99 protein-coding genes, 5 tRNA genes, 3 pseudogenes and 1 CRISPR repeat array (1 of these 108 cut by a window edge) are annotated in these 115,343 nt (G+C 68.0%); of the genes and pseudogenes, 50 read left to right on the top strand and 57 right to left on the bottom strand.

The annotated features are described in order from the left end of the window. Positions 1–158: the 3' end of an alpha/beta fold hydrolase gene (locus RYH80_RS01950; RefSeq protein ID WP_370902169.1), read on the top strand. The gene continues 781 nt to the left of window position 1, outside the view; the window shows 158 of its 939 coding nt (coding positions 782–939); its start codon lies off the left edge, out of view; it ends in the stop codon at positions 156–158. 181 nt (positions 159–339) lie between these two features. After that, on the top strand, positions 340–2,736 hold the full coding sequence (locus RYH80_RS01945; RefSeq protein ID WP_370902168.1) for a methyl-accepting chemotaxis protein: 2,397 nt from the start codon (positions 340–342) through the stop codon (positions 2,734–2,736). Between the two features lie 115 nt (positions 2,737–2,851). Here the strand turns inward: RYH80_RS01945 and RYH80_RS01940 are convergent. Then, positions 2,852–2,926, bottom strand: a tRNA-Glu gene (locus RYH80_RS01940). A gap of 121 nt (positions 2,927–3,047) precedes the next feature. Further along, positions 3,048–5,033, bottom strand: a complete 1,986-nt coding sequence (locus RYH80_RS01935) for a 3-hydroxyacyl-CoA dehydrogenase/enoyl-CoA hydratase family protein (RefSeq protein WP_370902167.1) — start codon at positions 5,031–5,033, stop codon at positions 3,048–3,050. A 306-nt stretch (positions 5,034–5,339) separates the two neighbouring features. On the opposite strand from RYH80_RS01935, the gene RYH80_RS01930 reads away from it, so the two are divergent. From RYH80_RS01930 to RYH80_RS01915, 4 genes are all read left to right on the top strand, one after another. Then, the gene (locus RYH80_RS01930) at positions 5,340–6,899 is read left to right on the top strand and encodes an RAD55 family ATPase (RefSeq protein ID WP_370902166.1); all 1,560 of its coding nucleotides are present in this window, start codon (positions 5,340–5,342) and stop codon (positions 6,897–6,899) included. A 72-nt stretch (positions 6,900–6,971) separates the two neighbouring features. Further along, positions 6,972–7,532, top strand: coding sequence for a DNA-3-methyladenine glycosylase family protein (locus RYH80_RS01925; protein WP_370904628.1), 561 nt, complete (start codon positions 6,972–6,974; stop codon positions 7,530–7,532). 294 nt (positions 7,533–7,826) lie between these two features. Then, positions 7,827–8,678, top strand: coding sequence for a TetR/AcrR family transcriptional regulator (locus RYH80_RS01920; RefSeq protein WP_370902165.1), 852 nt, complete (start codon positions 7,827–7,829; stop codon positions 8,676–8,678). Then, entirely contained in the window at positions 8,675–10,249 is a 1,575-nt protein-coding gene (locus RYH80_RS01915) for an MATE family efflux transporter (RefSeq protein WP_370902164.1), read from the top strand. Before RYH80_RS01920 ends, RYH80_RS01915 begins: the two co-directional genes overlap by 4 nt. A 63-nt stretch (positions 10,250–10,312) precedes the next feature. Here RYH80_RS01915 and RYH80_RS01910 read toward each other — a convergent pair whose 3' ends face one another. Next, positions 10,313–10,831, bottom strand: a complete 519-nt coding sequence (locus RYH80_RS01910; RefSeq protein WP_370904627.1) for a nucleoside deaminase — start codon at positions 10,829–10,831, stop codon at positions 10,313–10,315. 72 nt (positions 10,832–10,903) lie between these two features. Next, positions 10,904–11,590, bottom strand: a pseudogene (locus RYH80_RS01905) (competence/damage-inducible protein A); the annotation flags it as partial. A 501-nt stretch (positions 11,591–12,091) separates the two neighbouring features. On the opposite strand from RYH80_RS01905, the gene RYH80_RS01900 reads away from it, so the two are divergent. From RYH80_RS01900 to RYH80_RS01880, 5 genes are all read left to right on the top strand, one after another. Then, positions 12,092–13,216 carry a glycosyltransferase gene (locus RYH80_RS01900; protein ID WP_370902163.1) on the top strand — a complete coding sequence of 375 codons (1,125 nt, stop codon included), beginning with the start codon at positions 12,092–12,094 and terminating at the stop codon, positions 13,214–13,216. A gap of 102 nt (positions 13,217–13,318) precedes the next feature. After that, the gene (locus tag RYH80_RS01895) at positions 13,319–14,140 is read left to right on the top strand and encodes a nucleoside phosphorylase (protein WP_370902162.1); all 822 of its coding nucleotides are present in this window, start codon (positions 13,319–13,321) and stop codon (positions 14,138–14,140) included. A gap of 100 nt (positions 14,141–14,240) precedes the next feature. Further along, positions 14,241–15,074, top strand: a complete 834-nt coding sequence (locus RYH80_RS01890; RefSeq protein ID WP_370902161.1) for a prephenate dehydrogenase/arogenate dehydrogenase family protein — start codon at positions 14,241–14,243, stop codon at positions 15,072–15,074. Next, positions 15,071–16,507, top strand: coding sequence for a small ribosomal subunit Rsm22 family protein (locus RYH80_RS01885; RefSeq protein WP_370902160.1), 1,437 nt, complete (start codon positions 15,071–15,073; stop codon positions 16,505–16,507). The genes RYH80_RS01890 and RYH80_RS01885 overlap by 4 nt, the downstream gene beginning before the upstream one ends. Positions 16,508–16,652: 145 nt before the next feature. Beyond that, positions 16,653–17,348: a DUF7097 family protein gene (locus RYH80_RS01880; protein ID WP_370902159.1), complete on the top strand. Its 696-nt coding sequence runs from the start codon at positions 16,653–16,655 to the stop codon at positions 17,346–17,348. A gap of 415 nt (positions 17,349–17,763) precedes the next feature. Here RYH80_RS01880 and purH read toward each other — a convergent pair whose 3' ends face one another. Beyond that, positions 17,764–19,425 carry a bifunctional phosphoribosylaminoimidazolecarboxamide formyltransferase/IMP cyclohydrolase gene (gene purH, locus RYH80_RS01875; protein ID WP_370902158.1) on the bottom strand — a complete coding sequence of 554 codons (1,662 nt, stop codon included), beginning with the start codon at positions 19,423–19,425 and terminating at the stop codon, positions 17,764–17,766. Positions 19,426–19,593: 168 nt separating this feature from the next. Between purH and purB the strand changes: the two genes are divergently transcribed. Together purB and RYH80_RS01865 are read left to right on the top strand one after the other, a co-directional pair. Continuing rightward, positions 19,594–21,099, top strand: a complete 1,506-nt coding sequence (gene purB / locus RYH80_RS01870) for an adenylosuccinate lyase (protein WP_370902157.1) — start codon at positions 19,594–19,596, stop codon at positions 21,097–21,099. A 74-nt stretch (positions 21,100–21,173) separates the two neighbouring features. Beyond that, on the top strand, positions 21,174–21,941 hold the full coding sequence (locus RYH80_RS01865) for an SOS response-associated peptidase (protein ID WP_370902156.1): 768 nt from the start codon (positions 21,174–21,176) through the stop codon (positions 21,939–21,941). 34 nt (positions 21,942–21,975) lie between these two features. Here RYH80_RS01865 and RYH80_RS01860 read toward each other — a convergent pair whose 3' ends face one another. Then, a complete protein-coding gene (locus RYH80_RS01860; protein ID WP_370902155.1) occupies positions 21,976–22,995 on the bottom strand; it encodes a sodium:calcium antiporter in 1,020 nt (339 codons plus the stop codon). A gap of 90 nt (positions 22,996–23,085) precedes the next feature. Then, positions 23,086–23,409, bottom strand: coding sequence for a transcription factor S (locus RYH80_RS01855; RefSeq protein ID WP_370902154.1), 324 nt, complete (start codon positions 23,407–23,409; stop codon positions 23,086–23,088). Positions 23,410–23,553: 144 nt separating this feature from the next. On the opposite strand from RYH80_RS01855, the gene RYH80_RS01850 reads away from it, so the two are divergent. From RYH80_RS01850 to RYH80_RS01840, 3 genes are all read left to right on the top strand, one after another. Beyond that, entirely contained in the window at positions 23,554–24,804 is a 1,251-nt protein-coding gene (locus tag RYH80_RS01850) for an MFS transporter (protein WP_370902153.1), read from the top strand. 82 nt (positions 24,805–24,886) lie between these two features. Beyond that, complete coding sequence (locus RYH80_RS01845) at positions 24,887–26,461, top strand: APC family permease (protein ID WP_370902152.1); 1,575 nt, start codon at positions 24,887–24,889, stop codon at positions 26,459–26,461. Then, the gene (locus RYH80_RS01840; protein ID WP_370902151.1) at positions 26,461–27,114 is read left to right on the top strand and encodes a potassium channel family protein; all 654 of its coding nucleotides are present in this window, start codon (positions 26,461–26,463) and stop codon (positions 27,112–27,114) included. Before RYH80_RS01845 ends, RYH80_RS01840 begins: the two co-directional genes overlap by 1 nt. 9 nt (positions 27,115–27,123) lie before the next feature. Here RYH80_RS01840 and RYH80_RS01835 read toward each other — a convergent pair whose 3' ends face one another. From RYH80_RS01835 to RYH80_RS01820, 4 genes are all read right to left on the bottom strand, one after another. Then, entirely contained in the window at positions 27,124–27,906 is a 783-nt protein-coding gene (locus RYH80_RS01835) for an enoyl-CoA hydratase/isomerase family protein (protein WP_370902150.1), read from the bottom strand. Between the two features lie 40 nt (positions 27,907–27,946). Next, positions 27,947–28,273: a hypothetical protein gene (locus tag RYH80_RS01830; protein WP_370902149.1), complete on the bottom strand. Its 327-nt coding sequence runs from the start codon at positions 28,271–28,273 to the stop codon at positions 27,947–27,949. A gap of 250 nt (positions 28,274–28,523) precedes the next feature. Further along, the gene (locus tag RYH80_RS01825; RefSeq protein WP_370902148.1) at positions 28,524–29,105 is read right to left on the bottom strand and encodes an AAA family ATPase; all 582 of its coding nucleotides are present in this window, start codon (positions 29,103–29,105) and stop codon (positions 28,524–28,526) included. Positions 29,106–29,151: 46 nt separating this feature from the next. Continuing rightward, positions 29,152–29,760 (bottom strand): AAA family ATPase, encoded by a 609-nt coding sequence (locus tag RYH80_RS01820; RefSeq protein ID WP_370902147.1) that lies wholly within the window; start codon positions 29,758–29,760, stop codon positions 29,152–29,154. 239 nt (positions 29,761–29,999) lie between these two features. Between RYH80_RS01820 and RYH80_RS01815 the strand changes: the two genes are divergently transcribed. After that, a complete protein-coding gene (locus RYH80_RS01815; RefSeq protein ID WP_370902146.1) occupies positions 30,000–30,509 on the top strand; it encodes a DUF5797 family protein in 510 nt (169 codons plus the stop codon). Between the two features lie 103 nt (positions 30,510–30,612). Here the strand turns inward: RYH80_RS01815 and RYH80_RS01810 are convergent, their stop codons facing one another. From RYH80_RS01810 to RYH80_RS01800, 3 genes are all read right to left on the bottom strand, one after another. After that, positions 30,613–31,665: a DUF5787 family protein gene (locus RYH80_RS01810; protein WP_370902145.1), complete on the bottom strand. Its 1,053-nt coding sequence runs from the start codon at positions 31,663–31,665 to the stop codon at positions 30,613–30,615. A gap of 184 nt (positions 31,666–31,849) precedes the next feature. After that, positions 31,850–33,511, bottom strand: coding sequence for an erythromycin esterase family protein (locus RYH80_RS01805; RefSeq protein WP_370902144.1), 1,662 nt, complete (start codon positions 33,509–33,511; stop codon positions 31,850–31,852). Between the two features lie 311 nt (positions 33,512–33,822). Beyond that, positions 33,823–34,173 carry an MFS transporter gene (locus RYH80_RS01800; RefSeq protein WP_370902143.1) on the bottom strand — a complete coding sequence of 117 codons (351 nt, stop codon included), beginning with the start codon at positions 34,171–34,173 and terminating at the stop codon, positions 33,823–33,825. A gap of 624 nt (positions 34,174–34,797) precedes the next feature. Here RYH80_RS01800 and RYH80_RS01795 point away from each other — a divergent pair. Beyond that, complete coding sequence (locus tag RYH80_RS01795) at positions 34,798–35,742, top strand: hypothetical protein (protein WP_370902142.1); 945 nt, start codon at positions 34,798–34,800, stop codon at positions 35,740–35,742. 262 nt (positions 35,743–36,004) lie between these two features. Here the strand turns inward: RYH80_RS01795 and RYH80_RS01790 are convergent. Beyond that, a tRNA-Leu gene (locus tag RYH80_RS01790) sits at positions 36,005–36,089 on the bottom strand. Positions 36,090–36,204: 115 nt separating this feature from the next. Between RYH80_RS01790 and RYH80_RS01785 the strand changes: the two genes are divergently transcribed. Continuing rightward, positions 36,205–36,513, top strand: coding sequence for a transcription initiation factor IIB family protein (locus RYH80_RS01785; protein ID WP_370902141.1), 309 nt, complete (start codon positions 36,205–36,207; stop codon positions 36,511–36,513). A 105-nt stretch (positions 36,514–36,618) separates the two neighbouring features. On the opposite strand, the gene RYH80_RS01780 is transcribed toward RYH80_RS01785, so the two are convergent. Next, complete coding sequence (locus RYH80_RS01780) at positions 36,619–37,113, bottom strand: phosphopantetheine adenylyltransferase (RefSeq protein WP_370902140.1); 495 nt, start codon at positions 37,111–37,113, stop codon at positions 36,619–36,621. Positions 37,114–37,243: 130 nt separating this feature from the next. Next, positions 37,244–37,924: an ArsR family transcriptional regulator gene (locus tag RYH80_RS01775; protein WP_370902139.1), complete on the bottom strand. Its 681-nt coding sequence runs from the start codon at positions 37,922–37,924 to the stop codon at positions 37,244–37,246. A 160-nt stretch (positions 37,925–38,084) separates the two neighbouring features. Here RYH80_RS01775 and RYH80_RS01770 point away from each other — a divergent pair, with 160 nt between their 5' ends. Then, positions 38,085–39,719, top strand: coding sequence for a flippase activity-associated protein Agl23 (locus tag RYH80_RS01770; RefSeq protein WP_370902138.1), 1,635 nt, complete (start codon positions 38,085–38,087; stop codon positions 39,717–39,719). A 131-nt stretch (positions 39,720–39,850) separates the two neighbouring features. Here the strand turns inward: RYH80_RS01770 and RYH80_RS01765 are convergent, their stop codons facing one another. Then, on the bottom strand, positions 39,851–40,810 hold the full coding sequence (locus RYH80_RS01765) for a transcription initiation factor IIB (protein WP_370902137.1): 960 nt from the start codon (positions 40,808–40,810) through the stop codon (positions 39,851–39,853). Between the two features lie 314 nt (positions 40,811–41,124). Here RYH80_RS01765 and RYH80_RS01760 point away from each other — a divergent pair, with 314 nt between their 5' ends. Beyond that, positions 41,125–41,520, top strand: coding sequence for a DUF7961 family protein (locus RYH80_RS01760; protein ID WP_370902136.1), 396 nt, complete (start codon positions 41,125–41,127; stop codon positions 41,518–41,520). Positions 41,521–41,621: 101 nt separating this feature from the next. Further along, complete coding sequence (locus RYH80_RS01755; protein WP_370902135.1) at positions 41,622–42,371, top strand: METTL5 family protein; 750 nt, start codon at positions 41,622–41,624, stop codon at positions 42,369–42,371. A 50-nt stretch (positions 42,372–42,421) separates the two neighbouring features. Here RYH80_RS01755 and RYH80_RS01750 read toward each other — a convergent pair whose 3' ends face one another. Then, complete coding sequence (locus RYH80_RS01750) at positions 42,422–43,159, bottom strand: isopentenyl phosphate kinase (protein ID WP_370904626.1); 738 nt, start codon at positions 43,157–43,159, stop codon at positions 42,422–42,424. 294 nt (positions 43,160–43,453) lie between these two features. Further along, positions 43,454–44,467, bottom strand: a complete 1,014-nt coding sequence (gene mvk, locus RYH80_RS01745) for a mevalonate kinase (RefSeq protein ID WP_370902134.1) — start codon at positions 44,465–44,467, stop codon at positions 43,454–43,456. 171 nt (positions 44,468–44,638) lie between these two features. Between mvk and RYH80_RS01740 the strand changes: the two genes are divergently transcribed. From RYH80_RS01740 to RYH80_RS01725, 4 genes are all read left to right on the top strand, one after another. Beyond that, entirely contained in the window at positions 44,639–45,631 is a 993-nt protein-coding gene (locus tag RYH80_RS01740; RefSeq protein ID WP_370902133.1) for an ornithine cyclodeaminase family protein, read from the top strand. Between the two features lie 242 nt (positions 45,632–45,873). Continuing rightward, the gene (locus tag RYH80_RS01735) at positions 45,874–47,316 is read left to right on the top strand and encodes an eCIS core domain-containing protein (protein WP_370902132.1); all 1,443 of its coding nucleotides are present in this window, start codon (positions 45,874–45,876) and stop codon (positions 47,314–47,316) included. Beyond that, positions 47,313–47,873, top strand: a complete 561-nt coding sequence (locus RYH80_RS01730; RefSeq protein ID WP_370902131.1) for a hypothetical protein — start codon at positions 47,313–47,315, stop codon at positions 47,871–47,873. Before RYH80_RS01735 ends, RYH80_RS01730 begins: the two co-directional genes overlap by 4 nt. 45 nt (positions 47,874–47,918) lie before the next feature. After that, positions 47,919–48,482 (top strand): hypothetical protein, encoded by a 564-nt coding sequence (locus RYH80_RS01725; protein WP_370902130.1) that lies wholly within the window; start codon positions 47,919–47,921, stop codon positions 48,480–48,482. Positions 48,483–48,535: 53 nt separating this feature from the next. Here the strand turns inward: RYH80_RS01725 and RYH80_RS01720 are convergent, their stop codons facing one another. The 3 genes from RYH80_RS01720 to RYH80_RS01710 form a co-directional block, all read right to left on the bottom strand. After that, complete coding sequence (locus RYH80_RS01720) at positions 48,536–48,760, bottom strand: DUF7535 family protein (RefSeq protein WP_370902129.1); 225 nt, start codon at positions 48,758–48,760, stop codon at positions 48,536–48,538. Between the two features lie 60 nt (positions 48,761–48,820). After that, positions 48,821–51,946 carry a leucine--tRNA ligase gene (locus RYH80_RS01715; protein WP_370902128.1) on the bottom strand — a complete coding sequence of 1,042 codons (3,126 nt, stop codon included), beginning with the start codon at positions 51,944–51,946 and terminating at the stop codon, positions 48,821–48,823. A gap of 73 nt (positions 51,947–52,019) precedes the next feature. Continuing rightward, entirely contained in the window at positions 52,020–52,517 is a 498-nt protein-coding gene (locus tag RYH80_RS01710; RefSeq protein WP_370902127.1) for a DUF309 domain-containing protein, read from the bottom strand. Positions 52,518–52,677: 160 nt separating this feature from the next. On the opposite strand from RYH80_RS01710, the gene RYH80_RS01705 reads away from it, so the two are divergent. Beyond that, a tRNA-Leu gene (locus RYH80_RS01705) sits at positions 52,678–52,761 on the top strand. A 235-nt stretch (positions 52,762–52,996) separates the two neighbouring features. Here RYH80_RS01705 and RYH80_RS01700 read toward each other — a convergent pair. Together RYH80_RS01700 and RYH80_RS01695 are read right to left on the bottom strand one after the other, a co-directional pair. Further along, complete coding sequence (locus RYH80_RS01700; protein WP_370902126.1) at positions 52,997–53,260, bottom strand: hypothetical protein; 264 nt, start codon at positions 53,258–53,260, stop codon at positions 52,997–52,999. Positions 53,261–53,376: 116 nt separating this feature from the next. Further along, positions 53,377–53,769 carry a DUF8101 family protein gene (locus tag RYH80_RS01695; RefSeq protein WP_370902125.1) on the bottom strand — a complete coding sequence of 131 codons (393 nt, stop codon included), beginning with the start codon at positions 53,767–53,769 and terminating at the stop codon, positions 53,377–53,379. 212 nt (positions 53,770–53,981) lie between these two features. On the opposite strand from RYH80_RS01695, the gene RYH80_RS01690 reads away from it, so the two are divergent. Beyond that, the gene (locus tag RYH80_RS01690; protein WP_370904625.1) at positions 53,982–54,866 is read left to right on the top strand and encodes a ZIP family metal transporter; all 885 of its coding nucleotides are present in this window, start codon (positions 53,982–53,984) and stop codon (positions 54,864–54,866) included. Between the two features lie 384 nt (positions 54,867–55,250). Beyond that, a complete protein-coding gene (locus RYH80_RS01685) occupies positions 55,251–56,039 on the top strand; it encodes an aldo/keto reductase (RefSeq protein WP_370904624.1) in 789 nt (262 codons plus the stop codon). A 133-nt stretch (positions 56,040–56,172) separates the two neighbouring features. On the opposite strand, the gene RYH80_RS01680 is transcribed toward RYH80_RS01685, so the two are convergent. The 7 genes from RYH80_RS01680 to RYH80_RS01650 form a co-directional block, all read right to left on the bottom strand. Next, the gene (locus RYH80_RS01680; protein ID WP_370902124.1) at positions 56,173–56,370 is read right to left on the bottom strand and encodes a hypothetical protein; all 198 of its coding nucleotides are present in this window, start codon (positions 56,368–56,370) and stop codon (positions 56,173–56,175) included. Positions 56,371–56,501: 131 nt separating this feature from the next. Further along, complete coding sequence (locus RYH80_RS01675) at positions 56,502–58,484, bottom strand: SpoVR family protein (RefSeq protein ID WP_370902123.1); 1,983 nt, start codon at positions 58,482–58,484, stop codon at positions 56,502–56,504. An 87-nt stretch (positions 58,485–58,571) separates the two neighbouring features. After that, positions 58,572–59,900 (bottom strand): DUF444 family protein, encoded by a 1,329-nt coding sequence (locus tag RYH80_RS01670; protein WP_370902122.1) that lies wholly within the window; start codon positions 59,898–59,900, stop codon positions 58,572–58,574. Continuing rightward, positions 59,891–62,221: a PrkA family serine protein kinase gene (locus tag RYH80_RS01665; protein ID WP_370902121.1), complete on the bottom strand. Its 2,331-nt coding sequence runs from the start codon at positions 62,219–62,221 to the stop codon at positions 59,891–59,893. Before RYH80_RS01665 ends, RYH80_RS01670 begins: the two co-directional genes overlap by 10 nt. 1 nt (position 62,222) lies before the next feature. After that, positions 62,223–64,295 (bottom strand): PrkA family serine protein kinase, encoded by a 2,073-nt coding sequence (locus RYH80_RS01660; protein ID WP_370902120.1) that lies wholly within the window; start codon positions 64,293–64,295, stop codon positions 62,223–62,225. A 490-nt stretch (positions 64,296–64,785) separates the two neighbouring features. Continuing rightward, positions 64,786–65,487, bottom strand: coding sequence for a nitroreductase family protein (locus RYH80_RS01655; RefSeq protein WP_370902119.1), 702 nt, complete (start codon positions 65,485–65,487; stop codon positions 64,786–64,788). Positions 65,488–65,669: 182 nt separating this feature from the next. Continuing rightward, positions 65,670–66,629, bottom strand: coding sequence for a succinylglutamate desuccinylase/aspartoacylase family protein (locus tag RYH80_RS01650; protein ID WP_370902118.1), 960 nt, complete (start codon positions 66,627–66,629; stop codon positions 65,670–65,672). Positions 66,630–66,845: 216 nt separating this feature from the next. Here RYH80_RS01650 and RYH80_RS01645 point away from each other — a divergent pair, with 216 nt between their 5' ends. Together RYH80_RS01645 and RYH80_RS01640 are read left to right on the top strand one after the other, a co-directional pair. Then, positions 66,846–68,237: a DUF92 domain-containing protein gene (locus RYH80_RS01645; protein WP_370902117.1), complete on the top strand. Its 1,392-nt coding sequence runs from the start codon at positions 66,846–66,848 to the stop codon at positions 68,235–68,237. Next, positions 68,234–68,671 (top strand): GNAT family N-acetyltransferase, encoded by a 438-nt coding sequence (locus RYH80_RS01640; RefSeq protein ID WP_370902116.1) that lies wholly within the window; start codon positions 68,234–68,236, stop codon positions 68,669–68,671. The genes RYH80_RS01645 and RYH80_RS01640 overlap by 4 nt, the downstream gene beginning before the upstream one ends. A 95-nt stretch (positions 68,672–68,766) precedes the next feature. Here RYH80_RS01640 and RYH80_RS01635 read toward each other — a convergent pair whose 3' ends face one another. The 3 genes from RYH80_RS01635 to RYH80_RS01625 form a co-directional block, all read right to left on the bottom strand. Beyond that, positions 68,767–69,447, bottom strand: coding sequence for a TVP38/TMEM64 family protein (locus RYH80_RS01635; protein ID WP_370902114.1), 681 nt, complete (start codon positions 69,445–69,447; stop codon positions 68,767–68,769). A 155-nt stretch (positions 69,448–69,602) separates the two neighbouring features. Next, a complete protein-coding gene (locus RYH80_RS01630; RefSeq protein WP_370902113.1) occupies positions 69,603–70,400 on the bottom strand; it encodes a hypothetical protein in 798 nt (265 codons plus the stop codon). A 130-nt stretch (positions 70,401–70,530) separates the two neighbouring features. Next, on the bottom strand, positions 70,531–70,716 hold the full coding sequence (locus RYH80_RS01625; protein WP_370902112.1) for a hypothetical protein: 186 nt from the start codon (positions 70,714–70,716) through the stop codon (positions 70,531–70,533). A 215-nt stretch (positions 70,717–70,931) separates the two neighbouring features. Here RYH80_RS01625 and RYH80_RS01620 point away from each other — a divergent pair. Next, a tRNA-Tyr gene (locus RYH80_RS01620) sits at positions 70,932–71,005 on the top strand. Positions 71,006–72,301: 1,296 nt separating this feature from the next. On the opposite strand, the gene RYH80_RS01615 is transcribed toward RYH80_RS01620, so the two are convergent. Then, a complete protein-coding gene (locus RYH80_RS01615; RefSeq protein WP_370902111.1) occupies positions 72,302–72,511 on the bottom strand; it encodes a phage NrS-1 polymerase family protein in 210 nt (69 codons plus the stop codon). 120 nt (positions 72,512–72,631) lie between these two features. Here RYH80_RS01615 and RYH80_RS01610 point away from each other — a divergent pair, with 120 nt between their 5' ends. From RYH80_RS01610 to RYH80_RS01595, 4 genes are all read left to right on the top strand, one after another. Beyond that, positions 72,632–72,913 carry a DUF433 domain-containing protein gene (locus RYH80_RS01610; protein ID WP_370902110.1) on the top strand — a complete coding sequence of 94 codons (282 nt, stop codon included), beginning with the start codon at positions 72,632–72,634 and terminating at the stop codon, positions 72,911–72,913. 6 nt (positions 72,914–72,919) lie between these two features. Next, complete coding sequence (locus RYH80_RS01605) at positions 72,920–73,261, top strand: DUF5615 family PIN-like protein (protein WP_370902109.1); 342 nt, start codon at positions 72,920–72,922, stop codon at positions 73,259–73,261. A gap of 32 nt (positions 73,262–73,293) precedes the next feature. After that, on the top strand, positions 73,294–73,530 hold the full coding sequence (locus tag RYH80_RS01600) for a hypothetical protein (RefSeq protein WP_370902108.1): 237 nt from the start codon (positions 73,294–73,296) through the stop codon (positions 73,528–73,530). Between the two features lie 135 nt (positions 73,531–73,665). Further along, the gene (locus RYH80_RS01595; protein WP_370902107.1) at positions 73,666–73,860 is read left to right on the top strand and encodes a hypothetical protein; all 195 of its coding nucleotides are present in this window, start codon (positions 73,666–73,668) and stop codon (positions 73,858–73,860) included. 18 nt (positions 73,861–73,878) lie between these two features. On the opposite strand, the gene RYH80_RS01590 is transcribed toward RYH80_RS01595, so the two are convergent. After that, a complete protein-coding gene (locus tag RYH80_RS01590) occupies positions 73,879–74,328 on the bottom strand; it encodes a UPF0179 family protein (protein WP_370902106.1) in 450 nt (149 codons plus the stop codon). Positions 74,329–74,548: 220 nt separating this feature from the next. On the opposite strand from RYH80_RS01590, the gene RYH80_RS01585 reads away from it, so the two are divergent. Both RYH80_RS01585 and RYH80_RS01580 read left to right on the top strand, forming a co-directional pair. Continuing rightward, positions 74,549–75,157 carry a XylR N-terminal domain-containing protein gene (locus tag RYH80_RS01585; protein ID WP_370902105.1) on the top strand — a complete coding sequence of 203 codons (609 nt, stop codon included), beginning with the start codon at positions 74,549–74,551 and terminating at the stop codon, positions 75,155–75,157. A gap of 3 nt (positions 75,158–75,160) precedes the next feature. Beyond that, positions 75,161–75,352, top strand: coding sequence for a hypothetical protein (locus RYH80_RS01580; RefSeq protein ID WP_370902104.1), 192 nt, complete (start codon positions 75,161–75,163; stop codon positions 75,350–75,352). A gap of 45 nt (positions 75,353–75,397) precedes the next feature. Here the strand turns inward: RYH80_RS01580 and RYH80_RS01575 are convergent, their stop codons facing one another. Beyond that, a complete protein-coding gene (locus RYH80_RS01575; RefSeq protein WP_370902103.1) occupies positions 75,398–75,808 on the bottom strand; it encodes a DUF5820 family protein in 411 nt (136 codons plus the stop codon). Between the two features lie 248 nt (positions 75,809–76,056). Between RYH80_RS01575 and RYH80_RS01570 the strand changes: the two genes are divergently transcribed. Genes RYH80_RS01570 through RYH80_RS01555 form a run of 4 tightly spaced genes read left to right on the top strand, consistent with a single transcriptional unit; the run spans position 76,057 to position 83,783 of the window. Beyond that, the gene (locus RYH80_RS01570; RefSeq protein WP_370902102.1) at positions 76,057–79,533 is read left to right on the top strand and encodes a transglutaminase domain-containing protein; all 3,477 of its coding nucleotides are present in this window, start codon (positions 76,057–76,059) and stop codon (positions 79,531–79,533) included. Beyond that, a complete protein-coding gene (locus tag RYH80_RS01565) occupies positions 79,530–80,555 on the top strand; it encodes a DUF7269 family protein (protein ID WP_370902101.1) in 1,026 nt (341 codons plus the stop codon). Before RYH80_RS01570 ends, RYH80_RS01565 begins: the two co-directional genes overlap by 4 nt. After that, positions 80,548–82,212, top strand: a complete 1,665-nt coding sequence (locus tag RYH80_RS01560) for a DUF58 domain-containing protein (protein WP_370902100.1) — start codon at positions 80,548–80,550, stop codon at positions 82,210–82,212. Before RYH80_RS01565 ends, RYH80_RS01560 begins: the two co-directional genes overlap by 8 nt. Continuing rightward, on the top strand, positions 82,209–83,783 hold the full coding sequence (locus RYH80_RS01555) for a hypothetical protein (protein ID WP_370902099.1): 1,575 nt from the start codon (positions 82,209–82,211) through the stop codon (positions 83,781–83,783). Before RYH80_RS01560 ends, RYH80_RS01555 begins: the two co-directional genes overlap by 4 nt. Positions 83,784–83,814: 31 nt before the next feature. On the opposite strand, the gene RYH80_RS01550 is transcribed toward RYH80_RS01555, so the two are convergent. Beyond that, positions 83,815–84,294 (bottom strand): MaoC/PaaZ C-terminal domain-containing protein, encoded by a 480-nt coding sequence (locus RYH80_RS01550; RefSeq protein ID WP_370902098.1) that lies wholly within the window; start codon positions 84,292–84,294, stop codon positions 83,815–83,817. Positions 84,295–84,428: 134 nt separating this feature from the next. On the opposite strand from RYH80_RS01550, the gene RYH80_RS01545 reads away from it, so the two are divergent. After that, complete coding sequence (locus RYH80_RS01545; protein WP_370902097.1) at positions 84,429–85,874, top strand: oxidoreductase; 1,446 nt, start codon at positions 84,429–84,431, stop codon at positions 85,872–85,874. A gap of 5 nt (positions 85,875–85,879) precedes the next feature. On the opposite strand, the gene RYH80_RS01540 is transcribed toward RYH80_RS01545, so the two are convergent. Continuing rightward, positions 85,880–87,046 carry a DUF7351 domain-containing protein gene (locus tag RYH80_RS01540; protein WP_370902096.1) on the bottom strand — a complete coding sequence of 389 codons (1,167 nt, stop codon included), beginning with the start codon at positions 87,044–87,046 and terminating at the stop codon, positions 85,880–85,882. Between the two features lie 170 nt (positions 87,047–87,216). Next, positions 87,217–88,803, bottom strand: a complete 1,587-nt coding sequence (locus RYH80_RS01535; protein WP_370902095.1) for a sodium:solute symporter family protein — start codon at positions 88,801–88,803, stop codon at positions 87,217–87,219. A 325-nt stretch (positions 88,804–89,128) separates the two neighbouring features. Between RYH80_RS01535 and RYH80_RS01530 the strand changes: the two genes are divergently transcribed. Beyond that, positions 89,129–90,799 (top strand): response regulator, encoded by a 1,671-nt coding sequence (locus RYH80_RS01530; RefSeq protein ID WP_370902094.1) that lies wholly within the window; start codon positions 89,129–89,131, stop codon positions 90,797–90,799. A 49-nt stretch (positions 90,800–90,848) separates the two neighbouring features. Here RYH80_RS01530 and RYH80_RS01525 read toward each other — a convergent pair whose 3' ends face one another. The 7 genes from RYH80_RS01525 to RYH80_RS01495 form a co-directional block, all read right to left on the bottom strand. Continuing rightward, a complete protein-coding gene (locus RYH80_RS01525) occupies positions 90,849–91,187 on the bottom strand; it encodes a DUF7964 domain-containing protein (RefSeq protein WP_370902093.1) in 339 nt (112 codons plus the stop codon). A gap of 189 nt (positions 91,188–91,376) precedes the next feature. Then, positions 91,377–91,805, bottom strand: a complete 429-nt coding sequence (locus RYH80_RS01520; RefSeq protein WP_370902092.1) for a winged helix-turn-helix transcriptional regulator — start codon at positions 91,803–91,805, stop codon at positions 91,377–91,379. 96 nt (positions 91,806–91,901) lie between these two features. After that, a complete protein-coding gene (locus RYH80_RS01515; protein WP_370902091.1) occupies positions 91,902–92,957 on the bottom strand; it encodes a succinylglutamate desuccinylase/aspartoacylase family protein in 1,056 nt (351 codons plus the stop codon). Between the two features lie 117 nt (positions 92,958–93,074). After that, the gene (locus tag RYH80_RS01510) at positions 93,075–93,338 is read right to left on the bottom strand and encodes a hypothetical protein (RefSeq protein WP_370902090.1); all 264 of its coding nucleotides are present in this window, start codon (positions 93,336–93,338) and stop codon (positions 93,075–93,077) included. A gap of 158 nt (positions 93,339–93,496) precedes the next feature. Further along, complete coding sequence (locus tag RYH80_RS01505) at positions 93,497–94,264, bottom strand: bacterio-opsin activator domain-containing protein (protein WP_370902089.1); 768 nt, start codon at positions 94,262–94,264, stop codon at positions 93,497–93,499. Positions 94,265–94,473: 209 nt separating this feature from the next. Next, on the bottom strand, positions 94,474–96,108 hold the full coding sequence (locus tag RYH80_RS01500; protein ID WP_370902088.1) for a potassium channel family protein: 1,635 nt from the start codon (positions 96,106–96,108) through the stop codon (positions 94,474–94,476). Between the two features lie 653 nt (positions 96,109–96,761). Beyond that, the gene (locus tag RYH80_RS01495) at positions 96,762–97,451 is read right to left on the bottom strand and encodes a MinD/ParA family ATP-binding protein (protein ID WP_370902087.1); all 690 of its coding nucleotides are present in this window, start codon (positions 97,449–97,451) and stop codon (positions 96,762–96,764) included. Between the two features lie 126 nt (positions 97,452–97,577). Between RYH80_RS01495 and RYH80_RS01490 the strand changes: the two genes are divergently transcribed. Continuing rightward, a tRNA-Val gene (locus RYH80_RS01490) sits at positions 97,578–97,652 on the top strand. A 172-nt stretch (positions 97,653–97,824) separates the two neighbouring features. Here RYH80_RS01490 and RYH80_RS01485 read toward each other — a convergent pair. The 6 genes and pseudogenes from RYH80_RS01485 to RYH80_RS01460 all read right to left on the bottom strand — a co-directional run bounded on the left by RYH80_RS01485 (position 97,825) and on the right by RYH80_RS01460 (position 105,024). Beyond that, positions 97,825–98,331: a hypothetical protein gene (locus tag RYH80_RS01485; RefSeq protein WP_370902086.1), complete on the bottom strand. Its 507-nt coding sequence runs from the start codon at positions 98,329–98,331 to the stop codon at positions 97,825–97,827. A gap of 57 nt (positions 98,332–98,388) precedes the next feature. Next, positions 98,389–98,916 (bottom strand): annotated as a pseudogene (locus RYH80_RS01480) (pentapeptide repeat-containing protein); the annotation flags it as partial. 535 nt (positions 98,917–99,451) lie between these two features. Further along, a pseudogene (locus RYH80_RS01475) lies at positions 99,452–100,267 on the bottom strand (IS5 family transposase). 190 nt (positions 100,268–100,457) lie between these two features. After that, the gene (locus RYH80_RS01470) at positions 100,458–102,965 is read right to left on the bottom strand and encodes an AAA family ATPase (protein ID WP_370902085.1); all 2,508 of its coding nucleotides are present in this window, start codon (positions 102,963–102,965) and stop codon (positions 100,458–100,460) included. Continuing rightward, positions 102,952–103,143, bottom strand: coding sequence for a hypothetical protein (locus RYH80_RS01465; protein WP_370902084.1), 192 nt, complete (start codon positions 103,141–103,143; stop codon positions 102,952–102,954). The genes RYH80_RS01470 and RYH80_RS01465 overlap by 14 nt, the downstream gene beginning before the upstream one ends. A gap of 549 nt (positions 103,144–103,692) precedes the next feature. Beyond that, a CRISPR array of direct repeats spans positions 103,693–104,325; the repeat unit is 31 nt; unit sequence GCTTCAACCCCACAACGGGTTCATCTGGAAC. A 573-nt stretch (positions 104,326–104,898) separates the two neighbouring features. Further along, the gene (locus tag RYH80_RS01460) at positions 104,899–105,024 is read right to left on the bottom strand and encodes a hypothetical protein (RefSeq protein WP_370902083.1); all 126 of its coding nucleotides are present in this window, start codon (positions 105,022–105,024) and stop codon (positions 104,899–104,901) included. A gap of 139 nt (positions 105,025–105,163) precedes the next feature. On the opposite strand from RYH80_RS01460, the gene RYH80_RS01455 reads away from it, so the two are divergent. From RYH80_RS01455 to RYH80_RS01445, 3 genes are all read left to right on the top strand, one after another. After that, complete coding sequence (locus RYH80_RS01455; RefSeq protein ID WP_370902082.1) at positions 105,164–105,331, top strand: hypothetical protein; 168 nt, start codon at positions 105,164–105,166, stop codon at positions 105,329–105,331. Between the two features lie 138 nt (positions 105,332–105,469). After that, positions 105,470–105,958 (top strand): hypothetical protein, encoded by a 489-nt coding sequence (locus RYH80_RS01450; protein WP_370902081.1) that lies wholly within the window; start codon positions 105,470–105,472, stop codon positions 105,956–105,958. Positions 105,959–106,142: 184 nt separating this feature from the next. Further along, positions 106,143–108,920, top strand: coding sequence for a glycoside hydrolase family 97 N-terminal domain-containing protein (locus RYH80_RS01445; RefSeq protein WP_370902080.1), 2,778 nt, complete (start codon positions 106,143–106,145; stop codon positions 108,918–108,920). 147 nt (positions 108,921–109,067) lie between these two features. Here RYH80_RS01445 and RYH80_RS01440 read toward each other — a convergent pair whose 3' ends face one another. Then, positions 109,068–110,540 carry an amidohydrolase family protein gene (locus tag RYH80_RS01440; protein WP_370902079.1) on the bottom strand — a complete coding sequence of 491 codons (1,473 nt, stop codon included), beginning with the start codon at positions 110,538–110,540 and terminating at the stop codon, positions 109,068–109,070. A 93-nt stretch (positions 110,541–110,633) separates the two neighbouring features. Here RYH80_RS01440 and RYH80_RS01435 point away from each other — a divergent pair, with 93 nt between their 5' ends. Beyond that, complete coding sequence (locus RYH80_RS01435) at positions 110,634–111,326, top strand: helix-turn-helix domain-containing protein (protein WP_370902078.1); 693 nt, start codon at positions 110,634–110,636, stop codon at positions 111,324–111,326. 7 nt (positions 111,327–111,333) lie between these two features. Here RYH80_RS01435 and RYH80_RS01430 read toward each other — a convergent pair whose 3' ends face one another. Then, a complete protein-coding gene (locus RYH80_RS01430; RefSeq protein WP_370902077.1) occupies positions 111,334–112,998 on the bottom strand; it encodes a molecular chaperone DnaJ in 1,665 nt (554 codons plus the stop codon). Between the two features lie 116 nt (positions 112,999–113,114). Next, positions 113,115–114,308 (bottom strand): chorismate synthase, encoded by a 1,194-nt coding sequence (gene aroC / locus RYH80_RS01425; protein WP_370902076.1) that lies wholly within the window; start codon positions 114,306–114,308, stop codon positions 113,115–113,117. A 166-nt stretch (positions 114,309–114,474) separates the two neighbouring features. On the opposite strand from aroC, the gene RYH80_RS01420 reads away from it, so the two are divergent. Further along, positions 114,475–115,329, top strand: coding sequence for a DUF63 family protein (locus RYH80_RS01420; RefSeq protein WP_370902075.1), 855 nt, complete (start codon positions 114,475–114,477; stop codon positions 115,327–115,329). Positions 115,330–115,343: the final 14 nt, after the last annotated feature.

Here is a 115,343-nt window from a genome sequence, read left to right as displayed (position 1 = left end):
GCGAGGACGACGACGCGCTGGTCCCCGAGATGGCCGCCGAGAGTCTCGACTTCTGTGTCGACGGGCGACTGGAACGGTACCCCAGCGCCTCACACTGGGTCCACCTCGAACGAGCGAGTGCGGTGACGGCCGAACTCCGCAGTCACCTCGACGGGTGACACCGCCGTGTGGAGCGAGTGACGGGACTGCGCGGAGGAGCGACACGAGCGGGTGACGACGCCACGACTCGCCGTCCGGTCGGGTGTACGGCTGTGTGGTGTGGTGTAATTATCGCGTGTAGTAGTGGTTCGGCCACATTCTTGTACCCCTCTCTACTGTGGCCCGGTGAGACGAACGTACATGAGACTGGATCCACGGAACAGCTACGGCGGGAAGGTGCTGGTCGGGTTCCTGATCGTCGTCGTGGTCGGTGGGAGTGTCGGCGCCGTGCTCGTCACCGGCATCCAAGACGAGATCAGGACCGACAAGCGGAACACGCTCGCCGCGGAGTCGGACCTGCAGGAAGACACCGTCTCGACGCTCCTGCGTGACCTCCGTGGACGGACACAGTCGCTCGCGGGGACGGTCGACTCCGTCCGCGGACAGGCCGGGATGTCCGAGAGCGCCACCCAGGCGCTGCGACAGTCGTTCGTGAGACAGGCCGCTCGCTCGAACGCGACGGGACGCATCCTGCTGGTCGACGGTGAGTCGGGGCAGATCGAGATCGCCACCGACGGCGACGTCCAGGGGATGAGTGCCTCGACGCTGGGATACCAACTCCCATCGGAGTTCGAGAACGGCGAGACGGTGGTCCGGCTGAGTACTGCCGGCGGCGACCGCGCCTGGGTGGTGTTCGCCAAGACCGCAACCGGCGACGTCGTCGTTCACACGACGCCGCTCTCGTTCGTCCAGAACGAACTCGAGGGTGTCCTCGACGACACGCGGACGCGAGTAGTCAACGGACAGGGCGAAGTCGTGTACGACTCGGCGAACCCGAACTTCGTCGGCTCACAACACATCGGCGGTGCGGGCGTCGACTCGCCGGCCGTCGAGACCGGGTTGGCGAATCCGGGTGCGGCGGCGACGCTCCGACTCTCGCCCGAGGAGAGTTCGCTCGGTGAGACGACCCTCTCCAGCTACGACAAGGTCGACGGCGCAGACTGGGTCGTGGTCTCGTACGGCCGGCCCGGCGCGCTGTTCTCGACGGTGAACCTCGTCTGGCGCGACCTGCTCGTCCTCCTGACCCTCGTCGGGGTTCTCCTCGGCGGCTACGCGCTCGTCGTCGAACGCCCCGCAGCGCGTCGGATGGCGTCGCTGGGTGTCGAGGTCCGTCGGCTCCGGGACGGCGAACTCGACACCGAGATCGAGCGCACTCGCGGCGACGAACTCGGTGACCTGGCCGAGGGACTCGACACGATGCGACGGAATCTGAAGACGGAGATCGACCGCGCCCAGTCCGCTCGCGAGGACGCGGAGTCGGCCCGTGAGGAGGCGGAGGCGCTCTCGGAGCACCTCACGACGAAGGCGGACGCGTACGCCGCCGCGCTGGAACGGCTGGCGGACGGCGACTTCACCACCCGCGTCGACCCCGAGAGCGACCACGAGGGGATGGCCCAGATGGGCGAGACGCTCAACGACGTCGTCGGTGACCTGGAGTCGACACTGGGCGCCGTCCAGCGGTTCGCGGACGACGTGGCCGCCTCGATGGAGGAGTTGGCGGCCAGCGCCGACGAGATCGAGGACGCCGCCGCGGACGTCTCCGACACCGTCGGGGAGATCACCGCGGACGCCGACGACCAGCGCGACCGCCTCCAGTCCGTCGGCGACGAGATGGAGGACCTCTCGGCGACCGTCGAGGAGGTCGCGGCGACGATGACCGAGGTCGCGGACAACGCCGAACGCGCCGGGCAGTACCGCCGCGAGGGGCGCGAGGCGGCCGAGGACGCCTCCGAGGCGCTCGAAGAGATCAAAGCCGAGACGGACGAGGCGGTCGGAGCCGTCGAGGAACTCGTCGAGCAGGTCGCCGACATCGGCGAGTTCGCGGACGTGATCGCGGACGTGGCCGACCAGACGAACATGCTGGCGTTGAACGCCAACGTCGAAGCCGCGCGGACGGACACGGACGGGGACGGCTTCGCGGTCGTCGCCGACGAGATCAAACAGCTCGCCGAGGAGGCGGGGGACCGCGCCGACGACATCGAGTCGTTGATCGAGGACATCGAGGCTCAGAGCGAGCGGACCGTCGAGCGGATGCGCGCCGCCAGCGACCAGTTGGAGACCTCCAACGACACCGTCGAGCGGGCCATCGAGACGTTCTACGACATCGACGAGGTGGTCGCGGAGGTCAACGACGGGATCCAGGACGTGACCCGCGCGACGGAGGATCAGGCGACGACGACGGAGGAGGTCGCCGCCACTGTCGACGAGGTGACCGCCATCGCGGAGCGGACGGCCGCCGAGGCCGAGGACGTGGCGAGTGCGGCCGAACAGCAGACGACCGCCACGGGACAGGTGAGCCGCACCGCCGAACAGCTCGCCGCCGACGCCGGAGACCTCTCGAACACCGTCGCGCAGTTCGAGGTGGCGCCGGATCGAGACGGCGACGCCGAGGGGTCGGCGTCCGAGACGACCGCGGACGGAACGGCCGAGGATCCGGCAGACGCGGACCCGCCCGCTCCGCAGGGTGACGGTGAGGTGCGTGCGCCAGACGGCGGGGATCCGGACGCGAACTCGGCAGACGGCGAGACGGGGGAGTAGCGGGCGTTCGCCCACCGTCGTTTTGCGGTCGGATGACTCTCGACTGGGAGTCGATTCGGAACGAGATCGCGGTCGAGAGTCGCGACTCGTGGTCCGACGTACTTCCCTCGAGAACTGCTCGGTCAGGGATTTGAACCCTGGTCGTCGGCTCGAAAGGCCAACATGATTGGCCGGACTACACCAACCGAGCCTGCGTCAACTGGTGTGGCGGCCGTACTCTTAACCCCATCGGAACGTCGGGAGACCGCCACACGGTGCCGCGGTTCGCGACTGTGATGTGGTGCCGTCGAAGGGTGCTCAGTCGATCGTCGTCACTTCCCCTCGAACTCGGGGTCGTCGTCGCCCATGAACGCCATCACACCCTCCATCAGGTCCTCGGTGTTCATCAGCTGGCCGAACGCCTGCGACTCCACCGCGAGGCCGGCGTCCGTGTCGTCGCGCCCGGCCAACATCGCGCGCTTGGTGTACCGCTGTGCGACCGGCGGGCCGGCCGCGAGGTCGCGTGCGAGTTCCCAGGCGCGGTCGTGCAACTCGTCGGGCGCGTGGACCTCGTTGAGGAAGCCGTAGTCGGCCATCGTCTCCGCGTCGTACCGCTCGGCCGTGAAGATGATCTCCTTCGCGCGACCCTCGCCGACGACGTGTTTCAGCCGCTGGGTGCCGCCCCAGCCCGGCAACAGTCCGAGGTTGTGCTCCGGCTGCCCGAGTTCCGACCGGTCGGAGGCGATTCGCATGTCCGCACACGTCGCCAGTTCCATCCCGCCGCCGAGACAGTAGCCGTCGATGGCCGCCAACACCGGCAGGTCCGCGGCCTCCAGCTTCCCGAACGTCTCCTGGCCGGTCTTCGACAGCTCCGTCCCCTCCAGTGGGTCGCCGCCGCCGGCGGCCATACTCTGCACGTCGGCGCCCGCCGAGAAGGCGCGGTCGCCAGCGCCGGTGAGCAGGATCGCACGCACGTCGTCGTCCGCCTCCAACTCGTCGACCGCGTCCGCGAGGTCGTCCAACAGCTCCGCGCTGATCGTGTTCATCCGGTGCGGGCGGTCGAGTTCGACGTGACCCACCCGCCCGTCGACGGTCACGTCGAGCGTGTCGAACTCGTAGCCTGCGGCGGTCTCCTCTCCGTCGTCCGCGGTGTCGTGGAAGATGCCGCCGGCCTCACCCAACTCGCGGAGGTACGAGACCGCCTCGTACCGCGGCGCGTCCGTCGCCTCGTGAGCCTCGTCGAGCGTCTCGACCAGGGCGGCGATCCCGTGGTCGTCCGCCAGCTTCGCCGGGCCGTCCGGGAAGCCGGCGCCGAGTTTGACCGCGCGGTCGACGTCTGCGGCGTCCGCCACGTCGTTCCCGATCAGGCCGGCGACCTCGTTGGCCATCAGCGCGAGTAGGCGGTCGCGCACGTCCTCGCGGCCGGCGTCGGCCGGGATCTCCGCGCCCTCGCCGTCCTCGTAGTCGTAGAAGCCGCTGCCGGTCTTCTTGCCCAGCTCCTCCGCCTCCACCTTCTCGGCGAGCAGCGGACACGGCTCGTAGGCGTCACCCAACTCCGCGTGTATGTACTCCAACACGTGGTAGCCCACGTCGATCCCGACCTGGTCGGCGAGTTCGAAGCTCCCCATCGGCAAGCCGAGGTCGAACTTCGTCGTCGCGTCGACCTCGGCGATCGTCGCCTCGCCCTCGTGGACGAGCCACGCCGCCTCGTTCATCAGCGGCACCAGCACGCGGTTGACGACGAACCCCGGCGAGTCCTTCCGGACGTGGACCGGCGTCTTCCCCATCTCCTCGGCGACGGCCGCGACCACGTCCGTCGTCTCCTCGCTCGTGTGCCCGCCGGAGATGACCTCGACGAGGTCCATCCGCACCGGCGGGTTGAAGAAGTGCATCCCGCAGAACTGCTCGGGACGGGCCGTCTGCTCGGAGAGGTCCGTGATCGAGATGCTGGAGGTGTTCGACGCGAACAGCGTGTGCTCGGGGGCGTGTTCTTCGACCTCGCCCCACACGTCGGCCTTGATCTCCATCTTCTCGGGGACGGCCTCGATCACGAGGTCCGCGTCGCCGACGGCGTCTTCGACGGGGACGACCGCCTCCACGCGGTCGAGTGCCGCCTCGGCCTCGTCGTCGCCGATCCGGTCCTTCTCGGCGAGTTTCTGGAGCGACCACTCGATGCTGTCGTACCCCTCCTGGACCAACTCCTCGTCGATGTCCCGGAGCGCCACGTCGTAGCCGGCGAGCGCGGCGACCTCCGCGATCCCGTGGCCCATGTTCCCGGCACCCAGCACTGCGATCGTGTCTACGTCTGACGCGTCCATGTCCGGACGGTCGCAACGCGGGGGATTCAACGTTTCCCTCCGGCGTGACGGGAACGTACGGCGGGTTCCCGGGCGTTGTCTCGGTCCCGGTGGCGGCGGGTTCCCGGGCGTCGTCTCGGTCTCGGTGGCGGCGGGTTCCCGGGCGTCGTCTCGGTCTCGGTGGCGGCGGGTTCCCGGGCGTCGTCTCGGTCTCGGTGGCGGCGGGTTCCCGGGCGTCGTCTCGGTCTCGGTGGCGGCGGGTGACCGGTATCGGCAGCGAGAACTGGCCCCGACAACTACATGCGGCACGCCGCCGAAATCGAGTCCGTGACCGACGGACGCGCGAGCCTCGGCGACGAGGTACTGGACCGGATGTTGCGAGGGGGGCTCCCGCGCGAGCAGGCCGTGTTGCTCACGGGCGGCCCCGGGACGGGGAAGTCGACGCTTGCGGTACAGTTCCTCGACACCGGCATCGCCGCGGGGGAGGACTGCCTGTACGTCTCGACCGAGCAGACCCTCTCGGACGTGCGGGAGTCGTTCGCCGACCTCCCGTTCGCGACGGACGACGCGGACTTCGACTTCCTCTCGTTGCACGCCGCGCCGGGGCGCTCGATGGCGGAGGCGGCCGGCGACGACGACGGCGAGGCCGAACTCACGCTCCAGCGACTCGACGACGACGCCAGTCTCGGTCCGGAGTTGTCGTTCGGCGAGTTCTCCGAGCCGCTGTCGGCCAACGCCATCGTCAACGAACTCGGCCGGTACACGGAGTACGACCGGATCGTCTTGGACTCCGTCGACGGACTGGCGGGGTTCACCGACGGGCCGCGGTACCGTCGTGTGATCCTGGAGTTGATCACGCTGTTGACCGACGAGGGGTCCGCGACGGCGCTGTTCACCGCCGAGGGGACCGGCGACAGTGCCGTCTCGGACCTGCTGCGGTACGCCACGCACGGCGTGATCGCGCTCACGCGCGAACCCGTCCGAGAGGACACCCACCGCTTCGTCGAGATCGAGAAGATGCGTGGGGTCGACCACGACACGCGCCGCGTGGAGTTGGAGATCGGCAGCGAGTTCGGCGTGCGCGCCGCGCCGGGGCGTCGGAGTCAACCCCCGGCGGTGAAGACCCACGGCCACCACCCGGTCGGCGTGCCGGGGTTCGACGAGTTGGTCGGCGGCGGCCTCGTCGCCGGTGCGGGGGTGTTGTTCCAACACGACGGGCGTGCGAACCTCGCGACGTTCCTCGGCCAGTTCCTCGACGCGGCGCTGCGCCGCGACGACCCGGTGGCGGTCGTGCCGACGATCCACCTCCGTCCGGACGGGTTGGAGACGCTGTTGGCGAGTCACGACCACGACGCGGAGACGGCACTCGAAGAGGGGAGTCTCCACGTCGTCGACCCGGTCGGGACGTGGGACGGCGAGCGGGCGGTGGTGTACAGTCCCGACTCGGCCGCCGAGTACACGACAGCGTTCGACGAGATCCGCGAGCGGGTCGGGGACGGCGACCTGACGGCGGTAGTCGACGCCGACGCGCTGGTCAACACCTTCGGGCCGAGCGAGACGCGGACGATCCGGTACCACGAGGAGGCGGCGCTGATCCAGCCCGGCGACACCTTCGTCCACGTCCACAACCCGCGGACGGCGACGGAGGAGACCTCGGCGTTCCTGGAGACGACCGCCGAGCAGGTGGTGGAGACGTGGCTGGCCGACGACGGGCTCCAGTACGTCCGGCTCCAGAAGTCGCCGTGTGGGGCCGTCGGGACGACGAGTCTCGTGGAGTACCTCGAGGAGCCGCCGTACCTCCGGGTGCAGGCGCCGCCGACGGACCGCGAGAACCCGATGAGTGAAGCGTCGTACCCGGACGAGTACCCGACGGTCGACGGGGAGTGAGCCGTGCCGGCGGAACAAGTCTCCCCGCCGGACGCGGCCGACGCCGCGACGGCACGCGAGGCGGCGGCGACGCTGCGGGACGACGAGGTACTGGGCAACGTCGTCGAGCAGCACGGTCCGCTGGCGCTCGATCCGGCCGACGACCCGTTCGAGCGACTGCTGGTGTCGATCTGCCGCCAGCAGGTGTCGACGGCGTCCGCGGCGGCCACCCGCGAGCGGCTGTTCGCGGCCGTCGAGCCGGAGCCGGCGGCCGTCCGTGCGACCGACCGCGAGGTGTTGCGCGATGCCGGACTGTCGCGACAGAAGGCGCGGTACGTCCACGAGATCGCCGCCGCGTTCGCGGACCCGGACTGCGACCTCGACGCGCTCGACGAGGCGTCGAACGAGACGATCCGCGAGCGCTTGACGGCCATCACGGGCGTCGGCGAGTGGACGGCGAACATGCAACTGCTGTTCTCGTACGGCCGCCCGGACGTGTTCCCGGTCGGCGACCTCGGGATCAGGAAGGGTGCGCGTGCGGTGTTCGACGACCTCGACGCGGACACCGAGCGGGCGACGATCCGCGACCGCGCCGAGCGGTGGGCCCCGTACCGGTCGTACGCGAGCCTCTACCTCTGGCAGCTCGTCGACTGATCGGCCCGGTCGACCCGTCGTCGACTCGGAGACGCCGTCACCGCACGACTCCCCCGATCGGGACGGGCGTCGTCCCCGACGCCCACGCCGTCGCGTCGTGGCACCCGTCGGTCGCGCCGCGGTACTCGGCCGCCGAGTGGGTGGGTTGGCGGGTGGGTCGGTGTGTGACCGCTCGACACACGACTCCCCGACCGTAACCTTTGACTGACTGGCCAGTCAGTAAGTAGTCGTGCGGCAGACTCGCTCCGGACACGCGCGGTCGGTCCCCGCGTCCGGGGCGGTCGCGGAGGCAGGATGACAGACACGGACACGACTACGACGGACGACGGAGCGACGGATCGAGCGGGAGACGACTCGCCCGGCGCGGCGTTCGACGACACGCAACGGGCGATCATGGAGGCGACGTACTGCGCCGTGTGTGAACACGGCTTCGCCGACGTGACGATGCAGGACATCGCCGACCGGACGGACAACAGCAAGGCGGCGCTCCACTACCACTACGAGGGACGCGACGACCTGTTCCGACAGTTCCTCTCGTACCTCCACGCGGACTTCGTGGAGCGCACCGCCGACCCGCCCGGCGACTCGCCGGCCGAGCGGCTACTCGCTCTGATCCGGACGGTGTTGTCGACGGCCGACGAGAGCGGAGACGGGGGACCCGGCGACGCGGACGAGCGGGCGGGCGGCGGAGACGGCGACGCCGAACCGACGCAGTTCACGACGGCGTTCTTGGAGATGAAGGCACAGGCACCGTACCGCGAGGGGCTCCGGGACGGGCTCGCGCGGATCGACGCGCGTGCCACCGAGCAGGTCGAGCGGCTCGTCACCGACGGAATCGAGGCCGGTGAGTTCCCGCCGGAGACGGACCCCGAGTCGGTCGCGTCGTTCGTCACCACCTACCTCCACGGGACCTGGACGCGCTCGGCCGCGGCGGGCAACGACGTGGGGGCGATGCGGCGACACCTGGAGACGTACCTCCGCGAGCTGGTGACCGACGAGACGGCGGCGCGACTCGACCCACCGAGCGTCGCCGCGGTCACGGAGTCGGACGGGACGGACGGGCAGCCCCCGCGTGACGAGCAGGCCCCCGCCGACGAGCAGGCTTCGCGTGACGAGTCGTCTCCGAACGAGGAGGTGGCGGAGTGAGCCTCCGCGAGCGGGTGAGCGGGTTGTTCAAGGGTCGCGACGAGTTCGACCTGACGAGCGGCGAGATCGGCAAGCCGCTGTTCTACCTCTCCCTGCCGATCGTCGTCACCAACCTCCTCCAGACGGCGTACAACCTCGCGGACACGTTCTGGCTCGGCCAGTACAGCACGGAGGCGTTGGCGGCGATCTCGTTCGCCTTCCCGATGGTGTTCCTGTTGATCGCCTTCGGGATGGGCGTCTCCGTCGCGGGGTCGATCCTCGTCGCCCAACACACCGGCGCAGAGGAGCCCGGGAAGGCGGAGTACGCCGCCTCGCAGACGGTGACGTTCGCGATCCTCGTCGCGTCGCTGTTCGGCGCGGTCGGGTTCCTCGGCGTGGAGTCGTTCGCGGGGATCCTCGGCGCACAGCCGGCCGTCGCGCCGCTCGTCGGCGACTACATGCGGGTGATCTCCGCCGGACTGCCGGTGATGTTCGGCTTCTTCGTGTTCATCTCGCTGATGCGCGGCTACGGGGACACGATCACGCCGATGCTGGTGATGTTCGGGACGGTCGTGTTCAACATCGTCGCGGACCCGTTCCTCATCTTCGGGTTCGAGTCGAACCCGCTGTTCGGGATGCTCGGGCTCGGTGGACTAGAGGCGACACTGTTCTCGCTGACCGGCTACACGGGGAACGGTGTCGCGGGGGCGGCGTACGCGACGGTGTTCTCCCGCGGGTTGGCGTTCGTCGTCGGGATCGCGATCATGCTGCGCGGGAGTCGTGGGGTCCAGATCCACCTCCGGGAGATGGTGCCGGACTTCGGGTACGCTCGCAAGCTCGTGCGGATCGGGATCCCGGCCTCCGTGGAGGGCACCGGTCGCGCGCTGTCGGTGAACCTGATGTTGGTCGTCGTCGGCTTCTTCCCGACGACGGTGGTCGCCGGCTTCGGGATCGCCGTCCGGGTGTTCTCCGTCGTCTTCCTCCCCGCCATCGCGGTCGCGCGGGGCGTCGAGACGATGACGGGCCAGAACATCGGCGCGGAGAAACCCGACCGCGCGGCCGCCGCGGCCAAACTCGCCAGTCGGGTGATGTTCGCGATCCTGCTCGGCGTCGGCGTGGTGACGTGGGTCGCCGCCGCACCCATCGCGGCGGTGTTCACGAACGACCCCGAGGTGATCCGCGTCACGGAGGAGTTCCTACGGTGGGTCGCGCCGACGTTCGGCTTCATCGGCGTGATGCGATCCTACAACGGGAGTCTCCGCGGTGCGGGGAAGACGCTCACCGCGGCGGCAATCTCGATCTCGATGTTGGGTGTGATCCGCCTCCCGCTGGCGTACTTCGCGGTCCGCCCGCCGGCGGTGTTGGGGATCGAGTCGCTCGGAACCATCGGGATCTGGATCGCGTTCGCGGTGTCGAACACGCTCGGTGCGATCATCGCGTGGGGTTGGTACCAGCGCGGCACCTGGCGCGACGCGGACGTGCGCGACGAGCCCGGCCCGGCCCTCGGCGACGACGCGACGGAGGCAGACGAGTCGGAGTCCGGCGACGCCGAGCCCGGGGACCCCGGCGAGCCGACCGTCGGCGACGACTGACCCCACGCCGCTGCCCACGCGCGGCTCGGCGGTCTGTGGTCGCTACTCGTTGTGCGGGGACCCTCACTCGGAGTGGTCGTGGTGGACGGCAATGCCAGCCTCGGGCGTGACGGGGCCGAGCGAGACGGTGTCCGCCCCGGTCCGGTCGTAGACGACGCGCGAGGGGAGCACGTCGTCCCGACCGGCGAACTGGGCGGCGTGTTCCTGGGAGACGCTGTGGACGACGGCCGCGAGGCCGCTGTGTGCGATCCCGCCGGCACACATCGGACACGGCTCCGTGCTCGTGTACATGATCGTCCGCTCGCGGACCGCCGCCGGCAGGTCGCTGCGGGCGCGGGCCGCGAGTGTCAGCTCCGGGTGGCCACGGAGGTCCTCGTCGGTGACGACGGTGTTGCGCGCCTCGGCGACGACGGTGGGGCCGTCCTCGGCCTCGGGGTCGACGAGCAGCGAGCCGTAGGGATTGTCGCCGCGCTTGGCGGCCTCGCGGGCGAGTTCCAGCGTCCGCTCGACGTAGCGCTCGTGGTCCAAGTCGGGGTAGTGGTCCGTCGGGTCGTCCGTCGGCGTCTCGGGTACGTCGGTCACGACTCCACGGTGGGTGCGCGCGTAGTTGAATCCGCCGTCACGCGCCGTCGGAGTGGGTGTGGACTCCGCCGCCTCAAGTGACTCGACACGCTCGCGGAGCCACTCGGCGGCGGCCTCGACAGTCTCGGTGTCGGGGCCGGAGAACTTCACGCGGACGTACTCGCCGGGGTACGAGCCGACGGTCACGTCGAACTCCTCGCGGACGGTCGCGAGGCGGTCGAGCAGTTCCGACTCCGGTTCGGGTGTCTCGACGACGGCGACGTGGTCGACGGTGCCGGCGAACTCCTCGGCGACGCCGTCGAACATCGCCTGCATCTCGTCCGGGACGCCGGGGAACACGTACACGTCTTCGACGACACAGCCGGGTGCGACGCCGACCTCGTTGTGGAGGACGCGGGCGTCGGCTGGGAGGGCGGTGGTCCCCGCGTCCAACTCGTCGGCCGCGTAGCCGCCGTAGGTAGTGAGCCACTCGCGAGCCTCGGCGTTGGGTTCCAGTTCGCGGCCGACGGCGGCGGCGACGGCGGCCATCGTCACGTCGTCGTGGGTCGGCCCGACGCCGCCGGTGACGAGGACGGCGTCGTGGGCGGCGCGGTGGCGGTTGACGACCTCGGCGACGACGGGTTCGCGGTCCGGGACCGTGGTGATCCGCTCGACTGCGACGCCGCGGTCGGTCAACTCTCCCGCGAGCCAGGAGGCGTTCGTGTTCACGGTGTCCCCAGCGAGGAGTTCGTCCCCGACCGTCACGATGGCTACCTGCATCTCGCCCGAGTTACTGCGGGCGCGACGTTAACTCCTGTGGGGTCGGGTCGTGGGCAGGTCGTGACGAGATCGGGGGTCGCGGAGCGGTCGCAGTGGCGGAGTAGTGTGGTGGTGGTGGTGTGGAGTAGCGCTGGGTGGTGAGACGGAGAGTGGTGGCGGGGTGGTGTGGTTGCGGTGCGGGGCGGTTGCGGTGGCGGTAGCGGTCGTGGGGACGGAGCAGCGCGGTGGCGGTTGCGGTGGCGAGGCGGTCGTGAGGACGGAGCAGCGCGGTGGCGGTTGCAGTGCGGGGCGGTTGCGGTGGCGGTCGCGGGGCGGTGCGGGGCGGTCGCGGTTGCGGTCACGGCACCGCAAGCCACCGCGAGCGCGCCGCACGGCGCGCTCGCGGCCCCTTTTGATCGAGTTTTTCCCTCGGGTGGCCGCCTGCGGCGGCCACCCCGAGGAGTGAAAAAGGTCGGTGCCTATCAGAAGCGTTTACACCCGAGGTGCGGAACCGTGGGGCAGATGCAGACCGTCGCGGCCTTCACCGACACGTACCTGCCGACGGTGAACGGGGTCACGTACACCGTCCAGACGTGGCGCGAGCGGTGGCGCGACCGCGGTGGGCGGATGGACGTGGTGTTCCCGGAGGCGCCGACGTACGACCCCGACCCGACGGCGGGCGAACACCCGACGACGAGCTTCGGCTTCCCGTTCTACGAGGGGTTCCGGTTCGGGCTCCCCGGCGTGCCCGACGCCGTCCGGCGCTCCGACCCGGAGGTGGTCCACGCACACACGCCGTTCGGGCTGGGGCTGTCGGCGCTGTACCTCGCGCGACGGCGCGACGTGCCGCTGGTGGCGTCGTACCACACGCCGACGGCGGAGTACGCCGACTACCTCGCGAAGGGGCCGCTGGCGACCGTCGTCGAGGGGAGCGCCCGCACCTACGAACGGTGGTTCATGAACCGCGCGGACGTGGTGGTCGCCCCCTCCGAGCCCGCTCGCGACCACCTCCGAGAGATCGGCGTCGAGACACCCGTGCGGATCGTGCCGAACGGCGTCGACGCGTCGTTCTTCGCACCCGCCGACGAGGCGGCGCGGGCGGCGTTCCGCGACCGACACGACCTGCCGGACGGCCCGCTGGTCGGGTACACCGGTCGCCACGGCTACGAGAAGGACCTGACCGAGATCCCGCCGGCAGTCGCCGCGGCCGAGACGGACGCGACGGTGGTGTTCGGCGGCGAGGGGCCGGCACGCGAGGCCGTGCGGGCCGCCTGTGAGGAGCACGACGTAGACGCGCGCTTCCTCGGGTTCCTGGACCGCGAGGCACTGCCGACGTTCTACTCCGTGTTGGACGCGTTCCTGTTCCCGTCGCCCGTGGAGACGCAGGGACTCGTCGCGCTGGAGGCGACGGCGTGTGGGACACCGGTGGTGGGCGTCGACGCCGGCGCGTTGGCCGAGACGGTCGACGACGGGGATGACGGCCTCCACTTCCCGCGGGGCGACACGGCAGCGTTCGCGGACGCCGTCGACCGGGCGCTCGCCGAGCGCGACCGGCTGCGCGAGAACTGTCTCGGCGAGCGCGACACCGCGAGCGCCGAACACGCGGTCGACGTGTTGGCGGACGTGTACGACGACGTACGGCGGTGAGACGGTCCGACGCGGAGTCGGACCACACGTCGGCCGGCCGGTCCAGTCCCGCACAGCGAGCCGACCGAAATCCCCTTGCCCGTCGGGTGGAACCGGAGGGGTATGGTCGACGACAGCGAGGACCCGAACGACGACGAGCAGTACCACCTCGAAGTGTCGCCCGAGGACGTCGCCGACACGGTCCTCCTGCCGGGAGATCCGGACCGTGTCGAGACGATCACGGCGTTCTGGGACGACGCGGAGGAACGGGCCCGGCACCGCGAGTACCGCACGCTCACCGGTACCTACGAGGGGACGGAGATCTCCGTCACCTCGACGGGGATCGGCGCGCCCTCGGCGGCCATCGCCGTAGAGGAGTTGGCCCGCGTCGGCGTCGACACCTTCCTCCGTGTCGGCTCGTGTGGCGCGATCCAGCCGGACATGGAGGTCGGCGATCTGGTGATCACCACCGGCGCGGTGCGCCAGGAGGGGACGAGCCACGCGTACGTCCGCGAAGACTACCCTGCCGCGGCGGACTACGAGGTCGTGACGGCGCTGGTCGCCGCCGCCGAGCGACTCGGCTACGACTACCACACCGGCGTGACGATGTCCGCCGACAGCTTCTACGCCGGACAGGGGCGGCCGGGGTTCGACGGCTACGAGGCGCCGGAGATGGACACGCTCGTCGAGGAGCTGCAGGAGGCGAAGGTGCGCAACATCGAGATGGAGGCGTCCGCCATCGTCACGCTCGCGAGCATCTTCGGGCTGCGTGCCGGCGCCGTCTGTACGGTGTACGCGAACCGCGAGACCGGCGAGTTCCAGGTGGAGGGGGAGAACCGCGCCGCCGAGACGGCCAGTCTGGCGGTGAAGCTGCTCGCGAAGATGGACGAAGTGAAGGCCGAAGCCGGCGCGGACCGCTGGCACGCCGGGCTCTCGATCGAGTAGGTCCCTCGCTGCGGTGTCGCCCACCCGACTCTCCGGCGGAGGACGGCGTGTGGCGCCGTGGACCGACACCCTTTCTCGGTCCCCGCGAGTAGCACGACACGTGCAACTACTAGTGGTCGGAGCCGGCGAGATGGGGCGCTGGCTCGCCGACACGCTCGCGCCGGCCGTCGACGCGGCGGCGTTCGCGGACCGGGACGCGGCGGCGGCGGAGGCGGCCGCGCGCGAGGTCGGACGGACACACGAGACGCTGTCGACGCGGGCCGTCGCCTCGGAGACCGGGGAGTCGTTCGACGTGGTCGCGCTCGCGGTGCCCATCCCCGCGGTCGGGAGCGCGGTCCGGAGTCACGCCCCGAACGCGACCGGCGCGGTGGTCGACGTGGCCGGGACGATGGAGACGCCGCTGCGTGCGATGGAGCGCCACGCCGTCTCGGAGTACGCGAGCTTCCACCCGCTGTTCGCGCCGCCGCGAGCACCCGGGCGGATCGCCTACGTCCCCGGCGAGGCAGGCGAGACCGTCGGACGGGTTCGGACGGCGATGGCCGATGCCGGCAACGAGGTGTTCGAGACGACCGCCGCTGCCCACGACACGGCGATGGAGAGCGTCCAGTCCGGCGCCCACGCCGCGGTGCTGGCGTACGCGCTGGCGACGGAGTCCGTCGACGACCGCTTCCACACGCCCGTCTCTGGCGACCTCGCGGAACTCGTCCGGACCGTCACGGAGGGCGACCCGCGAGTGTACGCGGACATCCAGGCGACGTTCGACGGCGCGGACGCGGTGGCGGACGCGGCAGCCGAGATCGCCGAGGCGGCGGAGACGGGCGACGACGAGCGGTTCGCGGCGCTGTTCGAGCGGGCACGCGAGCGTGTAGACGGGCTCGATCCGCGTCGGGAGGCCGACGAAGAGGCCGAGCCGGACGGCGGTGATCGACCGTGAGCGTCGACCGCGAGTCGCTGCGCGAGACGGCGAAGTACCTCCAGAACGTGCGGCCCATCGACCCCGAGGAGGTGTACGAGTACCTCGAGTCCCAGCCACACCCGGCGGTCGTCAGGACTGCACTGCGCGAGGAGGCGTTCGAGCTGGGCCTCCGCGAGACGGACGAGGGCACTTTCGTCCCGGTCGACGAGGAGCCGGCACCGGCTCCCGGGTGGGCCCCGACAGCGTACCCCGAGCGGTACGACCGTGCCGTCGAGGACCTGTTGATCGAGCGGTTCGGGCGCGACTGGGCGACGGGCGAGAGCGGCTACCGGCTCCGCGAGCGGATTCGCGAATTGAAGGAGACCTACTACCGCGGCGAGGACGTGTCGTACGACGCGGAGGCGGCGCTGGCGTACGCGGTCTACCACGCGGGCGACTTCTACGCCGCGACCGGCTACGCGCTCGACCCGCTGGCCGAGCGGGGGCTGCTGCCGCGACGACTCCGCGTGCTCGACGTAGGTGCCGGGACGGGTGGGCCGGCGGTCGCACTCCACGACTACCTCCCGGACGACGCGGTGGTGGAGTACCACGCCGTCGAGCCGAGCGCGAACGCAGACGTGTTGGAGCGGGTGCTCGACGAGACCGGGCGCAACTTCCGGACGACGATCCACCGGACGACCGCCGAGGCGTTCGACCCCGGCAGCGTGGATGCGGTCGACCTCCTGCTGTTCGGGAACGTGCTCTCGGAGTTGGCGGAGCCGACGGCGACGGTCGAGCGGTACTGCGAGACGCTGGCCGACGACGGGACGTGTCTCCTACTCGCGCCGGCGGACCTCGCCACGGCGACGGAACTCCGGACGGTTGAGCGGGCGGTTGCGACCCCGGAGACGGGCCGCTCGGTGTTCGCGCCGCCGTCGCGGCTGTGGCCGGACGCGGTGCCGTCGGACCGCGGGTGGTCGTTCGACGAACGCGAGCCGATCGCGGTGCCGGCGACGCAGGCGCGACTCGCCGAGGCGGCGGACCCAGACGAGTTCCCGGACCGCGAGGAGCTGGACGCCGACCAGTTCCGCAACACGAGCGTCCGGTTCGCGTACGCGCTGATCCGACCGGACGGGGAGCGGCGGCTGCCGGTGCGGGCGAACGCGGAGCGACACGCGAGACTCGCGGAGTCGGAGACGCACGTCACGAACCGCGTGAACCTGTTGGCGTGTAAGCTCTCGCGGAACCTCGCGGAGGGGGACGGGAACCCGCTGTACCGAGTCGGAGACGGCTCACAGACGGTGGACCACTACGCCGTGCTCACGAACGAGACGGTGTTGAACGACGACCTGGCGACGGCGGCGTACGGGAGCGTGTTGTCCTTCGAGAACGTGCTCGTACTGTGGAACGACGACGAGGGCGCGTACAACCTCGTCTGTGACGGCGAGACGGTCGTCGACTTCGTCGGCTGATCCGGCGATCCGTCGCCGTCTCCGTCGGGTGATCCGGCGTTCCGTCGCCGTCTCCGTCGGGTGCGTCGCCGCCAGGAACGTCGGAGTGGTGTCCCGCCTGCGTCGAACGCCGAGCGTTGAAGTCCCAGTGGGCCGCAGGGCGTGTATGGAGGAGACGCCCGAGGGGACGCCGGTCGGCGTGGACGACCCCTACGACCACGCCGGGCGGTGCGACCACCTGACCGGCGACGGGCGGTGTCGGTACGCGCTGGACCACGCCGGAGCGGACCGCGAGTTCGCCCGCGAGCGCCGGGCGGCCGACTACGCCTGTGTCGCCGCGGCCGACGACGCCGACTTTCGGGACTGTCCACACTACCGCTCGACGACCGACGGGAAGGAGTGTGCTCGCTGTGGGCTCCCCGAGGTTCGGATGGCCCACGACGACTCCCGGCCGTTGATCGAGGAACACCACCTGCAGTACGGGAGTTCTGGCAGCGACGGTGGTGGAAACGGAGAGCCAGAGACGGCGGGCAGCGGACTCGACCTCGGAGGCTTCAGTTCGGGTGTGCTCCCCGACGAGGTGACGAGCGGCGGGCAGGGTGGCGGTGCGGCGGGAGCGACCGAGTCGTCGGACGGGTCCGTGCCGTCCGACGACGAGACGCCGGCCCACGAGATTACGGTGGCGTTGTGCCGGTGGTGTCACGCGAAGGTTCACGACGGGTGGGCGCGGGTGGACGACGACGTGGAGCCGGACGCGGAGGCGATCGCGGAGCGGGAGTCTCGGCGGAGTACGGAGTTGGAGGAGGCGGCGTTCTCGACGGCTGCGGAGCGGTACGACGCCAGCGGTGGAGACGAGAGTTGACCATCGGTACCGGGGGTCGTTCTCTCCGCGTATCGAACCTCTGCGGTGCGGGACTCCGGTGGCGAGCGGTGTGGGGGTCGTGGCGGTGGTGTGAGCGGGGCGCGCGGTCGCGGGACGGTACGGAGCGGGGTGGTCGCGGAGGAGAGCGGTTGCGGGACGGGGCGGTCGCGGTTGCGGTGCGGTGCAGGGCGGTGCGGTGCGGGGCGGTGGCGGTACGGTGCGGGGCGGTGGCGGTACGGTGCGGTGCGGGGCGGTCGCGGTGCGGTAGCGGTGCGGGGCGGTCGCGGTTGCGGTCACGGCACCGTAAGCCACCGCGAGCGCGCCGCACGGCGCGCTCGCGGCCCTTTTTGATCGAGCTTTTTTCCTCGGGTGGCCGCCGCAGGCGGCCACCCCGAGGAGTGAAAAAGGTCGGTCTCTAGTCGTGCCGGAACGCCCGCGAGCCGGTGAGCACCATCGCCACGTCGTGCTCGTCGGCGGCGGCGATCACGTCGTCGTCGTTCACGCTCCCGCCGGGCTGGATCACGGCCTCGATCCCGGCGTCGACGGCCGCCTCGATGCCGTCCGGGAACGGGAAGAAGGCGTCCGAGGCCATCACCGCGCCCTCGCTGTCCTTCCCCTCGGCGTCCTGGGCGGCCTTCTTCGCGGCCAACTCCACCGCGTCGACGCGAGACACCTGGCCGGCGCCCACACCGACCGTCTCCGTGCCGTCCGCGAACAGGATGGCGTTCGACTTGACGTGTTTGATCGTCCGCCAGGCGAACAGCAGACTCTCCAGCTCCTCGTCGGTGGGCTCGCGCTCCGTGACGACCTCCAGGTCCGCGACCGTCGGGGCCTGCCGGTCGCGGTCCTGCACGAGTCGCCCACCCGCGAGCTTCACCTCGGTGGTGTCGGCCGCCGCGTCGCGGCCGAACGGCTGGTCGTCGGAGTCACCCAACTCCAACACGCGGAGGTTGTCCGACTCGCGAAGCACCGCCAGCGCGTCGTCGGTGTAACTCGGCGCGGCGACGACCTCCTTGAACGAGTCGGTGACCTGCTCGGCGGTGGCGGCGTCACACTCGCGGTTGAGCGCGACGATACCGCCGAAGGCGGACTTCGGGTCCGTCGCCAGCGCGTCGGCGTAGGCGTCCGCCAGCGTGTCCGCCGTCGCACACCCCGCCGGGTTGGTATGTTTGATCACCGCCGCCGCGGGATCGTCGAACTCCCGGACGAGTTCGACCGCCGCGTCCGTGTCGTTGTAGTTGTTGTACGACAGCGCCTTCGCACCCTCGTTCAACTGGTCGGCGTGGACCACCGTCGCGCCCGCCTCGCGTCCGTCGGCGTACAGCGCGGCGTCCTGGTGTGGGTTCTCCCCGTACCGCAGGTCGCGGACGTGTTCCGTGGCCGTCAGCCGGCGACTCGGGAACGCGGTCGGCGTCGGGTCGGTACCAGTCGGGCCGTCGACCGTCTCACCACCCTCGATCCGCACCGTGCCGTCCGTGTCGCCCGCGACGCGCACCTCGCCCACGTCGTAGTCGACCTCGACGCGTCCCTCCGCGAACCAGCGGACGGCACGCGGGTAGGCGGCGTACTCTCCCTCCTCCAAGACGCGCGCCTTCAGCGTCTCCACGTCGTCGTCGGCGTACACCGGGACCGCCTCCTGGGTGACGACCGGGCCGGCGTCGACGGCCTCCGTCACGACGTGGACCGTGCACCCGGAGACGCGGACGCCGGCGTCCAGTACTTGCTCGTGGGCGTCCTGCCCCGGGAAGGCGGGCAACAGCGACGGGTGGACGTTCAGTGTCGTCGGCGCGGACTCGAGGAACGTCGGCGTGAGCACGCGCATGTAGCCGTCGAGACACACCAACTCGACGTCGTAGTCGGCCAGCGCGTCGAGGATGCGCCGTTCGTGGACTTCCCGGTCCTGGTCGGCAGGTCGCTCGACGACCTCCGTCGGGATTCCACGCTCCGCGGCGGCCTCCAACACCGGTGCGTCGGCGTCGTTGGTCACGACCACGGCCAGTTCCGCACCGCCCGGCGCGAAGTCTGCGATCCGTCGGAGGTTCCGGCCCCTGTTGCTCGCCATCCCGGCGACTTGCATACCCACACGCCCGGCCGCCGCCCGGTAAACCGTTGTGGTACGGGTCCGACGGATGCACACGTACGTGTAACAGACTGGAGGTTCGGACCCCCTCACGTGGACTGAGTGAGCACGTTCGTGGAACGGGGGACCGGAACGACTTTGGACGCGGCGGCGGCACCGGCGAGTATGGACGACACGGACGAGGGTGCGGGCGAGGAGACGGAGTCGGTCCAAGCCGGTGGTGACTCGGCGGGCACCGAGACGTTCGTCGACGACCTCGGATCGGTGACGACGGACCTCCCCCGGGACGACCCGCTCGCGGCGGTGTCGCCGCTGGACGGGCGGTACGCCGGACGGACGGAGCCGCTGGTGCCGTACGCGAGCGAGTCGGGGCTGATCCGCGAGCGGGTCCGGGTGGAGGTCGCGTACCTGCTCGCACTCGCGGACGAGCCGGGCGTCGATCTCTCACTGTCGGCGGCGGACCGCGAGACGGTGCGTGCCGTCGTCGTGGAGTTCGACGCCGACGACGCGCGCCTGGTCAAGCGGTTGGAGACCGAGGGCGCGGCGGGGTACGAGGCGACGAACCACGACGTGAAGGCCGTCGAGTACTTCCTCCGGACGCGGCTCCCGGAGCGACTCCACCCGTGGATCCACTTCGGTCTCACCAGCGAGGACGTGAACAACCTCGCACAGCGACTGTTGGTGAAACCCGCCGTCGAGGAGGTTCTCCTGCCGGAACTGCGCGGGGTGCGCGACACACTCGCCGCGGAGGCACGCGAGTACCGCGACCTCCCGATGCTCGCCCGGACCCACGGACAGCCCGCCACGCCGACCACCTACGGGAAGGAACTCGCGGTGTACGCGGCGCGACTCGGGAGGGCGACCGCTCGCGTCACGCGGGCGGCCGACGGGCTCGCCGGCAAACTCGCCGGTGCCTCCGGCACGTACGCGGCCCACGACGCCGCTTACCCGGACGTGGACTGGCGGTCGTTCTCGCGGTCGTTCGTCGCCTCGCTGGGGCTCGACCACACCCCGCTGGCGACGCAGGTGAACCCGTGTGACGACCTCGCGCGCCTGTTCGACGCCCTGCGGGGTGCGAACCAGGTGCTGCTCGACGTGGATCGGGACGTGTGGCTGTACGTCTCGGACCGCTACCTCGGGCAGGAGCCGACCGAGGGCGAAACCGGCTCCTCCACGATGCCACACAAGGTGAACCCCATCGACTTCGAGAACGGCGAGGGGAACCTCTCGAAGGCGAACAGTGACTTGTCGTTCCTCGCGGAGTACGTCACCACCTCGCGACTCCAACGCGACCTCTCGGACTCGACGGTCAAGCGGAACGTCGGCGCGGCGCTGGCACACTGTCTGATCGGCTACTCGAAGACCGCCGACGGGTTGGCGAAGGTCGTCCCCAACGAGCAGGTGATGCGTGAGGACCTCGCGGCGAACCCCGCGGTGATCGGCGAGGCGGTCCAGACGATCCTCCGACGCGAGGGCGACACTGCGGCCTACGAACGTGTGAAGGAACTCACCCGTGGGGAACGGGTGACGCTCGAGGACTTCCACGACCTGTTCGCGGAGTTGGACGTCTCCGCGTCCGTCCGCGAGGAACTGCAGGCGTTGTCGCCGGAGACGTACGTCGGCGTCGGGTCGGGGCTCGTCGACGACCTCGACACCGAGGCGACGGAGTAGCCGTCGCCAAGCGGAGACTCGATCCTGGAGAGCCGAACCCTACTTGTCGACGGCTCCCGTACGGGTCGTATCTCATGTGCGGACGCTACTCGCTGCACGCCACGCCGTCGACACTGGCCGACCGGTTCGGCGTCGCGTTCCCGGAGGACTTCGAGCCGCGGTACAACTGTGCGCCGGGACAGGAACTCCCGGTGATCACGGACGGCGGGGAGGTGCGGCGGATGGAGTGGGGGTTGACACCATCGTGGGCCGACGAGTCGTTCGACCTGATCAACGCCCGTGCGGAGACACTGACGGAGAAGCGGTCGTTCGCCGACGCCTACCGCGCCCGCCGCTGTCTCGTCCCCGTCACCGGGTTCTACGAGTGGACCGAGGTCGACGGCCACAACCAGCCGTTCCGGGTGGCGTTCGCGGACGACCGACCGTTCGCCGTCGCCGGACTCTGGGAGCGGTGGTCTCCGCCGACCAGACAGTCCGGGCTCGGCGAGTTCGGCGTCGGCGACGGGGACGGAGACGACGACGTCCGCGAGACGTTCACGATCGTCACGACGGAGCCGAACGACTTGCTCTCGCGACTCCACCACAGGATGGCCGTCGTCCTCCCGCCGGACCGCGAGGACGACTGGCTCCACGCGGACCCGCCAGAAGCGGACGACGGGGTGGCGCCCGTCCACACCGACCTACTCACCCCGTACCCCGACGACGAGTTGGTCGCGTACCCGGTGTCGACGGACGTGAACGCCCCGAGTACGGACGCGCCACACCTCCACGATCGGGTCGCAGACGTGGACGTGCCGCCGGAACTCGACGCGGGGACGGAGCCCAGTGCCGGGTTGAGCTGAGTCGGCTCGCTCCGGGAGGACGCCGCCGAGTCGCTCACACCCCCGGTATCAGCGCCGTCACGTCCAGGGCCTCGGCGAGGACCCACCCGAGGAACGCGGCGTAGGCTCCGAGGAGCAGCCCGCCCTCCCGCGTCGTCAACACCAGATCCGTCCGCGTGACGAGGAGGAACAACAGGGTGGCGACGGTGAGCATCGCCATCATCGGCACCGCGGCGCCGTAGCTCACGACTGTCCCACCGGCGAGGATCACACCCGCCGGGATGGCGATCAACAGGTCGAACACGTTCGAGCCGAGCACGTTCGCGAGACTCGTCGGCCCGCGCCCGGCCTCGGCCGCACGCACGGAGACGACCGTGTCCGGGAGACTCGTCCCGGCGGCGATCACCGTCAGCCCCCAGAAGAACGACGGCGTGTCGAAGATCTCGCCGAAGTCCTCCGCGGCGACGACGAGTGCCTCGACGCCCAGTAAGATGGCGATCAGCGACCCCGCGAGCACCAGCCACGCCCGGCCCGCGGACACCTGCGTGTCGCGCTCGACGTTCGCGTCGCCCACGTCCTGCCACTGGATGAACACGTAGACGGCGTACAGTCCCACGGGGATCAGCGCCAGTCCGGGGGTGATCGTCGCCAGTCCGACTCCACCCGCACCGGTCCCGCCGGGGTAGTAGATCAACCCGAACGAGAACACGAGCAGCACCACCGCCACCGACAGCATGTAGAACTGTGCCTCCTTGTACACCACGTCGCGGTCGGCGTCCAGCCCACGCCCGGACAGGGCGGCGATCCCCGGAATCACGAGGATGTTGAAGATCGCCGACCCGACGACCGCACCGACACCCAGATCGAACGACCCGTGTCGGACCACGGCGAGGACGGAACTGGACAACTCGGGGAACGACGAGCCGATGGCCGCGATCACGGCCCCCTGCACGACCTGTGGGAGCCCGTAGTAGCGACCGAGCGCGGCGCTGGACTCCTCCAGTCGCCCGCCGGCGAGCCAGACGATCACCGTCCCGACCAGTGCCAACCCCGACGCGACGAGTAGTGACGCCACGGTCGGCGTGTCGACGACCGGCGGATTAAACGCACCGGACGGCGCGCGAGCGGTCGGACACGCCGGTCGGCCCGCCCGGCGGACCCGGAATCAGTGGTCGTCCTCGCGCCACTTGTGCTCGCACTCGGTACAGGTGAAGAACCGCGTCTCGGACTCGTCGGCGGCGCGGATCTGTTTCATCTCGTAGCTCGCGCGGTCGTTGCCACACTCGGGACAGCGGATCTCCGTGGTGGGACCGATCTGGGCGTCGTCCACGTCCGACACGTCGACCACCTCGGTCTCCTCTTGCCCCTCGGTGACTGACATCGACGCCTCCTCTGCCTCGTCGCGCAGCTCCTCCGCGCCACAGGAGCCACACACCCACACGTCTCCGTCCGCCTTCATCATCGAACCGCAGTCGTCGCAGAACTTCATGCTCGCCGGGTAACGCGTGGACCCTGAAGGGTGTGACGGATCGGGCGACTCCCGGTCGATCGCGGAGTCGTTCCGGACTGTGGCGACGAGAGGGGTCGCCGCCTCCCAAACGGGTAACACCCTCGCGTCCCTGACGTATCGTAGATGGGCGTTCTCGACACGGACAGGCGCGTGTTCGCGCTGGCGTTCGCACGGATGGCCGACTCGTTGGGGAACTCCTTCCTCATCGTCGTGTTGCCGTCGTACGTCGCCAGCGTCGTCGGCGAGGGTGGCGCCGAGGTCGCCGGCGCCTCGCTGTCGACCACCCTGCTGATCGGGATCGTGCTCTCGCTGTTCGGCTTCCTCAACAGTGGGCTCCAGCCGCTCACGGGACGCCTCTCCGACCGTTTCGGGCGGCGACGGGCGTTCGTCCTCGCCGGCCTCGCCGTGTTGGGTGTCGGCAGTGCGGGCTACCCGTTCGCGGACAGCTACGCGGCCCTCGCCGGCTTGCGCGCGCTCCAGGGGATCGGCGCGGCGCTGACGATCCCCGCGACGGTGGCGCTGGTCAACGAGGTGGGCGACGCGGCCGAGCGCGGCGGGAACTTCGGCGTGTTCAACACGTTCCGCCTGATCGGGTTCGGGGTCGGTCCGCTCGTCGCCGGCGGCGTCAAGGAGGCGTACGGCTTCGACACGGCGTTCGCGGTCGCCGTCGTCGGGGCGGCGCTCGGGTTCCTCCTGGTCGTCCTGCTCGTCGAGGACCCGACGGAGACGCGTGCCGCGGCGGCCGACGACGTGGAACTCAGCGTCACCGGCGACGACACGCTGTTGGATCCGGTCTTCACCCTCGGCGTCGCGACCGTCGTGATGGCGATGGGGATCGCGCTGTTCGCCACGCTGGAGGGGCAGATCAACGAGCGGTTGAACCAGACGACGTTCCTCTTCGGCGTCCAGTTCGGGGCGGCGGTGTTGGCGAACGTCGTCTTCCAGATTCCCATCGGGAACGCCTCCGACAGGTACGGCCGCCGACTGTTCGTGCTCGGCGGACTGGTCCTGTTGATTCCCTCGACGCTCGTGCAGGGGTTCGTCACGACGAGCGTCGGGATGATCGTCGCCCGCACCGTCCAGGGACTCGCCGTCGCGCTCGTGTTCCCGGTGTCGCTCGCGCTGGCGGGCGATCTCGCCGGCGAGGGGCAGTCCGGCTCGACGCTGTCGATCCTCACCACCGGGTTCGGGCTCGGCACCGCCATCGGCCCGCTCGTCTCCGGCGTGTTGGCAGGGATCGGCTACGTCGCCCCGTTCGCCTTCGTCGCCGGGCTCGGCGTGCTCGCCCTGGTGTTGGTGTACACACAGGTCTCCGACCCGGACGCGGGTGACGAACCCCCCGAGCCGGCGGCCGATCCGACACCACGGGAGTGAAAGTGTCCGACGCGCGTCGGATCCGTCACACGAACTAAGTCCCCGGCGTCGCCAGTGTGCCACAGATCGTGGTGGACCGACGATGAGTTCGCACGGCGACAGATCGCCGGAGGCCGAGCTGGGGCTGTTGGACGCGACGATGATCGGGATGGGCGCCATGATCGGCGCCGGCATCTTCGTGTTGACCGGGCTCGCGGCGGAGACCGCCGGGCCGGCGGCGATCCTGGTGTTCGCGTTGAACGGGGTGGTGACTACCTTCACGGGGCTGTCGTACGCGGAACTCGCGAGTGCGATCCCGAAGAGCGGCGGGGGGTACGCCTTCGTCAACGAGGTGTTCGGCGACCTCGTCTCCTTCCTGATGGGGTGGATGCTCTGGTTCGCGTACATGATCGCCGGCGCGCTGTACGCACTGGGGTTCGCGCCCAACGCGGTGGAGTTGGCACACGTCTACCTCACGGGGACCGTGCCGCCGCCGGAGGCCGTCGCCCAGACGACGATCACCGGGCTCGCATTGGGTGCGGTGATCCTCCTGGTCCTGTTGAACACCGCCTCGACCGCCGCCGCCGGGTCGGCCGAGACCGTGTTCACGATCACGAAGGTGCTGATCCTCGTCGTCTTCGTCTTCTTCGGCGTCACCGCACCCGTCTTCTCGACGGCGGAGTTCCAGCCGCTGTTCCCGACGGGGAAGTCGCCGGTAGACATCCTCCCCGCGATGGGGTTGACGTTCATCGCCTTCGAGGGGTACGACCTCATCACGACCGTCACCGAGGAGGTCGAGAACCCCCGCGAGAACATCCCGCGGGCGATCTTCCTCTCGCTGGGCGCGACGGTGATCGTCTACCTCTCCGTCGTGGGGGTCGCTATCGGAACCCTGGGTGCCGAGCGTCTCGGCTCGGCCGGCGAGACGGGGATCGCGGCGGCGGCGGGTGGGTTCATGCCGGAGTTCCCGCTGATCGGCGGCGGCGAGGCGCTGATCGTCTTCGGCGCGGTGTTCTCGACGTTGACCGCGTTGAACGCCGTCGTGATCGCCTCCAGTCGGGTCGCGTTCTCGATGGGACGGGACGGGCGACTGCTCCCGAGGTTCGGCCAGATCCACCACCGCTTCGGGACGCCCGCGGCGGCGATCCTCGCCAGCGCAGTCGTGATGGTGTTGTCCGTCGCGTTCGTCCCGATCCGGCAGGTCGGGAACCTCTCGTCGCTGTTCTTCCTGTTGTCGTTCGTCGTGGTCAACGGGAGCGTGATCCGGCTCCGTCGCCAGCGGCCGAACCTCAACCGACCCTTCGAGATGCCGCTGTACCCCGCCGCGCCGGTGCTGGGGATCGTCCTCAACCTCGTGTTGGGTGTGTTCATCGACCCGTTCACGTGGGGGTTGGGTGCCGTCTGGCTCGGGCTCGGTGTCGTGACCTACTACGGACTGGAGTCGTTGCGCGACGACGAGTCCGGCGGCGAGGGTGTCCCCGGTGGTGGCGGTCCCGGTGGCGACCCCGACGCGGAGGTGGCGACGGACGGTGGTGTTCCGGAGCGAGAGACGGCGAGCACCCGGGACGTCGGCGCCGAGGCGTCAGTCGACGCGACGGGTGTCGACCACGGTGGCGACCGCCAGATCACGGGCACTGCCGAAACGGTGAACACGCGGGACGAGGAAGGTGGAGGGTGATGCCGGGGAAGCTGAACGTCGTCGTCGCGGGTGCGGGACGAGTCGGGTTCGAGACCGTCCAGCGGCTCCGTGGCTACGGCCACGACGTGACCGTCGTCGAGTCGGACGGGGACCGCTGTGACAGGGTCGCCGACGAGTACGTCGCCACCGTCGTCCGAGGCGACGCCAGCGACCCGGACGTACTCGAACAGGCGGGTGTCGACGACGCGGACGTGGTCGCCGCACTCACCGGTGACAGCGGCGTCAACCTCGCTGTCTGTGTGATCGCCCGCGAGTTCCAGCAGGGTGTTCGGACGGTGTGTCGCATCGACTCGCCGGGCCAGGAACGCTACGGCGAGTTCGTCGACGCCGTCGTGTTCCCGGAGCGTGCCGGCGGTCGCGCGGCGGCCAACCAGGTGCTCGCTGGTGGTGTCGAGACACTGGCCGACGTGACCGGCGAACTCGACATCATGGAGATCCGCGTCGCAGAGGGTGCCCCCGCAGCCAACAGGCAGTTGTCGGAAGTCCGGTTCCCAGCCGGGACGCTCGTGATCTCGGACCACGACGGGGAACGTATCGCTCGCCCGGACACGACGCTGACGCCCGGTCGACGCTACGTCGTCGCCGTCGAACCGGACGTGGCCGACGAGGTCGTCAACTTGTTGCGCGGGTGAGAGACCGAACTACTCGAACTCCGGTTCTCGATCTTCGAGGAACGCAGCCATCCCCTCGCGTTGGTCGTGCGTCCCGAACAGCCCGCTCCACAGGCGACGTTCCGTCGCCAACCCGGCGTGGAGTGGCTCCTCGTGGGCGAGGTTCAGCGCCTCTTTCGCCGCCCCCAGCGCGAACTGCGGCTGTGCGGCGAGTCGTGCCGCCAACTCGGCGACGTGCTCGTCGAACGCCTCGTCGGCGACGACCTCGCCGACGAGCCCGACCGACTCGGCCTCCTCTGCCGGGAGGCGTTCGCCGAGGAACACCATCCGCCGCGCGACCTCGTCGGAGACGAGTCGCGGGAGTCGCTGGGTGCCGCCCCAGCCGGGGACGATGCCGAGGTCGATCTCCGTCTGGCCGATCACCGCGGACTCGCTCGCCACCCGGAGGTCACAGGCGAGCGCGAGTTCGCTGCCGCCGCCGAAGGCGTAGCCGTCGACGGCGGCGACGACGGGCGCGGGGAACGTCTCCAGGTCGCGGGCCACGTCGTGGCCGAGTTCCGCGTACGCCTGCGCCTCCGGCGTCGAGAGGTCCTTCATGTACGAGATGTCCGCCCCGGCGACGAAGGCGTCGTCGCCCGCTCCGGCGAGTACGAGCGTGCGGGCGTCGGCCGCCTCCGCCTCGGCGACCCCCTCGCGGAGGCCCTCGAGCACGTCGACGTTCAGCGCGTTGAGTCTGTCCGGTCGGTCCACGGTGAGCGTCGCGACACCCGTGTCGTCGGCTACATCGAGTGTGACGAGATCTGTCTCTGGCACGTGCCGACGTTCTGCCGGCGGGTGTATATAGCTGTACGAATCAGAGTAGTACGTCGCACACGTCCGCACAGACGCTCTCGTGCTCGTCGACGTACTCCGAGAAGTCCTCGCGGTACGACGGCCGCTCGTCGCCACGCTCTACACCGGTCACCGACTCCAGATCGTCGTGGAACGCGAGCAGGTCGAACCGGTACGACTCCTCGTCGCCGACGACCACCGCGCAGTCGTGGTGTTGCAGGTGTCGGTTCGACTCGTCGTCTCGACTCTCGACGCGGAGTTGTCCGTCGTAGTGTGCGTGGAGTGTCTCGTTGAACGTCTCCTGGAACGACGCGTAGCTCTCGCCGTCCAGGTCGACGAGGAGGATCAACTCGACGGCTGCCAGTCTGAGCGCGTTCGAGCGGAACTTCTTCAGTACCTTCGACCGGCCACCTTCGGCCTTGTACAGCCACCGAAGCTCGTCGTCGACGCGGTGTTGGCGAATCCGTTTCTCCTGGGTGTCGTCCGTCTCCTCCGCGAGGAACGTGTCGTAGTCGCGGCGCTCTGTCGCCTAGCGGTGGAGCACTTTCAGGAACTCTACGTCGTGGCGGCCCTCCGTCATCACGACCGTCGACGCCATCTCAGATTCCCCGGAGGTCCGTGTTCAGCTCGTCCAGTTCCGTCTCGGCCTGTTCGTAGTCCAACTGTTTCGTCAGGAGGTCCGTCATCTGGATCACCTGGAACTCCTCGCGGAGGTACTCGCCGTGACTGCGCTGTGTCGGCGGCGCGAAGAACGACTCGATCAGGTCCTCGCGGTGGGTGGTGACGAACAGTTGCACCTCCTCTTCGCGGGCGACTCTGAGGAGTTGCTGTGTGAACTCGTTCACGTAGCCGGGATGCATGTGGACCGCCGGCTCCTCGATCAGCAGGATCTCGTTGTCCGCCTCCGGGTCGTACAACTCCCAGAGGATGCCGACGAGCGTCTTGAACCCCGAGCCCATGAAGTCGTACGGCACCTCTTCGCGCTCGTCCCCGTCCTCGAACACCAGTCTGTCGAACGAGAAGTCGACCAACCCGTCGACGATCTCCTCCTCTGTGAGGAAGTCCTCGATCCGACTCCGACGGATCGCGGTGCCGTCTGCGTTGGGGTCCGGCGTGTCGTCCGTGATCGCCGGGTCCGTGACGAAGCGGACGGGGTAGTCGCGGTCGGTCTCGTCTTGCACGAGTTTGTAACCCATTTCTATACCAGAAAATATTTCACTTTTAGAATTAAAAGATCTCCCGTAGCTTTTTATTTGCTATTTTATCAAGTGTTAGAACAGACTCAGATAATCGTTGCTCGACGAAATCCCACAAGGACAAGTGGTTTCGGGGTACTCGAAGATACTCGTAACGATTCTTCTCAACTTCCAGTATTGCAGAGTGTCTAACCAGAAGTCGAGAGAGGGTCTCACTATCAATTCCGGATAGAGAATCGGTCACTTCATCTCTAATCTCACGAATCTCTTCAATTTCTTCCTCAGTGTGGTCCTGCAACTCAATGATGGAATCGAGCGCTCTGGAGATGGCCTGTTCGAACTGACGCGAAACCTCCTCCTCGGACGGCCGTTCGACGTTCACGTGCAAATCCTCGGTCGCTCCGTCGCCCGAGACAGTACCCACCAGTTCCGCAACTTCGGCTCTCTCCCGCACCACCTTATCCAGATTCCCATCGAACCGTGAGATCGAACTCGGGTCCAGCGCGAGGTGCAGCGCCTCCAGTAACGATGTCTTCCCCACGTTGTTGCGGCCGACGAGGAGATTCACCCCGCCCGGTTCTACCGAGGCCTCCTCGACGGGCTTGAAGTCACGCACGGAGAGATCGGTGACGCGGGTCATTCGGTCGTCGGAAGGTGGACGGGACAGCGATTTCACTCCTTCGGTGCCTTCCGCGCTAGTGTTCAGATAAGGGTGATTCTCTGGACGAGACTACCACTCAGGAAGCCCCGAGACGCTCGCGGTCGCTCGCTCCTCCCTCGCGCGTTTCTCGCGCGCCACCTGCACCCGTCAACGTGTCTGGACCTACCCTTCCGCCGGACCGGGACGCACAAGTAGGGGGCCGCGGAAGCCCAGAGCGAATGAGCCTCACCGACGAGGAGCGGGAGCGACTCGCCGACGTCGTGCGACTCCAGCCCACCAAGAACGGGGAACTCCAAGAGCGGTGGGGACTCGACTCCGGCAGCGAGGTCCACCACTACCTCGAGGACCACCTGGGCGACTACTACTACCGCGACGACAACAGTCTGATCCGCGCGACGGACGAGGCCGCCGAAGTCACGGGCGCGGAGCCGGCCGTCGAGGGTGACGGCGACGGCGACGGTGACGGAGTACCGGACCGCATCCGGGTCCCGGAGCTGCAGGCGCAGATCTTCGCCGTGCTCGCGGGGCCAGACGAGCGGTCACAGTCCGTCGTCTCGACGCTGCAGTCCGTCCGCGACGCCTACGACGTAGATCCGTCCGCGGAGGACGTGCGCTCGGCACTGCAGGCACTCCGCCGGAAGAACGTCGTCGAGGTGATCTACCGGACGGTGCCGACGTTCCGGCTCGCCGTCGACCGCGACGCCGTCGACGTGGTGGCGACGGACTGACGCCGTCGACGTGGTGGCGACGGACTGACGCCGTCGACGTGGTGGCGACGGACTGACGCCGCCGCCGTTCTCTGCCCACGGTCGCCCCACTGCGACCATCTCCTCAGTCCCCGCCGTCCGCGGGGGACTCGTCGACCGTCTCTCCTGCGGCCAACCCACTCCGGTGTCGCTCGCGCCGCCGGTCGAGGAGCCGCCGGACCCCCTTTCCGGGGCCGCCGTCGACGGGCCACCCGTTCGTCCGCCACTGCGGTGGCTCCGGACCGAAGTCGGGACACGATCCGGCACACTCGCTCGCCGTCTGGTGACACCCCTTCGCGGTGCAGTACGGTACCAGCGCGCGGCCGCTCCGCCGGAGTTCGAACCCGCGGCAGTCCGGGCGCATCGTCTCGTGGTACGACCGCCACCCGGCGTCGTAGGCCCGTTCGGCCAACTCCAGCCGGTAGCTCGGGTGTGCCGCTGGGTCCTCGTCGCGGTCCGCCGACGTGCGCTGGTCGTCGACGGACAGCCGCGACGGGTGCCAGCGAACGTCGGCGGCGCCGGGTGCCACGCCGTCGCCGAAGTCACAGGCGATCACGCCCGCCTCGACCGGGAACGACTCCAACAGCGCGTGTGTCGACTCGTCGGCGTCCGTCGCGACCCACACCTCGTCGAGCAGTCCGGAGTCGACGTCGTGTTCGATCTGTTCCGCGAGTGTGTCCGCCGCGGCGGCGTCCAGGTCGGGTTTGTTCTCGATCGCGATCAGTCGCTCCACCCAGTCGGGGTACGGCCGGACGCGCCGGAACTCGACACGGCCGTTCGCGCCCTCGCGCGTCTCGACGAGGTCACGCCCGGCGGCGCGGTGGACGGCAGCGCGGACGTACCGCCACGAGAACCCCGGATCGGGGAGTGCGTCGCGGTACCACTCGAACGTCGCAGGCGCACGTTCGACGACACGCAACAGGTCGCGGTCTAGCCCACGGTCGCCGAGGGCGCGGCGCGCCGCGAACGCCTCCGGATCGACCTCCACGACGACGGTGTCCCAGCGGCGGCTCCCCGTGCCGAGTTGCCGAGCGACGAGTGCGGGGCGGTCCCCGGCAGTCGGGTGCCAGGCGAGTTCGGCCCAGCGGCTCACCAACAGCTCGAAGCCGAACTCCGCGTCGCCGGGGCCGGCGTACACGTCACACCACCTCGCGAAGTGGTGAAACGAGCACGGCCGTCCGCACGGGAGGTCTTGGGGGCGGTCCCTCGTGGGTCTCGATCACGGCCGCGAGCTACCCCGACGACGGGCTTGAGCGTTCGGGTGTGGGTACGAGATCGGTCGAACGGCTCCGCTCCGAGACTCGGAATCGGTCGCCGTCGCCTCAGTCCCGACCGTCCAGCGGTCGCGCGGCGGTCGTCTCGTCGACGAACACCACGGCGTCGAAGGCGTCCGGGTACGGATACGTGACGACGTACGTCTCCGGCTCGCGTGGGTCGTACGTCGCCCCGACGGATCGGTGTCTCTGGGGCGTGTCCAGCCAGTCACGAACCCGCTCGTCTCCCGCCGCTCCACGTACGTCGAGGACGGACACGTCGTGGCCCGCCGCGGCGAGTGCGGCGTCCAGTGAGTTCGCCGGTGGCCCGTCCGTCTCCCAGACGGCGAGGTCGTGGTCGAGCGACGGCCCGTCTTCGGACTCCCCAGCACCGTCGTCTGACCCGTCGTCCTGTGAGCCAGAGACCGTGGTTCCAGACTCGCTGCCGTCTGGTGCGAGCGCGCTCGGTCCGATCGCCTGGAACGCGCCGTGACCCCAGGCGAACCCGACGGCGCGGTAGTCCTGGCCGTAACGGTCCGCGAGTTCCGACCCGAGGGAGGTGCCCGACAGGTCGCGGTCGCGGAGGCCGCTCCGGTCGCGGTTCACGTGCGCGTCGTGACCCCAGATCACCGCCCGCTCCGCGCCGGTGCGGTCCAACATGGTGTCGACGAGGTCCGCCATCACCTCGTCGCGGGTCCCGAGCAGCGCCGCCATCGCAGCCGCCTCTGCCGACTCGTGGTTCGACTCTGCTGCCCGGTCGTCGTCCGACTCGTCGGCTCGTCCGTCGTCCGCGTCGTCTGTCGAGTCCACACTCTCCCGTGCCGCACGCCAGTCGGCGACGCGACGCTTGTACTCCACCGCCCCGCCGAGCGTCTCGAGACAGAGATGGAGATCGGTCGCGGCCATCGCGTCGGGGTCCGACGTGGCGGCGGCCCAGTCGCCGTCTGGGTCGGAGAGGCACGAATCCGTGTCGGCGGCGCCACCGAGACGGTCCCGGACACGCGCCAGTGCGGCCTCGCGAGCATCGGAGTGGTCTGCCTCGTCGACCCGCTCGCCGTCGTCGTGGAGCGTCGCCAAATCGTCGGCGAGTTCCTCGCACGTCTCGGGAGCGACGGTCTCCAACAGTCGCTCCAGTCTGTCGACCGCGCCGGCGGTGTACTGCACGTCGAGTCCGTGGAACCGCACGCGGTCCGCCACCGGCCGTCCCTCGTTGAACGAGCGGAGCCACTCCAGCAGATCCCGCACCGCCTCGACCTGCCACGTCCAGAAGTAGACGCCCGCGAGTCCGGCGGCTGGGTCACCCTCGCCGTGGACGACGTAGCGGTTCAACGCCAGTGTCTCGGGAGCGTTCGCCTCCAGACAGACGAGGCGCACGCCGCGGTCGGCGACGAGGTGGCGGATCAGTCGGTCTTTGAACTGGAAGAACTCCCGCGTGCCGTGGGTCGCCTCGCCGAGTCCGACGATCTGGGCGTCCAGCACCGACTCCGGGAACGCGTCGAGGTCGTCGCGCGGCGCGGTCGGGTCGGTCGTCTCCAGTGGTGTGACGTGGTCGGCGAGCCCGCGCAGGACCCGTTCACCGATCTCGGTGTCCGGATCGACATCCTCCGTCGTGTCCGGTTCGACGTCGTTCGATCGGGTCGTCTCGGTGGTCGTCGCGTCTGTTTCGTCGTCCGTCGCGTCTCTTCTGTCGTCGGTCGCGTCTGTTCCGTCGTCAGTCGTGTGGTCTGTCATGGTGTCGTGACTGTGTGATCGGTCGGCTGGCGAGACGAACTGCGTCGTCACGAGACAGAAGGGGTGGCCGAGCTCGCCGGCAGTCGTCGTGGGTCGAACGACTCACAGACGACTGTCGGGTACCGACGGGCCGGTCGTGTGTGGTGGTCTCGGACGACTCACCACGAACGACGGACGACTAACACGAGAGGGACGTTCGACGGGTCGTAGTAATCTCTTTCGGCGTGTCGGATCGCGTCGGCTGGGGGATCGGTGGAGGGGGCGCCGGATTTTGACCGCCTCGGCAGTCGACGACACCCGTCGCTCGTGGATCACCGACGCACCAGCAACGCGACCGGGATCGACGGGAGCGCGCCGGCGACGAACGGCGACCAGTAGACGGTGACGTAGGCGGCCGCGAGCGGCGGACCGACGGTCCGCCCGAGACTCCCGGTTCCCTGTGTGACACCGAAGGTCGCTCCCTGTGTGTCGCCGGTTGCGCCCTCCGAGACCAGCGCCGCCAGTCCGACCGTTACGGCTCCGTTCCCGAACGAGGCGCAGGCGCCGAAGGCGAGCAACACGACGAGACCGCCGCTCAGCCGCGTCGGCCCACTCGACAGCAGCGCACTCGTTCCAGCCAGTTGCGAGGTCGTCAACACGAAGAGTGCGACGAACAGCGACACGGCAGGAACGGGAGAAGAGATCACTCCGTCGAGGGTGAGGCGCCGACTACGCGGGACCGGATTCGAACCGGAGCAGATCGGTCCGGGTTGCGACTCACTCCGTTCGTCGTTCCGGGCTTCGTTCTGCAGGGCTCGAATCCGGCCGCTGCTCGTTCGTCGCTTCGCTCCGCACTGCGCGGGACCGGATTCGAACCACGGTCGGACGTGCTCGCTCCGCTGCGCGCGTCCTCTCTGCTTCGCTTGTGCGGGTCCGAGGGACGGTGGGCGGCGATAGAAACCGCCTCAGTGCGCTAGAAGTTCATTTAGTTCTCCCTCATTGCTCCCTTCTGATGAGCCGCGGTTGCTGATATTTTATAAGACTTTTGTTATTAGTGGCGTATCTCTACGATAGCAAAAAAGTGGCTGTGGACATCTCCATCTCCACTGAGAGGGATTGAGTCGCTGAAACACTAATGAAGACAATTCACCTACCTATTTCACTTTCACTCCGGTCCCAACGCCTATTTAAACACACACTTCGTCTTGTCGATTGGGAGTCAACAAATGAGTGGGAGCGAGTCACAGACCTCGAGTGAATCATCGACTCAACTTTCAGTTTACTCACCGATACTGAGAGATGGCCAAGTGGAGAGGAACGTGGTAGATGAGTTTAGTGGTCTTCGTCGGTTTCAGCAGGATGAAACGCTGGACATCGTTCCAATTATTGAAATTATTGAAGAGTCAGATTTAGATAATTTAGAAGTCTATGCTCAAGCTGGAACCCCTGTCTTGGTGGATGTCCCGGAGTATCTAACAGAAACTGAGGAACCAAACGGCTTCACCGCCGAGGTTGAGGAACTCCTCAGTGATTTTGATACTCCAGTCAAATTTTTCAATAAAAAATCTGATTATATCGGCGTTCCTGTCGTTTCGGGACACTTAAATGACCAATTTAATTATTCGGTTCTATTTAACAGATATCGAAATCTATCCGACGATTTCAACCGTGTGGCTATTCGAGTCTTCATCGGGTCTTCGGAGCTGACCACAAAACAAAACAAGGATCTCCGGGAGCTTCGAGATACGATCTCGAATGAGGATATTCTATTACTCGACTCAATCGAGCCGGCTGAACTAGGTCCTGAGTCTACCGCTCGAAAGAACCTAACAGAAGTAGCAGAAATGTTTGATAGTAATGAACGGATCATCCTTGATGCTTTCAGTGTATTTAGAGGGGTGAACTACAACTTCGGACCCGCAATTGCTCGGGAGGCTGGGGTTTCTGGATTTGGTGACTTTGCTCACGATAGGCGGCTCCCACCTGCCGAAGACATCCCGATGGGGATGCATAACACTCGGAACATCTACCACTACGACTACGAAGACCGACAACAACGAAAGTTCCAAGGCAACGACGGATACAGCGGTCAGGACAGTGCTTTTGAGGCTCTGAGTGACTGGGATAAGTGGAGTCCAGACCACTGCGAGTTCTGTGAAGAGGCGGAAGCGAGGGACAGTGAGGGTCCGACATTCTGGAAGAGGGTTAGAATGGGGCACTACGTGGAGTCTGTCGTCGAGACTGAGTCGTAGTGGGGTTTAAACCATCTCACATTAAATTTATTAATAGTAAAAGTTTGTTCAGACCTCAGAAAAGTCAGGGGCTTGGACAGGTGTCAACCATCGCTTCTAAATCGAGACCCTGTCGTGCGTTTTCGGTATCACCACTATACCACGGTTGAGATCATTTTCCAACGCTTCGGTACAGCGGGAGAGTGTCAGCGGTGGCATATTATCCATATAGGATATTTAGAATTATTATTTGTCGGGGGGAGTCTGAAGGGCGCGGTTTGACTGCGCGGGACCGGATTCGAACCGGCGGACCCCTACAGGACAGCGTCCTAAGCGCTGCGCCGTTGGCCTAGCTTGGCTACCCGCGCGCGTCTCCGAGTATCCGCAGACTCGCTCAAGAACCTGACGGACGCACGACACACCCTCCCACCGCCGACCACGCCCGGGACAGCACTTACCACCGACCGACTCGAACGGACTCGTGTGTACAGAGCCAGTGACGAAGTGGACAACGAGACCCACCTCGCCGACATGCGCCGGGCGGCCGAGTCGCTGGATCTCCCGGCCGAGGCGCGGACGAACGCCACCGAACTGTTCTTGACGAACGTCCCCGAGGAAGAGCGCTCGAAACCGGCCGTCGCGGCCGCGGCCGTCTACGCCGGCTCGCTCGTCGCCGGCGCCGAACGCTCACAGACTGCCGTCGCCGAGGCGATGGATGTCACGCGGCTCTCCGTCCAGAACCACTGGAAGCGACTCCTCGAAGACGCCGGGTTCCAACCGCCCGACTGGTGAGGGCCGCGGGTGAGGAGACGCACCTGCCACTCCGCGTTCACTCCAGCCGCCTCGACTCGCGCCACTCTGGTCGGGGCGACTCGTGTCACTCCACCCGCGTCGACTTCACTCCGGTCGCGTCGACTCGCGACCGTCTCGCTCCGGCGTGAGGTTCCCGTGTTCGTCGATCTCGCCGCGAACGATCCGCGTCGAGGAGATCCGCTCGCCGTCCGCGGCCGCGACGTGGTCGACCACCTCGATCTCCAGCGGGTCGTGCCCGCGTTCGCGGCGCCGCTCGTTGATCCGCTCGCCACCCGACTCCGTCTCCGGCGAGACGATCAACACGTCGAACTGCGGTTCGACGGCGATCCCGGTCGGCTCCGTCAACTCGCGGATCGTGTACGTGGAGTCGTACTCGCCCGCGAGGCGGTCGAGTTCCGCCGCCAGGTCCGCACGTCTGTCCTCGAACGACCGCACGTACCGGTCGACGTGTCGCGTCCGCGGAGCGAGTTCGTCGGAGGTGAGTCCGACCGTCACGTCCCCCAACTCGAAGGCGCGCTCGAACAACGCGCGGTGACCGTCGTGGATCGGGTCGAACGTCCCACCCAGCGCCACGTCCATACTCCCGCGTCGTGACCCCGACTGATAAAACGGGCGTTCCGTCCGACTGTCCGATCGGAGGCCGTCGTCACTCACCCGTCGCCTCGTCGTCACCGCTACGCCGCCACGCGGGCCTCGTCCCGCGGCGTGGTCACTCCTCGCTCGGATCGTCGGTGCCGACGCGGTCCGTCTCCCCGGCGTCCCCCTCGCGTTCGACGGTGATCCGGACCGGTTCCGAGTGGTCGCTCTCGTCGCGACCGAGCCGCTCGTCGATGTTGAACACCGCGTTCAGGCCGGACTGCACGTCGTCGACGACCGCGTCGACGAGTTCCGCCGGCGGGATCGCCTCGTACTCGTAGGGGTTGTTCCCCGCGCCGGTCGCGACCCGCTTACACCTGGTGACGAACCCGTCGTCGTGGAGTCCCGCCAGCGCCTCGCGGACCGTGCTGGGGTACAGGTCCGTCCCGTCGGCGATCTCCGCACTCGTCGACCCCGGTACGCGACGCAGGTACGTGTAGATCCGGGCCCGCGTCTCCGTGTCGAGCACCCACGAGAGGAGGTCGACCAGTCGCTCGTCGAACCCGTCGGCGGCGCTCGTCGCCGTCTCCCCGACACGCTGGGCCGCGTCTCTGAGCTCTTCGCGGGCACCCTCGCCGGCGCCGTCGAGCCGGCTCCCCGTCTCCGCGGACTCGCCGGCCTCGTCGTCGGCAGACTCCACCCCTGCCGGCTCGTCCGACTCGTCACCGGTCGACTCGACGCTCCCGGCCTCGTCGGTGGCGTGGTCGGCGCTCGAACTCCCCCGATCCGTGGTCCCCCGTCCTGGATCACTCATGTGTCCTCTTGCGTGGGTCACGACTCGGGAGACAAAAATGTCGCGTCGCTCCGGGTGACTGCGCGGTGGCAGTTCCTCGACGGCGGGGTAGCTCACGGGCCCGATCACTCGTCGTCGAGAAACCCGAAAACCTACTACCGAGCGAGGGGGACGGCGGTGTATGTCGGAGCGCCCGGACCGTGTCGTCGCCGTGGTCGCCGCCGTGACGGTCGTCGCTCTCCTCGCGCGCCTCGTCGCGTTGGACGCCAGGCCGTTCCACTGGAGCGAGGGCCGCGTCGGGTTCTGGGCGCTCAGGTTCGCCGAGACGGGTGTGTTCGACTACCGGCCGGTCGCCGGTGGGCCGCTCGTGTACGTGCTGGCGCGGTGGGCGATCGAACTCGGTGGCGTCTCCGACGGAGCCGTTCGCGTCCCCGTCGCCGTGATCGGCGGACTCGCCCCGCTGGCGGCGCTGTTGTTCCGTGGCGCGTTGGACGACGGCGAGACGGTCGCACTGGCGGCGCTGTTGGGCGTGGAACCGCTGTTCGTCTACTACTCGCGGTTCCTGCGCGGCGACGTGCCGGCGGCCGTGTTCGGGCTCGTCGTCGTCGGTGGGCTCGTCCGCTACGCGACCCACGACGACCGCCGCGGCCTGTACCTCGCGGCTGGGTCGCTCGCGGCGGCCGTCGGCGCCTCCGGGTTCGGGTTCGCGTACCCGCTCGTGTGGCTCCTCGGTGGGCTGTTCGCACTCGACGAGGCGCGGGTGCGTCGACGGCCCGCCGAGGCTGTCGCGACGGTGCGACACCTCGCCGATGCGGTCGCCGAGCGGGCGACGCCGCTCGCTCGTGGGGCGTTCGTCTTCCTCGGGGTGTGGTTCGTGTTGTTCGCGCCACGGACGGCGGGACTCGCACCGGGGCTGTACGATCCGCTCCAGTGGGTCGGCGCCGCCGGCCCCGCCTTCCAGGGAGCCGTCGAAGAGTTCGTCGGCTACCGGATCGTCTACCGACTCAACCCGCGGACGCCCGGCCGGCACGGACTCGTGGAGTACGCCGTCGGGATCGTTCGGACACTCGTGACGGCGACGCCGGTCCTCCTCGCGGCGGGGTTCGTCGGCTTCTTCTCGGAACGGTACCGCGACGACACGCGCCGACTCGTCGCGTTCGGTGGGTACGCGACACTGTGGGGACTGTTGGTGTTCGCCGTCGCGGCGAGCGAGCCGTACCCCTGGGTGGCCGTCCACCTCGTCCCGTTCGTCGCGATCCCCGCCGCGGTCGGGCTCACACGTGGGGTGCGTGCACTCCGGGTCCGCGTGTCCGCTCGCGACTACGGGCGGGTGACGCTGGCCGTCGCACTCGTCGTCGCCGCCGTCGCCGCCGGCGGCGTGCCGGTCGCGGACGCCTACGACGCCCCAGAACGCGGCTCGCCGCTGGCACAGTACGGCCAGCCGACGGACGATCCGGCGACGATGCTCCCCGCCGTCGAACGCGCGATCCGTGGGAACGAGGGCGTCGACGTGTTGTACGTCGCGCCGCGGTTCCACACCCGGAACGAGTACGATCAGCCGCCCATAGCCGCCATCGACCAGAGCAGCTGGGGGAACCGCCTCCCGCTCCCGTGGTACTTCGAACGCGTCGACGCGGAGACGGACACGGCGTTCAACGCCTCGTACGTCCCGACCGAGCGGCCACCGGTCGTCGTCACCACTCCGCGGTACGAAGATCGGGTCGCCGAGTACCTCGGCGGCGGCTACTCGCGGAGTCGACTACAGACCGCGCTGTTCCGCCAGGAGGTCACCGTGTTCGTCCGGCAGGAGTCGTGAGGACACCAGGGGCAGTCGAGAGGCTACCGACACGTGTGTCTCGGGGGTGTGGCCGACGGAGAGGATCGACGGAGACGACCGACGGAGACGACGAGCGGTCGAGTCCGAGACGGTGGTGACGAACGCTCCGCTCAGCGGAAGCCCATCGCCTCGATCTGTTCCTGGTAGCGGTTCCGGATGGTGACCTCCGTCACCTGTGCGACTTCGGCGACCTCGCGTTGGGTCTTCTTCTCGTTGCACAACAGCGAGGCGGCGTAGATAGCCGCCGCGGCGAAGCCGGTCGGGGACTTCCCGGAGAGCAGCCCCTGTTCGGCCGACACGTCGATGATCTCCGTCGCCTTCGCCTGTGTCTCCTCGGAGAGGCCCAGCGAGGAGGCGAACCGCGGGACGAACTGCTTCGGGTCGACGGGTTTCAGCTCCAAGCCGAGTTCCTGCGAGATGTAGCGGTACGTCCGTCCGATCTCCTTCTGTTCGACGCGAGACACCTCCGCGACTTCGTCGAGCGAGCGCGGAATCCCCTCCTGGCGACAGGCGGCGTACAGCGCCGCCGTCGCGACACCCTCGATGGAGCGGCCGCGAATCAGGTCCTCCTTGAGCGCTCGTCGGTAGATCACCGAGGCGACCTCCCGTACCGAGCGCGGGACGCCGAGCGCGGACGCCATCCGGTCGACCTCCGAGAGCGCGAACTGGAGGTTTCGTTCGCCGGCGTCTTTCGTCCGGATGCGTTCCTGCCACTTCCGCAGGCGGTGCATCTGGGACCGCTTCTCCGAGGACAGCGACCGCCCGTAGGCGTCTTTGTCCTTCCAGTCGATGGTGGTCGTCAGCCCCTTGTCGTGCATCGTCTCCGTCACCGGGGCCCCGACGCGGGACTTCGACTGCCGCTCGGAGTGGTTGAACGCCCGCCACTCCGGTCCCCGGTCGATCTGGCGCTCGTCCAACACCAGCCCACAGTCGTCACAGACCAACTCGCCTTGGTCTGCGTCCATCACCACGTCGTCGGACCCACACTCGGGACACTCGACGGACTCGTCGGACTCCGTCTCCTGTTCCGTCTCGGTCTCGCGCGTCCGCTGGCGGCTGGGACCTTCCATTGTTAAGGTTTCTGGTGTCACACCTATTTAAATCTGTTGCCGGAGTGGGTGTCGGCCGTCCCCCGTCCCGCCGCTGTCGTGCGATTCTGCGAGACTCCCGGTCGTCCCGATCCGTTAGTATTAGATACGATATCGAGAGCGAGTCGAGGGGTGTCGGGGCGCCTACGCGGCGAATTTCCGACTCTCGTGGGAACCCGTCTGTACCACCCGGTGATTCCGTCCCCGAACCGCCGACGAGATCCGAACTCGGCCGAGAGATTACTACTGCGCATCACCGAAGTCTTTTGTATAACCAGAGTATATGGGTTGATACGATGAGCACCACGACGACATCGCGGGTGGAGCGGGCGGTCGCGGCGAGCGAACCGGCGGACGTACGACCGGTGGAACTGACGGCGTCGGCGTTGGCGTCGACGGCACCGGCGTACCTGCGCGAGTTGAAGACGGAACTCGCAGCCGAGGGGACGCAACCGGCGACGCTGCGTGCCGAGGCGTGTTTCGCGGAGGACTGTCCGCTGTCGACTCAGCGGGAGGCCGACCGACTACGCGATCTGGTCCGTGCCGCGTCGTTCCTCGGCGCCGGGCAGTTCGTCGTCGAGGTGACGGACGTGGCCGACGAGACGGCCGTCGAGAATGCCCTCGCCGCGCTCGCGGAACGGGCCGAGCGCGAGGGTGTCGCGCTCCACGTGGACGGCCCGGTCACGGTCTGAGTCTCGGTCTCGCCGCTCGGCAACCCGCTCTTCTCTCCGGAACTCTCCCAGTCTCCGCTCGCGGTCGTCACGCTTACACGCGCCCCACACGGAGCGGAGCCGTGCAGAAACGCGCGGTCGAACGGGCGTTGGCGGACGTGGCGTCGTTCGCCGACCCGGAGGCGTCGCTCGAACAGTACCCGACACCGACGGACGTGGCGGCACACCTCTGTCACGTCGCGGCGATGCGCGGCGACGTGGCCGACGCACTCGTCGTCGACCTGGGCGCCGGCACCGGTCGGCTCGCGCTCGCGGCGGCGCTGTACGAGCCGGCCGCGGTCGTCGGCGTGGAATTCGACGCCGACGCGTTGGCGACCGCCCGCCGCAACGAACGCCGCGTCGACCCGCCGACGCCGGTGTGGTGGCTCCGCGCCGACGCCTCGCGGTCGCCACTGTGTCTCGGCGGACTCGACGGGCTCGAGGACCTCGGCGACCTCGGCGATCTCGACGGGCTCGAGGACCTCGGCGAACGCCAGTCGGACACGACCGACGACGAGGAGGCGACGACGCCCGCTCGTGTCACGGTCGTCGCGAACCCACCGTTCGGTGCACAGACGGGGAACGAACACGCCGACCGCGCGTTCCTGGAGACCGTGGCGGCGACGGCGGGCGAGTGCTCGCTCCCGGTGGTCTCGTACACGCTCCACAACGAGGGGAGTGCGTCGTTCGTCGAGTCGTTCGTCGAGGACGCCGGGGGACGGGTGACGGACGCCTTCGCCGTCACGCTCGACCTCAACGCCCAGTTCGCCCACCACACCGCCGACAGGGTCCAGATCCAGACGGAACTGTTCCGCGTCGCGTGGACGGACTGACTACCCGACCTGCACCACCCCGACGCCGAGCCAGCGGCGGCCACTGGGACTCACTCGACGCGGGTCCCTACGTCGTCGCCCGCCAGGAACGCCTCCAGCGCGTCGGGGCCGAACACGTGTGCCGGCGCGTCGAGCGCGAGCAGTTCCCGGACTTTCGCCGCCATCCCGCCGCTCACGTCCGTGGCGTCGCTGGCACCCAACGCCGACGCGACGGCGTCGAAGTCGTCGATCCGGTCGATCACGCTCTCGTCGTCGTCCAACACGCCCGGCACCGACGAGCACAGCCCGACTCTGTCCGCGGACAGCGCCTCCGACAGCCGCACGACCACCTCGTCGCCGGAGAGGATCGTCACCCCGGAGCCCGTCTGTGCGACGCCGTCGCCGTGTAACACGGGGACGAACCCCTCCGACAGCAGCGTTCGCGTCGGCTCTCCCGAGAGGGTGAGCTCGCCGTCGGCGTCGCGACTCGCGGCCGACAGCGGGTGGACCGGAACGACCGGGACGCCGCGCTCGCGGAGGCGTGCGCGGACGAACTGGTTGAGCGTCGTCATCGCGCCGTGGATCGCCGTGACGGCACCCGCGTCTGTGGTCCCCTCCGTCGTCGTCACGCCGTGTTCGCTCGCGTGGTGGTGCCCGAACGAGCCGGCGCCGTGGACGAGCACCAGTCGGTCGACGGTGCCCGCCTCCAGCGCCGCCGCGACGGCGTCGGCTGCCGCGTCCAAGGCCGCACCGTCCAGCGTCTCGGCGCGGTCCTTCTGGGTGATCACCGAGCCGCCGAGTTTGAGCACCGTCGTGTGTCCCGACTCGACGGTGCCCCCGTCGGCGCGAACGGGTGGAGCGTTCGAGTCGATCTCCCGTCGCTCGTCTCCGGTGGCGGTAGTGGTACTGGTGGTGGTGGCGCCGGTCGATCCTCCGATTCCATCCGTGTCGTCGGTGTGTAGTGTGTCGTCTCGCACTGGTCTCACTCCCTCGTCCGTGTCCGTGTGTCGTCGGGTCCGTCTCTTTCCGTGTCCGTGTGTCGTCGGGTCCGTCTCTTTCCGTGTCGGGTCGCTGTCGTCGGGTCCGTCGCGTCCGGCTCGGGGTCACGGCGACTCGACGCGGACGCCCTCCGTGGCGAGTTCCGCGCGGAACGCCTGTTCGCACTCGGGCGTCAGCGACAGCGACCGCTCGGTGCCGTCCGTCCGATCCAGGGCGACGACACAGCCGCCGCCGCCGGCACCGGTCAGCTTCGCGCCGTGTGCGCCACCGTCGCGGGCGGCCCACACCATCGCGTCCAGCGACCGTGCGGACACACCCAGCGCGGACAACAGTCCGTGGTCGACGTCCATCAACTCCCCGAGTCGGTCGAGGCGATCCGTCGACAGCCCGCCGTCCGCGGCAGCCGCGAGCAGCTCCTCGCCGGTCCGCGTCAGCTCGCCGATCGCCTCGACCGTGTCGGCGGCGAAGGAGTGCCGCTCGCGGAGGTCGCGCACGCTCGCGACGAGCTCCCCGGTCTCGCCCGCGCCGCCGTCGTAGCCGATCACGAACGGCAGCGGCGGCGCGTCCAGGGTCCGCGTGTCGTCACCCTCCACGCGGACCGCACCGCCCATCGCCGAACAGAAGGTGTCCGCCCGCGACGCCTGCCCGTCCTGGGCGGCGTACTCCGCCTGGAAGGCCCGCTCGGCGACCGTCTCGGGGGCGAGTTCGACGCCGACCGACCGCGTCGCGGCGTCGATGGCGGCGACGACGACGGCCGCCGAGGAGCCGATCCCCGCCCCGAGCGGGATGTCGGACTCGACGGTGATGTCGAACCCCTGCGTCTCGTCGTCGATGGCCGCGCGGGTCTGCTGGACCGCCTCGTCGACGTACCGCGTCGCCGCCGCGACGAGTTTCGGCGGTGCGTCCACGTCCGGCCGCTCGTCCACGTCGCCGCCCCACGTGACGGTGAACCCGTCGAGTGTCAAGTCGCCCGCGTCGACGCGGACTCGGTCGTCGTCGCGTGGTTCCGCGGTCACGCGCGCCCGTCGCTCGACGGCACACGGCACCGCCGGCTCGCCGTAGACGACGGCGTGTTCGCCGAAGAGGTACACCTTCCCCGGCGCCGAACTGGTCGTCATACCTCTACGGTCCGGCCGGCGGGTAACGTAGCTTCCGGTCCGCGGCGGCCGGATTCGATCCGCTCGGTCGACGCCAGTGTCGGTCCCACCGCCTGGTGGTCGCGTCCACGAGGCCGGCGGGTGGCCCCGGTTTCGCTACCTTCTAAACCGGCGTGTGCAAATGTTGCGACGATGAAGACGCTCCTGCTCGACAGCGAGGACGTACACGAGAACGCGGACATGACGGAACTGGTGCCGGCCATCGAGGACGCCTTCGCCGCCTACGAGAACGGCGACGCACAGATGCCGGCGAAGTCGTACATCGACCTCCCGCAGTACAACGGCGACTTCCGCTCCATGCCGGCGTACATGGACGCGGGCGAGTGGGACGCGGCCGGCGTGAAGTGGGTCAACGTCCACACGGACAACGAGGACGACTACGGCCTGCCGACGGTGATGGGGACGATGATCTACTCCGACCCCGAGACGGCGTTCCCGCTGTCGATCCTCGACGGGACGGAGCTGACGATGAAGCGGACGGGCGCGGCGGCGGCGGTCGCCACCGACCACCTCGCGGTTCCGGACGCCACGTCGATGGGGATCGTCGGCGCGGGCGTCCAGTCGTACACCCAACTGCGCGCCATCGCCTCCGTCCGGCCCATCGAGGAGGTCGTCATCAGCGACGTGGACGAGGAGGCCGTCGCGGCCTTCGTCGACGCCTTCGACGACGAGTTCGACGTGCGACCGGGCAGTGTCGAGGAGGCCGCGGCCTGTGACGTGCTCTCGACGGTGACACCCGTCCGCGATCCCATCGTCCCGCGCGACGCGCTCGGCGAACACACGCACGTCAACGCGATGGGTGCCGACGCGGAGGGGAAACACGAACTCGCAGACGAGGTGTTGCTGGACGCCAAGCTCGTCATCGACGACTACGACCAGACGACCCACTCCGGCGAGATCAACGTCCCGTTCCACGAGGGGACGCTGACGGACGCGGACATCTACGCCGCCATCGGCGAGATCGTCGTCGGCGACCGCGAGGGCCGGACCGAGGACGACGGGATCACCGTCTTCGACTCGACGGGACTGGCGATCCAGGACGTGGCGGCCGCCCACGTCGTCTACGAGCACGCCGACGAACGCGACAACGGGTACGAGTTCGACCTGCTCGGCGTCGCGGAGTAGCTTCGCGGCGGCTCGGCGGTCGGGGTCGTGGGTGCGATGGTGGTGGTGACGGCACTCGTCGACGCCGGTGGTAGAGACACCCGTCTTCGGGAACCTATCGCTGCTCGACTTCTCGACTCTGGGGTCGAGACGAGAGAGCGGACACTCCACTCTCCTCTCGAGTGTCGCGTGAGTCGTGTGCAGTCGTCACACTCTGTCGGAACCATTATCGATCACTCGCGCACAGTCTAGATTAGGTTCTCATGGGGGGGAAGAGGCGCGATCGGCGTCGCACCAGCTCGCGGTCGAGTCGCAGCGACACGTCGAGTCACGACGAGAGCCAGACGACCGACGACACCGGTCGAGCGTTCGGTCGTCCGACTCTCGACGAGTCGCTGTCCGAGGCAGCGGCGTACTTCGGCCGCGAGATCGCCGACAGAGACGAGTACAGGACGCTGTTGCGGTACGAGGACCGGTACGGCAACCAGGTGCGCGAGTGGATCGACGAAGGGATGCCACTCGACGTGATGGGCAGACCCTCTCGGATGGAGCGGTTCCGCGAGCGGAAGGGAACACCGGTTCCGTGGGACGTCGAGCGGTTCGTCGACCGGTCCCGTCGGTACAACACGGACGAACGACTCCGGCGGGTCCGGAGCGGGGGCAGTGAGGACCGACGCGCCCCCGAGTCGTTGCAGTGTGTGGTCCCGTCACCTGGACGGTCACTCGGTGACACGGTCCGTCGCGGGTTCGGTGACGAAGCCGACGAGGTGGTCGAGCGGTTCGGTGCCGTCCGTATCCACGCGGACGCGGCCGCCGCCGAGGCGGCGGCCGACCTCGACGCGAGAGCGTTCGTCGTCGGCAGCCACGTCGGCTTCGCTCGCGGCGAGTTCGACCCGTCGTCGACCGCGGGGCGACGACTCCTCGCACACCAACTGGCACACGCCCACGGGAACACGCCGGGGACGGTGTCCGTGCTCCCGCGAGACGGCGAGATCGAGACGAGGTTCGGCAGCGGCGGCGACTGGACGGAGCGCGTCGAGACGCTCGCGGAACGCGTGTCGAACACGGAGAGTGTCGCAGTGCGGCGCTTCTCCGGCGCACCGATCCACGTCCAGCGACGGAAGTCCGCGGAGACGCTCCGCGACGAACTCGACGCGGAGCGCGAGGCTCGTGTCGAGCGAATCGTCGAGCGCGTCGACGAGGTGGAGAGTGTGGAGGCGTTGCTCTCACAGTTGACGGGGCAACTGGCCGGGTTGAACCACGAACTCGAGCGAAGGCAGAAGATCGACGAGCGAATCGGCGGTGGTGACATCTGCTTCGTCGGGTACGGTGGACCGAGTGGTCAGCCACACTTCCTGCTCCAGACCGACAAGTGGACCGAAGGCATAGGGTTGCACGGGGACGGGATGCCCGACCTGAAGCACGTCGCGGCGAGGCACGCCCACCCCGACTCGGAGGGACAGTGGCCCGTCGAACCCGGGGTGGAGTCGAACGACGATGAAGAGTTGTTCCCGCACAATTGGGGTCGGGACGAGGTTCTGAACGTGGTTCGAGTGATCGTCGAGGAGGGTGACGTAGGTATCAATCCGGGAGAACTAGTCTACCGAGGTCCCGAGATCGATCCCTGCTCGTTCGACGCCATCGCGCTCGTTCGGAACACAGACACTGGTATCGTTCGCACAGTGTATCCGAAGGTGCCAGAATGAACGGAGTAACTGTGCAGTACGAGCTCGTCGACGAGGTTATCAGCTACCTCGATCTCCGTGGCGGCATTCGAATCCTCGTCGATGGTGAACGAGTGAACCGTCTCCGTGACGAGGCGGCTCACGAGAGCAACCGAGAGTGGGAACCCGAGTACGTCGGGGAGCTGGTCTGGAAAGACATCGGTGGGGTGGTCCGGGTCGCAACTCGTCTCGCGAGTGGTGAGTGTGAGGTGTGGGAGAGAGAGCAACTGGACTTGTCTCCCGGAATGGGTGTGTTCGCCTTCGAGCCCGTCTCCGCACAGGATCTCGTCGTCTCGTACTGGATCCCAGCCGGTGACGACATTCCGACCGTCACACCGGAGAGTGGGCGTGGCTACGTCGTCCGTCGGTGCCAGTTCTGCCGTTCGGTGCGTGATACAGCACACGAGTACCTCGACGAGGTGGAGGCGATGGGGATCGAGTTCGGTCGCTCTGCGTTCGAGGAGTACCGGACGGCACTAGACGAGTTAGACACGGCACTGGAGACGTGTCGTGAGACGACACCGGAGACTCGGTTCTGAACGCCGCACCCTCTGACAGCGCACCACCGACCACAGTCACAGAGTATGAGTGAACCCGTGTCGATACAGTTCGAGATTGCCGACGAGGTGATCGACTACCACGACATCCGTGGAGGGATTCGGATAGACGCAGGCGGAACGCGGGTGAACAGACTGCGCGACGAGGAGAACTACGAGAGCAACTGCCCGTGGCAACCGGAGTACGTCGGGGAGCTACTCACGATACACGTCTCTGGCTTGATTGACAGGGCGACACGTCTCGCGGAGGGAGCGGTCGACGTTGGCGAAACGGTAGACGTGAACCTGTCTCCGGGTCTCGGTACGGTCGTCGTGGAGCCCATCTCACGGGAGGAACTGGTGGTCTCCTACAGGGTGGCGACTGGTGCAGACATGCCGGCGGTCGTCCCAGCGTCCGCTCGTGGCTACGTCGTCCGTCGGTGCCAGTTCTGTCGTGCGGTACGCGATGCAGCACACGAGTACGTCGAGGAGGTGGAGGCGATGGGACTCGAGTTCGGGCGCTCTCTGTTCGACGAGTTCCAGCAGTCGCTCGACGACCTCGACACGGCACTGGAGACGTGCTACCGGACTACACCAGACACACACTTCTGAACCACCACCCCCGCGACACGAACCGGTAGCCGACGAAGTTCCCGCCCAGCAGTTCAGTCGTCGCCCTCGCGCGGGTCCAGCGCGGCGAACAGTTTGCTCGCGAGCCACGCGAGCACGAGGAACGGGAGGAACGGGATCAACATCACCGCGAGGATGGCCAAGTACCCCCACCCGATCGTGTCCATCTGGCTGTTCCCGCGGCTCACCTGCGGCGGCGTCACACTCCGGACCACCCGCTTGAGGGGTTCGGGCACCGGCGTGTCGTCTGCGTGGCTCATACCCTCACTACGCGCGGGGCACAGTTGAAACGCGCCGTCGTGCCGGCTGTCGACCGACGCTCACTCGATGTGGATCGCCGGTCGGAACGGCACCGCCTGTGACGCCTTGCCGTCGGGGTCGACGAGGTCGGCGTCGTCCTCGGCGTACACCTCGACGGTCGCGTCGAACTCTCGGGCGACGAAGTCGGCGGCCGCCTCGTAGGCGGCCCGCTCGTCCAGGTCGGCCAGCGCCGCCAGCCGCTCGTCGTCGGCGCCGCGGGCGAACTCGACGAGGTCCTGCACGAGGTCGTTGACCGCGTCACCGCGCTCGCGCAGGTCGGGGTCGGACATCGCCTCCGACATCGCCGCACCCACGTCGGCACCCGCCTCGCGGACGGCGTCGAACACGTCTCGCTTCCAGTCGGCGGCGACGTACACCCGGACCGTCTCCGGATCCCGGTCCGTCACCTCGACGATGTCGCGCACGTCCTCCGTCAGCGCCTCGACGCGCTCCTCGCGCAACTCGGCGTCGGGCGCCCGCAACTCGTCGACCGGCTCGGGCCAGGCCGCCGCCTCGGCGGGGACACCGGTCAACTCCTCGTGGAGTTCGTTGGTCAGGAACGGGACGAACGGCGCCAGCAGTCGCAGGCGCGTCTCCAGCACACGCAACAGGGTGCGGCGAGCGCCCTCGCGGTCCGTGTCCGTCCGCCGCCGGTACCACCGCAGGTCGGCGTCGAAGTCGTAGAAGACGGCCTGCGAGGCGGTCCGCGTCTCGGCACGCTCCAGCGCCTGCGTCGCCGTCTCGACGGTGTCCTGCAGCGTCGACACCAGCCACTCGTCGATCGGTTCCAAGTCGGCGTCCGCCAGCCGCGCGGTCGGACTCTCCGGGAGCGCCCCGCCGTCTGCGACGGCTCCGTCCAGCAGGCCGTCCGCCTCCGCGGCGGCGATCGTCTCGCTGGCGCGTTCGTAGAAGCGCGTCAGCTGGTCGTTGACCGACACGACGGCGTCGGACCGCCAGTCGTAGTCCTCCCACGGCTCGGCGGCGTTCAACAGGAAGAACCGGACCGTGTCGGCCCCGTACTCCGAGACCGCCTCGCCCGGCAGGACGACGTTCCCCTTCGAGGAGGACATCTTCTCGCCCTCCAGCAGGCCCATCCCCATGACGACGATCCCCTGGGGCCACTCGGGTTCGTCGAACAGCTCCGCGTGGTGGTACTGGTAGAAGGTCAGGTGGTTCTCGATCAGGTCGTTCGCGGAGAACCGGTAGTCGACGGGGTACCAGTACTGCCACTCAGCGCGCAACGCGAATGCCGTCTCCAGCTTCTCGGCGCGGGTGTACTCGGCCGCCTCCGTGTCCGCTTCTGCATCTGCGTCGGCGATCTCGTCGCTCGTCCGCCGGTCGATCTCCGAGCCGGCGTCGGTCGCGCGCCCGACCAAGGCGTCGCTCGGGTCGGCGGCGTCGACCGCCTCGGGCAGGTCGTCGACCGCCTCGGCGCCGTAGAACAGGGCGTCGAAGAACTCCCGGTCCAGGGCGTCTGTCGGGACGCGCTGGACGCGGTGGGCCACCGTGTAGTAGGCCATGTAGATGGTCGAGTCCGACAGCGGCTCGATCACGAACTCGGGGTCCCACGGCAGTCGCGTCCCCAACCCGTAGTTGCGGATACACGGCCACTCGTTGAGCCAGTCGACCGTGTCCGTGTACTGGCTCCGTGTGTTCTCCGGGATGGCGTCCAACCCCTCGATCACGCGCTTCGTCGCCGCCTTCCAGTCGTCGTCGTTGTACCGCAGGAACCAGGTGTCCTGTTTCGCCACCTCCACGTCGCCGCCACACCGACAGACGACCTCCTCGGAGAACTCCTGCATCGTGTCGAAGTGACCCGCGGCGACGCCCTGCGCCTTGAACTCGTCGCGGACCTCCTCGATCAGGCCGTTCGCGAACTCGCCGTACGTCTCGTGGAGACGCCCCTGGTGGAACTCGGCGTTGTACAGGTCGTTGGTCACCTGCTCCAACGAGGGGTCGTCGCTGGACTCGATGCCGGCGGACTCGACGGCGTCGCGGGCGGGCACGTCACCGTACCCCTCCACGTCCAGGATCGGTACCGGCTCGATGGCGGACACGCGCTCGGGGGCGAGACCGTAGTCGGCGAACCGCTCGGGATTCGACTCGGCGTCGGCTTTCGCCTCGCGCAGCGCCACGTAGTCGTCCGGCGAGTGTGCCGGGACGCTCATCACGACCCCGGTGGCGTTGTCGGCGTCGACGAAGTCCGCAGGCAGGATCGGCACCGCCTCCCCGGTCACGGGGTTCGTCACGTCCGTCCCGACGAGCGTCTCGCCGGCCACCTCGCGGCGGACGGTCACGTTCCGCTCCTGCAGGCGGAACTTCTCGGCGGCGCTCGCCGAGATCAGCCAGGACTCTCCGTCGACCGTCGCGACCACGTACGTCGCCTGCGGGTCGACGTATGCGTTCGTCACGCCGCGGACCGTCTCCGGTCGCAGCGTCGCCATCGGGGCGATCACCTCCTCGGCTTCTGCATCGGCGTCAGAGTCCTCTCCCGCGACGGTCGCGCGGAACCGCACCAGCGTGTACTCTTGGAACTCCGCCTCCTCCCCCTCCAGCAGGTCGTGGGTGGTGACGGGCTGTTCCTCGTTGGTACAGTACTTCACCGGGTGCAGCCCCTTCTCCAGCAGGCCGCGGTCCTTCAGCGTCTCGTACTGCCAGGTGACGAACTTGCTGTAGCGGTCGTCCTCCGTCGTGAACTCCCGGCGCCAGTCGACGGACAGCCCCAGTTCGTCCATCCCGGTCTTGTAGTGTTCCTCGACGAAGTGCGTCGCGAACCCCATCGGGGTCTCCATGTCCGCCAGCGCGTCGTCGGAGACGCCGTAGGTATCCTGCAGGACGGACATCTGCTCCGGCTCGCGCTTCTTCAGGCGCTCTACCGCACCGATGATCGGGGTCCCGGTGACGTGCCACGCCATCGGGTACAACACGTTGTCCCCCTGCTGGCGTCGGTACCGTGCGTACACGTCGGGGACGGTGTAGGTCCGACAGTGGCCCAGGTGCATCCCGCCGCTGGGGTACGGGTACGGGACCGTGACGAACGTCGCGTCGGCGTCGCCGTCCGGGTCGGGGGCCGGCTCGTAGGTGCCGTCCTCGGCCCACCGGTCGCGCCAGCGAGACTCGATCTCCTGTGGGTCGTACTCGCTCATGGGCGACACCTCGCCCCCCGTACAAAAAGGCGTGTCTATCCCCCACCACGCAGTGGGAGATAGCGGCAGTCGCTCAGTGCTCCAGCGACTCGGCGTAGGCCACGTCGACTTCGTCGGCGACGGGGGTCTCGCCGTCGAGGGTGACCTGCCAGCCGTCGAGCGCGGCGGGGTCCGACAGCGCCGCCCGCAGCGTCTCGCGCACGTCGGCCACGTCGACACCGTAGTAGTCGTCCGCGAGCCCGGTCAGGTAGTCGAGGGCGGTCTCGAACAGCGACCGCATCCCGGCGTCGTCCTCGAAGTCCACGTGTTTGTACGCGCCGGCGGCGACCTGCACCATCCCGTGGAGGAACTGCGACTCCGCGGAGCCACGGCCGTAGTTGTACCACTCGTCCTCGAAACAGTCGTGTGACTCGTGGTACTCGCCGGCGTTGTACAGCCGGACGCCGTGGACCGTCGCGCGCCGCAGCGTGCCGTGTTCCCAGCCGTTGGAGTCGGCACGGGTGGGGCTGTAGCCGGTCGGACTCCCGGCGGCCGGCGGTGCCACCTCGTTCGTGCGCGTGTGCTCGTCCACACCGGTAGTGCGTGGGCAGCCGTCGTAACTCTTCGGTGCGGGTCGTACACCACAGGTCACTCGGCGGGAGTCGTCTCGATCACCACGGCCGCGCGACCGGCCGCCGGCTGCTGGTAGTTCGGAACGTTTTAATCGTCCCTCGCCAGAGGTGTGGGTGCGTGCGAGGGTAGCCAAGCCTGGAAACGGCGGCGGACTCAAGATCCGCTCCCGTAGGGGTCCATGCGTTCAAATCGCATCCCTCGCACTGGTGGCCACTACGGCCCTCGCAACACGGGGTCACCAAGCCCCGCAGTGCAGGAAGACCGTCCTTCGGGGCGATCTTCCCTCGCAACTCCTACCGACGCTCCTTCGACAGTGACGAGTCTGGGACGACGGTGATCCAGGAGTGAGTCGGGAGAGTCGAGACTGTCGACCGAACGCCTCGGGAGAATCGTCGTTCGAACACCGGAGCAGACGCGCGTGGGCGTCGGGTAGTGGTCTCAGTCGTCGTCGTCGACGTGTCCGCCGTCGGCGGCGACGCCCACGACACGGTCGGCGACGCGCTCGGCGGCCGCAGGGTCGGGGCGCTCGCCGGCACGGATCTCGGCACCCAACTCCGTGGCGAGCTCCGTGACCGTCGCCTCCGAGTGGTCGGCGACACGGTCGAACACCGGGCGGTAGCCGGCGGCACAGCGTCGCCCACCGGCTGCGCTGCTGGCGTCGATCACGTACTCGATCTGCTGGACAGCCTCCTCGGGTTCCATACGACACACGAACGCCTCGACACACTTGAAACTACTCTGAGTGGAAACCGAGTGAACGATCCACCGCGTACTCGGACTCGTCCGTCACGGAACGTCTCTCGCCCGCTCTCGGTACCTCACTCGCTCCCGTCGTCGCTCTCTCGACTCCGCTCGCCCGACTCGTCGTCCGGGTCCGTCGAGTCGGTCGGGACGGCGTCGGGGAGCGCCGGGTCGTCGCCGGTGCCGCCGAGCGTCGGGTCGCGGTCCGTCTCGCTGGCGAGCAGCCGGTCTGCCGATCGGACGTACTCGACCGCGACGGTGGGCTGGGTCTCGACGGTCGCCGACGCCCGGTCGTAGCCGTGTCGGAGCGTCTCGCGGACTCGTCCCTCGGGGAGTTTGTTCTCCACGACCGTCTCTGCGGTCTCGACGGCCGCCGTGAACGTCTCCGCGTCGTCCGTCTCCCCGTGCCGGATGGCGGCACGGTGCAACTGCGCGAGCACGTCGTGCACGTCCGGCGGGACCGTAGTCACACACAGCGTTGTACGGCTCCGGGCAAGTGTGTTCCTATCCGCGGTGTGGGCGCTCCGACGGGACGAGCCTGCCACAGCGTGACCTCTCACCGAGTGATGTCGCAGGCGATCGTGAACCGCCGGAGGCGACAGTGGACGCCTGTTAGCAACCACCTGTCGGTCACTTCGGCAGCCTTAACAATCACAGGGAGAGAGATAACAACGTGACAGACGTGACGACGAACGGGCTTCGAGAGGGAGACACGAGCGGCCTCGTCGGCGGCGTGGCGGCGACGGCGGCGTTGGTGGTGAGTTCCGGGCTCGTGCTGTGGCTCGACGCGGGCGGCGGTGGGGCGGTCGCGGACACGGCACGGACGAAGCTGCTCTGGATCGGGTGGGTGGCGTTCGCCTCGATGGCCGTCGCGGCGTGGGCCGGCGCGCGGGTCTCTCGGGAACGCGCTCGGACACTCGTGTGGGGGTACGGACTCGCGAGCGGCGCGATGATCACCAGCGCGTCGGTGTTCCTGCTGCCGCAGGCGATCAACCAGAGCAAGACGTTCGGTGGGTTCGGGATCGCGCTCGGACTGCTCGCGGGCTACTCCGGCCACGCGCTGGGGCACCGACTGGCACACCTCGACGTGCCGGGCGACAGGGCGATCCTCGAACTCACCGCACACTCCGTCAGCGCGGGCGTCATCATCGGCGTGATCTACGCGAACGTCCCCGAGTTGGGACTCCTCTTGGGCCTCTCCATCGTCTCGCACAAGGGGCCGGCCGGCTACGCCGCCGCGAACCGGTACGTCTCTCGCGGCGGCGACTGGCGCGCGGTACTACTCCCGGCCGCGGGTGTCGGCGTCGCCGCCCTCGCCAGTTCCACGCTCGCGCTCCCGACGGACGCGCCCGCGGTCCGTGGCGTCGTCTTCGGGTTCGCGACCGGCGTGTTCCTCCACGTCGCGACGGACTTCCTCCCGCGGTGCGAACTGGGATCGGAGATCCACGAGGCTCTCTCCGTCGAGGGTGACGCCCACCAACTGCTCGACCGGCTCCGGACCCACGCCGTCGTCTCGACGCTCGCAGGCGGACTCGTCGTCTTCCTCGCGTGGTTGGTGGTGGCCTGAGGACGGTCCCCGCTCGAAACGACGAGAGACCCGGTGTCACGGCCGTCGCGCGCACGGCGACGGTCCCTCGCGGTCGTCCGAACGGCGACGTATCCGACGCCCTTCACCGATCCGGCGAGGGCCGACGGCCTTCGGGGTATGGGTTCTCACCGACCATCGTCTCCACCATCTCGGCGTACGTGGCGGTCCGTCGTTCACCGTCCATACCCCCGTGGTAACCCATACCACATAAAGTGTCTTCTGGTGGTCCCACACGGTGACGATCCCACGTGGCGAACCGCAAGAGTCAGACAGCCTGGGGACGAGGCGTGTGTCGTGACACGAACACCAGACGCCGCGGCGGCAGGGACGTACGAACTCGCAGAGGGACTGACGATCCGGCGGATGGGGTACGGCGCGATGCGGCTGTGTGCCGAGGGGATCGTCGGCGCGCCAGACGACGAGGAGCACGCACGGGAGGTCGCACGGCGTGCGATCGAGTACGGCGTCGACTTCGTCGACACGGCAGACTCCTACGGCCCGGGTGTCTCGGAGCGACTCCTCCGGGAGTCGGGGATCGTCGACGACGCCGTCGTGGCGACGAAGGCGGGGCTGTTGCGCAACGCCGACACGGAGTGGCTGGCACACGGCGACCCGGACTACCTGAAGAACCAGGCGCTGGTCTCCCGTGACCGACTGGGTGTCGACAGTATCGACCTCCTGCAACTCCACCGGCCGGACCCGGACACACCGTTCGCAGACAGCGTGACGGCGCTCGCGGAACTCGTCGACGAGGGGCTCGTCGAGCACGTCGGTCTCTCGAACGTCACCGTCGAGCAGCTCGACGAGGCGCGCGAGATCGTCGACGTGGTGAGCGTGCAGAACCGCTACAACGTCGGCTACCGCGACGAACAGCCGGTGTTGGACGCCTGCGAGCGGTCCGACGTGGCGTTCCTCCCGTGGTACCCGATGGCCGCGGGTGACTTAGACGAGGTCGCCGCGGATCTCGACGCCGTCGCCGACGCCCACGACGCGACGCGTCACCAGATCGCGCTCGCGTGGCTGCTCCACACCTCGGACGTGACCGTCCCGATTCCGGGGACGGGCGACCTCGACCACCTCGCCGACAACGTCGCCGCCGCCGAGATCGACCTCGACGAGTCGGAGGTGCGACGGCTGGACGAGGCAATCTGACCGGGCGAGCGCCGTCTGGGGGAGGTCGTTCGCACGGGGGACGACGGGGAGGACGGAGAGCGCGAGACCCGGGAGCGAGTGGAGAGACAGAGGAGAGCGGGAACCGCGGGCGCGAGCGGGAGACGCGACGGCCTCAGACGGTGCGATAGCGCTGGAGGTCGCGCACGACGACGAGCGTGACCAACAGGAGCGCGACGGCACCGCCGCCCGCGGCGGTCATCGATCCGCCGAGTGTCAGCCCGTACAACACCGCCAGCGCGGCGACGGAGCCGATCGTACCGACGATCAGGTAGCGGATCAGCCACTCGTCCATCGTCCGTGAGTCGCTCATACCCCGACGTAGCTCCGCCACCCCTCAAAAACGAATCGGACCGACTCGGCGGTCGGGGACGAATCGCGCCCGTGACCCACCCGACGAGTGAGAGCCGCCGGCCGAACCGAACACCCGTGTCTGCGTGCCACTCAGGCGAGCCAGTCGTCCGGCTTCGTGTCGTAGTCCACGTCGTCGGCCGTCAGCCGCTCCTCCAACTCGGCGTCGAGGTCGTGTTCCTCGAACCCCATCCCGTCGTAGCGGATGCGGACACCGACCTCTTCGCCCTCCGGCTCGCGGCCGCGTCTGCGTGCGACCTCGAGTTCGTGTTCGCCGTACTCTGTCCGGATCGTCGCGAGGTTCACCGGCCGTCCCCACAACTGGAACACCCGCTCCAGCGTCGCCTTCGCCTGCCGTTCGTCCAGCGGGACGCCGTTGTACTGGTGACCCAACAACAACTCCCCGCGGTTGTCGAAGTTGCCGTCGTACACCGCCACCGTCGGCTTGCCGAAGTTCGTGAACTGCAACAGGAGCTTCTTCTTCACGTCGTCTGCCCCGGTGCTCGCGACGCGGTAGTCGCCCGTCGCCTGCGAGTACTCGTAGGTGAAGTAGTTGCCCTCCGTCACGAACTCCTCGGTGAGGTACGCGTCGAGGAAGGTCACGTCGTTGTGACTCTCGCGGACCTCCCGCATCCGATTCCAACCGGCACCGTAGTCGACGTCCGCCAGCGCCGCCGCGACGGAGTCGTACCGCTCGTCGTCGAACATGTACCGCGCGGTCTGTTCCAACTCCGACCGCCCGACTCGCCGGAGGAACCCCCGGTTCTGTGGCTTCGCCAGCGAGAAGTGCCGCTCGCACAGTCCCTCGTAGCTCAACACGTACCACGGGTAGTCCGCCACGTCGACCGCACCCTCGCGAGCCGCGGCGAGCCCCTCGGCGTCGACGCGGGGGTCCTCGGGGTCCAACTCCGCGAGCGAGTCGGCGGTGATCTCCGCGACGACCGGGTCCGGCGCGAGGTGCTCTCGAACCTCGTCGAAGTCCACCACGTCGTGGAACGTCCGCCACGTGATCCCGTCGACGCGGAGGAGTTTGTCGACGACCTCGCGTCGGTTCGCGCGGTTCTCCACGTACTGCCAGATCTCGAACCCCAGCTTGTACGGGTTGAGTCCCGACGAGCCGAGCACGCGGGCCATGTGATCGGCGTACGTGAGGAACTCGTCCGTGCCGGCGAACCCCTCGTCGCTCATCATCAGCGACTCCCAAAAACTTGCCCATCCCTCGTTCATAACTTTTGTCATTTTTTGGGGTGCAAAATAGTACGCCTCCCGGCGGAGTAGTTCGAGCACGTCGTCTTTCCAGTCCGGGCGGTCGGCGGCTTTCGCCTCGTCCTCGTCGTACTCCTTGCCGTGTTCCAAGAGGAACCCGAGCACGTCCGGACGGGGGTTGGCGAGCCCGTCGCCCTCCTGGCCCTCCAGCCACTCCTGGTCGAACACCTGCGAGCGCACCTCCTCGGAGATGTCGAGGCGGTCGAGCCGGTCGGCCATGTCCGGCAACTCCTCGCTCTCGGGGCCGGCCTCGCGGTCGGCCGCCAGCGCGCGGTGTTGGTCGATGGTGTCCTCCAGGGTGAGGATCGCGTCGACGAACCGCTCGACCTCGTCGCGGTCGATCTCGGGGTCCTCGACGTACGAGCCGATAGTCTCGGCGTGGCGTTCCAACATCGCCGCGGCGTCCGGGTTCTCGTCGTCGCCCGCGAACCGCCCGAACCACTGGTTGTTCCGGAAGAAGTCCGCGTGCGCCTCCACGTGCGTGATGACCGCCTTCTGGTCGGCCAGCGTGTTCGACTCCTGGAGGAAGGCGTGACACGGGTTGTCGTTGTTGACGATCTCGAACGCCTTCCCCATCCCGAGCTGGTCTTGTTTCTGTTGGCGGTCGTACTTCATCCCCCACCGCCAGTGTGGGTACCGGGTCTGGAACCCGTCGTAGGCGATGAGTTCGTTCATCTCGTCGTAGTCGACCACCCAGTAGTTCACCGGGTACGGCTCCAGGCCGAGCCGTTCGGCCAACGCGTTGGCCATCTCCACCGGCTCCTCCAGGCGGTCCGCCTCGCGGCGCGTCAGTGTGCGTCTGTCGATCATCTGTCTGTCTGGCTCCGTTCGTCCGTCCTCTGATCGCTGTTCGTTCTCCGGTCGCGTCGACCGCTCACCCGACGCCGGCGTCGTCGCTCAGGCATCGTCGTCCTCCGTCGAGAGGATCTCGTAGATGGCGTCGGTCACGTCCCCGTTGTCCCCGACGCGGGCGACGGCGACGTTCCCCGTCTCGCCGAGCGCGCGCTCGACCTCCTCGGCGTGGGTGGCGTTGATCGTGTTGCCGCCGGGTTGCGTCTCCACGTACGCGTGGAGGTTGGCGTCGATCTCCTCCATCAGCGGGACGACGTTCTCCGTCGTGTCGTTCGAGGAGTTCTCCGAGTCGCCCGCGGCGAACACGTACCGGTTCCACTCGCTGTACGGGTACTCTTCGAGGATCTCCTTGGCCGTCTCGTAGGCCGACGAGATGCGCGTCCCGCCGCCCGAGCGGATCCCGAAGAACTCCGCGCGGTCGACCTCCCACGCCTCCGCGTCGTGGGCGACGTAGCGGAACTCCGCGTTGTCGTACTTCCCCTGGAGGTACCAGTCCAGCGGCGTGAACACCCGCTCGACCAACTCGCGTTTCCGCTTGCGCATCGAGCCGGACACGTCGCGGATGTTCACGACGACGACGTTCTTCTGCTTCTCCTCGACCACCTCCGGGTGCCGGTAGCGCTCGTCCTCCCGCCGGAACGGCACCTGTTTGAGCCCGTCCCGCCGGATCCGCTCCCCGATGGGTGTCCGCTCGACCTCGGCGTCGAACTGCTCGAAGGAGTCGTAGGTGGCACGCTCCTCGTCCGGGATCGTCGCCATCGCGTCCTGGATCCACGACAGAGAGACGAGCACGTTCTCCGCGCGGCAGAACTCGAACACGTCGCGGGCGTCCGCCCCGGCGACCTTGCACGCCTCGCGGACGTACTCCTCGTCGAAGTCCGTCGCGAGCTTCCGTTCCAACCCCTTCTTGAACAGCTGCTCGAAGTCCAACGTGGAGTTCGGGCCGGCGCGTGCCAGTTCCGTGTAGTCGCCCTCCGTCTCCTCGACGACCTGTTTCCCCTTCGGTTCGAGGTCCAAGCCGAGTTCCTCGTCGAGTTCCTCCGCGAACTCCTCGGGGTCCATCTCGTAGTAGCCGTGCTCCCCCTCGCCCTCGCCGGGGTCGCCGTCGTCTCCCTCCTCGTCGCCGTCGTCGCCGGGGTCACCCGGCACGTCGACGGGTTGGCCGGGCTGTGGCTGGCCGTCGCCACCCTGCCCGACGCCACCCTGCTCGCGCTGGTCGTACGCGAACTCGGGGAGGTCCACGATCTTCACCGGGACGCGCACGGAGTCGCCGCCGGACCGCGAGAGGTCACCCTCCTTGATGAACTCCGTCAGGTCCGGGCGACGCTGTTCGCCGATCTCGCGGAACCGCTCTAGATCCTCTCTCAATCCCATCTGCCCTTCACCTCCCGCATGACGCGCCGGCTCGTCAACTCCGCCGACGCCTCGCTGTAACCGTTCTCGGTCATGTGTCTGATCGTGTCCTCCTTGACGCGTGCCGTCTCCGTGTTCGCGGGTGGGTCCTCCCACTGCGTCGGGTCGAAGTCCTCGAAGATCCGCGCCACGTCGTCCCACGAGTGGGTGTCCAACACGGCTCGGATCACCGGGATCTCCGTCAGATCCACGTCCGCGATGGCGAAGTCGTCGTCGCGGTGCTCCCACGCGAAGCGGTTCAACGCCGTGATCACCTTCTCGCGCCGGAACTCCTCGACCGCGGGACTCGGCTCCTCCCCGCGGTAGTCCGCCTCGTCGAACCGCCCGAGGTGTTCCGTCTCGAACACCTTCATCAGGAGTGGGTCCGGGTCCGCCGGCCCTCGCTCCGTCTCCACCTGCTCGTCGCCCTCCCAGGCGAACACGTGCTCGACGTACTCCGCGACCGTCTCCTCGGCGACCCGCTTCTCCGCGAGCACGGCGTCCAACACGTCCGCCTCCTGCCGACCGAACACCCAGTCTTTCACCGCCGCGAGGCGGTTCTCGTACTCCGCCGTCTCCGCCCGCGAGAACACCGGGGCCTCCGAGAGCCGCTCGGCCATCGCGTTCAACACGTCCGCCGGGAGCAGCACCTCCTCGACCGGCAACTCCGCGTGGACGCGGTCCGTCTCCTCGTGGAGCAGGTCCGCGATCACGTCGCGGGTGTACGTCACGGGGATGCCGTGTGCCCCGTCGTCGCCGTCGAACCGGAACTCGTCGGCCTCCACGCGGTCGTCACCCTCGCGGATGTAGCCGCGGTCGAACAGCGTCGCCTTCTCGATCAGGTCGAGGTCCCCCGGCAGGTCCTCCCCGTCGAGTCGCGAGACGACGCCGTACATCGCCGCCGCCTCCAGCGTGTGCGGAGCCAACTCCCGCTCGCGAGTGTGACCGCTGTCGTCGCGGACGGTCACCGTCAGCGGCGCGCGAACCCGCTCGCGGACGTGTTCGTACACCAACTCCGGATCCACGTCGACGTCGCTGGTGGTGCCGCTGTCCGGCAACTCGTCGACCTCGTCGAGCACCGCCGTCTCCCAGACGGGCGTCTCGTCGGTCAACTCGCGGTGGATCAGCTCCGTCTCCAGCGAGACGCTGGTGAGGTACCGGAACTCGTGGCGGTCCAGCCGCCGCTTGAGCGCCTTCAGCGGGTCGCGTCCGTTCCGGTCGGCGTACTGGTCCAACTCCACGTCCAAGTCCGGGTTCGAGATGACGATCAGCTGGGTGTCGATGTCCATCCCGATGCCCTTGTCGAGTTTCACCCGCTCCTCGTCGGGGACGTTCAACAGCTTCCGCAGTAGGTCCGCGTGCTGGCTGGCGTCCTCGACGAGCGTCAGCAGGCCGTTCCCCTGCGAGAGCACGCCGTCGTAGCTGAACGCTCGCGGGTCCTTCCGGCCGCGTGCGTCCAACTCCCGGAGCATCCCCGGCATCCACGAGCCGACGAGTCGCTCCTTCGGACTGCCGTCGTCCTCGGCGTGCAAGACACCGATGCCGCGCCCCTCGTCGACGACGTAGTTCTTCACTCGGAGGTGTCGCCGATCCGTCACCGCCGAGAAGAGGTCCTCGACGCCCTCGCGGCGGTACCGCTCCTCCAGTTCGTCGTACGCCTCCCGCGAGAACGGGTCCATCTCGGCGTCGACCCTGACGGGCACCAGGTCGTCGTGGGCGGCCGCGAGGTCGTCGAGGATCTCCTCGCGGACGCTGCGGGGGAACACCGACAGCGGGTGCGTCTGGACCGGACTCTCGTACCAGTCGTCCTCGTCGTCCGTCTCCGTCGACGCGTAGCTCAGTCCGCCGCCGCCGGTGCCCGCCGCGATGTTCCACTCGACGGTGTACCGCCGGCCCTCGGGCGTCTTCGAGTACTCCCGGAGCCCGTTGACGAGACACCGCTTCAGTTCGGACTTCCCGGTCGCCGTCGGCCCGTCGAACCAGACGATCTTCTCGCCCTTCCCGCGGTCCGCGGCGACCGTCCGCAGGTCGTCGACGAACGCGTTGAGGATGCGCGTGTTCCCCAAGACGGCGTGTTCCCCGTCGTTGTGCGGGTCGTCGAAGAAGCGGTAGCGCTCGCGGGTCTCACCCTCCTCGACGACCGTGCGGGTGCCCATCGACTCGATGGCGTCCAGCAGGTACTTCGCGGCGTGGGCCGCCACGGACGGCTCCTCGAAGGCCCGGTCGACGTACTCCGCGAGCCCGATGGGTGGCTCGTAGGCCCCGGCGAGTTCCTCGTCCGCGCGGTCGATGTAGTCGGTCACGTCACTCCTCCAACTCGGACTTGGCCACCTCCGCGCCGGCGAACTCCAACACCTCGCGGGCGCCCTCCTGGGAGTACCCCTGCTCGACGAGGGCGTCGACCCACGCCGACCGCTCGTCGTCGTCCAACTCGTTGGCCGACACCAGCGCGGAGAAGTTGATGTTGTGTTTCTTGTCCTCCCACAGCTTGCGCTCCAACGCGCGCCGCAGGCGGTCGTTGTCCTGCGGGTCGAAGCTCGACCCCTCGCGGGCACGCCGCGAGACCCAGTTGGCGACCTCCTGCCGGAAGTCGTCCTTCCGGTCGCCCGGGATCTCCAGCTTCTCCTCGACGGACCGGAGGAACGTCTCGTCGGGCTCCTGCTCGCGGCCCGTGAGTTCGTCCTCGACGGTCGTGTCGTCGATGTACGCCATCACGTGGTCCATGTACTTCTCACCCTGTCGGCGGATCTCGTCGATGTCGTACGCCAGCGCGTGACGCACGTCCTCGATGGCGCGGTCGCGGTACTCCTCGCGGACCAACTCGAGGTACCGCTGGTAGGTGTCCAGCTTCTCCTCGGGGATCGAGCCGTGGTTCTCGAGGTTCTCCTCGAAGTGGTCGAACACGGACAGTGGGGAGAGGTACCCCCGCCCGCGGTGGGTGGCGTCCATGATCGCCTCGGCGATCTCGTCGCCGACGAAGCGGGCGGAGACGCCCTCCATCCCCTCCGCGATCTCGGCGACGGCGTCGCCGTCCTCGCGGAGCTTCACCTCGTCGATCTCGTCCGTCTCGTCGATCTCCCCGTTGTACGCCTTCGCCTTCTGGACGAGCCCGACACCCTCGTCGGACGGCTCCTCCAGCCGCGTGAGCACGCCGAACAGCCCCGCCATCTCCATCGCGTGTGGCTCGACGTGCACGTCCGGCACGTCGGCGTTGCGCAGCATCTTCCGGTAGATGCGCGCCTCGTCCTCGTACTCCAGGACGTACGGGTAGTCGATCCGCTTGGTGCGATCGTTGAACGCCTCCATCTTCTCGTCGCCCTTCTTCTCGCGGTACTCGGGCATGTTCGTCCGGCCGACGATCACCTGGTCGATGTCGATCCGCGGGTTGTTCTTCGGCTTGATCGTCTGCTCCTGGGAGGCGTGCAGGAAGTCGTAGAGGAACTCCCGCTGGAGCTTGAGTAGCTCCTCGCCGGAGAACAGCCCGCGGTTGGCGTTACAGAACGCCCCGGCGTAGTCGAACGCGCGCGGGTCGTTCTCGCCGTACACCGCGAGCTTCGAGTAGTTCACGTCCCCGGTCAGCTCCGTCTCGTCCTGGTTCTTCTTGTCCTTCGGCTCGAACGTCTCGACACACTGCCGCTGGTTCTCGTCGGCGACCAGCCGGACCACCTCGACGTGCTCGTCCAGGACGGTCTGGAGGTCGTCGTCGTAGTGGGCCAACAACTCGTTCATGTAGAAGCTGGAGGCCGGGTCGAGACTCTGCTCGTTGCGGACGGTGTACGGGGCGTCGAGCCGCTCGTTCAACTCCTCGATCACCTCGTCGCGTTGCGCCTGCGGCAGCAACACGAGCGGGTCCTGGTTCATCGGGGAGCGGACGGTGTCGTCGGCCGGGTCCTGGTCCGGGATCACCTCACAGAGGTCCGTCCACCGGAAGGTGTACATCCGGCCCTCGTCGCGGCGGGTGTAGTCCTCGAAGTACCGCCGGACGAGGTAGTCGAAGTGCGACTTCCCGGAGCCGACCGGCCCGAGGAGGAGCTTGATCCGCTTCTCGGGGCCGAGCCCGCGGGCGCCGGACTTCACCTTGTTGACGAACTCGTGGATCGACTCGTGGACCTCGCGGCCGTAGAACACGTTCTCGCCGTCGTGGATGGGGTCCTGGCTCGCCATCTGGTACTCGACGACGCCCGCGTCCTCGTCGTACTCCGTCCCGTAGTGGTCGAACATGTCCGCCACGCGCTGGTGGGCGTTGCGTGCGACCCGCGGGTCCGCGCGGAGTTCCTCGAGGTACCACTCGAAGGACTTGGCGGCCCGCAGGTCCTCGGGCACGGATTGCTTGTACTGCTCGGAGAGTTCCGCCAGGGTCTGTGTGTCACCGGTCATGGTTTGGGGTCGGTCGCTGTCGACGGGTCGTGCCACCGGACGACGGCCGGCACTCCGTCCGACTCCACCGGACGCCGTCGGGGCGTGCTAACGAGTACCACCCCGTCGCGCGGCGACACGGGTTCGGCGTCGGCGACACAGAACGGCGACGGGCGACGGTGGGGGACTCGTCACCTCCGTCCCGCGACGGGACCGAGGGGTTGATACCAATCAGTCGACCCACGTACATGAATCTTCCCCCGCGTCCGACGACCACCCCGAGGCTGTCTGGGGATTTCTGTACACGCGTCCACCACCCTCTTGTGTCCTGTTCACGAGGGGGCACCGCGATCGGCTTGCAACCGGGTGGTCACACCGCAGACCGGAGGCGGGGTGGCTGGACGTGTACCCGAGACGGGTGGCTGGCGCCGGCGCGCGCCGAGGGAGGGCGGGGAGACGTGAGAACTACGTTCGCCGATTCGGTCGTCGGCGTCGGGCGCCGGGCGCCGTCTCAGTCGTCGGCGGGCGTCCCGTCGACGGCCTGGTCGGTCTCGCCCGTCGGCAGGTCGGAGGCGCCGACCGGGTCGAACTCGCCGAAGTGGGTGATCTCCTCGACCGGGCGCCGCTCCTTGCGGTCGTTCTCCAGGTCGGCGGTCCCTTCGGCGGGGTAGCCGAGCGTGATCAGCATCACCGGCTCGTAGCCGTCCGGCACGTCGAAGGTGTCGAGCACGCCGTCGGCGTCGAACCCCTCCATCGGACAGGAGGCGACACCGCGGTCCCACGCGGCGTGCATCAACGTCATCGCCGCCAGCGCCGTCGAGCGCGTGGTCCACACGCGCCGCTCCGCCTCGGGCAACTCCGCCATCCCCTCGACGTTCTCCAACAGCCCCGCCTTCACGTCCTCGCCCGGCAGGTACCCCTTGTCGAGCCAGTCGTCGAAGACGGACTCGGCGTGGGCCGCCGGGTCCGTGTTGCCGAAGACGACCACCGTGGCCGCCGCGCCGGTCACGTGTTCCTGGTCGTACGCGACCTCGCGCAGTGCCGCCTGATCCTCGTCGTCGTCCAACACGAGGAACTCCCACGGCTGGAGGTTGTACCCCGACGGGGAGAACCGCGCGTCGTCGACGATCTCGCGGATCGTCTCTCTGTCCAGGCTCTCGTCGCTGTACTCGTGGACCGACCGTCGCGTCCGCACGACCTCTCTGAAGCTCATCACTACCCCGTAGGGCCCACACGGGTAACCCCGACACGCTACCGGCGGTCGTTGCTCGTTTCAGTTATGTTGTGATGAAACGTGCGCTACCACGTCACCCCGAACTCATCAGGTGACACGTGGGTAACCGGTGGAACGACGGCGAACTCGTGAGGACCAGCGTGGCGGCAGGAGACGACGACTCAGAACGTGTCGGTGTCGGTGCCGACGGAACAGACGTACTCCCCGGTCGCCACCTGCGGGAGGCGTCTGGTGCGCCAGAAGATCCCCGCCTCGTCGGCCGTCACGCGCCGGCGCACCTGTCCGAACGGGTCGGTGACGGCGAACAACTCGTCGCCACGGGACACCCGGTCACCCAACTCGACTTGGAAGTCGACCAACCCACCCACCGGCGAGCCGTACTGGTCGAAGCCGGTCGCGCGGGTCTGGCGCTCCAACTCCACCGAGCCCGAGAGGAAGCCGTAGTGACGCAGCACACGCTGCATCCCCTCGACGCCACGACGGATGCTCGACTGGTCCCAGCCGACGGCACCACCGAGTTCCGGGTCGATGGTAGGGATGCCCTCGTCCGGTCCGGCGCGTGCGAGTTGGCCGTCCGGCCCCTTCTGGTCCAAGACGTGCCCGGTGCCGAACGCCTTCGCCAGATCGAGACACTCCCGGTGGAGGCGGTGACGCGGCCCACACCGCACCCGCACCTCGTCGATCATCCGGCTCGTCGACCCCTGGTGGAGGTCGACGATCAGGTCCGCGCGGCTGGCGGCCTCGAACGTCGCGTGGGCGATGCGCTCGGAGGAGGTGCCCGTCTCCTCGCCCGGGTACGCGCGGTTCATCTTCGTGTCGTCGATCGGGTTTCGGTGTTCCGCCACCTGGAACGCGTGGTAGTTGACGATCCCGACGACGAGGATCGTGCCCGACACGTCCGCGGGGTCGAGTCGGGGGAACAGCCGCGTCAACACGCCGAGGCCGTTCAGCTCGTCGCCGTCCGAGACCGCCTGCACGTACAGTGTGTCCCCATCGTCGGCTCCCTCGAGGACGGCAACCGGCAACCCGACGGGCGAGCCGTCGCGCGTCTCCCCGACCTCCAGTCGGCCCGTGTCGAACTCGCCTGGGGCCGCGCTCGCAGTCCCGAGCGTCGTACTCATGTGCCGGTGGGAGGGTTCCGTCCCTCTTCAGGGGTTCGGTACGGTGTCCGTTCGGCGTCGCATCATCGGGCGAGAACCGGGAACCGATAGGTGGTCGTACGGGTGTCACCGTGACGAGGCTCGCCACGTCGGGAGCCGCGTTCCGGCGAGGGCGGCGACCTCGTCCGAGGTCCCGTGTCGGGAGGTTCAAGTGCGCGTCGGGGGTACACCGACGACGTGAGACAGCAGCTCCGGCGGGCCGGCGGGTTCGCCGTCGTGGCCACGCTCGCGCTGGCCGCGCCGGCACTCGGTCCCGCCGCCGCCGCGCCGTTCGCCGCCGTCGCGGTACTCGCCGCGTTCGTCGTCGAGGACGGCTGGTTGTTCGAGTTGTTCGCACGGCCTGCCGACCGGAAGCGCCGTCGCCTCAACGGGTTGGCGGGGTTCGCACTCGCCGCCACCGGGCTGGCGATCCTGACCGCCGTCCCACAGCAGTCGATGCCGGTCCACGTCTTCGCCGCCGCCGTGATCGTCCTGCCGTACGGGCGGTTGGGGCGGCAGTTCGCTCGCGAGTCGACGACGGACGAGTTCCTCACGACGAGTGTCTTCGTCGCGACCGGGTTCCTCGCCGCCACCGCCGCACAGGCTGCGGTCGTCCTCGCGGAGCCGTCGCTGGGGAGTCTCGACCGCCTCCCGACGTACGCGTTCCTCGCGGCGACCGGCGCACTCGTCGCCGCTCTCCTCCGGTCGGTGTTGTTCGCGGACGACGACCCGCTGGTGATCCTCTCGGTCGGGTTCCTCCTGTGGCTGTTCGCCGCCGTCACCCCCGCGGTCGCGCCGGTGTTGGTCGCCGTCGGCCTCGGCGTCACGGTGTTCCTCGGGTGGGTGTCGTACGCGCTCCAGACGGCCGACGTGGCCGGGATGTTGACCGGCGTGTTGCTCGGGCTGGTGACGGTCGTCCTGGGCGGCCTCGGGTGGTTCGCGGCGCTGATCTCCTTCTTCGCCATCGGCGGACTCGCCAGCAAGTTCCGCTACGAGACGAAGCGGGAACGGGGCGTCGCACAGGAGAACGAGGGTGCTCGCGGCACCTCGAACGTGCTCGGCAACGCGGCGGTCGCGCTCGTCTCCGTGGTCGCGTACGCCGCCGTCACGACGGCCACGATCGGTGCTGGGACGGTGACGCGGACCCCCGTCGATCTCTCCGGGGTCACGGTGTTCGGGACGCCACTGACGACGCTGGTCGCGCTGGCGTTCGCCGGGAGCGTCGCGGCGGCGATGGCGGACACCCTCGCCTCCGAGATCGGCGGGCTCTTCGACGACCCGCGACTCGTCACCACGCTCAGGCCGGTCGAACCGGGGACGGACGGGGCGATCACATGGCAGGGTGAACTCGCGGGTGCCGTCGGCGCGGCGCTGGTCGCGGCGATGGCCGCGGTGGGGATGCCGGTCGGATCGGACCCCGTCCTCGCGGGCGTCGTCGTCACCGTCGGCGGTGTCGCCGGGATGACGGTCGACAGTCTCTGTGGCGCGCTCATCGAGGGTGCGGTCGTGGGTAACGAGACGGTGAACTTCCTCGCGACGTTGGCGGGGGCCGTCGTCGCGGTGCTCGTCGGCCTCGCGATCACTCCGTGACCGTGCTCAGGGAGGGCCGTCCACCGGACGAGTCGGCGCTGCTCGCCCTCCAGTCACACCTGGCCGAGCCGTCGCCGGCGCTGTTGCGTCACGGACTCCGTACCGGTTCGGTGGTCGTCTCTGTCCCGGACGATCCCGAGGAGACATCCGGTCGCGTCGCTCGGGCACCCGTGGGGTACGTGTTGCCGGTCGTCGGCGACGACGTCCACGTCGCGGAACTCGTCGTCGACCCGGCGTACCGGCGCGAGGGACGTGCGCGACGACTGCTCGCTCGCGTGCTCGCGAGTACGGACCGCCGTGTGACACTGTTGGTCCACCCGGACAACGACGGTGCACGAACGCTGTACGACGAGGTGGGGTTCGAGCGAGTCGGTCGTCGGCCCGGGTTCTACGACGACGCCGACGCTCTGGTGATGGCACACGACGGGGAGTGACGACGGAACTCGAGGAGTGGGATCGATCCGGTGAGACGGAACTCGGGGAGTGTGGTCGATCCGGTGAAGCAGAACCGACGGGCCCAGTCTGTCGATCACTCCGTCGACTCTGGCGTCCCGTCGCCGTAGTGGCGGTACAGTGGTCCGACGAGCAACAGACAGCCGGCGAGCGCCGCGGCGGCGATCAGCGGTGGGTGGACCGCCGCCGCGAGCCCGCCGGCGGTGACTCGCTGGAGCGAGGCACCGGCGGCGACGGCGGCGACGATCCACGGCACCTCGCCGACGGCGGTGCCCGCGAGGAACGGCGACAGCGAGACACCGCTCACCCCCGCGGCCGCCGACACCACGTCGGAGGGGAGCGGCGCGAGGCGAGCGACGGCCACTGTCCGGAACTCGCCCGCCACCGCCACGGCACGACTCTCGGCGGCGTCGAGTCGTGCGACGGCCGCGGCGAGACGCCCGTCGCCGGCCAGCGCCTCCGCTCGGCCGCGGTCGCCGAACAGGTACGGCGGCACGGCCGTCGCCGTCAGGAGTCCGATCGCGGGGAGGACGCCCGGGAGTCCGTAGGCGAACCCCGACAGCAACGAGAGGAGACTGGTCGGCCACGCCAGCGCCGGGCGGACGACGGCGAGGAGACACAGGAGTGCGAAGAACCGGAGCGGGTCGTCCGCGATCGCCGTCACCCGGTCGATCACCGCCGTCGGCGAGGTCGCGACCGCCGCGACGGCGACGACGCCGCAGACGGCGACGCCCGCGAGGAGACGACGGCGTGACACGGGTGTCACTCCGAGAGACGCTCGAATAAGCCTCGTGGTCCGACCGACGAGACTGGCCGTCCCCCGACCGGTGTCTCCAGTCGGCCCCAGTCGAGCGTCTCCGTGTCGGTCGTCGTGTTCCTCGACCACGTCACCCGTCGCCTCTCGCGATCACGTCACTCGTCGTGTTCACCGAGGAACTCGCGGACGGCGTCGGGCGGGTCGTCCCACGGCTCCTCGTCGTCGACCGGGTCGAGTGCGTGCTCGACGGTCGCCTCGTCGAAGTCGGCGTCGTGGAACAGCATGTTCAGTCGCTGCCAGCGCGCCGACAGCTCCGACTCCCCCTCTGGACCCACCCGCGCACCGCGCGTCTTGAAGAACGCACTCCCGCGGTCCCGTTCCGTCCCTGCGGCGGTGTGGCCGTCGAAGACGGCTTCGTACTCGCCGTCGGGGTCGAACTCGCCGACGGGGAAGTCGTGTGGCGGCTCCTCGTCGGCCTGGATCGCGTCGGCGCGAATCTCGGCGACGGTGCCGAAGTACTCGTCGGCGTTGGCCGCCTCCCGCGAGGACCGAGCGCGGGCACAGGCGAGGGCCGCGTGGATCGCACACAGGCGGCCGCGCCACGACTCGGGCTCCCACCGCTCGGTCGCCAACTCTTCGTAGCGAGCGACGGTCAGTGCCACCTGCTGGCCCGCGGCGAGATCCTCGACGACGTAGAGGTTACACCGCTCCCAGACGTTCCAGGCGAACCCCGAGCGCGCGAGCTCCCAGGCGGCCCACGCCGCCGCCTCCTCGTCGGAGCGCCGGACGGCCTTCTGGAGCAGGCTCCCGACGGCGTACCGCGAGAAGCCGCCGTCCGTCTCCTCGGCCCCCTTCGGTTCGCCGAGGTCGTTCGTCGCGTCTGCGTCCGGCGACCGCTCCGACAGCTCCCCGTCGGCACCGATCGTCGCCTGTCTGTGCTCGTCGTCTCCCATGCCCCCGATTCCGTCGAGTCGCCTGAAAAGCTCGGTGTCTGCGGTGATCGTGGTGGTCTGGTGGGTGGTGGTCCAGGTCGGCTGGCGGTCGTGGTGGCGTGGGTGGTGGTCGTCGTGGCGCGCTCGGTGGTCACCCGGTGCTCTCCACGTCCACGTCGATTCCGAACTCGTAGAACAGCGACGCGGCGAGGACGACGACACTGAGCGCACCGAAGAGGAACGGCGCGACGCTGTACCCGTCGCCAGTCGGTCTGGCCGCGATGGCGAACAGTGCGAGGTGCGTGCTCACGACGATCCCGGCGTGTGTCCCCTTCATCGGGTGTGGCGGTGGTCGCCGCCGGCAAGTGTCTCGTGGTTCGGCGTCGTGGTGGGGTGGTGTGTCGTGGTGGGGTGGTGTGTCGTGTGGAGTAGGTGGTGGGTGGCGGGTGGCGGGCGGTGGGTGGCGGCGTCGCCGTCTGCGGGTGTGTCACGCTCCCGTACGGCGGTCGAATGAGAACGCTTAAGTCCGACTCGGCCGCTACGTTTTCGTGTCCGCCCTTAGCTCAGCCTGGTAGAGCAGCCGACTGTAGATCGGCTTGTCCCCCGTTCAATTCGGGGAGGGCGGACTTCCTTACCTGTCGAACGAGAGCCGAGCGGAGCCGCGCAATCGTGCGATTCCATCTCGACGTGTTTGGGTTGAACAGGTCACCAAACTCGGGTGACCGCCGTCGTGCGTTCGCGTATAGCCGAACGTATCGGGGAAGATAGAGTCTTTCGGCCCGAAGTCGCGTACTGCTGTCAGTCCAGCGCACAAGCCTTGAGCGGCGTGTTTTTTAAGAGAGCGTGAAATTCGCCTCACGGAAGGAGGCCACCCCAATCGCGGAGATTGGTCCAGATATAACCCACTATATCGGTCTATAATGATTCCTAACACATTGTATCATTTTGGCTGCTTGATCTTTATATATTAGATAAAGGATAGTAATGATGCAATCAGAAACGCAGAGAGTCACGTATCGAGCGAACGACAGGCGAGATAACACAGGTGGTGTGTCGAGATCACCGCACCAACAATCATCCACTTCGACGGAGGCGTATCTCTAAACGCCCTTATAAAAAATACCACATTATGCGGCGCTCCCTCGCCTATTATAAATTGGTATTAACAACAGAAGTGAATCCGAACCATATTGCTGCAGGTAAGAAGACGAAAGAGATGGCCAGTAATACATCATTAGTCTGATAGCTATCAGAAGCAGCCACTCCACCGGCGAAAAGTACTAGAATTATAAAGAAAATGTTGCCTGCAAACATTTTTACTATGAATGACCTATCTGACCACCACCGTCCACTCGTTATAGAAGGATTCTTTGAGTGTTCGTGTATTAGCATTGTCCCAATGATAACAGAAGAAATATAAAATATAACTGCCGAGTTTATTACTGCAGAAATTGAAATAGAAGAAAATGAAAAAAGTGCCATAGTTAGATAACGTATGTCATCATGTCCCCCAAATTTGTTAAAAATACTTGTGTTCTTTCTTCCCGAATAGGATGAACTGGAGGAAACTATTGAAGACTGGCCTGTTGTATTTTTTGCACTTCTATTGGTACCCTGATTATAGAGGTCACTCTCAGATATGTAATCAAGGAATTGGATGACACAGAGAATAATAGTAAAGACTGACGCAATAATCTGAACGATAGTTATTATGGTTGGCATAGTGGTTTGGAGAGGTGTACCGTAGGTCGTTAATAGACAGAATGTGTGGCTGGATTTTGTGATTTTCGCTCCCCGATCGTCATAGGGTTGTATGGAGGGATTGTACGAGATATACCGTATATGGGAAGCACCCCGTGTGCCTCAATTGATGACCGGCGAGATAACACAGGTGGGGGTGAAGTGACCACACTCTCGAACATCTATCCTCTTTCCACGTATCTCCCTCCGAAGGTGTCACTGTTGGTTCGACGGACCTTCCGTATGGTCATCTCACCGTAGGTGGTTCCGTCAGAGGAGTGTATCTCGTCCCACTTCGGCCGCATCCGATCAGAGGCTCGAAAGCAGTCATCCATCAACTGCTGATCGCCCACTGGCTGATGACGTGAACAATCGGCGGGACTCGTGGACATAATGGAGGAGATGGCCGCGGAGTGGGAAGCAGTCGAACGAGTGTCTCAACGTAGTCCCGGCGTGACGCGAACCACACCGCCGGGTGACTTTTCAGAGAGAACGACCAACACAGAGACGAGATGAGCCAGCAGACGCGTCGCATCGTCCACGAGGTACACGACGAGCCCCACATCGAGGGGCGACGGATCACCGTCCAGTGGATTCAAAAGCGTGTCGAGGAACGCGGCTTGGAGCCACGGACGGTCGCGGACCGGCACGACCTCGACGTGGGCGACGTGTACCGTGCGCTGACGTACTACCACGACCACCCGAGGGAGATGCGAGAGATCGAGAAGCGCCGTGAACGCGCCTTCGAGGAGCACGAGCACCTGACGACCGACCCCGACGAAGTACGTGAGTGAGACGGGATGTCGTATCGGATTCTCTGCGACGAGAACATCGAGTTGGCGACGGTGAACTACCTCCGGAAACTCGAGCACGACGTACAGCGCGTGCCGGAGGTGTCTGCACTGAACGAGGGAGATCCCGACGCACGACTAGCGGCGTACTCCCGTGAGATGGATCGACTCGTCTTGACACAAGACGACGACTTCTTCACCGAGATAGACCCCTCAGATACGGCTGGTGTGTTGGCCCAACGAGATCGAAGTCTCTCTGCGCGGGAGGTCGGTGATATCGTCGACGAGATGGCGACGTACATCCCACAGGAACAGGTGACACTGGAGTACGTCACCGAAGAGTGGTTGTAGAGAGCGAACTCGAGTACCACCGACGACACCACGTGACCGAGAAACACAGACGACGGACCCACCACCCACTCACACCCGCCCACCCCACCGAAGCGGTGATCTTCCTCCAGACCCAACACAGTACCGTGCCACCAGACGACCGGAACCCGACGGACGAGTCCGTGGATCGAGAGGCCAGCGTCGAGGCCGAGCGTCGGGACGAGTCACCCTCGCTGATCGTCCACGCCCTGTCGTTCGTGTTCGTCGGGAGCTGGCCGAGAGCCCTCTGACTGTCGGTCGCGTGGGTCCCGAACGTCACCGTGATCGGGATGCCCCTCGGGCTGAAGACGATCGACGAGGTGCCGTGGATCGTCTCGCTGAAGGCCTGACCGATCGAGAACGAGGTAATCGACGCGGACGGCGAGGTGACCGTACGAGCCGGGCGGAGAGAGCAGCGGTCGCTCCTCGTCCGTGGGGTCTACTTCCTCTTCGTCGGGTGGTGGGCGAGTGCCCTCTGGATGGCCGGCGCGTGGCTGTTCTCGGTGTCCATCGTCGGCCTCCCGGTCGCCGTCTGGATGTACGGGAAACTCCCACTCGTCGTCTCGCTGTACCGGTACTGACGCGACGGCCGACCGGCGTCACCCCTCCTCGGGTTCGAACTCCACCTGCGTCAACTCGCGATCCAGCGCGCAGAAGTCGTGTGGCGGGTCGCCGTGGACCTCCTCGATGCGGTACTCCGCGTCGAAGTCGGCGCCGTCGGGTTCACACAAGTCGTGACTCGGACACTCGACGTGGGGACACGGCCCGGCGAGACTCGCCTTACTGCCGGCGTAGGCGGCCTTCGACGGGACGTTCGCCGTGACCGACGCCGGTTCCACCTCGACGGCGCGGACGCCGGTGTCGTGGACGGCACACTCCAGCGTCTGGGTGTTCTCCCGAACGTCCGTGACCTCGTAGCGGCGGCCCTCGGTGAGGTTGAGACACTGTCCGCGGTACGGACACCCCTCGCAGGCGGTAGACTCCCCTTGGTAGACGAACTCCGTGCCGGGCTCCGCGAGACGGGTCCCGACGAGTGTGACGGTGGGCATACACCACCGTTGCCGACGACACCCGATAAGTGCCGTGGGGAACGGTGGGCACGGGCTCGCGAACCGGGCAGACGAACTCTCCCAGACACGGCCGCGTCCGCCAGACCGGCTCAGCACCTTTCTTCGACGATCTTATACAGAGTCTAAATCGACAACTGGAGAGTATTTCTACCGATAACTCGTCGTAACCTTCACTATCCGACGGCGCGAGGCACAGTTCGTGCAGGCACAGGACTTCGATCTCGAATCGGACTTACAGTACGGGGCACAGGCCGGCGTGAACGTGTTCCACACCAACCGGATGGTGACGTTCAACGCCGACGCGATCGGGTTGCTCAGACAACAGTTGATCGACTCGGTCGGGATCGACGAGGCGCGCGACCTGTTGTTGCAGTTCGGCTTCCAGTCGGGGTACGCCGACTACTTGCAGATGGAGACGCGGTACGATTGGGACACGCCCGACGAACTGTTGCAAGTCGGCCCGGCGGTCCACACCCAGGAGGGGATCGTCGCCGTCGAACCTCTGGAGATGTCGTACGACCGCGAGGCGGATGAGTTCTACTTCCGCGGCGAGTGGCACAACTCCTACGAAGCCCAACAACACGTCATCCACAACGGTGAGAGCGACCACCCGGTGTGCTGGAGTCTGATGGGGTACGGCTCGGCGTGGTGTTCCGGCTTCATGGGCGAGCCCGTTCTCGAACTCGAAGAGAAGTGCGTCGGGATGGGTGACGACGTCTGCGAGTGGGTGATCAAGCCGTTGGACGAGTGGGGCGAGCGTGCCGATCCGTACGTGGCGGCGCTCGAAGACTTCTACGCGGAGGTGTGACAGGTGGGCGAGAAACTCATGGAGTACTACAGTATCGTCGAAGACGAGGCGGGGCTCTCGGGGAAGATCGAACTCGCGAAGCAGACGAACCTCCCCGGCACGAAGGCGGCGACGGAACCGGACTCCGAGGAGAACCTCGAACTGTTTCGCGACGCCCTCGAAGAGATCCTCGACGAGGAGCCACCGCGTCTCTGAGGCGCCTCGCTCTCGGCAGTCTCGCCGCCACGAGCTCGCCGTCTCTCAGTCTTCGTCGTCGTCCGTCGGCGGGTGCTCGAGGACCCGATCCAGTTCCGCGAAATAGTCCTCGCGTGGCACCTGGTACAACTCGCGGTAGTCGACCTCGCCGGCGACGAAGCGGTCGGCGGCGGCGAGAGCGCCGTCGACGGCGGCCGGGCGATCGTCGAACACCTCGCTGCTGGCCTCGATCTCGGGTTCGAGGTAGAGGGTGACGTGCCACTCGTCGGACGGGCGGTGGCTGGGGCCCGGCCGCCGGGTTCGCGGCCCGTTCGCGAGGTAGATCGTCGGCATACACTCCGCCGGGAGGTCGCCGCCGTCGAACACGTCCGGACGGAACGCCAGGATCGCGCGGCCGTCCCGCTCGTCGTTCCACACCTGCCAGCCGGCGGGTAGCTCGCGTGACTCGAAGCTCACGTCTCCCCGTCCGCCTGCGCGAGTAAACCACCTGCGACGCGCCGGCACGCCATGCGACGCGTCAGCACGCCATGCGACGCGTCGGCACGACCACTCTCCGTTGGACGTACCGTCACGACCGGCCGAGGAGTGGCGGAGGGAGACAGCGTGGTCCCGCAGGCACGGTGGGGACCCACAAACTGATTACGCGTCGGTGCTCGTCCCACGACAGTGAGAGACGAAGCGACGACTGCGTCGGAGGTGGGGGTGTGACCGACGCCGACGACGGCCCCGCCGCGACCGACGGCGGGACGAGAGAGACGGGGGTCAGACTCTCCGGGCGTCGCGAGTGGGGACGTGTCGTGGTCGTGCTGTTGACCGCCGCCGCGCTCGTCGTGGCGGCGGCGGCGGTGCCGGCCGTGTTGGGTGCCGGGAGTCCCCCGGCGCTCTCGCTGGCACCGTTCCAGAGCGGTGCCAGTGCCGCGAGCGGTGCGAGCGGCGCGTCCGGGGCTGCGGACGCCGCCGGATCGCTGTCTGGGTCACAGTTCGGCGCTCTCTCGGCGACCGACACGACGAGTGTCGGCGGGCAGACGGCGCCCGGTGCACCGGGGGACAGTCCGCTGCGCAACCAGAGCACCGAAGTGCACATGATCGTCGAGAGCACCCAACCGGGGTACTGGCGGACGGGTGCGTACGGCCGCTACACCGGTCAGGGGTTCGAGCGGGCCGGCGACGCGCGGCCGTTCGACGGGCGGGTCGAGTCGGGGCCGCTGCGTGGCGAGCGCGTGCGGTACCGCGTGGAACTGCGACAGTCGGCGACCGCACTCGCGACCGTGTGGCGCCCGGCCCGGGTCGACACACCGGTCGAGACACAGTTGCGGCCGGGCGTGTCGCTGTCGACCACCGAGCGACTCTCACCCGGAACGACGTACGAGGGGGTCTCGTACGCGCCGGCACGGGAGCCGGCGGTGTTGCGGGCCGCGGGGCGGAACTACCCGGCGGAGGTACGCGAGCGGTACCTGAACCTCCCCGACGAGCCGGGGACCGACCGACTCGACCGGTTCACGACGAACCTGACCGCCGACAGTGGGACGGCGTACGACACCGCGGTCGCGATCGAGCAGTGGTTGGAGGCGAACAAGGAGTACTCGCTGGACGCGACCCACGACCCGGCGGCGGGGACGGTCGCCTCGCAGTTCGTCTTCGAGATGGCGACCGGCTACTGCGAGTACTTCGCGACAGCGATGGTCGCGATGCTGCGCACGCAGGGAGTGCCGGCGCGGTACGTCGTCGGCTACTCGACGGGGCAGCAGACGGGCCCCAACGAGTACACCGTCCGTGCGATGAACGCCCACGCCTGGGTGGAGGTGTACTTCCCGGAGGTCGGGTGGGTCCGGTTCGACCCGACACCCGGGAGCAGTCGGCTGGCGGCCGAACGGCGCTCGTTCCAGAACGAGACGGGCTCCGCGAGCGACTACAGTCCCACCGAGACCGGGTCGCCCGGCGAGTCGTTCTCGCCGAACGCGTCGCGGCAGGACGCGGACGGCCGGGCCGAGGTGCCGTCGGCGACGCCGCCGGACGGCGGGACGAACGGCTCGCTCCCGAACGGGTCGGACGGCGTGACGCCGAACGGCACCACGGGTGGCCTCACCGGCACGCCGTCGGGGACGGCCGGCACCGCCGACGGGACACCGGGTGGCCCGAGAACGGCCGAGGGTGGGACGGCGACTGGGACGCCGGGGCTCCCGGACGGCTCGACGGCGACACCCGGCGGGAATCCAGAGGGATCGACACCGGACGGCTCGACTCCAGACGGGGAGACACCCGGCGACTCGACACCCGGAGACGGGTCGGGAGGCGACGAGACACCGACCGACGAGGGGACGCCGACCGACGACTCGGACGGCGACTCGACGCCGACGGACGGATCCGGCGGGGAGTCGACACCGACCGACGACGGGACACCCACCGACGGCGGCACCGGCGAGGGTGACGACGAGGACGGGTCCGGCGACGGGACCGACGGCGAGGGTGAGTCCGGCGACGAAGGTGACGGCTCGGACGGAGACGGCACGGCCGACGCACCGCCGCCGCTGTCGGTGTCGTTGAACCGCACGGCGGTGCCGGGGGCGACCGTCACCGTCACCGTGACGCGTGGCGACACGCCCGAGTCCGGGGTCGAAGTCCGGTTCGAGGACGAACTCGTCGGGACGACCGGCGAGAACGGCACCGTCGTCGGTACCGTCCCGTACGTCTCGTCGTTGAACGTCACCGTCACCGACACGGACGGCCCCTCGGCGACGAACCAGTCGACGCTGGCGGACGGCGGAGTCGCCTCCGACCCCGACGTGCAGTTCTCCTTCGAGGTGTCGACCCCCGACGTGCAGTTCTCCTTCGAGGTGTCGAGCCCCGACGGGCAGACTACGAGAGAGACGGCGAGTCTCGACGACCAGACCGCGGCGGACACGGCGGACACGGCGGCCGTCGACCGACAGAATGCGGCGCGCGCGGCGACTCTGGATCCCGACGGGAGTGACACGAACACGACGACGTACCCGGTGGAGACGCGGGCGACGCTCTCCGTCGTCGGCGACGCACGAAGCGGACAGACGGTGACCGTCGTGGCGACGGTCGCGGACGTGCCGGTTCGCGAGGCGACCGTCGAGGTGGACGGCGAGCCGGTCGGCCGCACGGACCGTCGGGGGCGCGTCCGCCTCCGGCTCCCGGCCGAGCCGGGGAACCACACGGTGACGGTGCGGCGCGGTGCCGTCGTCGGGAATCGGACGGTGGAGATCGATCGGCTCGCCGTCGAGACGCGCGTCGACTGGCCGCTCGCGCTCCCGTTCGCACCCGTGACCGTCTCGACGACGCTCGGGAACGAGTCGGTCGACGGCGCGAACGTGACTCTGAACGGACGCGCCGTCGCCCCCACCGGGGTCGACGGCACCACGACCGCGCGACTCCCGATCGCCGACACGGCGAGTGTCCGGGCGACGCAGTTCGGGCAGGCGGCCACGACGAGTGTCTCCGGGATCTTCGCGTCGCTCGCCGGGGTCGGCGTAGTGGTGAGCGCACTCGTCGTCGGTGGTGTCGTCCTCGCACGGCGACGGGACGTGTCCGGGCGCGACGCCGTCGGATTCCTCCGACGGGTGGTCGGCGGTGCCGTCCGTGCGGTCGTGTCGGCGTTGATCGCCGTAGTCGACGCCGTCGGGCGGGTGGTCGACGCCGTGCGGGGCGTACTCGCGGACCTCTGGGCCGGCCGCCTCGCACTGATCGCTCTGCCGGGACGGGTCGCGACGCTGCTGCGCGGTGCGGCCGAGACCGTCCGAGCCGGGATCGTGTCGACTCTCGTCGGACTTCGGGTGTGGGTCGTCGGACTGTTCGCGGACGACCCCGACGGAGCGACCGCCGTCGGATCCGGTGGGGTGGGCGAGGCAGACGGAGACCGCGAGGAGCCGCGAGCGGCGCAGGTGATCCGTGCCGCGTGGCGGCAGTTCCTCGGTGTCGTCTCGCTGCGGCGCACCCGGACGGCGACGCCGGGCGAGGTGGCGCGGTGGGCCGTCGAGCGCGACGGGCTCCCGGCCGAACCGGTCCGGCGACTCAGAGACGCCTACCGGGCGGTCCAGTACGGCGACGCGGACCCGAACACACACGTCGAGTCCGTCTCGGAACTCGTCGCGGCACTCACCGGACGCGACGGTGACGGCAGTACCGACGAGTCGACGACGGGAGGTGACGGCCGGTGAGCGACGATCACGACCGCGAGTCCGAGGACGTGGCCGACGAGTCCGGTGGAGCGGGTGGCGAGTCCGAGAGTGTGGCCGACGAGTCCGGTGGAGCGGGTGGCGACCCCGAGAGTGTGGCCGACGAGTCCGAGTCAGCGGGCCACGGGGCCGACGAAATCGGTGCGGGGACGACCCTCGGCGGTGGGAACCGCGACGGCGGGGAGGGTGCGACTCTCGGTGGTGGTACCACAGGTGGCGGTGCGACCCCCGGAGGTGGGAGTACGAGTGGTGCGAGCCTCGGCGGCGGGAACGCGAACGGGACGACGTTGGGTGGCGGGAACGCGACCGACCGGCAACGCGACACGACCCGCCGGAGTGCCGACGCGGGGCAGGCGCGGAGTCGCGCTCGTCGACTGCTGTGGACCGCGGTCGCAGCGACGGGGGTCGCGGCGTTGGTCGTCGCGGCGGCGGTCGCGACGGCACCCGACCGTCTGATCGAGACGGTACCCGCCACGGAACCGCTCGTCGACGCCACCCGGGAGTTCGACGGGACGCTGCTGTTGGCCGCCGTCGGCGGGCTCGTCGGGCTGCTCGCGACGGCGATGGCACGCGTCGGTGCCGCCCCGTCGTCGACCACCGACGCGACGATGGACGCCCGTCGGAGCGACCCACCGGAGACGGTGAGCGTGCCGGACGGCACCGTGACCGGCGACGCCGTCGATCGGACCTTCGAGCAGGTGCGACATCCGCGGGACCTCGAGGCGATCGCCGACGACCTCCGCGGGACCGCGGTCGCGATCGAACGGACCGTCGGGAACCCGAAGGATGCAGAGGAGGCCGTCGTGACCGGGGGCTGGACCGACGACGACCTCGCGGCGGCGGTGCTCTCGGAGTCCGTCGCGGTGCCAGTCCTCGCTCGGCTCCGAGCGTGGCTCGACCCCGAGGCGGAGGCGCGCCGCCGACTCCGGCGTGTGGTGACCGCACTCGAACGACGGCTGGACGGGCCGGACGGTGGCGAGACGGGAGGTGGTGACGGTGAGTGACGAGCGAGCGAGTAGCGAGGGGTCGGCCGGCGAGAGGGACGGCGGGGGCTCGGCCGACGGGGAGAGACGAGACGAGGAGACGAACGGCGGGAGACCGGACGGAGAGACGGACGACGAGACGCCACGAGTGGGTCCGGCGTCCGTCGTCGACCGGGCGAGCGCGACCGGTCGCTGGACGGTGTGGCTCGGGGGGGCACTCGGACTCGTCGGGCTCGGGCTGCTGTACGGCTCCGCGCTGGTGATCGCCGCCGCCGCGGTGCCGCTGGCGTACGTCGGCTACGGCGCGATCTCGGCGCTGCCACGGACCGTCGACGTGCGCGTCGAGCGACGCGTCCCGGAGCGGCAGGTTACCCCCGGCGACCACGTCCCCGTCACCGTCACCGTCCACAACGAGGGCCAGTCGGTGCTGCCGGACGTGCGCGTGCTCGACGGCGTCCCCGAAGAGTTGGCAGTGGTCGACGGCTCCCCGCGGGTCGCGACGGCGCTGCGACCCGGTGGGTCGACGGAGGTGACCTACGAGGTCGTCGCCAAACGGGGGTCGTACGACTTCGAACCCGCACGCGTCCGGGTGCGGTCGCTGGCCGGAACCGCCGCGGCGTCGCTGTCGGTGCCGGTCGCTGGCGCAGACGAGATCTCCTGTACCGCCCCGGCGGCGACGGTGCCGATCGACCGTGCGGCGCCGCGTCGTGTCGGCCAGTCCCCCGCCGACACCGGCGGGGAGGGGCTGGAGTTCTACGCCACCCGCGAGTACCGCCGCGGGGACCCACAGTCGCGAGTGAACTGGCGACAGTTCGCCAAGCGCGGCGAACTCGTGACCACCGAGTTCCGCGAGGAGCGGGCGGGGCGTGCCGTCGTCGTCTTGGACGTACGCCCGCCGACACGGCGCTCGGCGACCGCGGCGTACCCGACCGGCGCGGAGTTCGCGGCCTACACCGCGGAGGTGGCGCTGGAACGACTCCGCGCGGACGGCGACGAGGTGGCACTCGCCGTCCTCGGGCTCGACCCGGACGAGGTGTCCGTGCCGGTCCCGACCGCCGGCGACGCGCTCTGGATCGAACACGCCGAGGCGGGCGACGGCCAGCGGCGTGCCCGTGCGACCTTGGCAGCCGCCGCCGAGGTCGCCGCCGAGCGCCGCGGGACGCTGGACGAGGGACCACGCTACCGGACGGACACGCCGCGGGGGACGGAGTCGGCAGCTGCCTCGCTCGTCGCGCGGTGTCCGGCCGACGCCCACGTCGTCTTGGTGTCGCCGTTCCCCGACGCAGTGCCGGGAGCGTACGCGCGCCGGTTCGCGGTGGCGGACTACGCCGTCTCTGCCGTCGCGCCCGACCACACGAGCGAGGAGACGCTCGGTGGGCGGACCGTCGCACTCCACCGCCGGCTCCGGCTGCGCGAGGTGGAGCCGCTGTGTCGGACGGTCGTCGACTGGCCCGCCGATCGCCCGCTCGGGTTGGCCGTCGCGCGCGGACTGGCTGGCGGGTCGAAGCGTGGCCGGTCCGACTCGACGGGTGTGCGCGACGCCGACTCGGCGGCGAGTGAGGACGGGCGGGACCCGCCGGGGATCCTGGATCGGCTCTGGGGGAGTGGTAGTCGGACCGGGAGCGAGCGGGAGAGCGAGCGTGGCGACGCGGCGACCGACGGGGGCGAGCGCCAGTGACCGACCGTAGCGGTCTCCCGAGCGGGACGTGGCGCCCACCCAGAACCGTGACGGCGCTGTCGCTCGTCGCCCTCGTCGCGGCCGTCTGGCCCCTCGCCGGGAGCGTCGGTGTCCGGAACACTGCGGTCGTGACCGGGGTCGGCGGGCTCGCAACCGGCCTCCTCGTCAGACTCGCCGGGGCGGATCGGGTCCGTCCACTCGCACTCGCGGGGGCGACGGTCGCGTTGTTCCCCGCCGGAGCGACGGTGACGGCCGGTACCGCCCTGGTGTTCGCCTCGCAGTTCGCCGGCACCGCACCCGTGGGCGCCGTCTTCCTCGTCGGCGCGGTCGGGTTGGCGGTGTTCGGCGCGACCGGTCTGCCGGGGGCGCCCGTCGGCTCCGACGCGGTCCTCTCGGCCGGGCGCGTCGGACTCGCGGTCGGAGTCGGGACGGTCGCCGCCGCGGCGGTGCCGACTGCGACACGTGTCACGGAGCGCGAGGCGGGGGTGGAACTCCCGACGGTCGACCTCGCGACCCCGGTCGCGACGACGCTGTCACCGGACCCACTCGGTGCTCCCGCCGTCGGGAGCTTCCTCACGCTCGTCGGGTTCGGTGCGGTCGCGTTCGGGCAGACGCTCCGGACGCTCCCGGTCCGGGAACTGCTCGACGACCGAACGGACGACACCGAGACAGCCGTGGCGACACTGAATCGGGTGCTCCGTGTCTCGGAGTGGGGGCTCTTCCCGGGGGTGCTGGGCGTGTTGCTGTGGATCGTCACGGTGTTCGCGCCGGACGTGATCCCGTGGAACACACTCCCCGCGTGGCTGTTCGAGGTGGTGCGCGGCGTGGCGGCGAGTTCGACCCTCCGGACGCTGTCGCTGGGGCTCGTCGGCGCGTTCCTCGCAGTGTCGGTGACCGTCCGAGTGGTGCGTGGTGCCTACCGGACGCGACTCGGCACACGGGCGGACTGGCTCGGCGTCGTCGCCGGCTGGCTGGCGCTCCTGTGGCTCGGGTGGGGGCGTGCCCCGCTCGTCACCGGCGCGTTAGAGGAGGGCGTGCTCGCCGCGCTCCCGGCGAGTGCCGCGACGCCGTTCCGCACGGAGTGGGAGGCCGTGTTGTCGTACTACGGGCCACAGACGGTCGCGCTCGGGGTCGTCGCCGTCTGTGTCGCCGTCGCGGCGACGTTGCTGGTGGCACTGACGGGTGCGACGGTGCTCGGGTTCCTCCCGGAGACGGGGGTCGGCCACGGGCTCGTCGCCGCGGGGCTGTTCGCCGCCGGCGGGTTCGGCGTGGCCGTCGACGCGGGGACGCTCGTCTCGTTCGGGGCGCTGGTCGCCGCGGTCGCGGTGTGGGATCTGGGGAGCTACGGCGTCGAACTCGGTCGGGAGGTGGGTCGCGTCGGTCGTTCGCGGACCGCGACGTTGTCTCACCTCGGCGGGACACTGCTGATCAGCGGTGCGGCCGCGGGGAGTGCCGTCGCGGTCGCGCGAGCGACCCAGCGCGTCCCACTCTCGCCGGGCGCGCCCGCGCCGCTGGCGCTGCTCGCCGGCGTCGCCGCGTTGGTCGTGTTCGCGGTCCTGCTGCGGCTGTGAGTCGTCCGAGTCTGTCCGGTTCCGCCCGGACTCACTCGGCCTCGTCGGCGGTCGACTCGGAGGCGATCATGAACTTCATGTCGCCCTCGAACACCACCTCGTCGTCCTGGTTCGTCATCGTCGTGTCGATCACGACGATGCCGGCGTCGTCGCGGGAGGACAGCGACTTCGTCTCGGTGACCTCCATCGCCAGCGAGATGGTGTCGCCCTCGTACACCGGCGCGGGGATGTCCATGTAGTTCATCCCGAGGAACGCCTCGACGCGCCGTTCCAGGAATCCACAGCGGTAGACGAACCCGGTCGCCAGCGAGAACGTCATCGGGCCGTGGGCGACGCGCTCGCCGAACTGCGAGTCGGCGGCGTACTCCGCGTTCGTGTGTAGCTCGGTCCAGTCGCCGGTGAACGCCGAGTGCATGACGAAGTCCGACTCCGTCACCGTCCGTCCGACGGACTGGAACGTCTGTCCCTCCTCGAACTCCTCGAAGTACTGCGGCTCGTAGCTGTACGGCACACGCGAGCCGTCACCGCGTCGGGGTAAAAGTTGCGCGGGTTCCCGAGCGAGGCCGACGGAACGCTCTTGCCCGTCGCCTCCCGAGCGGACGCAACCAGACGACACCGCGACGTACCACCTCCGACCACCCACCGATGACGACACCTCGTTCCGAGACGGCGCCCGCCCTCACCGACCCGCTGGAGTTGGGCTCTGTGACACTGGCGAATCGGCTCTACCGCGCCCCACTGTTGGAGTGTGCCGGCAACGGCCCGGAGGCGGTCGACCGGCTGATCGCAGACCTCGAACCCGCGGCCGCCGCGGGAGCCGGCCTCGTCTGTCAAGGTGCGACGATCGTCACCGCGGAGGGTGGCTGTGCCGCACCGGGGATGACACGCGTCCACGACCCCGAGTTCGTGTCGGAGCTGGAGCGACTGACCGACGCGATCCACCGCCACGGCGGCCGGATCGCGATCCAACTCGAACACGGCGGGCTCCGCGCGATGGAGACCTGGCACCACGAGTACCGCCGGGAGCACCCAGGACTGGAACAGCTCGCCGTCTCCGAACCCCCGTGGCAGCTCCGCGCGCTCGACCGCGCCGGACTGCTCTCGTACGACGCGCGGGTGCTCTCGACGGCCGAGGTGTACGACCTCGCGGCGACGTTCGGACGAGCCGCCGAGCGCGCGGTCGCGGCGGGGTACGACGTGATCCACCTCGCCGGGGCGAACATGGGACTGCTCCACCAGTTCTGCTCCCCGTTCTACAACCGCCGCGACGACGAGTTCGGCGACCACGGCCGCTTCTTCGAGGTCGTCTTGTCCGAGATCCGCGACCGCGTCGGCGACGTGCCGGTGACGACGAAGGTCCCCGCCGAGACCGCGGCGCCGCCGTTCGTCCGCCGGACACGCTCGGCGACGGAGACGGTCCGACTGTGCCAGCGGCTCGCCAGCGCGGGCTACGACGGTCTCGTCCCGGTGAACGGCTCCGTCTTCTGGGACATGTCGATCGTCCGGGGGGAGTTCCCGGACGCGGCGTGGCGCGACGAGCGACACCACGAGGGGTACGACCGCGCGTTCGGGTCGCGAGCGCGAGCCGTCGCGGTGGCGGTCGCGAACTGGATCGAGTCGGTCGCGTACGACTTCGAACCGGGGTGGAACGCCGCCCTCTGTCGGCGCGTCCGCGAGCGGGTGTCGGTACCGGTGTTCTGTGAAGGCGGCATCCGGGACCGACCACAGATCGACCGCCTGCTGGGTGACGCCTGCGACGCCGTCGGGATGGGCCGCCCGTTCTACGCGGAGCCACGACTCCCGGCGCGGTTGCTCGGCCGCGAGGCAGCCGACGCCGCCGTCGTCTGTGAGAACTGCAACAACTGTGCCGTCCCCCAGGTGACCGGCGCCCCCGGTGTCTGTCGGACCCCCGCGGTGCTCGAACGAGCCGGGGAACTCCGCCGGGCGGGTGCCTACGAGCGGCCGGCCGCGGCCGGCGAGGGAGCCGACGACACCACGACCGCCGAGGGTGTCGGTGTCGAGGATGTCGCGACCGCCGAGGACGTCGGTGTCGACGACACCACGACCGCCGAAGAGGCCGGCGACGACTGACCGGGTCAGGATCGTCGCGTCTCGACTACGTCTCCGGCGTCGTCGACTGCCACGACGAGTCGGTCGCCGTCGCGCTCAATCGCGAGGTGTGCGCGCCACGGCTCCCCGTCGTCGACCGTCACCCCGGTGTCGGTGACGAGCCACGCGAGTTCCCACGGCGGCGTGTCGTCGAGTTCGAGCCCGGTCTCGTGACAGAACGCGACGACGGCGCTCTGCCGTTGGAGGAGTTCACCGAGTCGGAGGTAGTTGCGGTCGCCACAGTGGACACACGAGCGGTTGACGAACAGTTCGCGCCGGTCCGTCCGCGGGTACGCCGAGTCGGCCGCGTCGACCGTCGCCGTCGTCGTCCCGCCGCCACAGGTCGGACAGACGCCGCCAGCGAAACTCCGCCGGCGCTCGCGGAGGTACGTCGCCGCCCGCTCGTACACCGCCCGTGGGTCTACGCCGTCGGCCGTCGCCGCCCCCGTCGCGTCGGGGTGAGCGTCGTCTTCACCGCTCGGTGTCGCGTCCTCGCCGACGGCGGTCTCGGTCCGCCGCGGTGCGGTCCGGAGCGGTTCGCGGCGCCGAGGGTGCTCGTCGTCTGCGCCGTCGTCCACGACCGCGCTCCCGCGGCCGACGCCCTCCGAGTGGTCGTCCGGGCCGTGCAAGATCCCCGGCGGGACGAGATCGTACTCGTACAGGAACTCGCAGTCGGGACACTGGAGCGCGAAGATGGCGTTGCGGTACGTGAGTTCGACGGTCGCGTCGCAGTAGTGACACGACAGCGGCGACGCGACGCCACTCGGCGTGGTGGTCTCGCCGGCGATACTCGCGCGAAGTGACCGCGTGAACAGCGACCCCTCCGGGCGGAGCGCGTAGCCGTCCGGCTCGGTGTCGACGAACCCGTCGACGAGTTGTGCGTCACCTGCCGAGCGATCCTCGACGAACGTCCCGACGAGTCGCTGGAGGTGGTAGTTGAACTGACTCGAGTCCGTCTCCACGTCGACACGCGACCGGAGGTCCGAGAACGGGACCACCGGTGGCTCTCCCTGTCCGCCGTGCGTCCGCGACAGCGCGAGCAAGATCGCGGCTCGCACCTCGTTACCCACGAGGTCGTACGCCGCCGACAGCGACCGTCCCGCGTACGTCCGGTCGTCTGGGCCGTTCGAGGCGTCTCCATCTCCGTCTCCCATTTGCCGTCGGGTGCGTGACGCCGGAGCAAGACGGTTTGGGTGGTGGGTGGCGTCACACCCAGACCGCCACCCGGGGACGCAACCGACGGCTCCGGGTCCGGCCACCGGTTCGAGTCGGGTCGTCGGTCTGAGTCCGCTCACCACTCCGAGTCCCGACGCCGGTCGCCGGTTCACCGATCGTCCAGAACCGAGACGGCGATCAAGACGACGGCGTTGACCGTGATGCCCGGGAGGACGGGGTCCAGAACAGCGAACTCGGGGAGGAGCGTGCCGCGGCGGACGAGGAACTGCCACCCGGTCGCGACGAGGAAGCCCGTCGTGGTTCCGGCGATCGCACCCCGTGCCGTCGCACCGTCCCAGTGGAACCCGGCGAGCAGCGGGACCAGCAGCGAGGCACCGATCAGCGAGGCGTAGAAGGCGACGATCAACTGGACCAACTCGCCGAACGGCCCCGGGAACAGCGCCAACCCGAGCGGCACCACCCCCGCGAGGACGGTCGCGACGCGAGCGGCACGCAACACCGACGCCTCCGAGGGCGGCGACAGCGCGGTCAGCGCCGGCAGCGCCTCCCCGAAGAAGTCGTGAGCGAACGTCGAGGCAGACACCAACAGCACGCTGTCGACCGTAGACAACACCGCCGCCAACACGGCGACGACGAGGAGACCACCGACCGCAGGCCCGAACAGCGAGGCGACGAGCCGGACGACGGCCGTGTCCGGACTCGTCAACCCCGGGAACCGGACGCGTGCGACGAGTCCCAACACGGCGATGGAGACCGCGATCACCGCCTGGAGACCGATCGAGACACCGATGGCGCGCCTGACCGTCCCCGGGTCTCGCATGGCGTACATCCGCGACAGTTCGTTCGGTGCAGCCATCAGCGCGAAGCCGAACGCCAGCGCGAACCCGAGGAGTCTGACCGGCTCCATCCCGACGCCGACGACGCGCAACGGGTCGACACCGACGACGGCCAGTGTCGGGTCGACGGCACGCAACCCCGCGTACAGCCCCTCGAACCACCCGACTGCGGACAGTGCCCCGACCGCAGCCACGCAGGTTCCGACGACCAACAGCGTCACTTGGAGCACGTCCGTCCGGACACTGGCTCGCATCCCCCCGGCACCGACGTACCCCAACACGACCAGCGTGAGCGCAACCATCACGAGACGGCCGTCGACGCCGAACAACGCCTCCGTCACACGTGCCGCGGCGAGGTACTGTGCGGCGGTGTACACGAGGTAGGCGACGACGATCAGAAGCGCGGACAACGCCCGTATCGCGGCGCCGTCGGCACCGGCGTCGAACCGCGCAGCGAGGAAGTCCGGGACGGTCACGCCCCCGAACGCACGCATCTTCGGGCCGATCAGGAGCGCAGAGGCGATCCACCCGAGCCAGATCCCCACCCAGATGACGAGGAACCCGGCGCCCGTGAGGTAGTGGACCCCGACGGTCCCGACGAGCGTGCCGGCGCTGATCTGCGTCGCCGCGAGTGTCGCCCCTCCGGCAACGGGACCGACCGTCCGGTCCCCGACGAAGAACTCCTCGGAGTCGGTCGTGCGCCCCGGGAGGAGCCACGACGGGAGCGTCGACGCTCGGTTCGACGCACCCAACAGTCCGAGCGTGACGAGCAGCGTGACACCCACGAGCGCCGCCGGGCCAGCGTCGGTGAGCACGGAGACCGGCGTGGGGAGTGACGTGGTCGTGTCGACTAGCGACGGGAGCGGCTCGGAGAACGCCGAGACCTGTCCCCACGTCACGAGTCACCTCCCGACTCTGTGCCAGTGTCCGACGGCTGCGCCGGTCCGTCGAGCCCAACGGTGCGAGACGACCGACTGTCCACCGGTCGCGGCGGGTCGACGGCCGCGAGTGCCCGCCCCCGAACCGGCACCGGCCGACGAATCGAACTGTCGCGTGCCGTCGTCACCCTGCCCCCACCGTGCTAGTCGTTGACAACCCGACGACTTGAGCGTTTTCCCGGTGCGCGACTCGTCTAGACCTGCCGCTGTCTCGTGTCCCGGGTGGCTCCCGGCGTGACGACCGGTTGGTTGATGTGTGAGTGTGACACAGAGAGTTACGAGACGGATGACTGTCGGAACGGACACGATCCGGGTGTTGTGTGTCGACGACGACCCGGCGTTCGCAGACGTGACCGCACGGATGCTCGAACTCCGCGCGGAGTCGATCGCGGCGACGGCAGTCGACTCCGCGGCGGCGGGGCTCGAGGAACTGGAGGCGGGGACGTACGACTGTGTGGTCTCCGACTACGACATGCCGGATCGCGACGGACTGGCGTTCCTCTCGGCGATCCGCGAGCGGGGGCTCGACGTGCCGTTCGTGTTGTTCACGGGGAAGGGGAGCGAGGAGATCGCTGGCGAGGCGATCCGCGCCGGTGCGGCGGACTACATCCAGAAGGGTGCGGGCCGCGAGCGGTACGACCTGCTGACGAGACGGGTCCAGAACGCCGCCGAACGAGCACGCGAGCGACGGCAGCGCCGTGTCGCCGAGCGACGGTACCAGCAACTGTTCGAACAACGCGTCGTGGGGATCGGGATGAGTCAGGGCGGCGTGTTCCGGGAGGTGAACGAGCGGTTCGCGGAGTTGTTCGGCTACGACCGGTCCAGTGTGATCGACACACCCGTCCGGGAGTTGATCGCACCAGAGGACCGGGACCGCGTGGCGCGTGCCCTCCGCCGCCGCGAGAGCGGCGAGGTCGACACGCTCCACTACGTCGTCACCGGCGTGCGCGCCGACGGCGAGCACGTCGACGTCGAAGTCCACGGTGGGCGTGTCGAGTACGGGGGTGAGCCGGCGGTCCTGGGGATCGTCGTCCCGGTAGCGGCCGTCGACGACGAGGAGCGCCCCACTCGCGACGAGACGACCGAAGTCGTCGCGGACCTGCGTGCTGCGCGGCACGCGCTGGGCGACGGGGACCACGACGACGCGCTCGCACACCTCGAGGACGCGCTGGCGACGGTGACGGACGTGTCGGGAGACGACGGCGAGTCGACGGTGACGGACGTGTCGGGAGACGACGGCGAGTCGACGGTGACGCCCGCGTCTGTCGACGCCCGGGAGGATGCAGGAGACGACGGGGCGGACGGATCGACTGGGACCGACACTACGACCCCAGCCGACGGCTCCGACGGAGCCGACGGGGGAGCGCCGGTACGCGGTGCCGGCCAGTCGGGCTCCGACGACACGTCCCGGCGAGTCGCCGTCGGATCGCCCTCCGACCTCTCGGCCTCGTGGGCGAGTCTACCGACCGGTGAGGTGACACCGACGGTGGCAGAGCGGGCGGCCGGTGGACCGGACGGTGGTGCTCCCAGTACGCTCGCTGCGGCCGTCGCGGTCGCACGGGAGCGTCTCGACGCGGCCGGGTGCGAGTCGGTGGACGTGGTGGGTGACGGAGACGCTACGTACGACGTGGAGTGCTCCGTGTTGGGGGACACGGTCGCCAGACTCGCCGAGGCGGGACTCGGCGACGAGCCGAGCGGCGGGCGTGTCACCGTGGCACCGACGCCGGACGGACTCCGGGTGCGGGTGTCGACACCGGAGTTGGCGTCGCGGCTCGACGACGACCTCGTGGAGGGGGTCGGCTCGCGACCGCCGCCGGTCGCCGAGATCGCCCGCCGGCGGTACTGGGCCGTCTACTCCACGTCCGTCGCCGACGACACCGTCGAGTACGAGCTCGAAGGCCCGAACCGCGTCGACGGCTCGGAGGGATCGAGCGAGTCCGAGGTGTCCGACGAGTAGTCGACTGGCGGGGCGGCTCGGACACTGCCGGGTAGAGTCGCGACCCGTATCACTCCCGTCCGTCGAGCCACTCGCGGACGGCGGTCTCACAGTCGCGTAGCGCCTCGTACCGCTCGGTGCCCTCGCCGTAGGCGACGGACTCCACCGCCGTCCAGTGGTCGTCGCCGAACGCCAGCCCGCGGACCCACTCGTCGGTCGCCAACACCAGCCCGCGACCCTCGTCCGACGCCGAGCGCCCGGCGGAGGCGTCTTGTCCGTCCGGCGTGTCCTTCCCACCCGGTTCGTCGAACGCCACGGCGACGGCGAGCGTCACGGGGTCGGAGCGGTTCAACTTCGACACCTCCGCGTCCGTCAGCGGCCGATCGGGGAGCGAGTCGACGACTGTCACGTCTCCAGAGAGCCGTCTGGCGAGTCTCAACCTGTCGGTTCCGAGCGGAGTCCCGGCAGGTCGTGACACCGACTCGGCGGAGACCGCGAGCAGGAGAAACGGCCGAGAACGAGGCGTCCAGAGAGGAGAAGACGGCCGAGAGCGAAGGCGATCGAGTGGAACGTCGTGCGGAACACCGCCGACCGAGCGTCACTTGAGTCGTTCCTGCAACACGGAGGGGTGTGCGGCCTCGACACCCTCGACGGCGAGCACGTGGTCGCTGATGACGTTCCCCAGATCCTCCCCGTCCTCGGCGCGGACTTCCGCCATGAACATGTGGTCTCCCGAGGAGGTGTACAGTCGCTCGATGGCGTCGACCTCCTTCAGACCCCGCGTCGCCGCGACGTAGTGGTCGCTCTCGACTTCGATCCCGACGATGGCGATGGTCCGGCCGGAGAGCTTCTTCGGGTCCAGCTCGGCGGAGTAGCCGACGATCACGCCGTCGTCCTCCAACTGTTCGATGTACTTCCTGACGGTGGGTTTCGACACGTCCGCCCGCTCCGCGATCTCCGCGTAGGAGGCCTGTGCGTCGGCCTCCAACACGTCGAGGATGCGGTCGGCCGTCGACGAGGAACTCATGACCGTCTCTTTCGGGTCATGGAAAAAATACCTTGCGAACGGGAAACCGACGTTGGTGTTCCGGGAGCGGTGTCGACGACGGACCCCGACTCTCCGTCACTCCTCTGCGGCCGGCACGTCACCACCGGCCGGACTGGGCTGGCTGCGGTGGAGTTCGATGGCCCGGCGGACGTTGTCGTCGACGTTCGCGAGGTGACACAGCGGGTTGCCCGGCGAGACGACCGGGTTCTCCAACACGCCGACGACGACGCCGCCGAACGGGGCTTCGACGACCGTCTTCTCCGTCTTGAACGGGTTCGTGATGGTACAGATGCGGTCTCCCTCGGCGACCAGCGCGCCGCGGTCGGCGTGGACCTCGACGAGGCCACCCACGTCCGCGCGGAGCCACGTCTTGTCCTCCCACCCGGAGATCACCGTCCGCCACCCCGGCCAGCGGACGTCCTCGGTCGGGTAGATCTCGTACTCGGCGAACACGCTCTCGACGCCGTCCAAGGCGTGGTCGATCAGACGGCGTTCGAACCGGTGGGCCTGTCCCATCTCGACGGTGATCGTCGGGACACCGGCCTCGGAGAGTTCTCGACGGAGCATCCCCTCGGAGCCGTCCGTGTCGAGGATCATGTTCGAGCCGAACGCACGGGCGAGTCGCGCCACGGCGTCGTCGGACATGTCGGCACGGACGTGGAACATGTTCGTCCGGCCCCGCGTCGACGTGTGGAAGTCGAGCCCGAAGTCACACTGCGAGAGGAAGTTCTCGTAGAGGCGGTGTGCGATCCGTTTCGCTCCCGTCGAGCCAGCCTTCCCGGGGAAGGCTCGGTTGAGGTCGCGCTCCTGCACCGGGAGGTACCGCTGTTGGGTGACGAACCCGAGTGTGTTGACGACCGGCAGACAGACGAGCGTGCCGCAGATTCCGTCGTGGTCCCACTCTCGGGCCACCTCGCGGACCACCTCGACGCCGTTCAGCTCGTCGCCGTGGACCGCCGCCGTGAGGAACACCGTCGGGCCGGCGCGAGCGCCGTTGATCACCGTGACCGGCGTCGTCACCGGCTCCCCGAGGTACGTCTCGCTGACGGGGAACCAGACGTGTTCCGTCTCGCCCGGCGGGACCTCGCCGCCCTCGAAGACGAACGACGACGGCTCCGTGTCGGAGTCCATACCGGGCCGTGGCGGAGGCTCGGCTTGACTCTTGGGTCACGACGCTACCGAAGGCAGGAGGCGTGCGCGAGACCACAGGCACTCCGGTTCAGTGAGACCCGCCGTCCGACTGGTGGACTACTCGGCCTCGGTCTCGGCCGTGCGTCGACCTCGTCGCGCGCTCGTCTTGACCACGTCGACGACCCCGTCGACGCCGGAGCGGTCGACGAGTCGTTCGACACGCGAGCGCTTCTCGCCGACCGTCGCACCGACGAGTGCACCGGCCGCCGCGCCGGAGCTCGCCGCGTTCCGTCCGAACAGACCGCCGACCGCGCCACCGACGGCGCCGCCGACCGCCGCGTACTTCGCCCTGTCGACCGTCCGTGTGATTCGTTCCCGCATACCACACCGTAGGCGGTCGACTGGTAAGTGTCTTCCCGTGGTCGTCGGACGACGAGAACGGTCGCGAGACGAGGCGAGCAGGTGAGAGACGCGACGAGCGGCGGCGAGCGAGTCGTCCAGTGTGCTCGCTCGTCACTGGCTCCGACTCCGTGGCGTCGTCACGAGCCCGGTGTCGAGACGGGGCCGTGGCCGTCCAGCCCGGACCGTGCGTCGGCGAGGTGTGCGACGAGTTTCCGTTCTGCCGTCCGGAGGTGTTCGTGGAGCGTCGGCGCGGCGATGTCGAGTCTGTCGGCGAGTTCGGTGGCACTGATCCGACGCGGGCTGTCGAAGTATCCCGCCTCGAACGCGGCGAACAACACGTCGCGCTGGCGGTCGGTGAGACACGATACCACCCGCTCGCGGAGGCCACGGTCCCCGGTCGCGACCGTCGCGTCCTCGCGGCGGCACTTGCGCGTGAGCTCCGCGTCGTACCGCTCTCGGAACGCCGCGATCAGTGCCTCGGGATCTCTCGCCGGAGTCACCTCGGCGTCGATCCGGGCGTACCCGTCCGTCGCGACGACGCTCGTCGGGACACCGCCGAGCCGACACAACTCCGCCAGCGGACACCTGTCGTCGGTGACGAACTCGAACAGGCCTCCGTCCTCGCGGCGCTCCAACAGGGTGACGCGCGTGAGACTGATCTGGGCTCCCGACTCCTCACCCTCCCCCGAGATCGCCTCGGCGAAGTACGCCTCCGCTCGTTCGGGATCGGCGCCGGTGAGTTCGACGTACTGTGCACACCTGTCGGGGCCACGCGGCACCAGTCGACGGAGTCGCAGTTCACAGTCGAGTGCCGCCGTCACCCCGACGAACGGGTGTGACCGGTCGCGTAACACGAATCCCACCTCGACCGCTCTGTCCGTGCCCCCAGTGACGACTGCGGTCATACGCTGGACGGTAGGGACCGACACTCAAGTACTTTCTACTAGCTACCTCTAGAGAGGAGAAAACTTGTTCCGCGCCGAATGTTTGGTTGTACGTCCGCCGTCTCGGACGTGTCACGGAACCGAACAGTCGTGATCGCGCACGTCGGTCGACGCGTCCGCGACTACGGGTAGTGTGTCGGCGAGGTGACGGGTGGGATCGTCCGGGGGAGTCACCCGAGGATCTCTTGGAAGCGGTTCGTCCCCTCGTCGGTGCCGGCGATCACCAGTCTGTCGCCGGCCTCGACCCGGAACGTCGGACCCACGTCGGTGAGGACGTCGCCGTTCCGTTCGACCGCGACGACGGTACACCCGGTCCGCGAGCGCACGTCGGCGTCACCCAGCGTCCGGCCGACGAGGCCGGGCGCCTCGGTCCGGATCACGTCGACCTGTGTGTCCGGCGAGAGTACGTCCTCGTCGTCCAACACCGCCGAGGCGGTCATGCGACCGGTGACGGAGGCCAACGCGAGGACGTAGTCGGCACCGGCGCGGTACATCTTCCCCATCGCCTCGGGCTGTTCGACCCGGGCGACGATCTCCGTGTCGGGGGTGTGGTCGCGAACGATCAACGCGACGAACTCGGCGAGCGTGTCGTCGGGGAGCGCCAGGACGACCGAGCGAGCGCCGTGGACACCTGCCGCCTCCAGCACCTCCGGGTCCGTCGCGTCCCCGACCACGTCCACGCCGGGTTTGTCCTCCACGTCGATGACGGTGTGTTCGATGTCCGCGGCCTCCAGCGCCTCGCCGATCCGGCTGCCGACCTCGCCGTAGCCGACGATCACCGTCTCGCCGGACGTGAACCGGCGCACGTCCGAGGAGGTCACCTGTCTGAGTTCCTCCAGTTGGTCCGGTCGACCGGTGACCAACAGGACGGTCGAGCCGTCGAGTCGGGCGTTCGGCGGTGGCGGACTCTGGAAGTCGCCCCGGAACCACGCCCCGATCACGTTGACCCCCGTCCGTTCGCGGATCCCACTCTCGGCGAGCGTCGAGCCGACGAGGTCGCTGCCACGCGAGACCGGGAGTTCCACGATGTCGAAGTCCTCGCCGAGTTCTACCGCCTCGCCCAGATCCGTCGAGACGCCGGTGGTCACCTTCCGGGCGAGACTCTCCCCGAGCAGTGGTCGTGGCGACAACACCACGTCCGCGCCGGCCAGTTCGTGGTACCGCGCGCTGTCCGGCTCCTCGACGACGCTCACGACCGGCACGTCCTCGTCGATCTCCTTGGCGGTCAACACGATACTCGTGTCGACGGTGTCGGAGATGTCTGCGACGACGGCCCGCGCGTCGGCGAGGTTGGCGCGTTCCAGCCCGTCGACGCTGACGACCTCCTGGTGGATGACGCGGTGGCCGTCCTCGTACAACTCCGTCGCGGTCTCGCGATCCGGTTCGACGATCACGTACGGCTGGTCCCACGAGTTCAGCTCCGAGATCAGCGTCGCGGCGCGGGCGTTGTGCGTACAGATCACGACGTGGTCCGAGAGGTCGTCGTCGACCGCCGTCGGGACCGTCGTCGAGAGTGCCTCCTCGAGTACCGGGAACACCAACACCGGGAGTGCGAGGAAGATGAGCACGACACCCGTCACGTCCATCCCGATGACCAACAGTCGCATCGCGTCGGTCGACCACGGGGCGTCCGACCCGTACCCGGTCGTCGTGAACGTCTCGACGACGACGCGGACGGCCCGCAAGAACGGGATCGGTCGCCCCTCGAAGGCGGACATCCCGGCGTCGTACACCAGCGAGAACACGACGACGACCCCCACGACGAACCCGACGTACTGCACCGTCCGTCGTTCCCAGTCGTCCATGCCGTGTGGCAGTCTGTCGGGGCGGTTAACAATTCCGTCAGGTACCCATTGTTAAATCCGTGGGCTTGCGTCGGTGGTGGGCCACCCACGTCGGCAATTTAATTGCCAGTCGGCTCGTGCTCTACCGTCATCGGAACGTGACGCGTTCTGGTGTGCGGACGAGACGCAGAGCGTCTTGTCGACGCCACGGCGACGGGGGAGCATGGAGCTACCACTCGCGGTCGGTGCCGCTGACTTCGGGGCCTCCTGACGGGCGACCCAACCCACGGGAAGCGCGTGTCTCGCGTGGACGTGGCCCGCTCGTCCGACCGAACGCGGAGGTCGCGCAACCGCCTGCGGCTCAGTGGTCCCGTGGTACAGCAATCCATGCTGGACCTCGCATCCGCCCACGGCGGAAGCCACGCGACCACCCGACGGAGCGGTTTTCTCGTCGCTATCACGGTGGCCGCGACGAGTGCCTTTGTCGCGTGGTCGTTCCGTGAACGCCATGCCGATCGGCCAATACTTCGTTTATTTGTGTCGAGTATAGTAGTTACGGTGGAATTGGTAACCAGCCATCGCCGGTGGATGTTCGACGAGGTGTTCGCTCTTCCTCCCATCCCTAGACGAGTGGGATTCGCGCTGTACCGCTGTGACAACTGTGGCCACCGGCGTCACACCCAGTGGTCTGCGTCGGTCGCCGCGAGGCGGTCAGCCAACCCGTCGTAGGCCGCGCGCACCGACGGCGTCTGGAGCACGGGAGCGGCGACCGCCGGGACGGTGACAGACGGGCCGGCGTCGGCTCTGGCGAGTGGCGGCGGGACCGTCCGAGCGCGGGTGACGACAGTGGCGACTGTGGGCGTGCCGAGTGCCGCGGCGGCGCGGGTCGTCTTCCGCGTGTCGCGCACCGCGGGCGCGCAGGCGGTCGTCACTGGTATCGTGCCGTCCGCGATCCGGAGCAGTGTCGCCGTCGGCGGACCGACGCCGGACGGACAGTCGACGAGCACGCGGGCGTCCGTACGGCGACAGCCTCGGAACCACGCCTTTCGGTCCGTCGCGTCCGTGTCTGCCGGTGGCGCGAGGACGCGCGTCCCTCCGGAGCGTGTGTCCTCGTCGTCGGGTGGTGAGTCGGGACCGGCGTTCACCCTCGTGTGTCGGGCCGAAGCCGGTGTCGCAGTGCGCCAGAGTGCCTCGGAGTCTGGCGGTGGGTCGTCGCCGTGGCGCGTCACGCCGGCCAGGCGGTGGAGGTCCGGCACGGCCCAGTCGCCGTCGACGACGAGTGTCGGCCCCGCGAGTGCGACGCCGAGTCCCAGCGCCGTGGTCGTGGTGCCGGTGCCGCCCTTGCCGCCGGTGATCGCGAGCACGGCGTGTGTGGTCCCGGCTTCCGGTTTGAACCCTCGTGTCGGTGTGAGACACCCCGACGCCCTCGGTGTGGTTCGAAGGGTTCAAATGTGTACCTGCGATACTCTGGGTTGCAAGCGAGACGGCACGGGTTGGTAGTCTAGCCCGGTTATGACACCTCCTTGACATGGAGGAGGCCGGCGGTTCAAATCCGCCCCAACCCATCCGTATTTTAGGGCCGAATCACCACCCGTGAGCGACCTCCTTATTACAGCGGGTGTCGCTATGCGTCGGGTCGCGGATTCTGACGTACGTTCATCGTGAACGGTAACACTCGTTCCCGCAAGGTGAGCGACAGTCGGCGGGACTGTGCAAACCGGCTCGGCATGAGTGAGGTCACACCTGCTCACGGGTGCCGAGGACATAGCCGAGGAACACAATCGCCGCGGTGCCGGCGAACGTTTCGAATCCGGCGACGGCTCGCATTGGTAGGCTGGTCGGTGCGGGCTCCGGTGGTGAGGTGGTGAACGTCACGATACTATAGTAGAGACTCTCGACAGGGGCCATTCCGCCGACCGTCGAGTAAACGACCGCCGAGCCAGTATACAGCAGGATCATCATAGCGAGAATCCAGCGAAGCTGTATCCCGTAGCCGGTGAACACCTGCGCCAGAATCGACCAGAGCCATGCGATTTTCCCTCGTGCTCCCCCCTCAGCGAACGCCTCTCGTCGCCGGGCTTTTCGCTCTCGGACGCGAGCGGTCCGCGCCTGTCCTGTGAGTCCATTATTGCTGTACGCCCGGCGGAGTTCGTGTTCTATCCGACCAATTTCGTCATACACGGTCGGGTCGTATGTGGGACGGACCCAGTCTAAAATGAGTGACCCGGTGTTTGTGTCATCCACTTCTTCTGGAAGGGCCCGATCCCGGTGTTCAGTGATCGTCGTGGCACGCGAGAGAGATACGCGGAAAAATCTCGTACCGCGGAGGTCAGCATTTGTTAGGTCGGCACGGATGAGGTTTGTTTCGGAGAGGTCGGCACTGACAAGGTCTGCGTCGGAAAGGTCGGCATGCTGGAGGGTCGCGTTTGAGAGGTCGGCACCGACGAGGCTTGCGTCGGAGAGGTCGGCAGAAAGAAGATTTGCGTCGGAGAAGTCCGCGCTAGAGAGGTCCGCGGTGGAGAGTTCAGCAGCAAAGAGGTGTGTGTCGGAGAGGTCGGCATCGTGAAGGTTGGTGTTTGGGAGGTCGGCACCGGAGAGTTCCGCGTCGGAGAGGTCGGCACCGAAGAGATCTGCGTCGGAGAGGTTGGCACCGGCGAGGTCGGCACCATGGAGGTTCGCGTTTGAGAGGTCGGCACTGACGAGGTCTGCGTCGGTGAGGTTGGCACCGGCAAGGTCGGCACCGAAGAGATCTGCGTCGGTGAGGTTGGCACCGGCAAGGTCGGCACCGAAGAGATCTGCGTCGGAGAGGTTGGAACTGGAGAAATCCGCGTCTGAGAGGTCAGTGTTTCAGAGATGCGCGGCAGTAAGATCACGTGGAAGTCTATCGACGGGTGAATCATCACTTAGTGGCTGCTTATTATCTTCTCGATGCCAGTAGCAGTAGCCTCCGTCAGAAACGTCCCGGTTACAGTCGTCGTACGAACACGAGTCGGTCTGTGACGTGTCTGTATCTGGCATTCGTCTATCTTAACATCTGACAAATAAACGCCCAGGTAGAAGGAGTGTGTGATAGACCGCCGGCTATTTCACTACCCGTCAACTGAAGTGTGGTCGAATTAACCGATACCGACCGTTTGATCATGCCGTGTTGAACGCAAGACGGCGGCAACATCGGATTTTTGATATTCGATCTTCTACTGGTAGCAGCGCTTTAGCTGTGGATTCTCAGATCGGACGATTCGATTCGAGCAGAATTGTGCGGCTACCAAAGCATCAGTTTCACAAGATACCAGATAAAGCATGAGGTGGACGATGGCGATGCCTCTCTCGGATACATTCGGAGAAGGGGAGCAGGCGGCGAGCTCTAACTCGCCGCCTGCTCGAGGTTATGGACGATACACTTCCGTGTAAGCTCCCGGAACTGGCCGTGCCAGCTCCGGGAGCGGATCTCGTCGCCGTCCTCTTTCAGCATCGCAAACACGGTCTCACTCATTAACCGCTGGTTGTAGACATCATCGTCAATTCTGGCGTTGTGGGATTTCTTGAGTGCGTTTTGCTCGCAGTGTTTGATCACTGGCCGTGTAGACCTGTCACGGCAAGCTTCACGGAGATTACTCCACGAGTACATTTTGTCGGCCAGCAACGCTTGCAGGTCTTCGGCGTTCCGCCGAAAGACCTGCAGCCCGATATGGCCGTCATAGGCTTTCTTCGTCGTGAAATGAGCGTCCATGATAGCAAGAGAATCCGTGTCAACAAGCAGCGTCGTTTTCATCGCGTTGAACGAGTAACCGACCCGATTCCGGTAGTGTGAGCTGGCTTGGTCACGCTGAAAGCCGCTGGCGTCGATCGACGCGGTGCCTGAGAGCCCCGCCTGCTCCGCGGAGGCGCGGAGAAGGCGGCGCAGTTCTTTCATCGGGAATTCATCGTCCCAGACGCTGAAAGATGAGTAATCCGGCGATGAGTCAAGATCAAACACACCGAGAATTCCCGGCATCTCGTTGAGATAGTCTTCGAGCCTCCGAAGCGGCTTGCTGATCTCCTCTTTGAGCAGAAGGAGCGCGATTTTGGTGGACTTGGCGTACTCGTTGTCGCCGTCGGCGACAGCGGGTACGTCTGGTTGTTCAACATGGTTCGTGGCGAATTCGTGAAAGGTCTGTGCGAGGGTCTAGAGACGTCCCATATCGCCAGACGGCGTCCAAATCCCGTGAAATCAGCGATACGATCCACAGACGGCGTCGGCGTTCAACGGAGCAAGATCAAGGGGTGCGGAATATGGGGTCGAGGATGGTCACTGATGAATTAGACCGTTAGACGTGGGAAGTTGGCCCCACCGTCAAGGAGTAGCCTCCAACGATGAGTTACCACCGGCTCTAGCTCCACGTGATGTCGTAGTGTTCTCGACAGTTGCATCGGAGTTCGTGGTAGCCTCCCATCTCTTCGTACCGGATCGACGACCCACATTCATCGCAGTACAAGAGATCGTAGGCAGCCTTGTGCGTCTCGTAGACCTCTTCGAATTCCTTCGATCCGAGAGTTAGCCACTTCCCTGGTGTCCAGTGCACCCGACGGTTTACTCTGTCCAACTTTTCTCCAACGTCGTGTAGCAATTTCCCGTATTTGTCATCTAGTTCCCCCGCAGCTTCAAAGTCGTCTCTATCGTCATCGTCGTGAGAATGGAGGTTGTCTCTCGCCTTGCCGGTGAGTGTATCTAACCGACGGCAGACGGCATCCTTGAAATCAGAAACCGTATACTCGGCACCAGGTTTGTACTCGATGTGTGCTCCGAGCGACGTACAAGTCTGCTGAAGCATTCGTTCCGTCGCATATCGGAGTTCGTGGGCTGCACGTTGTATGTCGTCGTCGGACATCGCTGCCTCAACTTCGTCCCACTGATCACCGACATCGATTCGGTATCGACTCTCCGTTACGCCAGCGTCCAGTGACCACTCCTGAAGCCAGACTTGATCGCCGCCGTCGAGTGCCCCCTCTGATTTCAGCTGTTGGGCCCACAACTCGTCGTGTGTCGTGATGATGACCTGGTACTCCTCTGCGAATTCCTCGGCGATGAGGCGAGCTATCTCGCGTCGGTGATCTTGATCGACGGACATCACTACGTCGTCCATCAGGATGATCGATTCGTTGCCCTGCTGGAGGTAGTCGGTCAGTGCGAGGTGGAGACACAGACCGAGTGTGTCGAGGTGGCCCTCACTGTGGATTCCCTGTGGCGGGAACTCGCCTTCGTCGTAGAATTCTTTTTTCAATTTCACACCGGTATCAGTCACATCGAACCGGGTAGCGGCCCCCACTTCGTCACCGTGAATTCGTTCGTAGTACGTTCCGACCCGCGACGAGATGTCCTCGTAAATGTCGCCGACGACTTCCTCCCATGCGTCGGTGAAGTTGCTCTCCGCGATCTTGACCTGTTCGAGTAGCGACTCAAGCCGTTCGACCGTGGCCCGCCGCTCTTGATACTCGGCCCACTGATCCGCGACGCTCTGTAATCGTTCGTACTTCGCTTCTGTTTCGCTCAGGTCGTCGACCTCGCTGGCACGGCGCTGTAGCTCCTTGGACGCACGAAGAGCTTCTTTGATTTGCTTCGTCAGAATCTCCTCTCCGGGTTCATCGTCCACGATAGGCAATTCTTCTGGCGTCAAATCGCCACGAACGAGGGCGTCGTTGGAGAAGATGCTTAGCGTCTCGTCGATCACCTCCTGAAGTCGTTGAATCGCCTCTACTTGCGGGTACACTGACTCCTCCAGTTCCCTCGAAAGGTACTCCGTGAGATCCCGCCCCTCGTTCAGCGTACTCCGAAGGTCATCACGCCGTCCCTCGATGGACTCCTTCAGGTGTTGGAGGTGCGCCAGTCTTTCCCGTCGGTCTCTGATGTCCTCCAGCAACGGGGTATCCTCGTGCCAGGGACGATCACAGAGCGGACACACGTCGTCATCCGGTTCTACGACTGACTCGCCGAGTTCGAGCAGTTCTAGCTGCTTTGCGTCGACCCCGCCCCACTCGGATCGGTGGAACTCGGATAGCTTACTACGAAAGTTCTTGATGGTTTCGGGGAGGTTCTCGTGGACGCTCTCAATCCAACTGGCGAATTCTTCGAGTGCTTGGCGCGGTGGTTCCCGCTGAAGTGCCTCCGCGGAGACGAGTTCACTCGGTGACTTGATTCCCTTTCTCACACCTTCGGGGGTTATCTCGTCGATGGGCTCCGCGCCGAATTCCTCCCTGAGGTCGTTTACTGCTTCCAACACAGCGCTTTCGAGGAGATCTCCGTGAGGCGTGTCGACTCCGGCAATCTCACGGAGTCGCTCGGCGACGTTCTCGCGGGATGTCGTTTCGTTTTCGACCCGTTTGTCCAGTTTCTTTCGAGTGCGCTGGAGAGCCAGTCGTCGCTCATCGATGTCCGGTAAATCGAGAAGTTCCACGAAAGCTTCCCGACGAGACTGTGGTTGGGCCAAGATCAGGTCCAGCAGGTCGTCCCTCGTGAGCAGGTGTTGTCCCTGTTCTGCCGTATCAATCGCCTCCTCGACAGAGGTTGGTAATTCGTCTTCGGGTGGATCCGTGTCCCGCTCTTCGAAACTCCGCCGGAACTCTTGCGTGGACCCGTCGTCTAGCTCCAGCGACGCTTCTACGACGCACTCCCCGTCGGATCTGACGTTAGGGATTACTTCGTCGCGGGGGACGACACCCATACCCTCTCCTCGAAGGTCGGAGATGGTACCCGTGATCAGGTAATCCGCCGCCTCCAGCAACGAACTCTTTCCGGATCCGTTCGGTCCCACGATTACAACGTTCTCACCATCTGTCTCTAGTTCGTGCTCTCCAGTTACCCCACGAAAGTTCTGGACGCGGAGGCTCTCAATCGTCACCATCGGCCGTCACCTCCGTCGGAAGTGTTCCCGTGAGGTCGCTAGGGTGGTCGTCGTCCCGTAGTTCTGCTTCGATACGGGCCGAGATCTCGGCAGGTACATCGCTCTTCGCCATTTCTGACTCGAACGTGTCGAGAATTTCTTCCTTGATTTCCTCTGAATCCGCACCAGGGTCGACCATCGAGCTAGATAGGTGCATAGGAGCGAATTAAATGTTTCCTTAGTCTCCCGACGGAACCGTCGTACAACGTGAGCATCCCGAGAAACTCGATCTGCTCAATGTTGTCCCGGGTGTAGCTCTCGTGCTTCTTGATGCATTCATTCGTGGTCGTTGTCGTATCGGATGCGCGTCTTCCCACCAGTCTCTCCGAGATAGAGCGGGTAGTCCTACCCGCACCCCATATTCCGCACCCCTTGATCTTGATGGCGTCATTTTCCCCTCTTGCGGTTTTGCACACTAATTGGTTATTTGTCATAAAGTGTATAGCCGGCTCAGCAGTTGCTTCGTCCTCAGTCACCATCTCATTCAATCCATCTAAAACCGGCGTAAGAGGGCGTTTTGTTGCTCTTTGTGACTGTTTTAACGCTGTTGAGGGTTCCGTTCGTCACGCCCGTACTGATACTGTTTAATTTCGTATAATAAATCGACTAATCGCCAGAGGGGAAATTGATCGAACCGGAATGAGGGGGTGCGGAATATGGGTTTCCGCACGTGGTGGCCGTCCATCCAGCTTCAACCCCACAACGGGTTCATCTGGAACGAGCACCCGACAGTGGCGCGTCGGCCACGGTCGAGGGCTTCAACCCCACAACGGGTTCATCTGGAACTCGCGGACACCCCGGTCGGGATCGGTGAGTACCAGCCGCTTCAACCCCACAACGGGTTCATCTGGAACCCGTGTTCGTATCCTGGGCAAGGACGGATCGACTGCTTCAACCCCACAACGGGTTCATCTGGAACAGACCGAGGCCTCCGACGACGATCGCCTCGAGGCCCAGGCTTCAACCCCACAACGGGTTCATCTGGAACCGTCTTCCCCCAGTTCGACGACAACTACGGCTCCGAGCTTCAACCCCACAACGGGTTCATCTGGAACGACTCGTCGGAGTCGGATCGCGTCCGTCGAGACGGCTTCAACCCCACAACGGGTTCATCTGGAACCTCGTGACACGACTCGACGCAGTGCAAGAGACGCGCGCTTCAACCCCACAACGGGTTCATCTGGAACCGAAGTCGCACGCGAGCGCGAGCCGTCGTCCCACCGGCTTCAACCCCACAACGGGTTCATCTGGAACACCGATCTGATCGTGCTCCGGGCCGGTGTCGCGCCGGCTTCAACCCCACAACGGGTTCATCTGGAACCATGGCCCTTCCAAGGCCATGAGCGTCTGTACCTGCCGCTTAGCACTTAGTGTTTCCGTCGACCCTCAATCACCCCCCAAACCCCCCGGGGTCGACGGAGACCGATGGAACGGTCGCTGGCGTTGACGGAGCCGTCGCTGGCGTCGGTAAGACTGATAGATCGGTGCGAACCAGCCGGACACTCGGAGAGCTGAGAAACCCCGTCGAACCCGGGTTCCGTGCGACCGCCCCCACGGGGTCGCACGCCGTCGAGAACGGCTCCCCTCTCGTTGCACAACGAGCATCCGAGGGGGTTGTGCAACGAGACGTCGATCACCTCGGGCCGACGCTCGTCTTCCCCGCCGCGCCGGCCCGATCACGGTCGATCAACCCTCGATCGACTGTTCCAGTTCCCCACTCAGGCACGGTGAGCCGGTGGGGTTGTGCAACGAGTCGGCTCGTTTACAGTCACTGCCTCCACACATCGGTCCATGCGGATCCAAATCACCGACCAACGCGAACGCCTCTGGGACAACCTGCGTAATGCCACGGCCACGGCCACACGTCACAGGCCTTTGACCACGCCACGCGCTACTACGTCGGGATGCGGGGCGGCATCGACGCCAAGGCGACCGGCGGGTGTTCGACGACGAGTTCCTCCCACGGCCACTGCTCCACCGCGGCAACGAGGTCCAGCAACTCCCACACGGACTCAATCACGTCGCGTCCAACGCCGATACAGGACCCTGTTCGCTCTTGCAGAGACGGGACCGCACTGACGCCACACACCGAAGCCTATCCTCCACCCAACCCACACGACGATCACACCCCTCTTGTAATCGCACCACCACACACGGGTGTGAACCAGACAGCAGTGCTCCACGCGGCGTTCGGCGTCCTGCTCGTAGCCGGCATCCTCGTCCGGCAGACACCGCTGCGCGTCGGCCTGATCGGGCTCGGCATCGTCTGTTTCGTCGCCGGGATCGTCTTGGCGCGACGCGACGAGGGGAGTGCCGCGGCCGAGTGAGCGGCGACGAGAGTTCCACCACCGAGTGACCACCAGCGACACTGGCGCCACTCACCACGACGACCACCACCCACCAACACACACCACACCCCACTACCGCACCGATTTATGTGGTGTGGAAACGTATTACGAGGTGAGATGGCCAGCACCGAACACGAGACGACGGCGGGTGGGACGGGCGCGCAGACGACCGGAGGCGACACCGGCGCAGAGAGACCGACGGACCGCCGAGACCCGACCACGACCGCGCGAGCCGAGTGGCGGTGGCTCGCGCGCCGCGGCGCGCTGACCGCGGTCGCGGTAGTCGCCGCGCTCGTCCTCGTACGACTCGTCGCCGGCCTGGTGGTCCCGCTCGACGGCGTCGCACCCACGTCGTGGCCCGCGCTGGTCGGCTCCGGGGTCGCGGCGAGCGTGGGCGCGACGGTCGTCTACGGACTGGCGGTGCGGTCCCTCCGCCGCCCCGACTGGGCGTTCCTCCGTCTCTCCGTGGTCGTCCTCGTCGCGTCGATGCTCCCGGTGATCGTCGTCGCCCCCTCGATCCCGGGCGTGACGACCGCCGTCGGCGTCGTCCTCGGCCTCCTCCACGTCGCCGCCGCCGTCGCTGCCGTCGGAACACTCCTCGCGTGACTCCGCCCGGGGTCCCACCACGGAGCCCACGCCGACACGCCGTACGACACTCCACAGGACGACCTACACGACACCCGACCGGGGAGAGCCACGTCACCACCGAGACCGAATACTCGCACCGCTCTCGAACCGAACTCGGACGTGACTAAGATTTATACGCTAGCGAGAGTACCACGAGAGACGGATGCGAGAGACAGAGGACGATCACGGCGGCGACGGCACCGGGCGAACGGTCGGCCGACGAGGGCTGTTGCGGGGCCTCGCGGGGCTCGCGGCGGCGAGCGCGTACTCGCTGACGGTGCCCGAGGAGGTCGCGGCACAGGTGACCACGGGGGACAGCGGCGACGTACAGAGCGTCACCTCGCCCGACGGCTCCATCGAGGTGACGGTGGACGTGTCCTCCGGCGTCCCGACGTACGAGGTGGCATACGAGGGGACGACGTACCTCGAACCCTCCCCGATCGGGTTCACCTTCGACGGGCAGGCGACGTTCGGGACCGGCATCGGTTCCGCGGGGCCGGACGTGACCGTCACGGGGACCGAACGGACGAGCGCGACGGAGACGTGGACCCCGCAGTGGGGTGCCTACGACACGGTGTCGGAGCCGTACGAGTCGCTGCGGATCGGACTGGAAGAGACGACGAGTCCCGGCCGGTCCGCGAACTTGGAGGTGCGCGTGTTCGACGACGGCCTCGGGTTCCGGGTGGTGTTCGACGACGACTTCGGCTCGTTCACGATCGAGTCGGAGACGACGGAGTTCAACTTCGCGGGAGACTACACGAGTTGGTGGATCGAGAACGAGTGGGTGAACCCGCGGTTCGAACAGGAGTACACGGAGTCGCGGCTGAGTGACATTCCGGCGGGCGGCTCGACCACGCGTCCGAACGACAACTACGTGCGGCGGGGCGCACACACGCCGTTGACGGTCCGTGCCGACGACGGGACGTACCTGAGCGTCCACGAGTCGAACCTGGACGACTACGCGAAGCTGTCGCTGGCGGCCAAGTCCGACACCGGCGGGCACGAGTTGGCCGCCGAACTCGCTCCCTTGCCGGACGGCTCCTCGGTGAAGGCGACCGCGCCACACCAGACGCCGTGGCGGACGATCCAGGTGGGATCGACACCCGGGGAGTTGGTGGAGTCACAGTTGATCCCGCTGTTGGCGGACCCGCTCGACGAGTCGGTGTTCCCGACGACCCCCGACGGCAGCGTCGACACCTCGTGGGTGACCCCGCGGAAGTACGTCGGCGTCTGGTGGCTGATGATCGCCGGGTCCGCGAACTGGGAGTACAAGTCCGACACCGAGGTCGCGAACGCCGGGAACGACCCCGCGAAGTACGTACACGGTGCCCGGACGGAGCGGACGGAGCGGTACATGCGGTTCGCGAGCGAGAACGCCGTCGACAGCGTGCTCGTCGAGGGGTGGAACCGTGGGTGGGCGACGTACCCGGGCGACGGCACCGGCTTCGAGATGGGCGTGACCGACTCGTACCCAGACTTCGACGTCCAGACCGTCACCGACTACGGCGCGAGCCTCCCGAACCCGGTCGAGTTGACGATCCACAACGAGACGGCGGGCAACGTCGTCACCTACGAGGACGAGATCCAGACGGCGGACGTGTTCGCGGGCTACGAGAGCGAGGGGATTCGCTCGATCAAGAACGGCTACGTCAAGGACCCCGGCCTCGGGTTCGACGGCGACGGCGCGGCGGCGAGTCACACCCACCACTGTCAGCGGGCGGTGAACCACCACAGACTGGTGATGCGGGAGGCGGCCGCGAACCGGCAACTGCTGGAGATCCACGAGGGGATCGTCCCGACGGGGGAGATCCGCACGTACCCGAACGTCGCCGCCCGCGAGGTCGTGAAGGCACAGGAGTACGACGGCTTCGGCGAACTCGGCGCGGACGTGGGGCGGGACCACCACGTGACGCTCCCGTTCACGCGGATGCTCGCCGGGCCGACGAGCTACCAGCCGGGGATCTTCGACGTGACGTTCGGCGACGACGACCCCGCACAGATCGAGACGACGGTCGCGAAACAGTTGGCGATGTACCCAGCGTACCTCGCCGGCCTCCAGATGGCGGCCGACCGGATCGAGGCGTACGTCGACGAGACCGTCGGCGTCGGGGAGTTCGTCCAGGCACAGTCGGCGCGTCTCGACGGCCTGATCACGGCCGACCAGTGGCGCGACGCCTACGGCGGTCACTACGTCCCGATCGACCCGAACCGAGAGCCGGACGGCGCGACGGCGACGTTCACGGTGACGGACGTACCCAGCGCCGGCACCTACGACCTCCACCTGCGGTACGCGGCCGACGCCGAGCAGAACCGGCAGGCCGTCTCCGACTTCGGCTCGGGCGAGGCGACACTCGTCGTCGACGGGACCGAGCAGACGATCACCCCGCCGTTCACCGACTACTGGGACGACTGGGACGTGTACACCGTCTCCGTCGACCTCCAGGCGGGCGACAACACGGTCGCGGTGAAGTTGGGTGCCGACGACGTGGGTGGGTTCAACTTCGACGCGCTCGGCGTGAGCGAGGCCGGTGCCGGTTCGCCGGTCGCGCCCGCCTTCGAGAACGTCGACCCGAGCCGCGAGAACTACGACACGGTGCCGGCGTTCGACTTCGTCGAGACCGTCCCGGTCGACTGGGACGAGACGCGGGTGGTCGACGCCGCCATCGGCGACTACCTCGTCGTCGCACGCCGCAGCGGCGACGAGTGGTTCCTCGGCGCGATGACCGACGAGACCGCCCGCGACGTGACTGTCTCGTTCGACTTCCTCTCGGCGCGCGCGAACGGGTGGACGGCCACGGAGTACACGGACGCACCCGGAACGGACGTCGACACCGACCCGGAGGAGGTGGCCATCTCGACGGTCTCCGTCGCGGCCGGCGAGACGCGGACGCTCTCGCTGGCGGCCGGCGGTGGGACGGCGATGCGGATTCGCCCCGCCTGAGACTGGCGTCTCCACACCGGTACCGGGTCCGCCGACTCCACCGGATACTCACACCGACTCGACCCCACCGGACGCTCACACCGCTCGACTCTACCGACTCCCAACACCCCCGACGACGCCGTGTTCGGCGGTGTCGTCCGCCACCGATCACCGGAACACGGTGTCCTTCGCGGACTGGAGGGCGATCCGACTCAGCATCCGTGCCGGACCACGTTTCGGGAGCTGCTTCGCCACTTCGGTCCGACTCGGTGGATCGCTGCCAGTCAACGAGAACGTCCAGTCGGACTCGCGCTCGAACCGGTCGAGCGCACTCTCGACACGGGACTGGACGACGCCCGGGTCGACGGTTCGGTACGTTCCCCGATCGAGCAGGACTCGCCCGTCGACGACGACGGTCTCTACGTCGCCCGGACCCGCGTTGCCGACCAACTGTGCGGAGACGTTCGTCGGCGGAGTGAACTTCGGCACGTCCCACTCGAGGACGACCAAATCTGCCCGCTTCCCGGGTTCGAGACTGCCGATCTCGTCGCCCACACCGAGCGCACGGGCCCCCTCGATCGTGAGCATCCGGAGCAACTCGACGGAGTCGTACTGGTTCGCACTCCGTTTCAGGTTGGCCGCGAGGCGAGCCTGTCTGGCCTCCCCGAACATGTCGTAGGAGTCGTGCCAGTAGTGGTCGTCGATCCCGAGCCCCACGTCGACACCGGCGTCGCGCAGTTCGGGGACTGGCGTCCACTGCACGTCGGAGTCTGGATTCCAGTGACAGAAGACGGACGGACAGTGAACGACCGAGGCACCGGCTTCCGCGGTGCGGTCGACGTCCGCGTCCTCGGCCGTCAGGTAGTGTGCGCCGACGAGTCGATCGTCGAGAAGTCCCACGTCCTCGAGCAGTGCAAGCGAGTCCGCTCCGCCGTTCGAGCGAGCGATCACGTCGCTGTACTCCAACTCCAGCAGGTGAGTGTGAACCGGCAACTCGGGGTACTCCGCGGCGAGGTCACCGCAGCGTTCCCACAACTCGCGGGAGACCGACCAGTCGTCGTGGGGACACAGCGTCGCTCGGATGCGGCCGTCGTACGACTCGTGGTAGTCGGCGACGAACGATCGGAACCGCTCGACCTGTTCCGCGACCGGGTGGTCCCAGAAGAGGTCGGAGAGACCCGGCCCGAAGAACCCACGCAGCCCCGTCTCGGCGTAGGCGTCGACACAGGCTCGCGGTCGCGCGTCCATCGAGTTCACGGTCGTCACGCCGCCACGTAGGAAGTTGACCGCGGCCAACGCCGCGCCGGCCTCGGCGAGGTAGTCCAGTTCTCCGGTCCAGAGTGCGTCGAAGACGGCCGTCATCTGTGTCGCCATCTCGGCGGGTTGCATGTCTCCGAACGCCCCGAAGAACGGCGTCATCTCCAGGTGGGTGTGGGCGTTCACGAGCCCCGGCATCACGAGTCTCCCGTCCCCGTCGATCACGTGACCGGCGTCGGCTCGCCGATCGGCCGGTCGTGTCTCTCGGACGGCGGTGATCGTGTCGTCCGCGACGACGACCGTCCCGTTCCGGAACAGTCTGTTCTGGTCGTCGACCGTCACGACGAGGGCGTCGTGGATCACGATGTCGGCGTGTCCGTTCACACTCCCGGTACGGTGTGTCGACTGGTGGTCGTTCTGCCGGGTATCCTCGGGGGGTTTATGACGGCACCGAGGAACGTCGAGACGAAGAGACAGATGTCGCTGACACGCCTCGAGTTGTCCGCGTCGCTCCCGCGCGAGGCCCTCCCGCAGTTCTACGTCACGGTGGCCGACTCGGCGGCGATCGCGGCGGTGGTGGTCCACGACTGGAACTTCGCGGCCAACGACGCCGCGACGGTGCTCTACGAAGTCGACGGTGACGCGACACAGTTCGCGGCGGCGGCGAGAGCGACGGACGGCGTCAGCGACGTCGCGGTCTCGACGGACGGGGGCGAGCGCCGCTGTGTGCTGGTGACGGCCGCGGCGGACACACTCCCGTTCTTCCGGACGTTCCTCGTCGTCACGGCACGTGCGGGGCTGTTGGTGCGAAAGCCCGCGATCTACCGCGAGTTCGAGACGCGCGGCGTGTTACTCGGGCAGTCGAGCGCACTCCAGTCGGCGGTCGACGCCGCACCGCCGGGAGTGGACGTGACCGTCGAGAGCGTCGGCTCGGCGCCGGTGCCGGAGACGGGGCTGTTGGAGGTGTTGAGCGACCGACAGCGGGAGGCACTCCTCGCCGCAGTCGACGCGGGGTACTACGACCACCCACGAGAGACGACCCACCGAGACCTCGCGACACGACTGGACTGTGCGCCGACCACCGTCGGCGAACACCTCCAGAAGGCGGAGGCGAAACTCGTCGCGGCGGTCGTCGAGCAGAGTCCGTCTGTCGAGGACGGGAACTCGTGATCCGGTGTCACGAGGGTCGAACGTCGACGAGTCGCGTCCCGAACAGGAGCGCGAGCCAGCAGAGACCCGGCACCGCGAGCGCCAACGCGGGCCCGCCGATCCGCGCGAGCGGTTCGATCACCGCTCTGTTCGGCTCGTCGCCCAGCGCACCCAGTGACCCGACGACGAGTGTCGCAGTCGCGATCACCGACCCACCACCGACGCCGACGACACCGACGACGGTCGCGAGACGACGTGGCCGTTCTGGGGTCGTCGCGCGCCACGCCGAGAGTCGTTCGAGCACGTCTGCGCGGTCGACGGCCGCCGGGCCGTCGGCGAGGAACGTCTCGCAGGTGTCGACGAGGAACGCGGCGCGGTCGGCCTCGTACGAGAGCCGCCGGGTGGTGTACTCCGTCCACGAGACGGTGAGGAGTCCGGCGAGTACCACCCCCGCGTACGGCCCCACCGCGCCGAGTCCGAGCGCGGCGAGGACCGCCACGGTTCCGGCGAGTGGCACGGCGAGGTCGAGCCACGAGGCGGCCGGTGATCCGTTCGCGTACCGACGAACGACTCGCCGACCGAACAGTCCGGCGACGATCCCGGTTCCCCCGAGCAGTACCGCGTTGCTGACGACGACACCGCCGGGGAGCGCGTCCGCGAGGAAGGTGAACACGAGCGCGGCGACCGTCACCACCGCCACGCCCGCCAGCGCCGACAGCGTCCCACGAACGACTCGTCCCAGTCCGCCCCAGTCACCGTCGGCCGCGGGCGTGTAGGTGAACACCCCCTCGTCGACGGCAGTCGACAGCGCCTCGTCGATCGCACGGTCCGAGTGTGGGTACTCACCCAGTCGGAGGTCGCCGTCGACGACGCCGGAGGCGAACGACCGATCCTCGAGTTCGTACCGCACCCACGTCGCCGGGAACTCGTACCGGTCCGTCAGCGTCCGGACGACCCGTCCGTCGCCGTCACCGGCCGGCGGCGAGTCGTCGACCGCGTGGCCGACGCGTTCACCCGTTCGGGGAGTCACGTCCAACCGCTCGCGCGGGAACCCCGACGGGTCACTGGTCGTCGTCTCCCGAGGTGTGTAGGTGACCGTCCCCGCGACTGCGGTGACGGTCTGGCCCTCGCCGGAACAGGTGCCGCACGTGGCGGTGCCACTGCCGTGACAGCTCCGACAGCTCTCGGTGCCGTCGTAACACGCCTCACACTCCACGTCGCCGTTACCGGAACACTCCCAGCAGGGACCCTCGTCCCAGTCCATCCCCGTGCCGTCACAGGCGTCACACGACACGCGTCTGGTGCCGTCGCAGGTCCGGCAGTCGACCGTCCCCCGCCCCGAGCAGGTACGACAGGATCGTTCTCCGGCGCCGTCGCAGTCCGGACACGTCTCGACCGGGCGACCCGTCTCGACGAACGGGACCGTCGTCTCGGTGCGGTCTTCCGGCGGGTGGTCGTAGCGGTCGCCACGAGGGACGCGCTCGCGAGTCCACGCCTCGTACTCGGAGCGTGGGACTCGGACTCGTTCGGACGCCTCGTTCGCGACGATCTCCGTTTGGACCGTCTGTGTGACCGTCCGGGAGTCACCACCCGTGACTGTCGCGGCGCGGACGGTCGCCGCGTCGACCGCCTCGTGACCGGCGAGTCTGTCCACCAACTCCGACTGCCCCGTCTCGGTGACTGTCTCGGACATGTGGTTCCTCGTGGAACGTGCACATCCGTCGGGACCGGTCACACTTAGCTACGGGGGTCGATCGTGGTAGCGGACCGACCCGGATTCGAGGCGGAGCGAATCGTGTGTCCCACTCGTCACTCGCCGTCGTCTGTGTTCCGCGGACTGCGCGGGTGGTACTCCGTGTCGTACTCGCCCGGCCGGTCGTCGATGCGGTCGGGGTTGACTCGCCCGTCGAGCAGCGCGAAGTCGAGGATCGTACACCACAACACCGCCTCGACGACCGGCACCGCACGCGGCATCAACACCGGGTCGTGGCGACCGACGACCTGCACGTCTCTCCGCTCGTCCGTCTCCCAGTCCGCGGTGGTCTGTTCTTTCGGGATCGACGTGGGGGCGTGCCACGTCGCCTCGCCGTAGATGGGCTCGCCGGTGGTGATCCCACCTTGGAGTCCGCCGTGGTCGTTCCCCTCCGGCACCGGGTCACCCTCCTCCGCGACGACCGGTCCCTCGCCGTCGTGGAACTCCCAGTCCTCGTTGCGCTCGGAGCCGCGCATCGTCCGGGCGTCGCGGCCGGCTCCGAACTCGAAGCTCGTCGTCGCCGGGATGGCGAACATCATCCGCCCGAGCCGCGCCGGGAACGAGTCGAACCGCGGCGCACCCAACCCGCGGGGGACGCCGCGACACTCGAAGTACACCGAGCCGCCGATGGAGTCACCCTCCTGCTGGTACTGGTCGATGGCCTCGCGCATCTCCGCGGCGGTCTCCGGGTGGGCACACCGGACCTCGTTGTCCTCGGTGTGTTCGAGCATCTCCGCGAAGGTCACCGGCGGACACTCGATGTCGCCGACCTGGTTGACGTGAGCCTTCACCTGTACGTCCAACTCGCTCTGGTCGAGCACCTGTTTCGCGATGGCGCCGGCCGCGACCCAGTTCACCGTCTCGCGAGCCGACGAGCGCCCACCACCACCCCAGTTGCGCGTGCCGAACTTCGCGGAGTAGGTGTAGTCGCCGTGGGAGGGTCGCGGTGCGGTGACGAACGGCTCGTACTTGCCGGAGCGGGCGTCCTTGTTCTCGACGACCATCCCGATGGGTGTGCCGGTGGTGTAGCCGTCCTGGAGCCCGGAGTTGATCGTCACGTCGTCCGGCTCGCCCCGACTCGTCGTGATCATCGACTGGCCCGGCTTCCGGCGGTCCAGTTCGCGCTGGACGTCCTCCGTCGAGAGTTCGACCCCCGCGGGGACGCCAGACACCGTGCACCCCATCGCCGGCCCGTGACTCTCCCCGTAGGTGGTCACCTGGAAGAGCCGCCCGAAGCTGTTACCGTTCACACCTTCCGGGAGGGTCCGCGGGGGCTAAAGTCCCGTGGAGTGGGCGGGTCTGGACGGGAGTCGTCGTCCACGACGCACCCGTCCGGGTGGGGTCCGATCGCACGGAGTACCGACGACGCGACCCCAGACCCGAGGAGTGAAATCGGTCCCCACAGAAGCCGTGAGCGTGTCCGTGCTCGTCGCCGCCTCGTCTGCCGTCGTCTCGACACCCGGCTCCGCACCGCTCCAGCTCCTCCCCGCGGGGTTCTCCGTCCCGCCGCTCCCGTACACACTCGCCCTGATCGCCGGTGTCCTCGCCGTCGCCGGCGGGCTCTACCGACTCGACCCGCCGTACGGCGAGCGCCACGTGCTCGCGGTGGTCCCGTGGATGGTGACGGGCTCGGCGAGTCACGTGTTGTACGTCGTCGACGCCGTCCCGGCGGCCGTCGCACCCCTGTTCGGGACGCCGTCCGTCTACGTCACGACGGCCGTCGTCGGCGGCGCGGTGTGGCTCGCTGCGGCCGCACTCGACGCCCCCGTCCCGCGGACGCTGGCCGTCGCCGGGACAGCGACGGCGACCGCCGCAGTCGGGGCCACGCTACTCGGGACACCTGCGCCGGACCCGCTGCTCCCCGCACTCGGACTCCTCGTCGGGGGGACACTCGGCCTCGTCACGGCGCGCGTGCTCGACGCCGCCTCGACCGCGGTCGGCGTCGCCGGCCGGGCGGCGACACTCGCCGTCGTCGCGCACGGCGTCGACGGGGTGACGACCGCCGTCGGCGTCGACCTGCTCGGGTTCGGCGAGCGCACGCCGCTGTCGGCGGCGATCCTGGAACTCGCAGCCGGGCTCCCGACCGCGAGCCTGCTCGGCTCCGGGTGGCTGTTCGTCCTCGTGAAACTCGCCGTCGCGTCGCTGGCGGTCGTCGCCGTCGCGCCGACCGTCCACGAGAGCCCCCCTCAGGGGTACGCACTCCTGACACTCGTCGCCGCCGTCGGGCTCGGGCCGGGCGTCCACAACGCGTTACTGTTCACCGTCGCCTGATCGACATACGGTGG

This window comes from Halobaculum sp. MBLA0147, from assembly GCF_041361345.1.
Classification (GTDB): domain Archaea; phylum Halobacteriota; class Halobacteria; order Halobacteriales; family Haloferacaceae; genus JAHENP01.
The sequence above is the reverse complement of the archived record's forward strand: the minus strand, read 5'-3'. Positions and strand labels throughout refer to the sequence as shown.

What these genes read in the sequence shown, in the direction of transcription:
- RYH80_RS01650 (WP_370902118.1), bottom strand. Translation starts at nt 66,629, where the DNA reads ATGAGTACGACGCTCGGGACTGCGAGCGCGGCCCCAGGCGAGTTCGAC.
- mvk (WP_370902134.1), bottom strand. Translation starts at nt 44,467, where the DNA reads ATGACGACCAGTTCGGCGCCGGGGAAGGTGTACCTCTTCGGCGAACAC.
- RYH80_RS01510 (WP_370902090.1), bottom strand. Translation starts at nt 93,338, where the DNA reads ATGCGGGAACGAATCACACGGACGGTCGACAGGGCGAAGTACGCGGCG.
- RYH80_RS01530 (WP_370902094.1), top strand. Translation starts at nt 89,129, where the DNA reads ATGACTGTCGGAACGGACACGATCCGGGTGTTGTGTGTCGACGACGAC.
- RYH80_RS01765 (WP_370902137.1), bottom strand. Translation starts at nt 40,810, where the DNA reads ATGGAAGGTCCCAGCCGCCAGCGGACGCGCGAGACCGAGACGGAACAG.
- RYH80_RS01615 (WP_370902111.1), bottom strand. Translation starts at nt 72,511, where the DNA reads ATGTCCACGAGTCCCGCCGATTGTTCACGTCATCAGCCAGTGGGCGAT.
- RYH80_RS01670 (WP_370902122.1), bottom strand. Translation starts at nt 59,900, where the DNA reads ATGGGATTGAGAGAGGATCTAGAGCGGTTCCGCGAGATCGGCGAACAG.
- RYH80_RS01500 (WP_370902088.1), bottom strand. Translation starts at nt 96,108, where the DNA reads ATGGACGACTGGGAACGACGGACGGTGCAGTACGTCGGGTTCGTCGTG.
- RYH80_RS01725 (WP_370902130.1), top strand. Translation starts at nt 47,919, where the DNA reads ATGAGTGAACCCGTGTCGATACAGTTCGAGATTGCCGACGAGGTGATC.
- RYH80_RS01865 (WP_370902156.1), top strand. Translation starts at nt 21,174, where the DNA reads ATGTGCGGACGCTACTCGCTGCACGCCACGCCGTCGACACTGGCCGAC.
- RYH80_RS01520 (WP_370902092.1), bottom strand. Translation starts at nt 91,805, where the DNA reads ATGAGTTCCTCGTCGACGGCCGACCGCATCCTCGACGTGTTGGAGGCC.
- RYH80_RS01850 (WP_370902153.1), top strand. Translation starts at nt 23,554, where the DNA reads ATGGGCGTTCTCGACACGGACAGGCGCGTGTTCGCGCTGGCGTTCGCA.
- RYH80_RS01470 (WP_370902085.1), bottom strand. Translation starts at nt 102,965, where the DNA reads ATGGTGACGATTGAGAGCCTCCGCGTCCAGAACTTTCGTGGGGTAACT.
- RYH80_RS01505 (WP_370902089.1), bottom strand. Translation starts at nt 94,264, where the DNA reads ATGACCGCAGTCGTCACTGGGGGCACGGACAGAGCGGTCGAGGTGGGA.
- RYH80_RS01775 (WP_370902139.1), bottom strand. Translation starts at nt 37,924, where the DNA reads ATGAGTGATCCAGGACGGGGGACCACGGATCGGGGGAGTTCGAGCGCC.
- RYH80_RS01430 (WP_370902077.1), bottom strand. Translation starts at nt 112,998, where the DNA reads ATGTCCGAGACAGTCACCGAGACGGGGCAGTCGGAGTTGGTGGACAGA.
- RYH80_RS01685 (WP_370904624.1), top strand. Translation starts at nt 55,251, where the DNA reads ATGGGGTACGGCGCGATGCGGCTGTGTGCCGAGGGGATCGTCGGCGCG.
- RYH80_RS01715 (WP_370902128.1), bottom strand. Translation starts at nt 51,946, where the DNA reads ATGAGCGAGTACGACCCACAGGAGATCGAGTCTCGCTGGCGCGACCGG.
- RYH80_RS01760 (WP_370902136.1), top strand. Translation starts at nt 41,125, where the DNA reads ATGAGCACCACGACGACATCGCGGGTGGAGCGGGCGGTCGCGGCGAGC.
- RYH80_RS01610 (WP_370902110.1), top strand. Translation starts at nt 72,632, where the DNA reads ATGAGCCAGCAGACGCGTCGCATCGTCCACGAGGTACACGACGAGCCC.
- RYH80_RS01465 (WP_370902084.1), bottom strand. Translation starts at nt 103,143, where the DNA reads ATGGTCGACCCTGGTGCGGATTCAGAGGAAATCAAGGAAGAAATTCTC.
- RYH80_RS01920 (WP_370902165.1), top strand. Translation starts at nt 7,827, where the DNA reads ATGACAGACACGGACACGACTACGACGGACGACGGAGCGACGGATCGA.
- RYH80_RS01605 (WP_370902109.1), top strand. Translation starts at nt 72,920, where the DNA reads ATGTCGTATCGGATTCTCTGCGACGAGAACATCGAGTTGGCGACGGTG.
- purB (WP_370902157.1), top strand. Translation starts at nt 19,594, where the DNA reads ATGGACGACACGGACGAGGGTGCGGGCGAGGAGACGGAGTCGGTCCAA.
- RYH80_RS01515 (WP_370902091.1), bottom strand. Translation starts at nt 92,957, where the DNA reads ATGGACTCCGACACGGAGCCGTCGTCGTTCGTCTTCGAGGGCGGCGAG.
- RYH80_RS01820 (WP_370902147.1), bottom strand. Translation starts at nt 29,760, where the DNA reads ATGACCCGCGTCACCGATCTCTCCGTGCGTGACTTCAAGCCCGTCGAG.
- RYH80_RS01445 (WP_370902080.1), top strand. Translation starts at nt 106,143, where the DNA reads ATGCGAGAGACAGAGGACGATCACGGCGGCGACGGCACCGGGCGAACG.
- RYH80_RS01545 (WP_370902097.1), top strand. Translation starts at nt 84,429, where the DNA reads ATGACGACACCTCGTTCCGAGACGGCGCCCGCCCTCACCGACCCGCTG.
- RYH80_RS01630 (WP_370902113.1), bottom strand. Translation starts at nt 70,400, where the DNA reads ATGGGAGACGACGAGCACAGACAGGCGACGATCGGTGCCGACGGGGAG.
- RYH80_RS01900 (WP_370902163.1), top strand. Translation starts at nt 12,092, where the DNA reads ATGCAGACCGTCGCGGCCTTCACCGACACGTACCTGCCGACGGTGAAC.
- RYH80_RS01700 (WP_370902126.1), bottom strand. Translation starts at nt 53,260, where the DNA reads ATGGAACCCGAGGAGGCTGTCCAGCAGATCGAGTACGTGATCGACGCC.
- RYH80_RS01845 (WP_370902152.1), top strand. Translation starts at nt 24,887, where the DNA reads ATGAGTTCGCACGGCGACAGATCGCCGGAGGCCGAGCTGGGGCTGTTG.
- RYH80_RS01625 (WP_370902112.1), bottom strand. Translation starts at nt 70,716, where the DNA reads ATGAAGGGGACACACGCCGGGATCGTCGTGAGCACGCACCTCGCACTG.
- RYH80_RS01735 (WP_370902132.1), top strand. Translation starts at nt 45,874, where the DNA reads ATGGGGGGGAAGAGGCGCGATCGGCGTCGCACCAGCTCGCGGTCGAGT.
- RYH80_RS01435 (WP_370902078.1), top strand. Translation starts at nt 110,634, where the DNA reads ATGTCGCTGACACGCCTCGAGTTGTCCGCGTCGCTCCCGCGCGAGGCC.
- RYH80_RS01740 (WP_370902133.1), top strand. Translation starts at nt 44,639, where the DNA reads ATGAAGACGCTCCTGCTCGACAGCGAGGACGTACACGAGAACGCGGAC.
- RYH80_RS01770 (WP_370902138.1), top strand. Translation starts at nt 38,085, where the DNA reads ATGTCGGAGCGCCCGGACCGTGTCGTCGCCGTGGTCGCCGCCGTGACG.
- RYH80_RS01855 (WP_370902154.1), bottom strand. Translation starts at nt 23,409, where the DNA reads ATGAAGTTCTGCGACGACTGCGGTTCGATGATGAAGGCGGACGGAGAC.
- purH (WP_370902158.1), bottom strand. Translation starts at nt 19,425, where the DNA reads ATGCAAGTCGCCGGGATGGCGAGCAACAGGGGCCGGAACCTCCGACGG.
- RYH80_RS01895 (WP_370902162.1), top strand. Translation starts at nt 13,319, where the DNA reads ATGGTCGACGACAGCGAGGACCCGAACGACGACGAGCAGTACCACCTC.
- RYH80_RS01720 (WP_370902129.1), bottom strand. Translation starts at nt 48,760, where the DNA reads ATGAGCCACGCAGACGACACGCCGGTGCCCGAACCCCTCAAGCGGGTG.
- RYH80_RS01780 (WP_370902140.1), bottom strand. Translation starts at nt 37,113, where the DNA reads ATGGACGTGGCGCTGGGTGGGACGTTCGACCCGATCCACGACGGTCAC.
- RYH80_RS01680 (WP_370902124.1), bottom strand. Translation starts at nt 56,370, where the DNA reads ATGAGCGACTCACGGACGATGGACGAGTGGCTGATCCGCTACCTGATC.
- RYH80_RS01805 (WP_370902144.1), bottom strand. Translation starts at nt 33,511, where the DNA reads ATGACAGACCACACGACTGACGACGGAACAGACGCGACCGACGACAGA.
- RYH80_RS01675 (WP_370902123.1), bottom strand. Translation starts at nt 58,484, where the DNA reads ATGATCGACAGACGCACACTGACGCGCCGCGAGGCGGACCGCCTGGAG.
- RYH80_RS01945 (WP_370902168.1), top strand. Translation starts at nt 340, where the DNA reads ATGAGACTGGATCCACGGAACAGCTACGGCGGGAAGGTGCTGGTCGGG.
- RYH80_RS01590 (WP_370902106.1), bottom strand. Translation starts at nt 74,328, where the DNA reads ATGCCCACCGTCACACTCGTCGGGACCCGTCTCGCGGAGCCCGGCACG.
- RYH80_RS01450 (WP_370902081.1), top strand. Translation starts at nt 105,470, where the DNA reads ATGGCCAGCACCGAACACGAGACGACGGCGGGTGGGACGGGCGCGCAG.
- RYH80_RS01730 (WP_370902131.1), top strand. Translation starts at nt 47,313, where the DNA reads ATGAACGGAGTAACTGTGCAGTACGAGCTCGTCGACGAGGTTATCAGC.
- RYH80_RS01660 (WP_370902120.1), bottom strand. Translation starts at nt 64,295, where the DNA reads ATGACCGGTGACACACAGACCCTGGCGGAACTCTCCGAGCAGTACAAG.
- RYH80_RS01880 (WP_370902159.1), top strand. Translation starts at nt 16,653, where the DNA reads ATGGAGGAGACGCCCGAGGGGACGCCGGTCGGCGTGGACGACCCCTAC.
- RYH80_RS01540 (WP_370902096.1), bottom strand. Translation starts at nt 87,046, where the DNA reads ATGGGAGACGGAGATGGAGACGCCTCGAACGGCCCAGACGACCGGACG.
- RYH80_RS01840 (WP_370902151.1), top strand. Translation starts at nt 26,461, where the DNA reads ATGCCGGGGAAGCTGAACGTCGTCGTCGCGGGTGCGGGACGAGTCGGG.
- RYH80_RS01815 (WP_370902146.1), top strand. Translation starts at nt 30,000, where the DNA reads ATGAGCCTCACCGACGAGGAGCGGGAGCGACTCGCCGACGTCGTGCGA.
- RYH80_RS01935 (WP_370902167.1), bottom strand. Translation starts at nt 5,033, where the DNA reads ATGGACGCGTCAGACGTAGACACGATCGCAGTGCTGGGTGCCGGGAAC.
- RYH80_RS01655 (WP_370902119.1), bottom strand. Translation starts at nt 65,487, where the DNA reads ATGAGCTTCAGAGAGGTCGTGCGGACGCGACGGTCGGTCCACGAGTAC.